This is a genomic window from Halobacillus massiliensis, assembly GCF_900166625.1.
Taxonomy (GTDB): Bacteria; Bacillota; Bacilli; order Bacillales; family Halobacillaceae; genus Halobacillus_A; species Halobacillus_A massiliensis.
The window spans coordinates 1,778,421-1,893,763 of sequence record NZ_LT800499.1; the positions used below are offsets into that span (position 1 = coordinate 1,778,421).

115 protein-coding genes, 2 tRNA genes, 1 pseudogene and 4 other annotated features (2 of these 122 cut by a window edge) are annotated in these 115,343 nt (G+C 41.0%); of the genes and pseudogenes, 106 read left to right on the forward strand and 12 right to left on the reverse strand.

What is annotated here, in order from left to right:
* The 23 genes from citZ to B7E06_RS08885 all read left to right on the forward strand — a co-directional run.
* On the forward strand, positions 1-429 hold the 3' portion of the coding sequence (gene citZ / locus B7E06_RS08775) for a citrate synthase (protein WP_082233613.1). It extends 687 nt beyond the left edge of the window; 429 of the gene's 1,116 nt are visible here — the last part of the coding sequence; its start codon lies beyond the left edge, outside the window; the stop codon is at positions 427-429.
* Between the two features lie 113 nt (positions 430-542).
* Positions 543-1,817: an NADP-dependent isocitrate dehydrogenase gene (icd, locus tag B7E06_RS08780; protein WP_082233614.1), complete on the forward strand. Its 1,275-nt coding sequence runs from the start codon at positions 543-545 to the stop codon at positions 1,815-1,817.
* A 14-nt stretch (positions 1,818-1,831) separates the two neighbouring features.
* Positions 1,832-2,770 (forward strand): malate dehydrogenase, encoded by a 939-nt coding sequence (mdh, locus tag B7E06_RS08785; RefSeq protein ID WP_082233615.1) that lies wholly within the window; start codon positions 1,832-1,834, stop codon positions 2,768-2,770.
* A 79-nt stretch (positions 2,771-2,849) separates the two neighbouring features.
* On the forward strand, positions 2,850-3,326 hold the full coding sequence (locus tag B7E06_RS08790) for a MaoC/PaaZ C-terminal domain-containing protein (protein WP_179134024.1): 477 nt from the start codon (positions 2,850-2,852) through the stop codon (positions 3,324-3,326).
* A gap of 985 nt (positions 3,327-4,311) precedes the next feature.
* Positions 4,312-5,010, forward strand: coding sequence for a response regulator transcription factor (locus tag B7E06_RS08795; protein WP_082233617.1), 699 nt, complete (start codon positions 4,312-4,314; stop codon positions 5,008-5,010).
* A 1-nt stretch (position 5,011) separates the two neighbouring features.
* Positions 5,012-6,763 (forward strand): two-component system histidine kinase PnpS, encoded by a 1,752-nt coding sequence (gene pnpS / locus B7E06_RS08800; protein WP_082233618.1) that lies wholly within the window; start codon positions 5,012-5,014, stop codon positions 6,761-6,763.
* A 182-nt stretch (positions 6,764-6,945) separates the two neighbouring features.
* The gene (polA, locus tag B7E06_RS08805; RefSeq protein ID WP_082233619.1) at positions 6,946-9,591 is read left to right on the forward strand and encodes a DNA polymerase I; all 2,646 of its coding nucleotides are present in this window, start codon (positions 6,946-6,948) and stop codon (positions 9,589-9,591) included.
* A gap of 16 nt (positions 9,592-9,607) precedes the next feature.
* Positions 9,608-10,432, forward strand: coding sequence for a DNA-formamidopyrimidine glycosylase (gene mutM, locus B7E06_RS08810; protein WP_082233620.1), 825 nt, complete (start codon positions 9,608-9,610; stop codon positions 10,430-10,432).
* A 59-nt stretch (positions 10,433-10,491) separates the two neighbouring features.
* A complete protein-coding gene (locus B7E06_RS08815; RefSeq protein ID WP_082233621.1) occupies positions 10,492-11,091 on the forward strand; it encodes a manganese efflux pump in 600 nt (199 codons plus the stop codon).
* Positions 11,092-11,103: 12 nt separating this feature from the next.
* The gene (gene coaE, locus B7E06_RS08820) at positions 11,104-11,703 is read left to right on the forward strand and encodes a dephospho-CoA kinase (protein ID WP_082233622.1); all 600 of its coding nucleotides are present in this window, start codon (positions 11,104-11,106) and stop codon (positions 11,701-11,703) included.
* Between the two features lie 309 nt (positions 11,704-12,012).
* Positions 12,013-13,047: a glyceraldehyde-3-phosphate dehydrogenase gene (locus tag B7E06_RS08825; RefSeq protein WP_082233623.1), complete on the forward strand. Its 1,035-nt coding sequence runs from the start codon at positions 12,013-12,015 to the stop codon at positions 13,045-13,047.
* A gap of 231 nt (positions 13,048-13,278) precedes the next feature.
* Positions 13,279-13,656 carry an adenosylmethionine decarboxylase gene (gene speD, locus B7E06_RS08830; RefSeq protein WP_082233624.1) on the forward strand — a complete coding sequence of 126 codons (378 nt, stop codon included), beginning with the start codon at positions 13,279-13,281 and terminating at the stop codon, positions 13,654-13,656.
* A 127-nt stretch (positions 13,657-13,783) separates the two neighbouring features.
* A complete protein-coding gene (locus tag B7E06_RS08835) occupies positions 13,784-14,167 on the forward strand; it encodes a cytosolic protein (protein ID WP_245807710.1) in 384 nt (127 codons plus the stop codon).
* 32 nt (positions 14,168-14,199) lie between these two features.
* Entirely contained in the window at positions 14,200-14,664 is a 465-nt protein-coding gene (gene nrdR / locus B7E06_RS08840) for a transcriptional regulator NrdR (RefSeq protein WP_082233626.1), read from the forward strand.
* 56 nt (positions 14,665-14,720) lie between these two features.
* On the forward strand, positions 14,721-16,061 hold the full coding sequence (locus B7E06_RS08845; protein ID WP_082233627.1) for a replication initiation and membrane attachment family protein: 1,341 nt from the start codon (positions 14,721-14,723) through the stop codon (positions 16,059-16,061).
* Between the two features lie 14 nt (positions 16,062-16,075).
* Positions 16,076-17,008 carry a primosomal protein DnaI gene (dnaI, locus tag B7E06_RS08850; RefSeq protein WP_082233628.1) on the forward strand — a complete coding sequence of 311 codons (933 nt, stop codon included), beginning with the start codon at positions 16,076-16,078 and terminating at the stop codon, positions 17,006-17,008.
* 99 nt (positions 17,009-17,107) lie between these two features.
* Entirely contained in the window at positions 17,108-17,935 is an 828-nt protein-coding gene (gene ytxC / locus B7E06_RS08855; RefSeq protein WP_082233629.1) for a sporulation protein YtxC, read from the forward strand.
* Between the two features lie 323 nt (positions 17,936-18,258).
* Positions 18,259-20,208 carry a threonine--tRNA ligase gene (gene thrS, locus B7E06_RS08860; protein ID WP_082233630.1) on the forward strand — a complete coding sequence of 650 codons (1,950 nt, stop codon included), beginning with the start codon at positions 18,259-18,261 and terminating at the stop codon, positions 20,206-20,208.
* A 181-nt stretch (positions 20,209-20,389) separates the two neighbouring features.
* Positions 20,390-20,514 (forward strand) — a sequence feature (ribosomal protein L20 leader region).
* Positions 20,515-20,594: 80 nt separating this feature from the next.
* Positions 20,595-21,098 (forward strand): translation initiation factor IF-3, encoded by a 504-nt coding sequence (gene infC, locus B7E06_RS08865; RefSeq protein WP_143414473.1) that lies wholly within the window; start codon positions 20,595-20,597, stop codon positions 21,096-21,098.
* 29 nt (positions 21,099-21,127) lie between these two features.
* Positions 21,128-21,325 (forward strand): 50S ribosomal protein L35, encoded by a 198-nt coding sequence (gene rpmI, locus B7E06_RS08870; RefSeq protein WP_082233632.1) that lies wholly within the window; start codon positions 21,128-21,130, stop codon positions 21,323-21,325.
* Between the two features lie 34 nt (positions 21,326-21,359).
* Positions 21,360-21,716, forward strand: a complete 357-nt coding sequence (rplT, locus tag B7E06_RS08875; protein WP_082233633.1) for a 50S ribosomal protein L20 — start codon at positions 21,360-21,362, stop codon at positions 21,714-21,716.
* A 64-nt stretch (positions 21,717-21,780) separates the two neighbouring features.
* Positions 21,781-22,047: a DUF1294 domain-containing protein gene (locus B7E06_RS08880; protein ID WP_082233634.1), complete on the forward strand. Its 267-nt coding sequence runs from the start codon at positions 21,781-21,783 to the stop codon at positions 22,045-22,047.
* 45 nt (positions 22,048-22,092) lie between these two features.
* A complete protein-coding gene (locus tag B7E06_RS08885; protein WP_082233635.1) occupies positions 22,093-22,665 on the forward strand; it encodes a TVP38/TMEM64 family protein in 573 nt (190 codons plus the stop codon).
* 583 nt (positions 22,666-23,248) lie between these two features.
* Here the strand turns inward: B7E06_RS08885 and B7E06_RS08890 are convergent.
* Positions 23,249-23,656: a sigma-w pathway protein ysdB gene (locus tag B7E06_RS08890; protein ID WP_082233636.1), complete on the reverse strand. Its 408-nt coding sequence runs from the start codon at positions 23,654-23,656 to the stop codon at positions 23,249-23,251.
* 109 nt (positions 23,657-23,765) lie between these two features.
* Between B7E06_RS08890 and B7E06_RS08895 the strand changes: the two genes are divergently transcribed.
* Positions 23,766-24,254 carry a dUTP diphosphatase gene (locus tag B7E06_RS08895; RefSeq protein WP_082233637.1) on the forward strand — a complete coding sequence of 163 codons (489 nt, stop codon included), beginning with the start codon at positions 23,766-23,768 and terminating at the stop codon, positions 24,252-24,254.
* A gap of 72 nt (positions 24,255-24,326) precedes the next feature.
* On the forward strand, positions 24,327-25,412 hold the full coding sequence (locus tag B7E06_RS08900; protein ID WP_082233638.1) for a M42 family metallopeptidase: 1,086 nt from the start codon (positions 24,327-24,329) through the stop codon (positions 25,410-25,412).
* Positions 25,413-25,450: 38 nt separating this feature from the next.
* Here B7E06_RS08900 and sspI read toward each other — a convergent pair whose 3' ends face one another.
* A complete protein-coding gene (gene sspI / locus B7E06_RS08905; protein WP_082233639.1) occupies positions 25,451-25,660 on the reverse strand; it encodes a small acid-soluble spore protein SspI in 210 nt (69 codons plus the stop codon).
* Positions 25,661-25,758: 98 nt separating this feature from the next.
* Between sspI and B7E06_RS08910 the strand changes: the two genes are divergently transcribed.
* The 3 genes from B7E06_RS08910 to pheT all read left to right on the forward strand — a co-directional run bounded on the left by B7E06_RS08910 (position 25,759) and on the right by pheT (position 30,280).
* Positions 25,759-26,499 carry a TrmH family RNA methyltransferase gene (locus B7E06_RS08910; protein ID WP_082233640.1) on the forward strand — a complete coding sequence of 247 codons (741 nt, stop codon included), beginning with the start codon at positions 25,759-25,761 and terminating at the stop codon, positions 26,497-26,499.
* A gap of 47 nt (positions 26,500-26,546) precedes the next feature.
* Positions 26,547-26,760: a binding site (T-box leader), on the forward strand.
* Positions 26,761-26,805: 45 nt separating this feature from the next.
* Complete coding sequence (gene pheS, locus B7E06_RS08915) at positions 26,806-27,840, forward strand: phenylalanine--tRNA ligase subunit alpha (protein WP_082233641.1); 1,035 nt, start codon at positions 26,806-26,808, stop codon at positions 27,838-27,840.
* Positions 27,841-27,853: 13 nt separating this feature from the next.
* Positions 27,854-30,280: a phenylalanine--tRNA ligase subunit beta gene (gene pheT / locus B7E06_RS08920; protein WP_082233642.1), complete on the forward strand. Its 2,427-nt coding sequence runs from the start codon at positions 27,854-27,856 to the stop codon at positions 30,278-30,280.
* A 168-nt stretch (positions 30,281-30,448) separates the two neighbouring features.
* Here the strand turns inward: pheT and rnhC are convergent, their stop codons facing one another.
* The gene (gene rnhC, locus B7E06_RS08925) at positions 30,449-31,381 is read right to left on the reverse strand and encodes a ribonuclease HIII (protein ID WP_082233643.1); all 933 of its coding nucleotides are present in this window, start codon (positions 31,379-31,381) and stop codon (positions 30,449-30,451) included.
* Between the two features lie 147 nt (positions 31,382-31,528).
* On the opposite strand from rnhC, the gene zapA reads away from it, so the two are divergent.
* The 12 genes from zapA (at position 31,529) to uvrC (ending at position 45,513) form a co-directional block, all read left to right on the forward strand.
* Positions 31,529-31,816 carry a cell division protein ZapA gene (zapA, locus tag B7E06_RS08930; RefSeq protein ID WP_082233644.1) on the forward strand — a complete coding sequence of 96 codons (288 nt, stop codon included), beginning with the start codon at positions 31,529-31,531 and terminating at the stop codon, positions 31,814-31,816.
* Positions 31,809-32,357: a CvpA family protein gene (locus B7E06_RS08935; RefSeq protein WP_082233645.1), complete on the forward strand. Its 549-nt coding sequence runs from the start codon at positions 31,809-31,811 to the stop codon at positions 32,355-32,357. The genes zapA and B7E06_RS08935 overlap by 8 nt, the downstream gene beginning before the upstream one ends.
* A 97-nt stretch (positions 32,358-32,454) precedes the next feature.
* Positions 32,455-34,179 carry a DNA polymerase/3'-5' exonuclease PolX gene (gene polX, locus B7E06_RS08940; RefSeq protein WP_179134026.1) on the forward strand — a complete coding sequence of 575 codons (1,725 nt, stop codon included), beginning with the start codon at positions 32,455-32,457 and terminating at the stop codon, positions 34,177-34,179.
* Positions 34,180-34,192: 13 nt separating this feature from the next.
* Positions 34,193-36,541: an endonuclease MutS2 gene (locus tag B7E06_RS08945; protein ID WP_082233647.1), complete on the forward strand. Its 2,349-nt coding sequence runs from the start codon at positions 34,193-34,195 to the stop codon at positions 36,539-36,541.
* A gap of 24 nt (positions 36,542-36,565) precedes the next feature.
* On the forward strand, positions 36,566-36,973 hold the full coding sequence (locus tag B7E06_RS08950; protein WP_082233648.1) for a DUF350 domain-containing protein: 408 nt from the start codon (positions 36,566-36,568) through the stop codon (positions 36,971-36,973).
* Between the two features lie 1,104 nt (positions 36,974-38,077).
* Positions 38,078-39,787: an AMP-binding protein gene (locus tag B7E06_RS08960; protein ID WP_082233650.1), complete on the forward strand. Its 1,710-nt coding sequence runs from the start codon at positions 38,078-38,080 to the stop codon at positions 39,785-39,787.
* Positions 39,788-39,874: 87 nt separating this feature from the next.
* Positions 39,875-40,465, forward strand: a complete 591-nt coding sequence (locus B7E06_RS08965; RefSeq protein ID WP_082233651.1) for a fatty acid metabolism transcriptional regulator FadR — start codon at positions 39,875-39,877, stop codon at positions 40,463-40,465.
* Between the two features lie 13 nt (positions 40,466-40,478).
* Entirely contained in the window at positions 40,479-41,252 is a 774-nt protein-coding gene (locus B7E06_RS08970; RefSeq protein WP_082233652.1) for an enoyl-CoA hydratase, read from the forward strand.
* 17 nt (positions 41,253-41,269) lie between these two features.
* A complete protein-coding gene (locus B7E06_RS08975; protein WP_082233653.1) occupies positions 41,270-42,043 on the forward strand; it encodes an electron transfer flavoprotein subunit beta/FixA family protein in 774 nt (257 codons plus the stop codon).
* Positions 42,044-42,067: 24 nt separating this feature from the next.
* Positions 42,068-43,048: an electron transfer flavoprotein subunit alpha/FixB family protein gene (locus B7E06_RS08980; protein ID WP_082233654.1), complete on the forward strand. Its 981-nt coding sequence runs from the start codon at positions 42,068-42,070 to the stop codon at positions 43,046-43,048.
* Between the two features lie 240 nt (positions 43,049-43,288).
* A complete protein-coding gene (gene trxA, locus B7E06_RS08985; protein WP_082233655.1) occupies positions 43,289-43,603 on the forward strand; it encodes a thioredoxin in 315 nt (104 codons plus the stop codon).
* A gap of 116 nt (positions 43,604-43,719) precedes the next feature.
* Positions 43,720-45,513, forward strand: coding sequence for an excinuclease ABC subunit UvrC (gene uvrC / locus B7E06_RS08990; protein WP_082233656.1), 1,794 nt, complete (start codon positions 43,720-43,722; stop codon positions 45,511-45,513).
* Between the two features lie 13 nt (positions 45,514-45,526).
* Here uvrC and B7E06_RS08995 read toward each other — a convergent pair whose 3' ends face one another.
* Positions 45,527-45,970: a DUF2507 domain-containing protein gene (locus B7E06_RS08995; protein WP_082233657.1), complete on the reverse strand. Its 444-nt coding sequence runs from the start codon at positions 45,968-45,970 to the stop codon at positions 45,527-45,529.
* Between the two features lie 280 nt (positions 45,971-46,250).
* On the opposite strand from B7E06_RS08995, the gene B7E06_RS09000 reads away from it, so the two are divergent.
* From B7E06_RS09000 to B7E06_RS09065, 14 genes are all read left to right on the forward strand, one after another.
* Positions 46,251-46,871 carry a succinate dehydrogenase cytochrome b558 subunit gene (locus B7E06_RS09000; RefSeq protein ID WP_082233658.1) on the forward strand — a complete coding sequence of 207 codons (621 nt, stop codon included), beginning with the start codon at positions 46,251-46,253 and terminating at the stop codon, positions 46,869-46,871.
* 46 nt (positions 46,872-46,917) lie between these two features.
* On the forward strand, positions 46,918-48,669 hold the full coding sequence (sdhA, locus tag B7E06_RS09005; RefSeq protein WP_082233659.1) for a succinate dehydrogenase flavoprotein subunit: 1,752 nt from the start codon (positions 46,918-46,920) through the stop codon (positions 48,667-48,669).
* Positions 48,670-48,684: 15 nt separating this feature from the next.
* On the forward strand, positions 48,685-49,449 hold the full coding sequence (sdhB, locus tag B7E06_RS09010) for a succinate dehydrogenase iron-sulfur subunit (RefSeq protein ID WP_082233660.1): 765 nt from the start codon (positions 48,685-48,687) through the stop codon (positions 49,447-49,449).
* Positions 49,450-49,570: 121 nt separating this feature from the next.
* Positions 49,571-51,892, forward strand: a complete 2,322-nt coding sequence (locus B7E06_RS09015; RefSeq protein WP_179134027.1) for a sensor histidine kinase — start codon at positions 49,571-49,573, stop codon at positions 51,890-51,892.
* The gene (locus B7E06_RS09020; RefSeq protein ID WP_082233662.1) at positions 51,889-52,536 is read left to right on the forward strand and encodes a response regulator transcription factor; all 648 of its coding nucleotides are present in this window, start codon (positions 51,889-51,891) and stop codon (positions 52,534-52,536) included. The genes B7E06_RS09015 and B7E06_RS09020 overlap by 4 nt, the downstream gene beginning before the upstream one ends.
* 94 nt (positions 52,537-52,630) lie before the next feature.
* Positions 52,631-52,855, forward strand: a complete 225-nt coding sequence (locus B7E06_RS09025) for a helix-turn-helix domain-containing protein (RefSeq protein WP_082233663.1) — start codon at positions 52,631-52,633, stop codon at positions 52,853-52,855.
* Positions 52,856-53,045: 190 nt separating this feature from the next.
* The gene (locus tag B7E06_RS09030) at positions 53,046-53,465 is read left to right on the forward strand and encodes a MarR family winged helix-turn-helix transcriptional regulator (RefSeq protein WP_082235966.1); all 420 of its coding nucleotides are present in this window, start codon (positions 53,046-53,048) and stop codon (positions 53,463-53,465) included.
* A 14-nt stretch (positions 53,466-53,479) separates the two neighbouring features.
* Positions 53,480-54,301: a glutamate racemase gene (gene racE, locus B7E06_RS09035; protein ID WP_082233664.1), complete on the forward strand. Its 822-nt coding sequence runs from the start codon at positions 53,480-53,482 to the stop codon at positions 54,299-54,301.
* A gap of 98 nt (positions 54,302-54,399) precedes the next feature.
* Positions 54,400-55,488 carry a GerMN domain-containing protein gene (locus B7E06_RS09040; RefSeq protein ID WP_082233665.1) on the forward strand — a complete coding sequence of 363 codons (1,089 nt, stop codon included), beginning with the start codon at positions 54,400-54,402 and terminating at the stop codon, positions 55,486-55,488.
* A gap of 118 nt (positions 55,489-55,606) precedes the next feature.
* Positions 55,607-56,359 carry a ribonuclease PH gene (rph, locus tag B7E06_RS09045; protein WP_082233666.1) on the forward strand — a complete coding sequence of 251 codons (753 nt, stop codon included), beginning with the start codon at positions 55,607-55,609 and terminating at the stop codon, positions 56,357-56,359.
* The gene (locus tag B7E06_RS09050; protein ID WP_342743621.1) at positions 56,359-56,955 is read left to right on the forward strand and encodes an XTP/dITP diphosphatase; all 597 of its coding nucleotides are present in this window, start codon (positions 56,359-56,361) and stop codon (positions 56,953-56,955) included. The genes rph and B7E06_RS09050 overlap by 1 nt, the downstream gene beginning before the upstream one ends.
* A gap of 15 nt (positions 56,956-56,970) precedes the next feature.
* Entirely contained in the window at positions 56,971-57,498 is a 528-nt protein-coding gene (locus tag B7E06_RS09055) for a metallophosphoesterase (RefSeq protein ID WP_082233668.1), read from the forward strand.
* Positions 57,499-57,725: 227 nt separating this feature from the next.
* A tRNA-Gly gene (locus B7E06_RS09060) sits at positions 57,726-57,799 on the forward strand.
* A gap of 239 nt (positions 57,800-58,038) precedes the next feature.
* Positions 58,039-58,112 (forward strand) — tRNA-Arg (locus tag B7E06_RS09065).
* 254 nt (positions 58,113-58,366) lie between these two features.
* Here B7E06_RS09065 and B7E06_RS21845 read toward each other — a convergent pair.
* Positions 58,367-58,528 (reverse strand): hypothetical protein, encoded by a 162-nt coding sequence (locus B7E06_RS21845; RefSeq protein WP_179134028.1) that lies wholly within the window; start codon positions 58,526-58,528, stop codon positions 58,367-58,369.
* A gap of 235 nt (positions 58,529-58,763) precedes the next feature.
* On the opposite strand from B7E06_RS21845, the pseudogene B7E06_RS09070 reads away from it, so the two are divergent.
* From B7E06_RS09070 to B7E06_RS09090, 5 genes and pseudogenes are all read left to right on the forward strand, one after another.
* A pseudogene (locus tag B7E06_RS09070) lies at positions 58,764-58,971 on the forward strand (DUF1657 domain-containing protein).
* Positions 58,972-59,013: 42 nt separating this feature from the next.
* Positions 59,014-59,220 carry a DUF1657 domain-containing protein gene (locus B7E06_RS09075; RefSeq protein ID WP_082233669.1) on the forward strand — a complete coding sequence of 69 codons (207 nt, stop codon included), beginning with the start codon at positions 59,014-59,016 and terminating at the stop codon, positions 59,218-59,220.
* Positions 59,221-59,237: 17 nt separating this feature from the next.
* Positions 59,238-60,098 (forward strand): DUF421 domain-containing protein, encoded by an 861-nt coding sequence (locus B7E06_RS09080; RefSeq protein WP_082233670.1) that lies wholly within the window; start codon positions 59,238-59,240, stop codon positions 60,096-60,098.
* A gap of 434 nt (positions 60,099-60,532) precedes the next feature.
* The gene (locus B7E06_RS09085) at positions 60,533-60,718 is read left to right on the forward strand and encodes a hypothetical protein (protein WP_143414474.1); all 186 of its coding nucleotides are present in this window, start codon (positions 60,533-60,535) and stop codon (positions 60,716-60,718) included.
* Positions 60,711-62,138 (forward strand): Asp-tRNA(Asn)/Glu-tRNA(Gln) amidotransferase GatCAB subunit A, encoded by a 1,428-nt coding sequence (locus B7E06_RS09090; RefSeq protein ID WP_082233672.1) that lies wholly within the window; start codon positions 60,711-60,713, stop codon positions 62,136-62,138. Before B7E06_RS09085 ends, B7E06_RS09090 begins: the two co-directional genes overlap by 8 nt.
* Before the next feature lie 488 nt (positions 62,139-62,626).
* Here the strand turns inward: B7E06_RS09090 and B7E06_RS21850 are convergent, their stop codons facing one another.
* Together B7E06_RS21850 and B7E06_RS09095 are read right to left on the reverse strand one after the other, a co-directional pair.
* The gene (locus tag B7E06_RS21850; RefSeq protein ID WP_179134029.1) at positions 62,627-62,797 is read right to left on the reverse strand and encodes a hypothetical protein; all 171 of its coding nucleotides are present in this window, start codon (positions 62,795-62,797) and stop codon (positions 62,627-62,629) included.
* 97 nt (positions 62,798-62,894) lie between these two features.
* Positions 62,895-63,773 (reverse strand): alpha/beta hydrolase, encoded by an 879-nt coding sequence (locus B7E06_RS09095; RefSeq protein WP_082233673.1) that lies wholly within the window; start codon positions 63,771-63,773, stop codon positions 62,895-62,897.
* Between the two features lie 109 nt (positions 63,774-63,882).
* On the opposite strand from B7E06_RS09095, the gene B7E06_RS09100 reads away from it, so the two are divergent.
* A complete protein-coding gene (locus tag B7E06_RS09100; protein ID WP_082233674.1) occupies positions 63,883-64,953 on the forward strand; it encodes a glycosyltransferase family 2 protein in 1,071 nt (356 codons plus the stop codon).
* Between the two features lie 37 nt (positions 64,954-64,990).
* Here B7E06_RS09100 and B7E06_RS09105 read toward each other — a convergent pair whose 3' ends face one another.
* Positions 64,991-66,364: a M28 family peptidase gene (locus tag B7E06_RS09105; RefSeq protein WP_082233675.1), complete on the reverse strand. Its 1,374-nt coding sequence runs from the start codon at positions 66,362-66,364 to the stop codon at positions 64,991-64,993.
* A gap of 436 nt (positions 66,365-66,800) precedes the next feature.
* Between B7E06_RS09105 and B7E06_RS09115 the strand changes: the two genes are divergently transcribed.
* Complete coding sequence (locus B7E06_RS09115) at positions 66,801-67,514, forward strand: EAL domain-containing protein (protein WP_082233677.1); 714 nt, start codon at positions 66,801-66,803, stop codon at positions 67,512-67,514.
* 23 nt (positions 67,515-67,537) lie between these two features.
* On the opposite strand, the gene B7E06_RS09120 is transcribed toward B7E06_RS09115, so the two are convergent.
* Entirely contained in the window at positions 67,538-68,365 is an 828-nt protein-coding gene (locus tag B7E06_RS09120) for an undecaprenyl-diphosphate phosphatase (protein WP_082233678.1), read from the reverse strand.
* 361 nt (positions 68,366-68,726) lie between these two features.
* Here B7E06_RS09120 and B7E06_RS09125 point away from each other — a divergent pair, with 361 nt between their 5' ends.
* The 6 genes from B7E06_RS09125 to B7E06_RS09150 all read left to right on the forward strand — a co-directional run bounded on the left by B7E06_RS09125 (position 68,727) and on the right by B7E06_RS09150 (position 76,729).
* Positions 68,727-69,707, forward strand: coding sequence for a tetratricopeptide repeat protein (locus tag B7E06_RS09125; protein WP_082233679.1), 981 nt, complete (start codon positions 68,727-68,729; stop codon positions 69,705-69,707).
* A gap of 178 nt (positions 69,708-69,885) precedes the next feature.
* Entirely contained in the window at positions 69,886-71,172 is a 1,287-nt protein-coding gene (tig, locus tag B7E06_RS09130; RefSeq protein ID WP_082233680.1) for a trigger factor, read from the forward strand.
* A gap of 324 nt (positions 71,173-71,496) precedes the next feature.
* Entirely contained in the window at positions 71,497-72,774 is a 1,278-nt protein-coding gene (gene clpX, locus B7E06_RS09135; protein ID WP_082233681.1) for an ATP-dependent protease ATP-binding subunit ClpX, read from the forward strand.
* A 321-nt stretch (positions 72,775-73,095) separates the two neighbouring features.
* Positions 73,096-75,360: an endopeptidase La gene (gene lon / locus B7E06_RS09140; RefSeq protein WP_425432224.1), complete on the forward strand. Its 2,265-nt coding sequence runs from the start codon at positions 73,096-73,098 to the stop codon at positions 75,358-75,360.
* Positions 75,350-75,937: a ribosome biogenesis GTP-binding protein YihA/YsxC gene (gene yihA / locus B7E06_RS09145; RefSeq protein WP_082233683.1), complete on the forward strand. Its 588-nt coding sequence runs from the start codon at positions 75,350-75,352 to the stop codon at positions 75,935-75,937. The genes lon and yihA overlap by 11 nt, the downstream gene beginning before the upstream one ends.
* 57 nt (positions 75,938-75,994) lie before the next feature.
* Positions 75,995-76,729, forward strand: coding sequence for an amino acid ABC transporter ATP-binding protein (locus B7E06_RS09150; protein WP_082233684.1), 735 nt, complete (start codon positions 75,995-75,997; stop codon positions 76,727-76,729).
* Positions 76,730-77,599: 870 nt separating this feature from the next.
* Here B7E06_RS09150 and B7E06_RS09160 read toward each other — a convergent pair.
* Positions 77,600-78,079 carry a LiaI-LiaF-like domain-containing protein gene (locus B7E06_RS09160; RefSeq protein ID WP_082233686.1) on the reverse strand — a complete coding sequence of 160 codons (480 nt, stop codon included), beginning with the start codon at positions 78,077-78,079 and terminating at the stop codon, positions 77,600-77,602.
* 245 nt (positions 78,080-78,324) lie between these two features.
* Between B7E06_RS09160 and hemA the strand changes: the two genes are divergently transcribed.
* The 7 genes from hemA to spoVID all read left to right on the forward strand — a co-directional run bounded on the left by hemA (position 78,325) and on the right by spoVID (position 85,647).
* Entirely contained in the window at positions 78,325-79,698 is a 1,374-nt protein-coding gene (gene hemA, locus B7E06_RS09165; protein WP_082233687.1) for a glutamyl-tRNA reductase, read from the forward strand.
* Positions 79,699-79,713: 15 nt separating this feature from the next.
* Entirely contained in the window at positions 79,714-80,532 is an 819-nt protein-coding gene (locus tag B7E06_RS09170) for a cytochrome c biogenesis protein (protein ID WP_082233688.1), read from the forward strand.
* Between the two features lie 18 nt (positions 80,533-80,550).
* A complete protein-coding gene (gene hemC, locus B7E06_RS09175; RefSeq protein ID WP_082233689.1) occupies positions 80,551-81,480 on the forward strand; it encodes a hydroxymethylbilane synthase in 930 nt (309 codons plus the stop codon).
* A complete protein-coding gene (locus B7E06_RS09180; RefSeq protein ID WP_082233690.1) occupies positions 81,480-82,253 on the forward strand; it encodes a uroporphyrinogen-III synthase in 774 nt (257 codons plus the stop codon). The genes hemC and B7E06_RS09180 overlap by 1 nt, the downstream gene beginning before the upstream one ends.
* Complete coding sequence (gene hemB, locus B7E06_RS09185) at positions 82,240-83,220, forward strand: porphobilinogen synthase (protein WP_082233691.1); 981 nt, start codon at positions 82,240-82,242, stop codon at positions 83,218-83,220. Before B7E06_RS09180 ends, hemB begins: the two co-directional genes overlap by 14 nt.
* A gap of 29 nt (positions 83,221-83,249) precedes the next feature.
* Entirely contained in the window at positions 83,250-84,533 is a 1,284-nt protein-coding gene (gene hemL / locus B7E06_RS09190) for a glutamate-1-semialdehyde 2,1-aminomutase (RefSeq protein WP_082233692.1), read from the forward strand.
* A 157-nt stretch (positions 84,534-84,690) separates the two neighbouring features.
* Positions 84,691-85,647 (forward strand): stage VI sporulation protein D, encoded by a 957-nt coding sequence (gene spoVID, locus B7E06_RS09195; protein WP_082233693.1) that lies wholly within the window; start codon positions 84,691-84,693, stop codon positions 85,645-85,647.
* Here spoVID and B7E06_RS09200 read toward each other — a convergent pair.
* Positions 85,644-85,832: a hypothetical protein gene (locus tag B7E06_RS09200; protein ID WP_082233694.1), complete on the reverse strand. Its 189-nt coding sequence runs from the start codon at positions 85,830-85,832 to the stop codon at positions 85,644-85,646. The two genes, spoVID and B7E06_RS09200, sit on opposite strands and share 4 nt — an antisense overlap.
* A gap of 87 nt (positions 85,833-85,919) precedes the next feature.
* Positions 85,920-86,144: a binding site (T-box leader), on the forward strand.
* A gap of 53 nt (positions 86,145-86,197) precedes the next feature.
* On the opposite strand from B7E06_RS09200, the gene B7E06_RS09205 reads away from it, so the two are divergent.
* From B7E06_RS09205 to yajC, 32 genes are all read left to right on the forward strand, one after another.
* Positions 86,198-88,840: a valine--tRNA ligase gene (locus tag B7E06_RS09205; RefSeq protein WP_082233695.1), complete on the forward strand. Its 2,643-nt coding sequence runs from the start codon at positions 86,198-86,200 to the stop codon at positions 88,838-88,840.
* Between the two features lie 68 nt (positions 88,841-88,908).
* Positions 88,909-90,189 carry a bifunctional folylpolyglutamate synthase/dihydrofolate synthase gene (locus B7E06_RS09210; protein WP_082233696.1) on the forward strand — a complete coding sequence of 427 codons (1,281 nt, stop codon included), beginning with the start codon at positions 88,909-88,911 and terminating at the stop codon, positions 90,187-90,189.
* Between the two features lie 73 nt (positions 90,190-90,262).
* Positions 90,263-91,984, forward strand: a complete 1,722-nt coding sequence (locus B7E06_RS09215) for a sensor domain-containing diguanylate cyclase (protein ID WP_082233697.1) — start codon at positions 90,263-90,265, stop codon at positions 91,982-91,984.
* 65 nt (positions 91,985-92,049) lie between these two features.
* Positions 92,050-92,799, forward strand: a complete 750-nt coding sequence (locus B7E06_RS09220) for a prepilin peptidase (RefSeq protein WP_082233698.1) — start codon at positions 92,050-92,052, stop codon at positions 92,797-92,799.
* A gap of 207 nt (positions 92,800-93,006) precedes the next feature.
* Positions 93,007-93,834: a hypothetical protein gene (locus B7E06_RS09225; protein ID WP_082233699.1), complete on the forward strand. Its 828-nt coding sequence runs from the start codon at positions 93,007-93,009 to the stop codon at positions 93,832-93,834.
* 196 nt (positions 93,835-94,030) lie between these two features.
* A complete protein-coding gene (radC, locus tag B7E06_RS09230) occupies positions 94,031-94,702 on the forward strand; it encodes a RadC family protein (protein WP_082235967.1) in 672 nt (223 codons plus the stop codon).
* Positions 94,703-94,853: 151 nt separating this feature from the next.
* Positions 94,854-95,906: a rod shape-determining protein gene (locus B7E06_RS09235; protein ID WP_082233700.1), complete on the forward strand. Its 1,053-nt coding sequence runs from the start codon at positions 94,854-94,856 to the stop codon at positions 95,904-95,906.
* An 11-nt stretch (positions 95,907-95,917) separates the two neighbouring features.
* Complete coding sequence (gene mreC / locus B7E06_RS09240; protein ID WP_082233701.1) at positions 95,918-96,793, forward strand: rod shape-determining protein MreC; 876 nt, start codon at positions 95,918-95,920, stop codon at positions 96,791-96,793.
* Positions 96,790-97,317 carry a rod shape-determining protein MreD gene (gene mreD, locus B7E06_RS09245; RefSeq protein WP_082233702.1) on the forward strand — a complete coding sequence of 176 codons (528 nt, stop codon included), beginning with the start codon at positions 96,790-96,792 and terminating at the stop codon, positions 97,315-97,317. Before mreC ends, mreD begins: the two co-directional genes overlap by 4 nt.
* A 34-nt stretch (positions 97,318-97,351) precedes the next feature.
* Entirely contained in the window at positions 97,352-98,044 is a 693-nt protein-coding gene (minC, locus tag B7E06_RS09250) for a septum site-determining protein MinC (RefSeq protein ID WP_082233703.1), read from the forward strand.
* Positions 98,037-98,834: a septum site-determining protein MinD gene (gene minD, locus B7E06_RS09255; protein ID WP_082233704.1), complete on the forward strand. Its 798-nt coding sequence runs from the start codon at positions 98,037-98,039 to the stop codon at positions 98,832-98,834. The genes minC and minD overlap by 8 nt, the downstream gene beginning before the upstream one ends.
* Positions 98,835-99,011: 177 nt before the next feature.
* The gene (locus tag B7E06_RS09260) at positions 99,012-99,740 is read left to right on the forward strand and encodes a M23 family metallopeptidase (protein WP_082233705.1); all 729 of its coding nucleotides are present in this window, start codon (positions 99,012-99,014) and stop codon (positions 99,738-99,740) included.
* Complete coding sequence (locus B7E06_RS09265; RefSeq protein ID WP_082233706.1) at positions 99,727-100,572, forward strand: site-2 protease family protein; 846 nt, start codon at positions 99,727-99,729, stop codon at positions 100,570-100,572. The genes B7E06_RS09260 and B7E06_RS09265 overlap by 14 nt, the downstream gene beginning before the upstream one ends.
* A gap of 714 nt (positions 100,573-101,286) precedes the next feature.
* Positions 101,287-101,359 (forward strand) — a sequence feature (ribosomal protein L21 leader region).
* A gap of 13 nt (positions 101,360-101,372) precedes the next feature.
* Positions 101,373-101,681, forward strand: coding sequence for a 50S ribosomal protein L21 (gene rplU, locus B7E06_RS09270; RefSeq protein ID WP_082233707.1), 309 nt, complete (start codon positions 101,373-101,375; stop codon positions 101,679-101,681).
* 6 nt (positions 101,682-101,687) lie between these two features.
* Positions 101,688-102,017 carry a ribosomal-processing cysteine protease Prp gene (locus B7E06_RS09275; RefSeq protein WP_082233708.1) on the forward strand — a complete coding sequence of 110 codons (330 nt, stop codon included), beginning with the start codon at positions 101,688-101,690 and terminating at the stop codon, positions 102,015-102,017.
* A 13-nt stretch (positions 102,018-102,030) separates the two neighbouring features.
* A complete protein-coding gene (gene rpmA, locus B7E06_RS09280) occupies positions 102,031-102,321 on the forward strand; it encodes a 50S ribosomal protein L27 (RefSeq protein ID WP_082233709.1) in 291 nt (96 codons plus the stop codon).
* A 168-nt stretch (positions 102,322-102,489) separates the two neighbouring features.
* Positions 102,490-103,008: a Spo0B domain-containing protein gene (locus B7E06_RS09285; RefSeq protein WP_245807711.1), complete on the forward strand. Its 519-nt coding sequence runs from the start codon at positions 102,490-102,492 to the stop codon at positions 103,006-103,008.
* Positions 103,009-103,020: 12 nt separating this feature from the next.
* Positions 103,021-104,304: a GTPase ObgE gene (gene obgE, locus B7E06_RS09290; RefSeq protein ID WP_082233711.1), complete on the forward strand. Its 1,284-nt coding sequence runs from the start codon at positions 103,021-103,023 to the stop codon at positions 104,302-104,304.
* A 15-nt stretch (positions 104,305-104,319) separates the two neighbouring features.
* On the forward strand, positions 104,320-104,769 hold the full coding sequence (locus tag B7E06_RS09295; protein ID WP_082233712.1) for an ACT domain-containing protein: 450 nt from the start codon (positions 104,320-104,322) through the stop codon (positions 104,767-104,769).
* A 19-nt stretch (positions 104,770-104,788) separates the two neighbouring features.
* Positions 104,789-105,661, forward strand: coding sequence for a prephenate dehydratase (pheA, locus tag B7E06_RS09300; protein ID WP_082233713.1), 873 nt, complete (start codon positions 104,789-104,791; stop codon positions 105,659-105,661).
* Between the two features lie 152 nt (positions 105,662-105,813).
* Complete coding sequence (safA, locus tag B7E06_RS22335; protein WP_082235968.1) at positions 105,814-107,151, forward strand: SafA/ExsA family spore coat assembly protein; 1,338 nt, start codon at positions 105,814-105,816, stop codon at positions 107,149-107,151.
* Positions 107,138-108,103, forward strand: a complete 966-nt coding sequence (locus B7E06_RS09310) for an aminoglycoside phosphotransferase family protein (RefSeq protein WP_245807712.1) — start codon at positions 107,138-107,140, stop codon at positions 108,101-108,103. Before safA ends, B7E06_RS09310 begins: the two co-directional genes overlap by 14 nt.
* Positions 108,104-108,137: 34 nt before the next feature.
* Positions 108,138-108,875, forward strand: coding sequence for an NAD(+) synthase (gene nadE / locus B7E06_RS09315; RefSeq protein ID WP_082233714.1), 738 nt, complete (start codon positions 108,138-108,140; stop codon positions 108,873-108,875).
* Between the two features lie 70 nt (positions 108,876-108,945).
* Positions 108,946-109,503, forward strand: a complete 558-nt coding sequence (locus B7E06_RS09320) for a YhcN/YlaJ family sporulation lipoprotein (RefSeq protein WP_179134030.1) — start codon at positions 108,946-108,948, stop codon at positions 109,501-109,503.
* An 80-nt stretch (positions 109,504-109,583) separates the two neighbouring features.
* Positions 109,584-110,336: a YebC/PmpR family DNA-binding transcriptional regulator gene (locus B7E06_RS09325; RefSeq protein ID WP_082233716.1), complete on the forward strand. Its 753-nt coding sequence runs from the start codon at positions 109,584-109,586 to the stop codon at positions 110,334-110,336.
* A 70-nt stretch (positions 110,337-110,406) separates the two neighbouring features.
* A complete protein-coding gene (locus B7E06_RS09330; RefSeq protein WP_082233717.1) occupies positions 110,407-110,730 on the forward strand; it encodes a BofC N-terminal domain-containing protein in 324 nt (107 codons plus the stop codon).
* A 112-nt stretch (positions 110,731-110,842) separates the two neighbouring features.
* A complete protein-coding gene (ruvA, locus tag B7E06_RS09335; RefSeq protein WP_082233718.1) occupies positions 110,843-111,454 on the forward strand; it encodes a Holliday junction branch migration protein RuvA in 612 nt (203 codons plus the stop codon).
* Positions 111,455-111,475: 21 nt separating this feature from the next.
* Positions 111,476-112,477, forward strand: a complete 1,002-nt coding sequence (gene ruvB, locus B7E06_RS09340) for a Holliday junction branch migration DNA helicase RuvB (RefSeq protein WP_082233719.1) — start codon at positions 111,476-111,478, stop codon at positions 112,475-112,477.
* Positions 112,474-112,674, forward strand: a complete 201-nt coding sequence (locus tag B7E06_RS09345; protein WP_082233720.1) for a DUF2905 domain-containing protein — start codon at positions 112,474-112,476, stop codon at positions 112,672-112,674. The genes ruvB and B7E06_RS09345 overlap by 4 nt, the downstream gene beginning before the upstream one ends.
* A gap of 23 nt (positions 112,675-112,697) precedes the next feature.
* Positions 112,698-113,723, forward strand: a complete 1,026-nt coding sequence (gene queA, locus B7E06_RS09350; protein ID WP_082233721.1) for a tRNA preQ1(34) S-adenosylmethionine ribosyltransferase-isomerase QueA — start codon at positions 112,698-112,700, stop codon at positions 113,721-113,723.
* A 24-nt stretch (positions 113,724-113,747) separates the two neighbouring features.
* Complete coding sequence (gene tgt, locus B7E06_RS09355) at positions 113,748-114,884, forward strand: tRNA guanosine(34) transglycosylase Tgt (RefSeq protein ID WP_082233722.1); 1,137 nt, start codon at positions 113,748-113,750, stop codon at positions 114,882-114,884.
* 14 nt (positions 114,885-114,898) lie between these two features.
* Positions 114,899-115,162 carry a preprotein translocase subunit YajC gene (yajC, locus tag B7E06_RS09360; RefSeq protein WP_082233723.1) on the forward strand — a complete coding sequence of 88 codons (264 nt, stop codon included), beginning with the start codon at positions 114,899-114,901 and terminating at the stop codon, positions 115,160-115,162.
* 111 nt (positions 115,163-115,273) lie between these two features.
* On the opposite strand, the gene B7E06_RS09365 is transcribed toward yajC, so the two are convergent.
* On the reverse strand, positions 115,274-115,343 hold the end of the coding sequence (locus B7E06_RS09365) for a TIGR04086 family membrane protein (protein WP_082233724.1). The gene runs 314 nt beyond the window's last position; the window shows 70 of its 384 coding nt (coding positions 315-384); the start codon falls outside the window, past its right edge; the stop codon is at positions 115,274-115,276.

Sequence of the window (115,343 nt, forward strand, 5' to 3'; positions counted from 1 at the left end):
AAGGAGATTGGCTCAGTGGAAAATGCCATCCCGGCTATCGAGAAGAAACTAGAGAATAAAGAGAAAATCATGGGTATGGGACACCGTGTTTATCGCAATGGAGATCCACGTGCAAAACACCTTAAGGAAATGTCTCGTGAATTGACTGAGCTGACAGGGCATTCCAAGTACTATGAAATGTCTATTAAAATAGAAGACTATATTAAAGAAAATAAGGGTCTTCCAGCCAACGTAGACTTCTATTCTGCTTCTGTCTATCACAGCCTTGGTATTGACCATGATTTATTTACACCTATCTTTGCAGTAAGCCGTGTATCAGGATGGCTCGCTCATATACTTGAGCAGTATTCAGATAATCGCTTAATTCGTCCACGTGCAGAATATGTGGGGCCTAAAGGACAGAAATATACACCTATAGAAGATCGATAAGCTTGTAGAAAGCATTATCTTTTCTCACTTTTTATTCTCGTTAATATAACGTATGATAGTAGGGGAGGATTTATCCCACTATCATATGTGCAATAAATTTAGGAGGGTTCATTTTGACACAATCACAGAAAATCACAGTAGATCAAAGCGGAAATTTGGAAACACCAAATCGACCTATTATTCCTTACATCGAAGGCGATGGCATCGGACCTGACATTTGGGCTGCAGCGAGTCGTGTTATTGAAGCAGCAGTAGACAAAGCTTACAATGGTGAAAAATCGATCGAATGGAAAGAAGTTTTAGCTGGCCAGAAAGCTTATGACAATAAAGGCGAGTGGCTGCCTGCTGAAACTCTAGATACTATTCGTGAATATAAAATTGCTATTAAAGGGCCTTTAACTACACCAATCGGCGGAGGAATTCGTTCTCTTAACGTTGCTCTTCGTCAGGAACTTGATCTGTTCACTTGCCTGCGTCCGGTTCGTTACTTTGAAGGAGTACCTTCTCCAGTAAAACGTCCGGAAGACACAGATATGGTTATTTTCCGTGAAAATACAGAAGATATCTATGCTGGTATCGAATGGCAGAAAGGTACACCTGAAGTTAAAAAAGTTATCGAATTCCTGCAGAATGAAATGGGTGTACATAACATTCGCTTCCCTGAAACTTCTGGAATCGGTATCAAGCCGGTATCCGCAGAAGGTACAAAGCGTTTAGTGCGTGCGGCAATTGAATTTGCTCTAAATGAAGGCCGTAAGAATGTAACACTTGTGCATAAAGGGAACATTATGAAATTTACTGAAGGTTCATTTAAAGCATGGGGTTATGAAGTGGCTGAAGAGGAATACGGAGATAAAGTATTTACTTGGGCCGAGTATGACCGCATTGTAGAAAAAGAAGGAAAAGACGCAGCGAATGCTGCTCAGGACAAAGCGGAAGCAGAAGGTAAAATTATTGTGAAAGATGCCATTGCAGACATCTTCCTTCAGCAGATCCTTACACGTCCTAAAGAGTTTGATGTTGTAGCAACTATGAACCTAAACGGTGACTACATCTCTGATGCTCTAGCAGCACAAGTAGGAGGAATTGGTATTGCTCCAGGAGCAAATATCAATTACGAAACTGGACATGCTATTTTTGAAGCTACACACGGAACGGCTCCTAAATACGCTGGTCTAGATAAAGTGAACCCATCTTCCGTAATCCTTTCTGGTGTCCTTATGCTTGAACACCTTGGCTGGAGAGAAGCCGCTGAGCTGATTTCCAAGTCTATGGATGAGACAATTGGAAGCAAAACAGTCACTTACGACTTTGCCCGTATGATGGATGGTGCAACTGAAGTTAAATGTTCTGAGTTTGGTGACGCCCTTATTAAAAATATGGGATAAGAGAGGGGACCATTATGGCTATTCGAAGAAGCAAGATTTCAGTAATCGGAAGTGGCTTTACAGGAGCTACAACAGCTCTAATGCTGGCCCAGAAAGAGCTTGGAGATGTTGTGTTAGTAGATATTCCAGATATGGAAGATCCAACAAAAGGAAAAGCTCTTGATATGCTGGAAGCAAGTCCTGTCCAAGGATTTGACGCCAAAATTACCGGGACGGCCAACTATGAAGATACTGAAGGCTCTGACCTTGTAATTATCACTGCAGGCATTGCTCGCAAGCCGGGAATGAGCCGGGACGATCTTGTAAATACAAACTCTAAAATAATGAAGAATGTAACAAAAGAGATTGTAAAATACTCACCGGATTGCTATATCATTGTTCTCACAAATCCAGTGGACGCGATGACTTATTCTGTATTCCAGGAAGCAGGCCTTCCTAAAAACCGTGTAATCGGACAGTCAGGCGTTTTAGATACAGCCCGCTTCCGGACATTTGTAGCGGAAGAGCTGAATGTGTCTGTAAAAGATGTGACAGGCTTCGTACTAGGTGGTCATGGAGATGACATGGTACCACTGGTGCGCTACTCTTTTGCAGGAGGCATTCCTCTTGAAAAGCTCATACCTAAAGATCGTCTGGATGCAATCGTTAAGCGCGCCCGTACAGGCGGTGGTGAAATCGTAGGCCTGTTAGGGAATGGTAGTGCCTATTATGCCCCGGCGGCATCTTTAACTCAGATGGCTGAAGCTATCCTTAAAGACCAGCGCCGTATCCTTCCGGCTATAGCTTATCTGGAGGGTGAATATGGATATGACGGTATTTACCTTGGGGTACCAACGATTTTAGGCGGTAATGGAATTGAAGAAGTGATTGAACTGGAACTTACCGACGAAGAGAAACAGCAGCTTGATAAATCAGCTGACTCTGTTAAAAAAGTGTTAAATGTATTAAACTAAGTATAGAAGGATTCGGGGATGATTCCTCGAATCCTTTTTTAGCCTTATATGAAAACGCTTACTTACAGGAGGGAACATAATGCTAGGTAAAAAAAGAAAACTAGGGAAAAAGATTCAGCACTTAAAAGCAGGTGATGCTTTTACATCGTCTTTTACAATTGAAGACAAGGAACTTTTGATGTATTTGGGTCTGACGGATGATGCCAACCCTCTATATATACAGCATGATTATGCTTCTGAAACCCCATATCAACGCCCGATTGTCCCCACATTCATGATCTTTGGAAAGGTTTCTTCTATAATTTCCATGCACCTTCCCGGCCCCGGGAGCCATATTATTAAACAGGAACTCAGCTTTGATAAACCCGTATATCATTACAGCGAAGTAAAAGTTACGGCTGAGATTACTCTCATTCATAAGAAAGACCATATCGTGGAGATGCAAGTTCACGGTTATGATGAAGAAGGGGACAGCATTGTTGAAGGGAGATTGTGGGTGCGGCCTCCTTATGAACCTCAATCCTTAAACGCGAGTTCGCTGGAGAACTTTTATTAATAGTGAATACTAGTAAGCCTTGCTGTTCCAAAGCGAACGGTAAGTTTCCTCGGGCTTTGCCCTTTTAGATCTCATTGGGTCTTTGATTCCCACTTAAAGGGAAAGAGAGTTCCGTTAACCATAATAGAGATCCGGGCCTGGGGAAACGACTCGCTTTTCATGGGCAAACGGTGAGCTTCCTCGGGCTTTTAGCCCTCCGGGATCTCACCTGTTCTTCTCTTCTAAGGAGTCTTCTTTGATTCTCACTTAAACGGGAAGAGAGTTCCGTTAACCATAATATAGAGAACCGGGCCTGGGGAAACAACTCGCTTTCCATGGGTGAACGGTGAGCTTCCTCAGGCTTTTAGCCCTCCGGGATCTCACCATGTTCTTCTCTCCCATAGGAGTCTCGTCGTTTCCCCTGGCCCTTTATCTTATTTGTGTAACGGAACATTGGGTAAGGAAAGCCTATTCTCATTAGAAAGGTTACTGAAACTACAGCGTTCCGTTTATACAACCAACGGTTAAGTGGATGGGAAATGGCGAGACTCCTGCAGGGAGATAGAGCCATGGTGAGATCTGCGAGTGCAAAGAGCTAGCTCACCGGCTCCCCGCGGAAAGCGAGCTATTTCCCGGCCGCTTTTATCCAAACGAAAGAAACGGAACAGCCCTCCCTCAGTGTTCAAACTAAGGAGCATCAAGAGAGATGGCGAGACGTTCCAAGCTCTTTTTTCTTACTTTAGTAAATGCAACAGTTTCTTCTGTTCAAATAAGATTTGAGCCAAAGGTGAAATAAGCGACACTTTTTCTATGCCACTGGGATTGTTGTAAGCAGCATTACTTAACGGAATACTATCTTGACTTACAGAAAAAGAGACTAATATTGTATTTAGTCTCTTTTTTGTGGAATGTTATATTTATGTAAAGATTCCTAAGATTAATGCTAAAGTGTAAAGTTCAATGTATGATGAATATGTATCATACTTTGTCCGCCGAGGTGATTAACATGAAGCAGAGAATATTAATAGTAGACGATGAAGAATCCATTGTAACACTCTTGCAGTACAATATAGAGCAGGCCGGGTATGAAACGGATGTCGCTTATAATGGAAGAGAAGCCCTGGAGAAGGCTTCATCTACAAAATTTGACTTAATTGTACTCGATGTAATGCTCCCTGAGATGGATGGAATGGACGTTTGTAAAGAACTCCGCCAAAAACAGATTCATACTCCGATCTTAATGCTCACAGCAAAGGATGACGAGTTTGATAAAGTACTGGGATTGGAACTAGGGGCTGATGATTATTTAACGAAGCCATTCAGTCCAAGGGAAGTAGTGGCAAGGATCAAAGCTATCTTGAGAAGAATGGTTCGGGAACCTTCTGAAGAAGAGGCTTCCCCGAGTATTAAAGTTGCAGAGTTAATGATTTATCCTGAGCAGTATGAAGCCACAATTGACGGCAAGCCGCTGACTTTTACTCCTAAGGAATTTGAACTTCTTTATTACTTAGGACAGAACCTTGGGAGAGTGCTGTCTAGAGATCAGCTGCTCAGCGCAGTATGGAATTATGACTTCGCTGGAGATACGCGAATCGTAGATGTGCATATCAGCCACTTGCGTGAAAAAATTGAGCCGGACACAAAAAAACCAGTATATATTAAAACGATCAGAGGCTTAGGGTATAAGATGGAGGTCCCTAAGTAGGATGAAATCAAATACACGACCTCTACTCACTTATACGGTTCTTGTCATAATTGTAATGCTAAGCCTGGGTGTATTGTTAGCCCAGTTGACTAGAAGCTATTTCATTACAATTTTTGAAGAAAGAATCTCCGTAGAAAGTGAGTATTTTATTAATACAGTAAAAGGCTACATTGAAGATGAAAACATTTCCTCAGATGCTTTAGAGGAGTTCAGTGATCAATTAAATACGAGTGTTCTCTACGTGAATAACGATAAAGAAGTGGTAGTTGATACGATAAGTGCAAACGAAGAAATTACGAACGAAGATAAAAGGATGATTTTAACTGCTGTTCAAAACAGTGCGGAGCAGAAAAAAGGACGGCTTTTAGAAGATGTGTTTTATTATTCAACACCTCTCACAGTGGATAATACAGCGGGCAGTCTTGTTTTAATCTCTCCAGTTAAATCACTTTCGACGATTACGAAAAACATTTGGCTCATAATTGGACTAACCCTGTTGCTTGGATTGGCAGCTATCTTTCTTATCGGTTTTAATATTTTTTCTAAATATGTACGGCCAATACGATCTGCTGCAAATGTAGCGAACGAGCTGGCGAAAGGCAACTATAAGGCAAGAACGTATGAAGGTCACTTTGGGGAAGCTGGGCAGCTTAGTCAATCCATTAACATCCTTGCGAGAAACCTCCAACAGATGACAAGTACTAAGGGAATGCAGGAAAATCAACTTGAAGCGGTTATAAATAACATGGGAAGCGGTCTTGTTCTTATTGATGAAAAAGGCTATATTCTCCTCGTGAACCGTGCTTTTATGGAAAATTTCGGCGGGGAAAAGAAAAGTTATGTAGGATATCTATATCATGAGGCTATCCCTTATACAGCGATTCATGAAGCCGTTCAGAATGTATATATGTTCGAAGAAACAGTACGGGAACATATTCTTCTTCCAGTAAATATTGATCAAAAGCATTTAGAAGTGACAGGGGCTCCTATTTTTAGTGAGAAAAATGCCTGGAAAGGAGTCGTCCTTGTATTTCACGATATAACGGATATGAAAAAGCTCGAACAAATGAGGAAAGACTTTGTGGCTAACGTATCTCATGAACTGCGAACACCTATCACTTCTATCAGAGGCTTTTCTGAAACGTTGCTTGATGGGGCGATGAAAGATGAAGCTATGCTCGAAAGGTTTCTGCAAATTATATTAAAAGAAAGTGGAAGGCTGCAGTCGCTCATTCAGGATTTACTTGAGCTTACAAAAGTCGAAAGAGAAGATTTCCACCTGACTTTAGAAAAAATAAAATTTCACAAATTTCTCGAAGACCTTGTTCCTTTGGTGGAGAATCAAGCCAAAAAGAAAAAGATCTCGCTTTATAGTAATATCCAGGGCGATGCTGTTGTAGAAGGGGATTCAAGCCGATTAAAACAAGTTTTCCTCAATTTGCTCTCAAATGCAGTAAATTATACTGGTGAAGGCGGGGAAGTCACTCTGTCTTTTGAAGATCAAGGTGAGGAAGTAGCAGTAAGTATATCTGATAACGGGGTAGGAATTCCTAAAGAGGAAATCTCCCGCATTTTTGAGCGTTTTTACAGAGTGGATAAAGCCAGAAGTCGTAATTCAGGAGGAACGGGTCTTGGACTTGCCATTGTTAAACACATCGTTGAAGCTCATCATGGAAAAGTTCAAGTAATCAGCGAACCCGGAAAAGGGACTACGTTCACAGTTCTTCTTCCTAAAGAATTTACAAATAATTAATAATAATTAGGCTTTAGATTAATAAACCTTTGGTATTCTTCCATTGAAACCCTTTCATCCAAGGTGTTTTCTCTTTTAGGCAGAAGTTTTCATAACTTCTGCTTTTTTTTGATTTTTTTCTTCTTGCTTAAGAACATGCTAAAATAAATAGTATGATGTTTTAGTGTGAGGAGCTGAGCGATATGGCAGAAAAAGTAGTATTAATAGATGGAAACAGTATAGCCTACCGGGCGTTCTTTGCCCTGCCTTTACTTAATAATGATAAAGGTGTTTATACAAATGCTGTATATGGTTTTACTACAATGTTGTTGAAAATTTTAGAAGAGGATAAGCCTGATCATCTGCTGGTTGCTTTTGATGCAGGGAAGACCACTTTCAGGCATAGTACGTACACAGAATATAAAGGCGGCAGACAGAAGACCCCTCCTGAATTATCCGAACAGTTTCCTGTATTAAAAGAATTGCTCGAAGCTTTTGGAATTCCCTTCTATCAACTGGATCAGTATGAAGCCGACGATATCATAGGAACATTAGCAACAAAGGCTGATGCAAAGGAATATGATGTAAAGGTCATCTCTGGAGATAAGGATTTGCTTCAACTTGTCAGTGAGCGGACAAAAGTGACTTTAACGAAAAAAGGAATCACCAATGTAGATACTTATGATCCCGCCTTTTTACAAGAAAAAATCGGCATCCGTCCGGATCAGGTCATCGATTTAAAAGCTCTGATGGGAGACAGCTCTGATAATATTCCTGGTGTTCCCGGCGTCGGAGAGAAGACAGCAGTTAAACTCTTAAAGCAGTTTGATAAGCTTGAAAATCTTTATGACAACCTGGAAGATGTCAGCGGTAAAAAACTTAAAGAAAAGCTTGAAACGAATAGAGACGAGGCTTTTATGAGCAAGCAGCTTGTTACGATTGAACGGGAGGCCCCGATTGAAATTGATTTAAGCGATATCGCATACCAAGGGTATGAATCACAAAAAGTCCAGAACGTATTCCGTGAATTAGGGTTTCAATCTCTCGTTTCCCGGGTTTCACAGGGGGAGGATGAGGATGAACCCGCTGTTAGCGAAGAATTTGAGCCTGTAAATTTTGAAGTGATTACTGAGCTGAAAGAAGAACTGATCACAGGGCATGAAGCTTTAGTGGTCGAAATGCTTCAGGAAAATTATCACCATTCTCCAATAGTGGGGATATCAATTGTTAATAAAGAGAAAAGCTATTTTATTACGATAGAAAATGCCCGGGAATCGAGCGTGTTTCATTCATGGGCTGAAAATCCTTCTAAAGAAAAGTGGGTATTTGATGCTAAACGGACACATGTCGCTTTAAGACATCACGGCATAACTCTTGAAGGAGTCACGTTTGACATGCTCTTAGCTTCTTATTTAATCAATCCTTCAGAAAACAATCACGATATACCAGCCATCGCCCATAGATTGGACGAGCGTGCTGTGAAATATGATGAAGAGGTTTACGGCAAAGGGGCAAAGATGAAGCTTCCTGATAATAATAATGTAATGTATGAACATGTTGTCAGAAAAACAGAGATACTTTATCGGTTGAAAGAAAAAATGGAAAAGCAGCTGAAGGATAATGAGCAACACCAGCTATTCACTGATCTTGAAATGCCCTTAACGCTTATTTTAGGTGAGATGGAATACTGTGGCGTCAAAGTAGATGTAGAGCGTCTTAAAGATATGAAAGCAGATTTACAACAGCGCCTTGATCAGGTGAAAAGTGAAATTTATGAATTGGCTGGCGAAGAATTCAATTTAAATTCTCCGAAACAGCTAGGGCCGATCTTATTTGAAAAGCTTGACCTTCCTGTTATTAAGAAAACAAAAACGGGTTACTCAACGTCTGCTGATGTGCTGGAACAGCTTGAAGACCAGCATGAAGTGGTTGCTAAGATTCTTTTATACCGCCAGCTTGGAAAACTTCAGTCTACCTATATTGAAGGACTCCTTAAGGTGGTGGATGAAAAGTCAAATAAAATTCATACCCGTTTTAACCAGGCGCTTACACAAACCGGAAGACTCAGTTCGATTGAGCCCAACCTTCAGAACATTCCTATTCGCCTGGAAGAAGGCAGAAAAATCAGGCAGGCGTTTGTTCCTTCTAAAGAAGACTGGGTTATTTTTGCGAGTGACTATTCACAAATTGAGCTGCGAGTACTTGCACACATCGCACAGGATAAAAAATTAATCGAAGCTTTCAAAGAAGGAAGAGATATTCATACACAGACAGCAAGCGAAGTCTTTGATGTAGAGCATGATGAAGTGACAGCAAATATGAGAAGGCAGGCAAAAGCCGTAAACTTTGGTATTGTTTACGGGATTAGTGATTACGGATTGTCGCAAAGTCTCGGTATTACTAGAAAAGAAGCAAAGCTGTTCATTGAAAAATATTTAGACAGCTATCCAGGCGTTAAACAGTATATGGATGAATCGATTCAAAATGCGAAGAGACTTGGTTATGTCTCTACATTTATGAACAGAAGAAGATACCTTCCTGATATAACGAGTCGGAATTTTAATCAAAGAAGCTTTGCAGAACGTACAGCGATGAACACACCAATCCAGGGAAGTGCAGCTGATATTATTAAAAAGGCTATGATTGATTTAGACGAGAGGCTGAGAAAAGAAAAAATGCAGGCTCAAATGCTGCTTCAAGTTCATGATGAACTGATTCTTGAAGCTCCTAAGTCAGAAGTTGAGAAATTAGCTGAAGTTGTAGCAGATGTTATGGAGCATACGATCGAACTCGATGTACCTCTCAAAGTTGATCACTCCTATGGTCCGACTTGGTATGATGCAAAGTAAATGAGGAGAATGAAGAATGCCGGAATTACCGGAAGTTGAAACCGTAAGAAAAACTTTAAAAACGTTGGTTTTAGATAAAGAAATAAAAGACGTATCCATTTTCTGGGGAAATATCATTAAGAAACCGCAGGATCCTGAGATTTTCAAAAGCTTGCTGATTGGCCAGAAATTGCAGGATATTATGCGGCAGGGAAAGTTCCTTATCTTTAAAATGACTGACATTACGATGGTTTCACACCTTCGTATGGAAGGGAAATTCGGACTTTATGAAGGCTCAGAGCCACGAGCGAAGCATACCCACGTCGTTTTTCATTTTACCGATGGAACAGAGCTGCGATACAATGATGTACGCAAATTTGGAACGATGCATTTATTTAACAAAGGAGAAGAAGGGCAGGAGAAGCCATTAAATCAATTAGGTCCTGATCCCTTTGCTCCTGCTTTTACAATTGACTATTTTTTAGAAAAACTGCAAAAAACGACCCGAAACATAAAAGCCGTCTTACTGGACCAATCCATTGTTGCAGGCCTAGGGAATATTTATGTAGACGAAGCTCTATTTCGTGCACGCATTCACCCCGAGCGGACAGCAAAAGATCTGACTCGTGAGGAAGCAGAGCAGGTTAGGGAGAAAAGTATTGAAACGATTTTAGAAGCTGTTGAGCAAGGTGGAACAACCATTCGTACTTATTTAAACGGACAAGGGGAAATGGGAATGTTTCAGCAGAAGCTGAACGTTTACGGCAAAGAAAATACGGAGTGCCCGGGATGCGGGACACCTATTGTAAAGCTGAAAGTCAGCGGCCGGGGGACTCATATTTGTCCTGACTGCCAGGTCTGACACAAAAAGAGAAAGCAGCCCATATACTATCTCACATTCAAATAGCTGAGGTGAAATAGATGGGGACTGCAATTTTTCTTTTCTTGTTTGTTATGGCTGTAAGTATGGACAGCTTTGGGATCGGGTGCATTATTGGAATGAAAGGGATCCTGCTTTCAAATAGAGCCGTACTGGCCATAGCGAGTCTGTCAGGACTATTCTTTCTATGCTCAGCAATGGCAGGATTTTTGCTTCTTCCAGTTGTAGACGCTGATTTTTTTGAGCGCCTTGGAGCGATAGCGTTTATCGTTCTTGGGGTCCTCTTTTTAATTAATAACTTTCGATCGGACCAAGGTGAAGGTGAAAAGACGATTTGGAAGCAGCCGGCACAGATACTGCAAGCACCGGAAACGGCTGATATCGACCGTTCAGGAGGAATTAAAGGAAAAGAAGTTTTTATCCTCGGAATTGCTTTATCTCTGGATACGATCGGAGCAGGTATCAGTGGTGTCTTTATTGGGGTTCCACCTCTTACGACGGCTGCATTAATTTTTTTACTGACAAGCGCTATGCTGTTTGGTGGACTTAAGTGCGGGGCGAAGCTCAGGAATAAGCTCGGGTTTCTTTCATTTCTGCCGGGGATATTATTAATATTAATAGGGATTATAAAAATCTTCTAAGGAGGCAGGTATTTGAGTATAGTCATTGGTTTAACAGGCAGTATTGCTACAGGAAAAAGTACAATTTCCCAAATGATTAAGCAATTTAATATTCCCATAGTGGATGCTGATATTATTTCAAGGAAAGTTGTCTTGCCTGGAGAACGAGCGTACAACAAAATTGTGGAACAATTTGGTGATGATATTTTGCATGAAGATCGAACCATTAACCGAAAAGAACTTGGCAACATTATTTTTAGAGATGAAGGAAAAAGAAAGATTCTTAATGGAATTGTCCATCCTGAAGTCAGAAAAGAAATGAAGAGAGAAAGAGACGACTATTTAAAGAGCGGTGTAAAAGCGGTCGTTCTTGATATTCCATTATTATTTGAAAGTAAACTAACGGATTATGTCGACAGAACTCTGGTGGTTTATGCGGACTCAAGTACACAGTTGAATCGGTTGATGGAAAGAGATGGGTCAGAAGAAGCTGAAGCCTTAGAACGCATTCAGTCACAAATTGCAGCCTCTCAAAAAGCAGAGTGGGCAGATGCTGTAATTGATAATAGCGGGACTCGTGAACAAAGTTTTGAACAGCTGAAAAATATACTTACCGAATGGGAAGTCATTTAAGAAGATGATAAAGCGTAGACTTTATCATCTTCTTTTTTTTCGATTAACACTTTTATCGCTTGAGAGTGATTAGCCTTCACAGGAAGACGGCCATCTTTTTGTTTAAATCTTAAGTTAGAAAATGCTTATCATTGGAGACGCCTATTATTACAGGATGGAGAGGATGTTTTTAAGCCTGAACTAAGGTTTATTCTGCCACATTTTGTTCACAAACCTTTTTTATAAAATAGGCTACAAAAGCGTTACCAATGTGTTATACTAATTCTGAAAAATGATTTAAGGGTATATCACATATAGGAGGCTTGTCTTATGGAGAAAACAAGAATAGCTATTAATGGTCTAGGGAGAATAGGGAGAATGGTCTTTAGGAAGGCGGTTCTCGATGAATCCATCGAGCTTGTAGCCGTTAATGCAAGTTATCCTCCTGAAACGATAGCACATTTGCTTAAATATGATAGTGTTCATGGAAGATTTGATGGGGAAATTGAACCGGTCGAAAACGGATTAATCATAAATGGTAAAACGGTACAGCTTTGTTCTACAAGGAATCCATTAGAACTTCCTTGGAAAGAGCTAAATATTGATATTGTCATTGAAGCTACAGGTAAGTTTAATACAGGGGAAGAAGCATCCCTTCATATACAATCAGGAGCTAAGAAGGTAATCATTACAGCTCCAGGTAAATCCGTAGATGCAACCATTGTAATGGGAGTTAATGAAGATGTTTATAATCCTGAAGAACATGATGTCATCTCAAATGCATCCTGCACGACTAACTGCTTAGCTCCTGTTGTTAAAGTACTTGAAGACCATTTTGGAATCGAAAATGGTCTTATGACCACAGTCCATGCCTTTACAAATGATCAGAAAAATTTAGATAACCCTCATAAGGATTTACGCAGGGCGCGTGGATGTACCCAGTCTATTATTCCTACATCTACGGGAGCTGCTAAAGCGCTCGGGGAAGTGATCCCTTCAGTAAAAGGAAAGCTTAATGGTATGGCGCTAAGAGTTCCTACTCCTAATGTTTCTCTAGTCGATTTAGTAGTGGACGTGAAAAAAGACGTAAGTGAAGAACAAGTAAATCAAGCCTTTAAACATGTAAGTAAAGGAGAAATGAAAGGTTTTATTGAGTTCAGCGATGAACCTTTAGTTTCTGTTGATTACACGACTTCTCCCGCTTCTGCTATAGTTGATGGTTTATCCACTCAGGTGATGGGCGACAGAAAAGTAAAAGTCTTAGCATGGTATGATAATGAGTGGGGATATTCCTGCAGAGTTGTCGACCTGGCAAAACATGTGGGGAAGTTTTTAAAACAGGAAAAACCGGCTAAAGTATCTTAATTACTAGAAATTATTCCCGTTGTGTCTTATAATGATCACCATCGACCCGAAAGTAAAAGTTTCTTGCAAAAACAGGATAAACCGTATATACTTTTTTTGAACTTCTGAATACTGCTTCTTCATGTCTGCTCAAAGGGTTAGGACCTCTTAGGACTAACTTTCCCCCGTGGTAGTACATGTCTGTTTATTCAGAAGGCAAAATTAGTCACTGTACAAAAAGGGGGATCCTCGATGGATACAATGGGAAGACATGTAATTGCCGAACTATGGGATTGTAATGAAGATAAATTAAATGATATGACGTATATTGAACAAGTTTTTGTGGACGCCGCTCTTAAAGCAGGCGCTGAAGTGCGTGAAGTTGCTTTTCATAAATTTGCTCCACACGGAGTAAGCGGAGTTGTTATCATTTCAGAATCTCACTTAACGATTCACAGTTTCCCTGAGCATGGATATGCAAGTATAGATGTTTATACTTGCGGCGATCGTATAGATCCAAACGTAGCTGCACAGTTTATTGTTGATGCTCTTGAAGCTGGAAGAAATGAAACGGTTGAAGTACCGAGAGGGATGGGACCGGTAGAAGTTCAGCAGTCGCGCGCTTTATAAATTCAGATTTAAATCACACAGGGAGAAACCTGTGTGATTTTTTTATCTTTGCTTTTTTCCCTTACTTTTCTTTTTAGTAAAACGTGTTAAAATAAAAACAGATCATGTCGAATTTTCGTAAGGGGTTATGTCATTGAAACAGTTTTTTTCAAAATACTTTAGTAATCATACCGAGACAAGTGAAACACATAAAGATCCGGAGCTGGTGACTCATTACTACAAAGCGAAGAGAGATGAAGTGTTTCATGCAGTCGAATCTCTATTTCCCCCGCCATCAGAAAAAGCTGCAGTTTCTAAAGAACGTGGCGAAATATCTATAAATTACAAAGGAAAGCGTAAGGCGTTTGTAGTTGCTACGGTAATTATGGTACGTCCATTTGAAACGGCCGTTGATTTTTCAGTAACGACTGATTCAGGCGGCCCGGTTGATTTTGGTTTCAGCCATAATTTAGTTGTTGAGGCATACAATAAGCTAAACCGCCAGTTCACTAAACTCGAGAAAAGAAGATAGATATAGAAAAAGATATGTGGAGATGATTAACTTTGAAGTGTCCGAATTGCCACTATAAAAGTACGCGCGTGTTAGATTCCAGACCGATAGAGGATGGACATGCCATCCGGAGACGACGGGAATGCGAAAAATGCGAATTCCGTTATACAACTTTTGAGCGTCTGGAAGAGGTTCCGTTAATTGTTGTGAAAAAGGAAGGAACACGCGAAGAGTTTAGTCGGGAAAAACTGATGCGTGGATTAATCCGAGCTTGTGAAAAACGGCCGGTAGCTGTTGAAGAACTGGAAAAGGTAACACAGGATATCGAGAAAGAGTTGCGAAACCGTGGAGTATCTGAAGTGAAAAGCAAGGATATCGGGGAAATGGTGATGGGTCACTTGTCTGGAATTGATGAGGTCGCTTATGTTCGATTTGCGTCTGTTTACCGTCAATTTAAAGATATTAATGTATTTATAGATGAACTAAAAGAATTAATTAAGCATGAAGAAAAAGAATGAGCCCCTTCTTCGGCTCATTTTCTTTTTTAAATGCTTGAGAGAAAGGGGGGCCCTAAATGGATTCATCAATAGGAAAGATACTTCCGGTCGATGGTTTCATCATTACAAAATCAGGGGTGACACCGAAGGATGATCAGGTGGCACTTACCCACTTATACCAGCCGATTTTAGGCCAATTGCCGATTTCTATCTACCAATTCTTATGCAGTGAGTATGAGACGAATAAAGAGGTTCAAAAGCAGTCCCACCATACCTTGATGACCTATTTATCTATTCCGTTGGATAAATTTTATAATGCGCGAAGAATGCTTGAAGCAATTGGTTTGCTAAAGACGTATGTCAGCCAGCAAGAGAATAGAGAATATATATATGAAATTTGTCCTCCATTTTCTCCTGAGGAGTTTTTCAAAGATACGTTTCTGTCACTATTGCTTCAGCACGAAATTGGCAAGGATAAATCCACACAACTTAAGATGAGATTTCAAAGAGCAGAAACCTCTTATGATGGGTTTAAAGAGATGACAGCCAGCTTTGAGGAAATATTTCATCAGGGGCTTCCTGCATCGAGCGAGGAGGATATCGCTTCTTCTCAGAAGGTAACACCTGCAAAGGGACCGATCGTTCTGAACAATCGCATAGATTTTACGTGGCTTGAGGATGCATTAAAACAGCGGATGTATCCTTCCAGCAAAATACTTAGTGGTATTAACAAAAAATTGATTGTTCAGCTGGCTGCCCTCTATAACTTGTCCACTACTGAAATAGAAAAGGCTCTTACATGGGCAATTAACGATGAAAATGAGCTGGATGTCGAAGAGTTCAAGTCAGCATGCCATGATTTCATGAAAAAGAATAAATCTACTGCTGATACAGAAAACAGCAGGGAAAAAGCAGCGGTCCAGTCAGCTGACAAGCCCTTAAGCAAGGAAGAGCAGTTCGTCCAAATGCTAGAGCGGATTTCTCCTAAAGAACTTCTGGAAGATGTATCTAACGGTAACCAGGCAGCAGACGGAGATCTGCGCATGATTCGTGATGTAATGACAGAGCAAGGGCTGACGCCGGGGGTAATGAATGTCCTTGTGCACTATGTTCTTTTAAAAACGGATATGAAACTCTCTAAACCTTATCTTGAAAAGATTGCAAGTCACTGGACAAGAAAAAATGTTACTACGGTTCGACAGGCGATGAATTTAGCAAAAGCTGAGCATCAGAAATATCAGCAATGGGGCAGGCAGCGCTCATCTTACCGCAAGCAGCAGAGTAAAGAGGTCATTCCAGAATGGTTTAAGAAACAGGATGAAAAAAGAGAGCAGGAGCAGGTTGTTGGTGCATCCTTTGATACAAATGATATTGCTGAGAGAATCCGTAGGCTATCTGGCAATAATAAGGAAATGTAAGGAGGTGTCAGCATATGGAGCCTATTCAGTCATCGCTTAAGAAGTGGATGAATAGCCGTACAGATTTCCAAAAGCGTTTAAAAAATATAAAACAGTCGGTTTTAAACGACCCAGAAGTTCAGCAGCTTATGAAAGACTATCCCTCGTTAACAAAAGAGGCTGTAGAAAATCAGCTGATTAAGTTTTATGAATATCAAACACAGTCAAAAGCTTGTGAAAAATGTCCATCGCGTGAAGAATGTATCAATATTTTACCGGGATATACGCCTGAAGTTACTGTGGATGGAACGGAACTTAAACTACTATACAACGTCTGTCCTAGAGAACAGCGGCTTGAACAACAAAGAAAGCAGCAATCCCTGATTAGAAGTCTTCATATTCCGCGGGAGACACTTGAAGCCACTCTCGACAGGCTGGATGTTGAGGACCCAGATAGAGGTGAGGCTGTAATGCAGACTGTTCGATATCTGGAATCAATTGGCGATGAGCTGCCGAGTAAAGGGCTGTATTATTGCGGTCCTTTCGGTGTAGGAAAAACGTATTTTCTTGGAGTAATTGCAAACGAGCTAAGCAAAAAGCAAATTGCCTCCATGGTTATTTACATGCCGGAATTTGTACGGGAAATTAAAGCCTCTATTAAAGATGATTCGATGAACGATAAAATTGAAGCTTTTAAAACAACACCTGTATTAATGCTCGATGACATTGGTGCAGAATCCCAATCCGCCTGGTTCAGGGATGAAGTGTTAGGTTCCATTCTTCAATATCGCATGATGGAAAGACTGCCGACATTTTTTACTTCCAACTATAAACTTGATGAGCTGGAAAAAATATTTATGACGAGCAGCCGAGGAGATGTGGAGCAGGTAAAGGCGAAGCGGATTACAGAAAGAATTAGACAGCTGAGTGAAGCTGTACCCGTTTACGGAAAGAATCGCCGCGGATAAGGTCATGTTTTTTTAATCTCCACATATGTATAAAGTACAAGGTTAGCTCCATTCCATACAGAATGGACAGGCTTTACACGTTGTGGTGAGGAGGAAGTGATGTTGGTCTGTGTTCAGTTCTCAAACCGTAAAGAGGCATTCTTATTTTATCAGTTTCTATTTGATACCAGTAGCCGGCAGCCATTAAACGGCGAAATTAAAAAAGATAAAGGCAGCTGGAGTGTCGAAGTATATGAATCGCAGAAAAATATTGCACCAAGAGTGAGCCGGGCAATTTCAAACATCTTATGCCGCAGAAAGCTAAACGCGTGGATGGAAGGAATACTCCGTCATCGGTTTTATTATGAAGATATAGACGAGATCGAAAGGGTTATCAGATTATCCGCTAAAATTAAAGAAGCCCCTCCAGAAGGGGTTGTGCTTCCACCAATTAACCTTCATGTCGAGCGGTTTGTCAGAAAATCTGTCCTTGAGAAGGAAGACATCAAATTTGATGAAATATCAGCAGAGTGCCTGGAGTATGTTTATCATGATCTATTGGACTTTACTGAAAAACTTCTTGATGAATATAAGCTGGAAGAAGCTCATCAGATGATGGTCGATTCGTGGCGCCGACGGGTCAATCATAATGATACGGGCGTACATTTGCTACATGTGGTTCACGATGAAAAAGTTCGTTATTTTTACTCAGAAGGTAATGAAGTGAGACGCGGGGAACTATTGAACTATTTAAAGTCGCATCCTGACCCTTTCATTCAAAACCTTCCTGCCGATTGGGGGATTCTTCCTGCGCTTATTTATTCACCAGAAGAACTCATTATCTATTCCGATCGCCAGGGTGAAGCGAAGCTTGAGCTGCTGATGAATATTTTTGAAGAAAAAGCAGTTTGGAAGCCACTTTCTCATTTTCCTTTTCTAAAAGCTTGATTTCTTTAAGAAATCCGGCTATAATACCTACATATTTAATATTAGGGCTTAGATGAGGACAAGAACATGAAGTGACGCATGAGTAGAGAGAGGGGCCATCGGCTGAAAGCTCCTTCTTGACGGCTTGGATGTTTACCACCTCGGAGCACTGTTCGTGAACGAAGATCTAGTAATGGACAGCGTATTATCCGCGTTAAGGACGAATGAAGCCGCTTAAAAAGCGGGAATTTGGGTGGAACCACGAGTGACAACGCTCGTCCCTTAGTATTGAAACTAAGGGGCGGGCGTTTTTATTTTTTATTTTAAATAAGGAGTGAGGAACTATGGCAGAAGAAGCTATTCAAATAAAGTTTCCTGATGGAAATAAGAAAGAATTTAATAAAGGAACCACAGGAGAGGAAATTGCACAGTCTATTTCTCCGGGCTTAAAAAAACAGGCCCTTGCAATAAAGCTTGATGGAGAGCCTTATGATTTACGCCGTCCCATTGAAGAGGACGGGGTTATTGAAATTTTAACGTATAAAAATCCAGAAGGGCTTGAAGTGCTTCGTCATTCTACGGCTCACTTGATGGCACAAGCAGTTAAGCGGCTTTATGGAAATGTAAAGCTTGGTGTAGGTCCTGTTATTGAAAATGGCTTCTATTACGATATTGATATGGAGGAGTCGTTGACACCAGAAGATCTTCCAAAGATCGAAAAGGAAATGCAGCGGATCGTTGATGAAAACCTGGAAGTGGAAAGAATTGAGCTTTCAAGAGAAGAAGCCATTGAAAAGTACAAAGAAATTGGTGATGAACTGAAAATTGAATTGATTGATGATATTCCTGAAGGTGAAACACTGACAATTTATAAGCAAGGAGAATTTTTCGATCTATGCCGGGGAGTTCACGTTCCTCAAACTAGTAAAATAAAAATCTTTAAACTGCTTAATATCTCCGGGGCTTACTGGAGAGGTGACAGCAACAATAAAATGCTTCAGCGTATTTACGGAACAGCTTTTGAAAAGCAGGCGCATCTTGATGAGTATATTAAAATGCGTGAGGAAGCGAAAGAGCGCGACCACCGTAAGCTTGGTAAAGAACTGGGCATCTTTACAGTCAACCAAAAGGTAGGCCAGGGGCTGCCTTTATGGCTTCCAAAAGGAGCCACAATCCGCCGCAATATCGAAAGGTATATCGTCGACACAGAAGAACGCCTGGGCTACGACCATGTATATACTCCGATATTGGGAAGTGTGGAGCTGTATAAAACAAGCGGCCACTGGGATCACTATAAAGATGATATGTTCCCGACGCTTGAAATGGACAATGAAGACCTGGTATTGCGACCGATGAACTGTCCTCACCATATGATGGTATATAAAAATCAGTATTACAGCTACCGGAACCTTCCTGTCCGTATCGCTGAATTAGGAACTATGCATCGACATGAAATGTCAGGGGCTTTAGCTGGTCTTCAAAGAGTACGGGCGATGACGTTAAACGATGCCCACATTTTCGCTCGTCCCGACCAATTAAAAGACGAATTCAAGCGTGTAGTAAAGCTCATTCAGCATGTTTACCGTGATTTCGGAATCGAGGATTACTACTTCCGTCTTTCTTACCGGGATCCTGCAGATAAAGAGAAATATGTGGATAATGATGAAATGTGGAATAAAGCCCAGGCTATGCTGAAGGAAACAATGGAAGATATGAAGCTTGAATACGTCGAGGCTGAAGGTGAAGCAGCATTTTATGGACCTAAGCTTGACGTGCAAGTGAAAACAGCCTTAGGAAAAGACGAAACGCTTTCTACTGTACAGCTGGACTTCCACCTTCCAGAACGCTTTGATCTCACTTATGTCGGTGAAGATGGTAAGGATCATCGTCCAGTAGTTATTCACCGTGGAGTCGTTTCTACAATGGAACGCTTTGTAGCCTTTCTTCTTGAAGAATATAAAGGGGCTTTCCCAACTTGGTTAGCGCCTGTTCAGGCTAGGATTATTCCTGTTTCTGCAGAAGTCCATTTAGACTATGCGAAACAGCTCAAAGATGAACTGAGAGAAGCAGGAGTACGAGTCGAAGTAGATGAGCGGGATGAGAAGATCGGATATAAGATTCGAGAAACTCAGACAGAAAAAATACCATTCGCCCTTGTGGTCGGAGACCGTGAAATTGAAGACCGTGCCGTCAATGTAAGACGATATAGTCAAAAGAACTCTGAAACAAAGGCTGTAGATGATTTTATAAAAGAAATAAAAAATGAAATTGATCAAAAGCTGTTAAACAAGTAAGGAAGGAGCTGCCGATTTTTCGGCAGCTTTCTTTATTACAGGACGTATTTTTTATTAAACCCTCTTGATTTTATGCCTGCTTTCGTTTATTATCATACAGGTAGCTTTTCCTAATTAATAAATGGTTGACACATACAGGTGATGCATGCTACTATTATTTAGGTAACTGAATGAACGGATCTGAGACAAGAAGAAGCACCCGCTTCTCACCTGATCGACGCTTACGAGCTGTTGGCAGGTTACTAATCCTTTTATGTTTTATAGGAGACGTGTGGGTGCAGTATGTACCTGCGCTTTTTTTATGGGATAAAAAGACTTGTCGATGACGGATCTTATAAAAGGTTTCTAATATAAGTTGGAGGTGGCTAGTTATTAGCAAAGATAACATGAATGTTAATGAGAAAATTCGTGCACGTGAGGTGCGGCTCATTGATGTAAACGGTGAACAGCTCGGTGTTAAATCAAAAAACGAAGCACTTGATATCGCTGCAAATGCGAATCTTGATCTTGTTATGGTAGCACCAAATGCTAAGCCTCCGGTGTGCCGTATCATGGACTATGGGAAATACCGCTATGAGCAGCAAAAGAAAGACAAAGAAGCTCGTAAGAACCAGACGACTATTAAAATTAAAGAAGTTCGTCTGAGTCCTGGAATTGAAGAACATGATTTCAATACGAAGCTTCGTAACGCACGGAAATTCCTAGATAAAGGCGATAAAGTAAAAGCATCTGTTCGTTTCCGCGGACGTGCGATTACCCACAAAGAACTTGGACAGAGAGTTCTTGACCGCCTGGCCGAAGAGTGCAAGGACATTGCTACTATTGAGACCAAGCCTAAAATGGAAGGTCGAAACATGTTTATGATGCTTTCTCCTATTGGAGAGAAGTAATCGAAATCAGCTGAAGGAGGAAATTTGTTATGCCTAAAATGAAAACCCACAAAGGTTCTCAAAAACGTTTTAAAAAGACAGGTAACGGAAAGGTGAAACGCTCCCATGCGTTCACAAGCCACTTGTTTGCTAACAAATCTACTAAGCAGAAACGTAAGCTTCGTAAAGCTACTCTAGTATCTGCTGGAGATTTCCGTCGTATCAAACACATGCTTCCAAAAAAATAAATTAGAATGAAGATTCAAATAGGAGGGAATTCCAATGCCACGAGTTAAAGGTGGAACAGTAACACGTAAACGTCGTAACCGTGTTCTTAAACTAGCAAAAGGTTATTATGGTTCAAAGCACGCTCTATTTAAAACAGCTAAACAACAAGTAATGAAATCAGGTCAGTATGCTTACCGTGACCGTCGTCAGAAAAAGCGCGACTTCCGTAAGCTTTGGATCGCTCGTATTAATGCAGCTGCCCGTCTTAATGACATTTCCTACAGCCGCCTAATGCACGGACTTAAGCTTTCTGGTATCGAAGTTAACCGTAAGATGCTAGCTGATCTTGCTGTTAATGATCAAAAAGGTTTTGCAAGCCTGGCTGAACAAGCTAAATCAGCACTTAAATAATGAAAGAAGCCATTTCCGTTCGGTAGGAAATGGCTTTTTTAGATCATCGAAGGAGACGTAGGCTGTGGAACTGATCGTTATTTTATATTTATTAATAGTAAGCCTCTTTGAATTTTTCCTAATGGGCTATGACAAAAAGAGGGCTCGGGAAGGGAAGTGGAGAGTAAGCGAAAAAACTTTCTGGCTTCTTGCTGCTGCTGGAGGGGCAGCTGGGGGGTTCTTAGGGATGTATGTGTTCCGTCATAAAACGAAGCATGTATCTTTTGTAATAGGGATGCCTCTAGTGGCAGTTGCGCAGCTTTACATGCTTTCGACGATGAATTGGTTCTAAAAAGTGAAAATCCGACATATCCTGTAGGCAGGAGGTGTGAAGGGCATGAGCGAAGCTTCTGCTACCCTGCTTACATGGATTGAACACCAAGGATATTGGGCCCCTCTGCTGTTTATTGTTATCCATTTACTCCGTCCTTTTTTATTTCTTCCTGTTATTTTGCTTTGCATAACCGGAGGAATTCTGTTTGGACCGATTGCCGGAACAGCCTATTCCGTTATAGGCACAGTGCTCTCAAGCATTCTTTTTTACCGTATGACCCATATGCTGCCATCTGGATTTAAAAAACTTCAAATATTGTATAAGAAATGGATGAAAAAAAAGTCTCGTCTCACTGTGAAGCAAGTGGCCATTCTTCGTCTTATTCCATTTATTCATTTTCATTTTTTGTCTTATTGTCTTATTCAGATTACTGCCGACTTTAAAGATTACATGAAGTCTTCAGTTGTTACTAACTTCCCTTTAGCCTTCATATATACATCCATGGGGCAGTGGATAACCCTTTTATCTCTGCCGGTTATGATCCTGTCTTCCTGTCTTCTGCTGGTCCTCTGTTTCTTCATAAGGAAAAAATCAGAAGTATTTCTTTGGAATGACTTCTTTCAGCCTGCAAGATAAAAAGGCCGCAGACATGCGGCCTTTTGCCATTTTTTAGAAAGTAAAGGACTGTTCCATTTACTGAAAAAGTTTAAAGAGGCTGGGAAATCGATCGCTTTTTAGCGGAGAGCCGGTAAACTAGCTCTTTGCACTCGTGGAGTTCACCTTAGCTCTATCTACCGGCAGGAGTCTCTTTATTGCTTCATATTCATTCTTCTCAGAGAAAGACCTGTTCCGTTTATCAAGTACGGAGAAAAGCGGCTGGGAAATAGCTCGCTGCACTCGCGGATCTCACCATGGCTCTATCTCCCTGCAGGAGTCTCACCATTTCCCAGCCTCTTTATCGACGATGGTATGAACGGAACGCTGTATTTTTAGTAACTACTCTACAGGAAATAGTTTTTTTCTTACTCAATGTTCCGTTACTCTAAAAAACATAAAGGGCGGGGGGAAACGGCGAGATTCCTATGGGAGGATAGAACAGGGTGAGGTCCCGGAGGGCTAAAAGCCGAGGAAGCTCACCGTTCGCCCATGGAAAGCGAATCGTTTCCCACTGGTCCGGTGCTCTATAATTATGCTAACGGAACCCGCTTCCTAAATAAAATTAATCCTTATCGGTAGAGACCGGCTGTACATTTAAACGGTTGATTGGATTTTTCCATTCAATTTTTGCGAAAGGATACCGCTGAAGAATTTTTTCTTCCATGAAATAGAGATCATTTCTTTCTAAACCTTTTAGTCGTTCAGGCTGACGGGCAGATACATAAATGGTTAACACTTCAAAACTTTCTTCTGTAGTACCTAAATATTTTTCTCCCTCAAACATAATTCCTTTATACGTTAGTAAGAAGTTCTGCTTAATATTTTCTGTATCATCAAGCAGGTAATATTCCCTCTGGTCGTGAGCTTTGTCCAGCTTTCGCCTTGGATTCATCATGAATTGAATTACGGTATATATAATTAACACTGTAGCTGCTATCAGTAAGATTCTAAGTAATACAATCATTAACATCGCAATTCTCTCCCTATTTTTGGAGTTCATAATTCTTATACGTTCTTTCCTCTTCATTTGTTTCAAAAAATGATACATTTATTATAGAGTTTTTTTAGGAGGGAATTAAATGAATTGGACAGAGTTTTACGAGATGCAGGGACAACTGGACAGTCATATTATGAAAGCACAGCAGCTTGAAGGAGAAAATGTAGTAGATGATAAAATATTAGCCTTACTGGTAGAGATAGGTGAGCTTGCTAATGAAACAAGATGTTTTAAGTTTTGGAGCGCTAAGGCAGCCAGTCCGAAACCTGTCATCCTAGAAGAATATGTTGATGGTCTTCACTTTATCCTGTCGCTTGGATTAGATTTAGGTTTCCGCTACAAGCCTGAGAAGGAGGAGAGTATACATCCAAAATCTCCCACTCATTCTTTTTTAGAGGTGTACACTACTATTAACGATTTTAAACAGAAAAAAAATGAGAAAACATATCACAATGTTTTCAACACCTATTTAAATCTTGGGAATTCACTCAGCTTACATGAAGAAGACTTAAAGCAAGCATACATGGAAAAGAATAAAGTAAATTATCAAAGGCAGGAAGAAGGGTATTAGAGGGGAAAATTTTGTAATTCTTCAGAATAGATATATAATAAAAGAGGAGTAACTTTAAGGAGGAAAATACATATGGCGAAACTAGAAAATACTTTGCAAATGCTAAAGGATTTAACAGATGCTAAAGGCATTCCTGGCAATGAGAAAGAGCCTAGAGAAGTGATGAGCCGCTACATTTCCCCATACGCAGATGAAGTGTATACAGATAATCTTGGCAGTCTTGTTGCTAAGAAGATCGGTAATAAAAAAGGTCCACATATTATGGTAGCGGGCCACCTGGATGAAGTAGGCTTTATGGTCACACGGATTGACGATAACGGCTACATTTATTTTCAGCCGGTAGGCGGCTGGTGGAGCCAGGTAATGCTGGCACAGCGTGTAACAATCATGACTCGTCAAGGGGATTTAACAGGAATTATTGGTTCCAAGCCTCCACATATTCTTCCGGTAGACCAGCGTAAAAAATCAGTAGACATTAAAGACATGTTTATTGATATTGGAGCTTCCAGTAAAGAGGAAGCGAAGGAATTTGGTGTTACCCCAGGAGATGCCATTGTGCCTTATTTTGAATTTACGCAGATGAAAAATGAAAAGATGCTTCTTGCTAAAGCGTGGGACAACCGAATTGGATGTGCAATTGCTATTGAGGTACTGAAGCAGTTAAAAGGTGAAAAACATCCTAATGTCGTATATGGTGTAGGTACTGTGCAGGAGGAAGTAGGTCTTCGCGGAGCAAGGACTTCAGCCAATTTAATCAATCCGGATATTGCATTTGGAGTTGATGTTGGAATTGCCGGGGATACACCAGGTATTTCAGACAGAGATGCTTCCAGTAAAATGGGAGAAGGTCCGCAGATTATTCTTTACGATGCTTCCATGGTCTCTCACAAAGGGCTTCGTGACTTTGTGGTTGATACCGCAGAAGAACAGGAAATCCCATATCAATTCGATTCACTGGCTGGCGGGGGAACAGATTCAGGTGCCATCCATTTAACTCATAATGGAGTTCCTGCCTTATCTATTACGATTGCTACCCGCTATATTCACTCACATGCTGCGATGCTGCACCGTGATGATTTTGAAAATGCTGTGAGACTGATCGTAGAAGTGATTAAGCGGCTGGACGATAAAACGGTAAAAGAAATTACATTTAATTAATAGAGAAAAGCATCCTTTTAAAAGGATGCTTTTTTCGATTACTGGGCCAAACTTTTTTCTAAAGTTTCAAGAATTTCTTCGCGGTCTTGGTCTCCAGATTCTTTCCATAGCAGTTCAAAGAATACTCCTAAACCAGGAAGCATCTTCTCTTCTCCTCTTGCCATTGCATCATCAATGGTAGCCTGGAGCTCTTCTACGCTATGACCGGAAACATTAGAAAGAATCGCTTGTCTTAAATTTAAGTCCATGGTTGTATACCTCCATATTGAATTAGGTTTAGTTTGACCAAATATGATAAGGCTATGTATGATGAATAGGAAATTAGATGAATAGAGGCTGTTTATATATGATTACATCAACTCAAAATGCTAAAGTGAAAGAATGGAAAAAATTAAAAACCCGTAAATACCGCAATAAGCTTCGCCGTTTTATCATTGAAGGGGAGCATTTGGTCGAGGAGGCTGCTCAAAGTGATTGGACTATGGTAGAAGTCATTGTGAGTGAGGGCTATGAAGGTCAACTGCATAATAAAGTTAATGGTTCCATAATCCTTGTCAGTGAGCAGGTATTTAAAGAGGCATCAGATACAGAAACTCCTCAAGGGATTGCTGCTGTTATTGAAAAAAAGGAACTTACCTTTAAAAACGAACCTTATACCCTCCTGCTTGATTCCATACAGGACCCGGGGAATTTAGGAACGTTAATTCGTACCGCTGATGCCGCCGGATTTAAACAGGTGATCCTCGGCAAAGGAACAGTAGATGTCTATAATGAAAAAACAGTCCGCGCTACGCAGGGCTCACTGTTTCACCTTTCTGTTCTTCAGGGAGAATTAGAAGATGTTATCCCGAAGCTGATAGATGACGGTATCCCTGTTTATGCAGCAGCACTGGAAGGAGCGAAGGCGTTTAAGGAAATCGAGCCTTCTTCATCGGCTGCACTGCTGCTTGGAAATGAAGGTCAGGGGATTGCTGATGCCTACTTACAGCTTTCAACAGAGCAGGTGTTTATTCCTATTTATGGACAGGCAGAATCTTTAAATGTAGCGATTGCCGGCGGTATTCTAATGTATCATTTTAAAGGATAGGGTTGCATTGTCTCCGTACATTCTCTATAATAATGGAAGTTATATTGTAAACAGCGAAGAAAGAGCCAGTAAAGTATAGCATGATCGATTTAGGGAGGAAATGCCGTTTGACTGAGAGCATTTCTATCGTGGCCATACTTGAACTTTCACTCTGGAGCTGGCGCTTAAAGCGCCCGGATATTTGTCCGTTATTTAAACCAAAGTGGGCACTTTTTGTGTCAACAAGGGTGGTACCGCGAAACGTAAAGTCTCGTCCCTTTTTAGGGATGAGGCTTTTTTATTTTTATATTAAAGGAGGAAATATAAATGAAGGAACGTTTGCAGGAATTAAAAGAAGAAGCAATACAGAAAGTGAATCAAGCGAATGAAGTTCAGTCTTTAAAGGATATACGGGTTCAATACTTAGGAAAAAAAGGTCCAATTACCGAAGTGCTTCGGGGCATGGGGAAGCTTTCTAAAGAAGAACGCCCGGTCATTGGTCAGCTGGCCAATGAAGTAAGGGAAGAAATTGCGCAGGCGATCGAAGCAAAACAGAATCGCCTGGAAGAAGAAGCTCTGGAAAAGCAGTTGGAAAGTGAAAGTATTGATGTAACACTGCCAGGTCGTCCTGTTCAAACAGGAGGTCCTCACCTGCTGACCAGCATTGTAGAAGAAATTGAAGATTTATTTATCGGGATGGGTTTTGAAATTAAAGAAGGACCTGAAGTGGAAACGGACTATTATAATTTTGAAGCATTAAACCTTCCTAAAGGCCACCCGGCACGTGATATGCAGGATTCTTTTTACATTACAGAGGAACTTTTGCTCAGAACTCATACCTCACCGGTGCAAGCCAGAACGATGGGGCTTAAAAATGGGAACGAGCCCGTGAAAATGATCTGTCCTGGTAAAGTTTACAGACGTGATACGGACGATGCGACCCATTCTCATCAATTTACGCAAATTGAGGGTCTGCTGGTAGATAAGCATGTGCGAATGAGTGATTTAAAAGGCGTACTCAACGCTTTCGCCAAGCAGATGTTTGGAGCTGAGAGAGAAATTCGCCTTCGTCCCAGCTTCTTTCCTTTCACAGAGCCATCTGTAGAAATGGATATTTCCTGTAAAGTTTGTGGAGGAAAAGGCTGTTCAGTATGTAAAGGCACAGGTTGGATCGAAATCCTTGGTGCTGGTATGGTACATCCCAATGTGTTGGAAATGGCAGGCTACGATCCGAAGGAATATTCAGGTTTCGCATTTGGAATGGGTCCTGAGCGTATCGCCATGTTGAAATATGGAGTCGACGATATCCGTAACTTCTATACAAATGACAAGAGATTCTTAAAGCAATATCATAAGGCGTAGAGGAGGAAAATCGATGTTAGTATCATTAAATTGGTTAAATGAATTAATTGATGTAAGTGATTATAAACCGGAAGATTTAGCTGAAATTATAACGAAAACCGGGATTGAAGTTGAAAGTGTAGAAGCGGTCGCAGAATCTGTAAAAGGGGTAGTTGTAGGCTATGTAGAGTCCTGTGAACAGCATCCAAATGCAGATAAGCTGTCACTGTGCCAAATCGATGTCGGCGAGGAAAAGCTTCAAATTGTGTGCGGGGCTCCGAATATTGCCAGGGGGCAGAAAGTTCCGGTAGCGGTGCCAGGTGCTGTGCTGCCTGGGAATTTTAAGATTAAGAAAACGAAACTGCGTGGAGAAGTCTCAAATGGTATGGTATGCTCCCTGCAAGAGCTGGGCGTAGATGAAAAAGATGTACCAAAAGAGTTTCAAGATGGAATTTATGTTTTCCCGGATGATGTTCAGATTGGAGAAAATGCAGTTTCTCTTCTTAACTTGGATGACATTATTATTGAACTTGGCTTAACTCCTAACCGTGCGGACTGCTTAAGCATGGCGGGCGTGGCTTATGAAACAGCAGCTGCTCTTAATCGTTCCTATAAGCTCGAAACTAAAGAAGCGGAGTCTTCTTCAGAAAAGGCAGCATCTCTTATAGAGGTGGATGTAGAAGACCCGGAGGCTAACCCCTATTATGGAGCTTTTATTGTTAAAGATGTAAAAGTAGGAAAGTCTCCTTTATGGATGCAAAACCGTTTAACAGCAGCCGGCATCCGTCCAATTAATAACGTAGTCGACATCACAAACTACGTGCTTCTTGAATATGGTCAGCCTTTGCACGCTTTTGATTATGACCGTTTTGGTTCTGCTAAGGTCGTAACGCGCCGTGCTCGTGACGGTGAAATAATCGTTACACTGGATGACCAGGAACGTGTACTGACGAACGAACATCTCGTGATTACAAACGGGGAAAAAGCTCATGCTATCGCCGGTGTAATGGGAGGAGCTCAATCTGAAGTCCAGGAAGATACGACAACCATATTATTAGAGGCTGCTTACTTTAACCCGGCAAATGTCAGGCAGTCTGCTAAAGATCACGGACTTAGAAGTGAAGCCAGCACACGCTTTGAGAAAGGGGTAGACCCTAACCGTGTGGAAAAGGCGGGAGTTAGAGCCTGCGAACTTCTTCAAAAGTATGCAGGGGCTACTGTACTTGATGGTGTAGTAAGTTTTGATACTCTTGATCGTGCTGAAAAAACAGTGGAAATTAACACAAACACAATTAACGATCGCCTGGGAACTGAAATTTCGCCTAATGAAATTGCCAATATCCTGGATCGGCTGCAATTTGGATATAAGCAGAAGGAAGATGATTTCACAATCACAGTACCAACACGCCGCGGCGATGTAGTTATTTTTGAAGATATGCTGGAAGAGATAGCTCGTATTTATGGGTATGACAATCTTCCATTTACACTTCCAAGCGGAGCTTCACAGGCAGGAGGGCTATCCCAGCAACAGCTGCTTAAGCGACGGATGAAAGCATACTTTGAAGGTGCAGGGTTGAATGAAGTGATCACTTATTCTCTGACGAGTGAAAATGAGGCTTCCATGCTGGTAAGTAAAGATGTAAAAGATCGAGCAAAATCTGCTGTGAACCTGGCTATGCCGATGAGTGAAGATCACAGTCACCTGCGCTTAAGTCTGCTCCCTGAAATGCTGAACTCTGCGGCCTATAACGTGGCCCGTAAACAAACTGATATTGCTTACTATGAGATAGGAACAGTTTTTATCAGTAAAGAAGAGAAGGTAACGAAACAGCCTCAAGAAGTTCTTCGAGCCGCTGGTGTGTTAACAGGTGAATGGGTATCTCATCCCTGGCAGCAGGAAAAGAAACCCGTTGACTTCTTTGTGGTAAAAGGGATTGTAGAAGGCCTGGCTGAAAAGCTGGGATTAGAAATCGATTTTGAAAAAGCCAAGCTCCAGGATATGCACCCTGGCCGTACGGCATTTATAAAAGCTGCTGGTGAAGTGATCGGTTTCTTAGGACAGATTCACCCTCGACTTCAAAAAGAAAAAGGGTTAAAAGAAACCTATGTATTTGAGTTGAATGCTGAGAAACTTCTTGAACTTTACAGTAAAGAAGAAAGCTTTGACAATATTCCTAGATTCCCAAGTGTCAGCAGGGATGTTGCCCTTGTTGTTGATGAAGAAATTGAAGCAGGAACTATTGAAAAAACTATACGTGAGACAGGAGAGCCTCTTGTGAAAGACGTGCTTGTCTTTGATGTATATCAGGGAGAACATTTAGAAGCAGGCAAGAAATCATTAGCCTTTAATCTAATCTATCTTGATCCAGCAAGAACACTGAAGGATGAAGAAGTAGAAGGAAAACATAATGAGATTTTGCAGGCGGTTAAAGTTAAGCATAATGCTGAGTTAAGAGGTTAATAAAAAAGCGAGCCAATAGGTATTGTTTTTCCGAAAAAAGTTTAGATTGAATAACTTACTTCCGGGGTCACTGCCTTTGTGCTCGCTTCTTTTTGTTATATAGAAAAAAAGAGACTCTCTTTCCAGCCAAGCCGGGAAGGGAGCCTCTTTTATAAATAGAGCCTCTAATCAGCGTTTATTCACTAGTTTTATTGCTTTATCTTTATTGGCAAAATGAACTTTTGCAATTTCATGTAATTTTCCCTCTCCGTAAGCCTCTATAATTCTTGCTGCAGCCTGATCAACTTTAGAGGAGGCTCCTTTTGGAATCGGAAGGCCTATATCCATCTCTATCTGGTTCATTGCCTTTACAAAGCTGGACCGAGCAATGATTGAACCGACAGCAACAGCAATTGAGTAGCTTTCGGCTTTAGTCATAAAATAGATATTCTCCTGAAGCTTCCGTCCCTGTGAAGCCAGGTGCTTTTTGTATACATCTGGCTGTGAAAACTGGTCCACTAAGATTCCGGATGGTTTTTCCGGAGCTATTTTAGCCAGGAGGGTCTCGAGCGCTTTATCATGAAGGAGGGTCTTCATTTTCCCCTGAGTCCATCCTTTTTTCTGCCATTCATTATATTTCGTATTGTTCAGCCGCATCAGGCTGTAGGGGATTTTCATTTCGAGTATTTGTTTTGCCAGCTCGTTAATTTGAGGGTCGGAAAGGTGTTTAGAGTCTTTAACACCGATCGCTTTAAGCTGGCCGATTTGGTGTTCTTTTACGTACGCGGCGGCGACGGTAATCGGACCGAAGAAGTCTCCAGTCCCTGCTTCATCGGAACCAATATGGGACTGGCTGAATAACTTTTCCGGTGGATGGTACTTATGAACAGTCTTGCTTTTAGCTTCAGGCTTATCTTTAGAGGGGGAGCCCCACTTTCCTGCCTCTGTTTCAGGATCCTTTCCCTGAAATAAAACTTTTCCTGAAGGATAGGCAGTAATGGTGCAGCCCGGTGTTTTGGCTGCAAATACGGCATGAGCCGGAGTGTTTGTTAAAGATGATTCGTAATGTTTCTTTATATCGTCTATCTTCTGTCTGGAAAGTTTAAGTACAACTTGTGGCATATGTATTTCCTTCCTTTTTATAATCATTAGCCTTAGTATAGCAAATAAAATAGGGGTCAAATAGAAAGAATACGTAATAGTTTCCTATTCGTTTGGCTTCATGTTACTATTAAGCGTAGGATAATAGAAAGTAGAGGGGGTATGGGTGTGTCCCAGTCTGATAAAAAACGCCAGCGAATAACCGTTGAAATTCATAATCGGCCTTATACTATAGTAGGACAGGAAGAACCACACCATATCCGGATGGTATCTAACCTAGTCGATCAGAAAATGAAGGAAATTCAGGAAGCCAATCGATCACTCGATGTAAGCAGATTGGCGGTCTTAACTGCGGTAAATACTATGAGTGAGTACATAAAGCTGAAAGAAGAATGTACAGAGCTTATGAATTATATCGAAACAATAGAGAAAGAGGAAAACAATAACAATGATTGATATTATAATAATTTTGCTTTTACTTTTAGGTATTTTTACAGGATTCAAGAGAGGATTCGTTCTTCAAGTATTTCATTTGATTGGATTTATAGTTGCTTTTGTGATCGGTGTGCTTTTTTATGATGATCTAGCACCGCGTTTAGTATTATGGATACCTTATCCAAATCTTCCCCAGGATGCTTCATGGGCTGTATTTCTGGAAAGCCTTCCACTTGAAGCCGCTTTTTATAATGTAATTGCTTTTGCGATCATTTTTTTTGGTGTGAAAATAATTCTCCAAATCATCGCTTCCATGTTGGATTTTGTTACAGAGCTGCCTGTCTTAAGCTCGATTAACGGCCTTCTTGGCGGTATTCTGGGTTTTATACAGCGTTATATCGTACTCTTTTTACTGCTTTATATCGCGGCTCTCTTACCAGTAGCTTCTGTACAGAACGCTATTGACGGCTCTTTCCTCGCGCAGTTCATGATAGACCATACACCTGTATTATCTGCGCAATTAAAGAAAATATGGATTGAACAAGTGGCAGGTATGATATGAATCAGAACGGAGCCGCTATGATTAGATCATGGCGGCTCTTTTTCATGACCCCGGCTGGTTTTAAATATAAGCCTTAGGATAATGAAAGGTGGAAATCATGATGACTGTAAATAAAAAAGAAGTTGTAAAACTGCTGGAAAAGATTGCAATTTACTTAGAACTTAAAGGGGAAAACCCTTTTAAAATAACTGCCTACCGAAAGGCGGCGGGAGCTCTGGAAGAAGATGACCGCTCCCTCACGGAAATTGATGATTTTACAAAGATGAAAGGCATTGGAAAAGGGACAGCTTCGGTAATTGAAGAGTTTGTAGAACATGGTGTTTCAGAAACTCTGCGTCAGCTTGAAGCTGAAGTGCCGGCAGGACTTGTCCCGCTTCTTAATCTGCCGGGACTTGGCGGCAAAAAACTGGCAAAGCTTTACCAGCAGTTAGGGGTAACAGATGCGGAAACCTTAAAAGAAGCTTTGGAAACAGGTAAAGTGGAAGAACTTGAAGGGTTTGGAAAAAAGTCAGCTGAAAAAATGCTGAAAAGTCTTGAAGAAGCAGGAACAAGACCGGAAAGGCTTCCAATTGCGATCATGCTGCCGCTTGCTCAGAAAATAGAAGAATATTTAAGTGGTCTTTCTTCTATTAAGAGATATTCCCAGGCTGGAAGTGTTCGTCGAATGAAGGAGACGATTAAAGACCTCGATTTTATTATTGCTTCCAACGATCCTCCTGCGGTTCGAGATCAGCTGCTCCAATATTCCGATATAAAAGAAGTTGTAGCTTCAGGGGAAACTAAAGTTTCCCTGATTGTCAATGAAGGATATGATATTGGCATCGACTTTCGGATTGTTGCACCGGAAGAATTTATAACGACTCTCCATCACTTCACTGGGTCAAAGGATCATAATGTAACAATGAGGCAGCTGGCGAAGGAAAGAAATGAGAAGATCAGTGAATACGGAATTGAAAACACAGAAACAGGGGAAATAAAGACCTTTAAAACTGAAAAGGATTTCTTCCAGCACTTCGGTTTAAATTATATTCCGCCAGAAGTAAGAGAAAATACAGGTGAAGTGGAAGCTTTTAAGGAAGAAGTGAATTTGCTTGAGCTCAAGGATATACGAGGAGATCTCCACATGCACTCTACGTGGAGTGATGGGGCTCAGTCGATTAGAGAAATGGCTTTTAGAAGTCAGGATAAAGGCTATGGTTATATTGCAATAACTGATCACTCGAAGTTTTTACGGGTGGCTAACGGATTAGACGAAAAGAGATTGAGAAAGCAGCGTGAAGAAATCGATAAATTAAATGATGAGTTTAAGGACTTTCACATTTTTGCCGGAATCGAAATGGACATTCTTCCTGATGGTTCACTTGATTTCAGTGATGATTTTCTACAAGAAATGGATTGGGTTATCGGCTCGATTCATTCAAGCTTTACTCAATCGAAAGAAAAAATTATGAAACGCTTATTCAATGCTCTTGAAAACCCTTATGTTCATATGATTGCCCATCCGACGGGCCGTTTAATAGGTCGAAGAGACGGCTACGCCTTAGATATAGAGAAACTTATTCAAGGCGCGAAAGAAACGGGAACTGTTTTAGAATTAAATGCCAATCCAAACCGTCTGGATTTAAGTTCTGAATGGGTTAGAAAAGCCCAGGAAGCAGGTGTGGAAATCGCAATTAATACAGATGCCCACAGCTATCCTATGCTCGAACATATGGAAATCGGTGTAGGGTCTGCTCGAAAAGGCTGGCTGAAGAAGGAATCTGTGATTAATACATTAACCGCAGAACAGCTGAAGAAGCGGCTTGGGATTAAGCGCACGTAAAGGAGATCTTTAAATGAATCAACGAATCCTGAAGGTTTTAGAATATAAAAAAATAATAGACCAGCTGACTGAACAGGCAGCATCTTCACTTGGCAAGCAGGAAGCCGAATTTCTAAAACCATCAACAGATCTTGAAGAAGTGGTCCGCATGCAGAGGGAAACGGATGAAGCCGCTCAGGTACTGTGTTTAAAAGGCCATATTCCATTGGGTGGAATCTTTGACATTAAACCGAGCTTAAAACGCACATCTATTGGTGGTGTCTTAAGTGCTCTGGAATGCCTTGATATTGCCAGTACGATATACGGTGGACGACAGCTGCGAAGGTTTATTGAAGATATGGAAGAACCGGAACTCCCAATTTTAAGAGGATTAATCGGCGAATTATGGCCGCTGAGTGAATTAGAGAGACAAATAAAAAACTGTATTGATGAAAATGGAACAGTTATGGACGGAGCCTCTGATAAACTGCGGACGATTCGTTCAAGAATCCGTACGTATGAAAGCAGAGTAAGGGACAAACTGGATAGTTTGATGAAATCTAAAGCGAGTATGCTTTCTGACGCCATTGTGACCATTCGTAATGACCGTTATGTCCTGCCGGTTAAGCAGGAAAGCAGAGGATCGATTGGCGGGATTGTTCATGATCAATCTTCCTCAGGTGCTACATTGTTTATGGAACCCCAGGCCGTAGTTGAAGTGAATAATCAGCTGCAACAGGCACGAGTTGATGAAAAACGGGAGATCGAACGAATTCTTACGGAGCTTTCTCAGAACATTGCTGAAGAAGAAAGTGAGCTCCGTCATAACGTGGATATTTTAGCTGCCGTAGATTTTATGTTTGCGAGAGCTAAACTCGGCCAAAAAATGAAAGCTTCCATGCCGAAGATGAACAATGAAGGCAGGATAAAAATGCAGCAGGCCCGGCATCCGCTTATCGACCCGGAAGAAGTGGTACCAAACGATATTGAAATCGGCACCGAATTTACTTCAATTGTGATTACCGGACCCAATACCGGGGGTAAGACAGTTACTTTAAAACTTGTCGGCTTATTTACGCTAATGGCTCAGTCTGGTTTGCAGGTTCCTGCACTGGACGGTTGTGAATTAGCCGTATTCGAACAGGTTTATGCAGATATTGGCGATGAACAGTCAATTGAGCAAAGTTTATCTACCTTTTCATCACATATGACGAATATTGTGGAAATTCTTAAACACGTCAATGATAAGACGCTTGTACTCTTTGATGAGCTCGGAGCAGGTACTGACCCACAGGAAGGTGCAGCCTTAGCGATGTCGATTCTGGATGAAGTTGTAGCCCGTAAAGCCCGGGTGATCGCCACGACACACTATCCTGAATTGAAGGCGTACGGCTATAATCGTGAAGGGGTTATTAACGCTTCCGTTGAATTTGATATTCAGACATTAAGGCCGACGTATCGGTTATTAATCGGGGTCCCTGGTCGAAGTAATGCTTTTGAAATATCAAGAAGGCTTGGACTTTCTGAAGACATTATTCATACAGCTAAGCAGCAGGTAGGTGTTGATTCGCAAAGTGTCGAGAATATGATCGCTTCTCTTGAAGAGTCTACAAGAGAAGCTGAGCGTGATTACAAAGAGGCACAAAAGACATTGGAAGATGCGGAAAAATTGCATTTGGATATTCAGACACAGTGGCAGCAGTTGGAAGAGAAGAAGGAAAAGCTTTATCAAAAGGCTGAAGCTAAAGCAGAGAAAGCAATTGAGAATGCCAGGCATGAGGCTGAGCGAATTGTCAGTGAGATTCGCAAAATGAAGAACGAAGCAGGAATGAAAGAGCACGAATGGATTGAAGCTCGTAAATCATTGGAAGAAGCTCAGCCGCAGCTTACGAAGAAAGAGGGTAAGTCAAAAGCACAAAGTCCTTCTAGTAAGGATAAGGATCTTAAACCGGGTGATGAAGTCAAGCATATGACTCTGAACCAGCAAGGTGTCATTTTAGATAAGACAAGCAGTAATGAATATCAAGTTCAGTTTGGAGTTTTGAAAGTCAAAGCAAAACGAGATGATCTTGAATTTGTCAAAGCTAAACAGCCTTATAAAGAAAAACCTATGGCTACCGTTAAAGGGAAAGCCCATCACGTGAAAACAGAGCTGGACCTGCGGGGAGAACGTTACGAAGACGCGTTGAACATGCTGGAGAAATATGTAGATGACGCCTTATTAGCCAACTATCCAAAAGTTTCCATAATCCACGGAAAAGGTACAGGGGCTTTGCGTAATGCTGTACAAAGCTATGCGAAAAACCACCGTTCAATTTCCTCTTACAGAGCCGGCGGCATGAATGAAGGTGGAAGCGGAGTAACAGTGTTAGAGTTTAAATAATCTACACACAGGGAGTGCACGAGTATGACAGGGTTCTGGGAAAACGTTTATGTTGAAACAGCTGCCAGTTATAGTGTAGCTGTTTTATGCTTAATCCTCTTCATGACGATTTTTGAAATAGTTACGAAATATAACAACTGGAACGAAGTGAAAAACGGAAACTTAGCGGTTGCTATGGCTACTGGCGGTAAAATTTTTGGTATCGCTAATATTTTTCGCTATTCCATCGAGCATAATGATTCACTTCTTGAATCAATGGGATGGGGATTCTTTGGTTTTATCCTCCTTCTGCTCGGTTATTTCATTTTCGAGTTTTTGACTCCATCTTTTAAAATTGATGATGAAATCTCGAATGATAACCGTGCGGTAGGGTTTATATCTTTAGTTATATCCGTAGGTCTCTCCTATGTTATAGGGGCCAACATTAAGTAAGGGGGCTTATGGTGGAAACACTGGCAAAAATATTAATGGTTGTCTCAGCTGTATTTGTCATTGTAGGCGTCATTTATATGGTCATTCTTTAATTTAAATTATTAAAAGACATTACCTTAAGTTAGAAGATTTAATGATCCTGCTTTTAGACAAAGAAATCAAATAACGCGTGAAATCCTGGTCTTTGCATCAGATTTCACGCGTTTTCTGTTTTTCGCAGGACATTTTCGCCCATCAGGAGCAAGTTAGACAGGCAGTTCTGTTTGCCTTCCTTAAGAGATACGGACCCGGGGAACCGACTCATTTCCCCCTGGCCCTTTATGTTTTTTGGACTAACGGAACACTGAGTAAGAAGAGACTTTTTCCTGTAGAGTAGTTACTAAAAATACAGCGTTCCGTTCATACCATCGTCGATAAAGAGGCTGGGAAATGGTGAGACTCCTGCAGGGAGATAGAGCCATGGTGAGATCCGCGAGTGCAGCGAGCTAGCTCACCGGCTCCCCGCGGAAAGCGAGCTATTTCCCAGCCGCTTTTTTCATACTCGATAAACGGGACAGCCCATTCTCTATTCAAACTCATAAGGTATAAGAAAATAACGGTTAGACTCCTGCAGAGAGAAGAGCCAAGGGAGACCACGAGTGCAACGAGCTAGCTAACCAGCTCCCCGCGGAAAGCGAGCTATTTCCCAGCCGCTTTTTTCATACTCGATAAACGGGACAGCCCATTCTCTATTCAAACTCATAAGGTATAAGAAAATAACGGTTAGACTCCTGCAGAGAAAAGAGCCAAGGGAGACCACGAGTACAACGAGCTAGCTCACCAGTTCCCTGCGGAAAGCGAGTGATTTCCCAGCCACTTTTCTCCAAACGAGATAAAGGAAAAGGCTTTTACTAATTCAAAATAGAGAAAAATCAATGGAAACTTTGTGCCTTTGGCTGGGAGTTGGCGAGCCACTTTACTGCTACGAACTAGACACCAGCCTTCTAAGAAGCTATTTAAAATAGGACTAACCTCTTGGTAAATTACGCACATTTAATTAATATTTCAAATTTTTTGCAAATACAGTTATAATGTAAGTATAAAAAGGTGGGAGGGGAATCGAGTATGGTCAATGAATCACGTCCTTGGCAAAAACATTATCCGCCAGAAATACCTGTCAATTTAACCTATGATGAAAAACCTCTGCACGATTATTTAAAAGAAAGCGCGTTAGATTACCCAAAAAAGAAAGCGCTTTATTTTATGGGGAAGGAATTGACCTATGAAGAGGTATACACGGATGCAAGAAAACTTGCTGGCTACCTGCAAAAGCTTGGTTTAGTAAAAGGTGACCGTGTATCCATTATGCTGCCTAACTGTCCTCAATCGGTTATTGCCTATTACGGAGTACTGATGGCGGGAGGAGTGGTCGTCCAGACGAACCCATTATATATGGAAAGAGAACTCGAATACCAATTAAAGGATTCGGAAGCAAAAATGATTCTTTGTCTCGATATTCTTTATCCTAAAGTAGCTCATATTAAGTCAGCTACTCAGCTCGAACACGTAATTGTGACAGGAATCAAAGATTATCTTCCATTTCCAAAAAATAAAATCTATCCGTTCATTCAAAGAAAACAGTATCAAATGCTTATTAAACCCGAACGTACGACGGATACTCATTTATGGTATCATCTTATGAAAGAAAGCAGTGGAGAAGTAAAGCCGGTAGAAGTGAATCCTAAAGAGGATTTAGCGCTTCTTCAGTACACAGGCGGAACCACGGGATTTCCTAAAGGTGTGATGCTAACACATTTTAACCTTGTAGCAAACACACAGATGTCCGTAAAATGGCTTTATAAATGTGAAAGAGGAAAAGAAACAGTACTTGCCATCCTGCCATTCTTTCATGTATATGGAATGACGGCCGTGATGAACTTATCAGTCATGATGACAAACCGAATGGTTCTTATGCCGAAATTTGAACCTCTTGATGTATTAAAGATCATTGAAAAGCAGAAACCTACCCTTTTCCCGGGAGCCCCTACTATTTATATAGCCCTGCTGAATCATCCGGACCTCAAGAAATATGATCTCTCATCAATCGAAGCATGTCTGAGCGGATCTGCTCCTCTGCCTGTAGAAGTACAGGAACAATTCGAGAGAGTAACAGGAGGAAAACTCGTAGAAGGATATGGACTTACAGAAACTTCTCCGGTTACACACTCCAACTTTATCTGGACGAATCGCATTAGCGGCAGTATTGGAGTACCATGGCCTGACACTGATGCAAAAGTTATAAAAATGGGAACGGATGATGCTGCGGATGTTGGTGAAATTGGCGAAATTGCAGTTAAAGGACCGCAAGTGATGAAGGGTTACTGGAAGAGAAAAGAAGATACAGAAGAGGTCTTAAGTGAAGACGGCTGGTTCCGTACGGGCGATATGGGTTATATGGACGAAGAAGGTTACTTTTACGTTGTGGATCGCAAGAAAGATATGATCATAGCAGGCGGTTATAATATTTACCCACGCGAAGTCGAAGAGGTGCTTTATGAACACGAGGCTGTTCAAGAGGCTGTTATTATCGGCGTCCCTGATCCGTACCGTGGAGAGACAGTCAAAGCTTTTATCGTTAAAAAACCGAACAGTGAAATTACTGAAGAGGAACTCAATGAATTTTGCAGAAAAAATATGGCAGCCTACAAGGTCCCTAGAATTTATGAATTCAGAGCTGAGTTACCAAAAACGGCGGTCGGAAAAATTTTACGTCGTACACTGGTGGAAGAAGAAAGAAAAAAGATCGAAGAATCTAAACCTTTACAGAATTCCTAGGAAAAGTTATTGACAGTGTAATTTTTGGACTGTAATATAATAGATGAATGACCATTCATTCATTTTTGGCAAAGGCAGGGATTACACGTGAATAAAAACAAACCAAAATACAAACAAATCATCGAAGCAGCAGTTGTCGTTATGGCTGAAAATGGATATCACTCTTCGCAAGTTTCAAAGATTGCTAAAAAAGCGGGAGTGGCGGATGGTACCATTTATCTTTACTTTAAGAACAAAGAAGATATTTTAGTATCACTATTTCAAGACAAAATGGGTCAGTTCATTGAAAGAATTGAATACGAGACCACTTCAAGGCAGTCAGCTGAAGAAAAACTGCTTACACTGATTGAAACGCATTTTAAGCAGCTGGCTGCCGATCATCACTTAGCTATTGTTACACAGCTGGAACTGCGTCAGTCGAACAAGGAACTGCGCACCAAAATAAATAATGTGTTAAAGCGTTATTTGGCTGTGATCGACAATATCGTGGAAGAAGGTATTCGTGAAGAGCTGTTTCGGGATAACCTGAACCGCCGGCTTGTTCGTCAGCTGATTTTTGGGATGATGGATGAAACGGTAACAAATTGGGTTATGAAGGATCAGCGCTATAACTTAGAAGAACAGGCAGAAGACGTCCATAGTTTTATCGTCAATGGACTGGCCCGGTCTCGATCATAAGGAGTGAGTGTCAGTGTCTACGATGAAAGTTCAGCTGAACGGGGCATTAGCAGAAATTACGATAGACAGCCCGCCGGCAAATGCATTATCGAGCCATATTTTAAAAGATTTATCACACGAGCTTGATCAAATTGAACAGAATAAGGAAATCAAAGGGGTTTTGCTTAAAGGAGAAGGGAGATTCTTTTCAGCAGGAGCTGATATTAAAGAATTTACTTCGTTTCAGGATTCTTCAGGATCAGGAGGACTTGCAAAGAAAGGCCAGGAGCTTTTTAATCGAATTGAAAGCTTCCATATCCCGGTGATTGCGGTTATTCATGGAGCGGCATTAGGCGGCGGCCTGGAACTGGCGATGGCCTGCCATATCCGTTATGTTGCTGACAATGCGAAGCTGGGGCTTCCTGAATTAACCTTAGGTATTATCCCGGGTTTTGCAGGTACACAGCGTCTGCCGCGTTATGTAGGAACAGATAAAGCTTATGAAATGATTCTAACCGGCACTCCAATTTCCGGACAAGAGGCTGCTGCCTGCGGGTTAGCTACAGCAAGCTTCCCTGAAGAGAAAATTTTTGAAGAAGCAAACAAACAAATCAGTAAAATGATATCTAAAAGCGGCCCGACTATCCATGAGATTATGAAGCTGATTCCCTATGCCCACACTCCTCAGCTTTTTGAAGGAATGGAGCAGGAAGCAAAGGCGTTTGGTGAGGTTTTTGCCAATGAAGATGCTAAAGAAGGGGTACAGGCTTTTATAGAAAAAAGGAAACCAGTGTTTAGAGACCAATAGAACAGGAGGAATCTTATATGAACATTTATGTTTTAATGAAACGTACGTTTGACACAGAAGAAAAGATCTCTATCGGCGGAGGCCGTATTGACGAGGAAGGCGCAGAGTTTATTATTAACCCTTATGATGAGTACGCAGTCGAGGAAGCAATTAAATTGCGTGATGAACATGGCGGGGAAGTTACTGTTGTTACTGTTGGCGAGGAAGATGCCGAGAAGCAGCTAAGAACTGCTCTTGCGATGGGGGCGGATAAAGCCGTACTCATTAATACAGAAGACGATCTTGAAGAAGGAGATCAATACACTACTGTTAAAATTTTAGAAGCTTACTTTGAAGATAAAGAAGTAGACATTATTCTTGGCGGAAATGTAGCGATTGATGAAGCGAGCGGACAGGTTGGGCCAAGATTGGCAGAGCGCCTTGATATCCCATGTGTAACTACGATAACTAAAATTGAAGTGGAGGGTTCAGAAGTCCATATTGAACGTGATGTGGAAGGAGATGTAGAGAAAGTTGACACTACTCTTCCCCTATTAGTCACTTGTCAGCAAGGGCTTAATGAGCCGAGATATCCATCACTGCCGGGGATTATGAAAGCGAAGAAAAAGCCGCTGGAAGAGCTGGAAATTGATGATCTTGATTTAGAAGAAGATGAGGTAGAGCCTAAAACAAAAACGATTGATATTTTTCTTCCACCTGAAAAACAGGCAGGAAAAGTTCTTGAAGGTGATACAGATGAACAGGTGAAGGAATTGGTATCCTTGCTTAAAACAGAAGCGAAAGTTCTTTAATAAAGAGAAGGGAGAGTTAGGATAATGAGTAAAAAAATATTAGTAATTGGGGAAGCCCGTGAAGGATCTCTTAGAAACGTAACTTTTGAAGCGATTGCTGCTGGAAAGAAAATCAGTGATGGCGGCGAAGTGGTCGGTGTTCTTTGCGGTTTGGATAACCTTAAAGAAATGGGTCAGGAAATGATCTATTATGGTGCGGATCGTGTGATTGCTTTAGCAAATGAAGAATTGAAAACGTATACATCAGATGGTTATGGGCAGGCCATTCAATCCTTGCTGGATGAGGAAAACCCTGAAGGAATTATTTTGGGTCATACATCAATGGGGAAAGATTTAGCGCCTAAGCTGGCCAGCCGTTTAGAATCCGGATTAATTTCAGATGCAACTGAAGTATCGGTTGAAGGTGGTCAAGTGGTGTTTACCCGGCCGATTTATTCAGGTAAAGCGTTCGAGAAGAAAGAAATTACGGACGGCATTGTCTTTGCAACCATTCGTCCAAATAATATTCCGGCCGATACTCGAGATGACACTCGTTCTGGAAATGTCGATCATAGGGATGTATCTATACAGAATATCCGTACGGTGATTAAGGATATTCTTCGTAAATCCTCTGAAGGTGTTGATTTATCCGAAGCTAAAGTAATCATAGCTGGTGGACGTGGAGTGAAAAGTGCCGAAGGATTTGGACCACTGGAAGAACTGGCTGATGTTCTCGGAGGAACCGTCGGTGCTTCCCGTGGAGCGTGTGATGCAGGATACTGTGATTATTCACTGCAAATTGGTCAGACGGGTAAAGTTGTGACACCTGACTTATATATTGCATGCGGGATTTCAGGTGCTATTCAGCATTTGGCAGGGATGTCAAACTCCAAGGTAATCGTTGCGATTAATAAGGATCCTGAAGCAAACATCTTTAATGTAGCAGATTACGGGATCGTAGGCGACCTGTTCGATGTTGTACCTAAGCTGACGGACGAGATTAAGCAGCTTAAAGTAAATGCATAAAAAAATGGCCAGAGCTGAAAATGCTTTGGCCTTTTAGATTCTCTCTGCTGGTTTAAGTCCCCGTACTGGTGATAAACTTTGATGGTTAAAGCATATGGTTCCAATTGGAAGTGTCAAGAATACCATTTAATTATGAACAAAACTGTATTTTTAATCGCATAAACAAATCGTTAGTCAGTCAAAATATAAAGTGATATACTCATTACAGATCAAAAGAATATGATCGAGGAGGAATTTTTAATGGCACTTGTTAAAGCTACTGATCAGAATTTTACAGAAGAAACAGGCGAGGGTTTAGTTCTTGCTGATTTCTGGGCACCTTGGTGCGGACCTTGTAAAATGATTGCTCCAGTACTAGAAGAACTGGACGAAGAAATGAGCGATCAAGTAAAAATCGTAAAACTTGATGTAGATGAGAACCAGGAAACTGCCAGTAAGTTTGGTGTTATGAGTATTCCAACACTGCTGCTATTTAAAGATGGAAAAGTAGTTGACCAGGTTATTGGTTTCCAGCCTAAGGAAGCTTTAGCTGAATTAATTACAAAACATTCTTAATTTTAATCTACAGACAGATAAAAGCCACGCCCTATACGGCGTGGCTTTTTGCTGTATATCATTTCCTAAATGTGGTACATTTTTAGAAGAACCACAGTAGGGTGGGGTGAGCAACCATGAATAACAAATTAAAAGAAAAACTGGCCGTGCTGCCTGGGCAGCCGGGGTGTTATTTAATGAAAGATAAACAGGGAACCATTATTTATGTGGGAAAGGCAAAGGTTCTAAAAAATCGTGTCCGTTCTTATTTTACTGGAGCCCATGATGGAAAAACACAAAGACTTGTAAGAGAAATTGTAGACTTTGAATATATAGTGACCACTTCAGAAATAGAAGCGCTTATTCTGGAAATGAACCTGATTAAAAAGCATGATCCTAAATACAATGTCATGCTTAAGGATGATAAAACATATCCCTATTTAAAAGTAACTGCTGAAAGGCACCCAAAGCTAATCGTCACCCGCAAGGTAAAGAAAGATAAGGGGAAATACTTTGGACCATATCCTAACGTGATCGCAGCAAGAGAAACGAAGAAGCTCTTAGACCGTCTTTATCCTTTAAGAAAATGTAATACGATGCCGGACCGGGTCTGTCTTTATTACCATATGCATCAATGTTTAGGGCCCTGTGAATTTCCTGTTTCTAAAGAAACCAACCAGGAAATTGTTCAGAGCATAACGTCTTTTTTAGCAGGGGGACATAAAGAAATTAAAGATGATTTAAAGAATAAAATGCACGAAGCGTCTGAAAAGCTTGATTTTGAGCGCGCCAAGGAATTTCGTGATCAGATTGAGCATATCGAATCTGTTATGGAGCAGCAGAAGATGACGATGAATGATCGAGTCGATCGTGATATATTCGGGTACTCGTATAATAAGGGATGGATGTGTGTCCAGGTCTTTTTCATACGACAGGGCAAACTGATTGAAAGGGATGTAGCTTTATTTCCATTTTTTGATGATCCCGAAGATTCATTTTTAAGCTATATCGGTCGTTTTTATCTGCACCAGAATCACCTATTTCCTAAAGAGGTTTTAGTCCCGATCGGAACAAAAACAGAGCTGCTTGAAGGAATTATTGAAACGAAAGTAATGACTCCCATGCGCGGCCGGAAGAAAGAGCTCGTGGAATTAGCCATGAAAAATGCGGAAATAGCGCTTGAGGAGAAGTTTGCTTTAATTGAGAGAGATGAAGAACGTACGATTAAAGCGGTAGAGACGCTTGGAAATGTATTGAACATTCAAACACCATATCGTATTGAAGCTTTTGATAACTCAAATATACAGGGAACGGATCCAGTTTCCGCTATGGTTGCCTTTATTGACGGCAAACCAAATAAAAAAGAGTACCGTAAATATAAAGTGAAAAATGTAGAGGGTCCGGATGATTATGATACAATGCGTGAAGTTATTCGGAGAAGGTATACGAGAGTGCTTAAAGAAAATCTTCCGCTTCCAGATTTAATCGTTGTTGATGGAGGAAAAGGACAGATGTCTGCAGCGATTGATGTCCTGGAAAATGAGCTTGGGCTTGATGTGCCATTGTGCGGGTTAGCGAAAGATGATAAGCATAAAACGAGTGAGCTCTTATATGGGGATCCTCCTGAGCTTGTGCCGCTTGACCGTAACTCACAGGAATTCTATCTTGTCCAGAGAATTCAGGATGAAGTTCACCGCTTTGCCATTTCCTTTCACAGACAGCTGAGAGGAAAGGGGGCGCTCCAGTCTGAGCTGGATAGTATTCCGGGTGTAGGACAGAAGCGCAGGCGGATGCTGCTTAAACATTTTAAATCGGTTAAAGATATAAAGGAAGCCGTACCTGGAGATTTGGCTAAGCTGGGGCTGCCTTATCCAGTAGCCGAAACGATTATCGAGACTTTAAACAAAGAAGAAGAGCCGGCTGAAGAGTAATCAGCCGGCTTTTTTATGCTTTTGTTGCTGTTATTTCTATTATACGATCTTTTTGCAGTATTTCTTCCATGCATTCATATGTATCATTTGTCAGCCGGGAGAGAATTTCTGATAAGAACCCGCACTCCAGCCTGAAATCAACAGGGAATATATTCTGTGTTAACCGTTTCTCCACTATATGACCGTACAGGTGAAAAGTGGTGGCTCGTTTTTTCTCTTTTACAAGCTTTAACTCTCCCCAGCCCATATACTGATAAAAATCATATAGTTCATCAAAGGTTTCCAGCTTTGTCTCGCGGGCAATATTCTTTCCCATAAAATAAAGCAGATAAGGTGCTTCTTTTCCGAGAAAGTCTGGGAGTGTGTAGTATCTCAGCAGATCGTAGCCAGCTCCTGTTGCAACCAGCGATGAAATATTTTCTGTCTTTAACTTAGCTGTTTCTTTCAAAACACTCATTCCTTTCTGCTTCTCTATTATCGCTCGAATAAGGAAATCTAGCAACAAGTTTCAAAGTAAATAATTGATATGGACCAAATGTAGTCTTTTCCATAATTTATACTCTCGTTTTCTTGACGCTCCTCTCCGATAGAAGTACAATAAACGTGTTACAAATTGCACATTCCTCAGTTTTTATATGGAAATTTGGGGATTTTCATATCTTTTTCACGTAATAGTAAAGCGCTTTATTGTCTGAAATGTGCAAAAAAATTTTGTTATCATCTTGAGGGGGGTAAACATGGCAGGAACACGAGGATACGTTAACCGAAGATTACATTCATTATTAGGGGTTGTTCCGATCGGAATATTCCTTATTCAGCACTTAACCGTGAACTTCTTTGCTACACGCGGACCTGAGGCGTTTAATAATGCGGCACATTTTATGGAAAGCTTACCATACCGCTACGTCCTGGAAACCTTTATCATATTTTTACCGCTGCTTTTTCACGGTATTTATGGAGTGTATATCGCGTTTACGGCAAAAAGTAACCTTAAGAATTTTGGTTACTTTCGAAATTGGATGTTCATCCTGCAGCGGGTCACGGGTGTAATTACGCTGATCTTTATTGCATGGCATGTGTGGGAAACTCGTATTGCTATTGGATTTGGCTGGGCTGAGCTGAACTATTCGCTTATGGAAGGCATTCTTACAGATCCTTTCTTTTTCTGGTTCTACATAGTAGGAGTAATTTCCACAACATTCCACTTTTCTAATGGCTTATGGTCATTCTTTGTCAGCTGGGGAATTACAGTTTCACCACGCTCTCAAAAGATTATGACTTATGTAAGCATGATTGTTTTCGTTGCCATTACCTATGTTGGTGTGCGCACACTAATTCAATTCGCTTATGGAATCTAAAAACCATTCATGATCGTTATAGAAAGCAAGGGAGTGAGGTTCAATCATGAGTAATCGAAATATAGTTATTGTCGGTGGAGGTCTTGCAGGACTGATGGCGACAATTAAAGCTGCAGAACAAGGAGTTCATGTAGACCTTCTGTCTGTAGTACCAGTTAAACGTTCTCACTCTGTATGTGCTCAGGGTGGTATTAATGGAGCCGTAAACACAAAAGGTGAGGGAGACTCGCCGTGGGAACACTTTGACGATACAGTTTATGGAGGAGATTTCCTGGCAAACCAGCCTCCGGTTAAAGCCATGTGTGAAGCTGCACCAGGAATTATTCATTTGCTCGACCGTATGGGAGTTATGTTCAACCGTACGCCGGAAGGTCTTCTTGATTTTCGACGCTTTGGCGGGACACAGCACCATAGAACAGCATTTGCCGGTGCCACGACGGGCCAGCAGTTATTATATGCTCTTGATGAGCAAGTCCGCCGCCATGAGGTGAATGGACTAGTAACTAAATACGAGAATTGGGAATTTATTTCTGCTATAATAGATGAGAAGGGTGTAGGCAGAGGGGTTATCGGTCAAAACCTTCGAAATCAGGAAATTAAAGCATTTCCTGCCGATGCCGTAATTATGGCAACTGGCGGACCTGGTATCATTTTTGGTAAATCTACCAACTCTGTTATAAATACTGGCTCTGCTGCCGGGGCACTATACCAGCAGGGTGTCAAATATGCAAACGGAGAATTTATACAGATTCACCCGACAGCTATCCCAGGAGATGATAAGCTTCGATTAATGAGTGAATCAGCTCGTGGGGAAGGCGGACGTGTTTGGACTTACAAAGACGGTGAGCCCTGGTATTTCCTTGAAGAGAAATACCCTGCTTACGGAAACCTGGTGCCACGTGATATTGCTACACGTGAAATTTTCGATGTCTGCGTTAATCAGAAACTTGGGATTAATGGGGAAAACATGGTTTACCTGGACCTGTCTCATAAAGATCCTAAAGATTTGGATGTTAAACTCGGCGGAATTATCGAAATCTATGAAAAATTCGTAGGGGAAGACCCACGTAAAGTACCGATGAAGATCTTCCCGGCAGTACACTATTCTATGGGTGGTCTATGGGTGGATTTTGACCAGATGACCAACATCCCGGGAATTTTTGCAGCAGGTGAATGTGATTACAGTCAGCACGGAGGTAACCGTTTAGGGGCTAACTCCTTACTATCCTCTATTTATGGAGGTATGGTTGCTGGACCGAAAGCCGTTCAGTATACAGAAGGTCTGGAAACTATTTCAGAAGAAATGACGTCTGCGCTGTTCGATCAAAAGGTGAAAGAAGAGCAAGAAAAATTTGAACAAATTATGAGCATGGACGGAGACGAAAATGCTTATCAGATTCATAAAGAATTAGGCGAATGGATGACGGATAATGTAACAGTCGTCCGTGAAAATGAGAAGCTTCTGAAAACAGATGAAAAAATCGTAGAGTTAATGGAAAGATTCAAGCGTATTAACATTAATGATACATCCAGGTGGAGTAACCAGGGAGCTATGTTTACGCGTCAGCTGTGGAATATGCTGCAGTTAGCACGTGTTATTACACAAGGTGCTTACAATCGTAATGAAAGCCGCGGAGCCCACTTTAAACCTGAATTTCCGGATCGGAATGATGAAGACTGGCTGAAGACAACGATTGCCTCTTTTGATAAAGAGAACAATCAGCCTGTATTCACTTACGAACCTGTAGATACATCGTTGATTAAGCCAAGGAAACGAGACTACTCGAAATCGAAATAAAGGAGGTTCATCAATATGAGCGAAAATAAAACGATTACGTTTATTATTACTCGTCAAGATGATCCAGAATCTGCTCCATATGAAGAAACCTTCGAAATTCCATATCGCAAAAATATGAACGTTATTTCTGCTTTAATGGAAATACGACGCAATCCTGTGAATGCTGAGGGTAAAGCAACTACTCCAGTAGATTGGGAGATGGGCTGCCTGGAGGAAGTATGTGGAGCTTGTTCAATGGTAATTAACGGCAAGCCAAGACAGTCATGTACAGCTTTAGTCGATAAGCTCGAGCAGCCAATCCGGTTAGCTCCGATGTCTACATTCCCGGTTATGCGTGACCTGGCTGTAGACCGTAATCGAATGTTTGATTCCTTGAAGAAAGTTAAAGCCTGGATTCCAATTGATGGTACGTATGATCTTGGACCAGGACCAAGAATGCCTGAAAGCAAGCGCCAATGGGCTTACGAATTATCTAAGTGTATGACTTGCGGTGTTTGCCTGGAAGCTTGCCCAAACGTGAATAGTAAATCAGACTTTATTGGTCCGGCGGCACTTTCCCAGGTTCGTCTCTTTAACTCTCATCCAACAGGAGCGATGAATAAGAGTGAACGTCTTCAGACAATAATGGATGAAGAAGGAATTATGGGCTGCGGAAACGCACAAAACTGTGTACAGGCCTGTCCGAAAGGAATTCCTTTAACGACTTCTCTGGCTGCACTTTATCGTGATACGGCCGTAGAATCGTTTAAGAGCTTCTTCGGAAGTGACCAGCGCGTATAACATCTTCAAACTATTAAAAACCACTGTCAGAATCGGCAGTGGTTTTTTTATTGGTGGTTGTTCTATTGAAGTGAAGTAGTATAATAAGTAGTACTGATTTTAAATGAAGGTGGAAGGCAGTATGAAGATGTTTACCTGGAAAGAGTTGGGGTTGTTGCTTTTTGTTATCGCCTCAGCCAGCTATATTACAATTATTAGTATCAATCAACCCTTTCTTGGGATTAAAGCTGAATATTTAGATGAAACCTTGAAAATTACGCATATTAGCCATGGTTCGTGGGCAGACAGGAATGATGTGCCTTTAGGGGCTGAAGTCACCTCTATAAATAAACGTCCTCCAGAAGAGCATTATACGATCCCTATGTTTAGTAGGATTGAAAATACGGACTCTTTTAGTATTATATCCGACGGGGAGCCAGTGGTATATACAGGAATTGAACAGTCTTCCATACTTCACTGGGCCTTATTTATCGTCCTTCCGTTTTTATATATAATAACCGTGCTATGGATAGCCTACATCGTTAAGAAAAAGGTGGAAAAACGATTTTCCGCCCACCTTCTCGTGCTTTTCTTTTTTTTAATTGGGTTAGGTTATCTCAGTGCAAGCGGAGCTGTCAGGAATGATTTATTTAGTGTGTTTTTAAATACCTCTCTTTTTTTATTAGCTCCGGTAGTCCTTATTCATTTCTTATATAATTATTTCGCTGAGTTTGAAGTTTTTTGGTTTTCAAAAAAGTGGATTCATTTTCTGTATATAAATGTATTGATTATCGGTATTATGGATAGTGTTTTTTTAGCCTTAGTCTATTATCCCCCGTACTTTTTTGAGATCCCGCGTGTTTTATTGCTGCTGGAATATATACTCTTATTCTTTATTGTTTACAGGGGGCTTTATTTGTATAAAGACCGGTCACATGGAGTTATTTTCAAATACATCTCTTTTGCAATGACAGCAGCTTTCACGCCTTATATAATCTTATATTTAATGCCTGGACTGACAATTGGAAGTAAATTTATACCACTTGAAGTTGCGGCCATTTTTCTTCTTGTACTTCCAGCTACTTTTATGTATCTGGTTACTCGTGAGCAATTAATTGATATTGACTTTTATATCGGACGTTTAAGATATTATGCGATCATCTCTTTGGTCCCCAGCTTTGCCATACTTATGATTTTGGCCATTACAATTGGAGACCGTTTGAGCGCTTCTAATATTATTGAAATTTTTCTCAGCATATTTTTTATATTGATCTTGTTTTTAACATTAAAAGAAATTCTGGATTTTCGTCTCCAGAAATATTTGTTTGCTGCCAGATACAGCTACCAGGAAAGTATGCACCGTATGGCAAAAGATATGAAGGATCAAACAAATGCTGTTGATCTTATGAAAGTCATGCGCTCAGAAATCAACAGTGTTTTGAACGTTCGTCACATTTATATCTTTTCCAGGCACTTAGATAAGCCGATGTATTGTGTGTACGATCCACTGCCAGAACAAATAATGGATCATTTTAACAAAAATTTCGATTTAAGCAGCCATGATATTGGATCGGTGATTGAGACAAATAAAGGTTTCGGGGTGATAGTAGGTTTCTCCCTTGAAAAAGCTACGATGATCTGGTGTGAAGGAAAAAAAGATTTCACAGCATTAAACCGGGATGAAAAAACATACCTGCAGACCATTTCCCATAATGCGAACATCGCCATTGAAAATATGAATTTAATAGAAGATTTATTAAAAGAACTGCGAACGCTCAGGAGCGATCAAACCCAGCAGTATCCAGCCTGGCTGTCCAGACTGTTATTTTCGATTGCCGAGAATCAAAGAAAACAGCTGTCGATCGATTTACACGATACTGTTCTTCAGGAACAGCTGTACTTATATAGAAAAATGGATGATTTAATTTGTAAGCGGGATGATCTTCCTAAAACGTTGAAAGCGGAGCTTAGCATATTTAAAGAATCCATCTTAGACAGTATCCATTTAATTAGAGAAACGTGTAATGAGTTACGGCCTGCCTTTATTGAAGAGTTAGGCCTCGTACATGCCCTTGAAAACCTGATTGAGCAGTATCAGCTTCGATCTAATTTCACGGTATACTTTACTCACCACCATTTCGATCAGGAGCTCGATCAGGAGAGGGTGCTGGCTATCTTTCGAATTGTTCAGGAGCTATTGTCCAATGCAATGAAACATTCGGAAGCTAAAATAGTAAAACTGAGTCTGTCTAATACAAATAGTGAAGTCACTCTTTTGTATACAGATAACGGCCAGGGAATGGATCATTCCTTCCAGAGGGATCTGTTTTCACACATTGGGTTATCCGGAATGGAACAGCGTGTGCATGGTTTAGATGGACAGCTGAATATAGAAACAGCTCCTAATGCAGGCTTTAAGGCTGTTATAACATTTCCAATTGCAGCCAGGGAGGTTAAAATATGACGCAAGTTTTAATTGTAGACGATCACCCGGCAGTAGGGGCCGGAACGAAAGCGATGCTTGAGCAGGAAGAAGATATGCAGGTGGATGTCATAGACAAAGCAAAAGATACAGAAGCTATGATGGCACAGCATTCCTATGATGTTTTGCTGCTTGATCTATATATGCCTGGAATGAGCGGAGTGGATTTAGCAAAAGAATTAAGAAAAAACCATCCGGATGTAGTGATTTTAATTTATACCGGGTTTGACTTGAGTACCCATTTTAATATGCTTGTTGAAGCTAATATAAATGGGTTTGTAAGCAAGACAGCCACTAGTGAACAGCTGCTCAACGTAATCCGTTGTGCTCTAAGGGATGAGGTTGTTCTTCCGCTTCACCTGTTTAAGCAGCTGCGCAGAACAGAAGCAAGCATTAGTGAAACTTCCAAAGTGGAAGGAAGCGGCATTTCTTTAAATGAAAAAGAGCAATCGATTTTAAAAGAAGTCGCTTCTGGACTGACCAACAGGGAAATCGCTCAAGCTCTTCATATGTCGCAGCGGAGTGTTGAATATACACTAACGGGAATATTTAATAAACTTACGGTTAAATCTCGTACAGAGGCCTTATTCAAAGCCCAGGAATTTGGACTAATATCTAAAACGTAAACAGTCGCGCACAGGGCCATACCTCCTTTCATACGATATCAAGACTAAATAATTCCTTCCGATAGAGCTCTAGATAACAAGGAGGGGTACGCTTGTGAAGGAGGAGGGCTATAGGCCGACACAAATTCTTACAAAACGCGAGCGGGAAGTTTTTGAACTGTTAGTTCAGGATAAGACGACCAGGGAAATTGCTAAAGAATTATTCATTTCCGAGAAGACCGTAAGAAACCATATTTCTAACGCAATGCAGAAACTTGGTGTAAAGGGACGGTCACAGGCTGTAGTAGAACTGTTGCGTATGGGTGAATTAAAGCTTTAGCACATCGATTGTAAGTAGCAGGCGTGACTGAAAGACCTTTCAGGATTTGATATTTAATGGAACCTCAAGTCCTGAGAGGATTTTCACTTTCAAAGGTTTTACTTGTAATTTCGGAATAAAAGCGTAAAAATAAATGAATAAACTATTGATTAGGAGTGCTCGAACAGTGACTCACTCACACCAGGCATCGATGGTTGCCGACGTAGAAAAAGAATTAAGATACATATCTGGAATTATTAAGCAAAAGGGAAGAGAAATTCTGGATAACTATCCGATAACAGCCCCTCAGTTTGTCGCTTTGCAATGGCTGGTGGATAAAGGTGATTTAACTATTGGGGAGTTATCCAACCATATTCACTTAGCGTGCAGTACAACAACAGATTTAGTTGACCGCATGGAAAAAAATGTACTCGTTGAAAGAGTCAGGGATCCAAAAGATCGTCGTGTCGTACGGATCCATGTCCAGGAAAAAGGAAAAAATATTATTCAGGAAGTTATTGAGAAAAGACAAGAGTATTTAAAAAACGTCTTAACCGAGTTCTCGGAAAATGAAGTAGAAACTTTAAATAAATTGTTAGCATTGCTACATCAGGAAATGCTTGATAGATAGAAAGAGGGATTGACTTGCAACAGCCTATAGGTGTCATTGATTCAGGAGTAGGGGGACTGACGGTAGCACGTGAGCTCATGCGCCAGCTGCCGAAAGAAAAATATATATATTTAGGGGACACGAGAAGGTGTCCATATGGTCCAAGACCTAAAGAAGAAGTGAAGCGCTATACGTGGGAAATGGTTCATTACCTGCTGGAAAAAAATATTAAGATGCTGATCGTTGCTTGTAACACAGCGACAGCCTATACACTGACTGAACTTCAAAATGAACTAGATATACCTGTTATCGGGGTTATTGAGCCGGGCGCACGAGCTGCTATCAGCAGCAGTCAGCGTAAAAACATTGGGGTGATTGGTACAGAGGGGACGATTCAGAGTAAAGCTTATTCTAAAGCTTTAAAAGAAATCGACAGTTCAATCCTGGTAGAAGGTTTGGCATGTCCGCCACTTGTTCCAATGATTGAGAATGGCATCCTTCATGGGGAAGAGGCTAAAGCGATTGTGAAGCGTACACTCGCTCCTTTAAAAGGGAAACAAGGACTCGATACACTTATTTTGGGATGTACACATTATCCGATTATTAAAGATCTTGTCCAGGCAGAGATGGGTACACATATTCAAGTGATCAGCTCGGGTGAAGAAACAGCCCGTGAGGCAAGCTTAATCCTTGCCTACAATAAATCTCTGGCGAAATGGGAGGAGTCTCCTGTTCATGAATTTTACTCAACAGGCGATATAGAAAAGTTTAGAAGTGTGGCAGATCAGTGGCTTGATCATCCCGTACAATTATTAGAATTAGTAAATCTTCATCCTATGCCAAGCTCCGTAAAATAATTCGGGGCTTTTTTTTATGGCTTTGCAATAATTTCTAGTCTATTCCCTCTAAAAGCTCGTATATATGGTAGTACAAACTATCATTGGGAGGGAAAGGAATGAAAACAAGCGGCATTAAGCCCTTATCAATTGTTGCTCTTCTAACATTAGGATTGCTTTCCGGCTGTTTCTTTGAAGGTGAGCAGTCAATGGAGGATATGGACGGTCCTCCTGAGGAAGAAGTGAATACTGAAACCACTGCAGAAGTTGCTGAAGATAATGAAGCAGGTACAGAAAAAGGCACAGAGGAAGATGGAAAGGAAGAAGAAGCAGCAGGAACTGTAGAAAGAGAATTATACTTACTTGATTCTAACGGTATGGTCGTTCCTCAAACACTTGAAATACCGGCTTCAAAAGAGGTAGCAGCACAGGCGCTGGAATACCTGGTGAAAGATGGACCAGTCTCAGAACTACTCCCTTCTGGGTTCTCTGCCGTCCTGCCTGCCGGTACTCAGATTAAAGGCGTTAACTTGAAAGAAGACGGTACGATGGTTGTGGATGTATCTAAAGAATTTGAAAGCTATAAACCGGAAGAAGAAGAAAAGATCCTTCAGTCTATGACTTACACACTCACCCAGTTTGACGGGGTGGAAAAAATTAAGCTCTGGGTCAATGGCCATGAGCTGCAAACAATGCCTGTCAACGGAACCCCTATTTCTGATGGGGTTTCCCGATCTGATGGGATAAATATTCAAGAAAGTGCAGTCAGTGATCCTGTAAACAGTGAACCAGTAACCGTATACTATCCTTCCCAGCAGGATGGGCAAGAGGTTTATCAAGTGCCTGTAACTACTCGTGTAGCAAATGAGGAAAATCTCTATACATCAGTCGCTCAAACCCTTTTAGAAGGACCAGCTTTAGGCACTTCCCTTCTTCAGCCATTTAATGAAGGGGCCGAAGTGAAAAATGCGGAGTTAAACGAAGGAGTGCTTACAGTTACCTTTAATGAAGCACTTCTGACGGGCGAGGAAGCAAAGGCCTTATCCAATGATGCTTTATCCAGTCTTGTTATGAGTTTAACGAGTCTTCCAGAGGTTGATTCTGTCCAGGTTAAAGTGGAGGGCATGGAGGAAGTTATGAACGAAGCAGGAGAAGCAATCACAGAGCCGGTTACCCAAACCGATGTGCAGAAACCAAAAAGCTTATAATAGTAAAGAATAAGAGCCACTATAAAGATAGTGGCTCTTATTTGTTTCTGTAAACATCATAAGGATTATGTTACGATAAGCAAGGAAAAAGGTTGTTGCAAAGGGAGGAAGTAAGGCAATGAGATCAGATCATCGAGAAGCAAATGAACTACGAAATATAAAAATTGAAACAGATTATATTAAACACCCCGAAGGATCCGTATTAATCAGCTTTGGTGATACGAAAGTAATTTGTAACGCCAGTGTGGAAGACCGGGTTCCTCCTTTTCTAAGAGGGCAGGGAAAAGGCTGGATTACAGCAGAATACGCAATGCTCCCAAGAGCTACAGAACAAAGAAATATTCGTGAATCCTCCAAAGGAAAAGTTTCAGGCCGAACAATGGAAATACAGCGGCTTATTGGCAGAGCACTACGTGCGGTTGTTGACCTTGAAAAATTGGGTGAACGAACGTTATGGGTCGATTGTGATGTGATACAGGCTGACGGTGGTACGAGAACCGCTTCGATCACAGGAGCATTTACTGCAGTTGTGCTGGCTTTCGGCAAATTGATAGATAAAGGCACAATTAAAGAATTACCGGTTAACGACTTTTTAGCAGCAATCTCTGTTGGAGTTTTAAATGAAGGTCAGGAAATCCTTGATCTTTGCTACACAGAAGACAGTCAGGCACAAGTGGATATGAACGTTGTCATGACTGGGCAGGGTGAATTTGTGGAGTTACAAGGGACGGGAGAAGAATCTACATTTTCAGTTAATCAGCTGCAAACGATGCTCGGATTAGCTCAGGAAGGAATTGAAAATCTGATTACGATTCAGAAAGAAGCTATCGGCCCCTGGGCAGAAGTCATAGAAAAAAAGCGGAGCGTGTAATGATGAAGAAAGTGATCATTGCTACAAAAAATAATGGCAAAGCTAAAGAATTTAAAGAAATGTTAGGGAAATATGATCTTGAAGGGTACTCCCTGTTAGATTTAAAAGAGCCTGTCGAAGATATAAAGGAGACGGGCACAACATTTGAGGAAAATGCTTTAATTAAAGCAGAAGCTATTGCAAGTCAGTTTAACCTTACAGTCATCGCTGACGATTCAGGTCTGGAAGTGGATGCCTTAAATGGGGAGCCGGGGATTTACTCGGCCCGTTATGCGGGTATAGAGAAAGATGACCAGAAAAATATGGAGAAACTATTGCTGGCATTAAGCGGAGTAAATCCAGAAGACCGCACCGCCCGGTTTGTCTGCGCCATTGCGATTGCCCGACCAGGATCAGATTCCATTGTAGAACGAGGCACTTGTGAAGGTTCTATTGCGAAAGAACAAAAAGGAACTCAGGGCTTCGGCTATGATCCCTTATTTATTCCTTCTGGAGAAAGCCGGACGATGGCTGAACATACACCAGATGAAAAAAATTCAATCAGTCATCGTAAAAACGCCCTCGTTAAAATTGAGAAGCATTTGAAAGATCTTTAAAAATGAGGTGATTAATTGACTAAGGTACTCATAATCAGCGATACCCATGGTCTAACTGACAAAGTAATTGACATTAAAGAACGCCACAAGGAAGAAACAGCAGCCATGATTCACTGCGGTGATTCAGAGTTGGATATTGACTCCAAAGAACTGGAAGGCTTTTATTACGCCAAAGGAAACTGTGATTTTCAGCCGGAAATGGAAGAGGAGCAGGTATTTACTGTCGATGGAGTAACCTTTCTCGTTGTTCATGGCCACCTCCATCAAATTAAATCAACGCTGATGCCATTGTCTTACAGGGCAGATGAAGCAGGAGCGCAGGTTGCCTGTTTTGGCCATTCCCACATGGCAGGGGCAGAGAATATAAACGGTAAACTTTTTATTAATCCGGGAAGTGCCCGTCAGCCCAGAGATCGAAAAGAACCTACGTATGCTATATTAGAGTGGGAAACACCTGAAGAAGTAAAATTACAGTTCTATCACGTAGATGGCGAGCCGATGCCGGAACTGCAAATACAAACAACACTTGCGGCAAAGAATTAAATTTCTTTGCTGCACTCTGTTGACAAATGAGCGATATATTTATATACTTATTCTTGTCCGAAAAAAAAGTCACTACATAAATGCGGGTCTAGTTTAATGGTAAAACCTCAGCCACGAGCATAATCTTCTGCCGAATCAACTGCGAGTTGCTTCGACGCATTCACTTTCTTGAATAAGCTTGGAGAGGAAGAAGCATGTAAGAACATGGCTAATGAAACTTAATATACGCGGGTGTAGTTTAATGGTAAAACCTCAGCCTTCCAAGCTGATGACGAGGGTTCGATTCCCTTCACCCGCTCCAAATTTACATAATCCTAACGTCAAAATTTTCTTGAAATACAGCACTTAATCATGTTATGGTAGTAATGCTGACTTTTCAAAAATGTCCCAGTAGCTCAGCTGGATAGAGCATGAACGAATAAGCTTCTATGAAAAAACATCAACGTACTGATTTTTTTACATCAATGAAATGCTTCTTCGACAATCGGGACGACAGGTGCTCAGACTATAATTGGTCTACAAAACTTAATCTTTTTACATGTCCCAGTAGCTCAGCTGGATAGAGCAACAGCCTTCTAAGCTGTGGGTCGGGAGTTCGAATCTCTCCTGGGACGCTAACTAAAAAACGCTGAATCTCTTGTGCATCAAGGGATTCAGCGTTTTTATTATTATGAAGGGTTTGGGGTTGCATAAGCAATTAATTCTTCTCTCTGTTGATTGGCCAAGAAAAAAAGAGTGACTTCCTTTTATAAAACAAAGAAAGTCACTCTTTTTCATTTAGTTTGTGTGGAAATCTAATGTTGATTAAAAAAGATAGACGGCCCTATTCGGCAAGCATCACCTTTCAAAGGCCTCCAGTAATCGCGATTTAATCTCTCATTGATCCAGCTTCACGAGCCGTCATAGATCCAACCCCATTACTTACATCCTTTTGAATTTCTTGTTTTACTTTTTCAGGGTTTGTTCCTGAAGGGTTGGAATTAGGGTTCTCTTTGCTTATTTGCTGACTGTCATTCTGGTTCTCAGCCATTAATAAACACCTCCATAACAGGTAGTTTAATCAATAGCCCTTAGAATAAACAGATAACTAAAAAGTATCACTAATTTTTTGAAAAAAGGATCAAACCATTTGAACGGCCTGTTATCTATATGATCTGAAACTTTCCAGCACATGGCTAGATTGTTTTTATTGAAAAAATAGGAAGTCATAACTTGGATGATTTGAGAAAAAATAATCTCACATGAAAATAAAAAGGATGAGCAAAATCACTGTAATTAGTGATATGAAACAAACCGTGGCTAGTTTAAAAAGTGCTCAAGCAAATTTTGAAACATTTGCCCTCAGTACAGAAAATCAAGAAAGCTAAGAAGCTTTATGAACAAGCGGCAGTGCAGACGCAAAGTATTATTGAAAGTATAACACCGCGTATTCAGATAATAGAGCAGGAAGAACCGCAATATCGCTCCGAATAAGCTGCGGGCGTTTTTTTCTTCATTTGAAAAGGAGTGAGCAGTATGACCGTCGGAGCTAATGTAAAACAGTGTTTAGCTACTTTAAAAAACATAGAAGCCATTCTTTCAAAGCTTTCCATTGAATCAAGTGATGAAGCAGCAAGGCAGCTTTTCCATCAACAAACACTAGTTATGGAAGATATCAAAAAAGATGTGAAAAAGCGGGTAATGGAATTAGAACGGGAAGAGGAACAGTATAAAGGGTTTTAATTAAGGAGGAAAGAATAGTGACAGACGGGTTTGAGGTGCTTTATAGAGGAACTCTTTTTTTAATTGTTTTGTTCTTTTTAACGAAATTATTAGGAAAGAAACAAATATCACAGCTTACTTTTTTCGAATATGTAACAGGGATTACAATAGGTAGTATTGCTGCTGAAGTAATAATGGGGTTAGAAAATAATATATGGCACGGTATTCTTGGGACTGCTATTTTTGCTGTTTTTCCATTTTTAATTGGCCTTCTGGCCCTTCATAGTAAAAAAGTACGGGATTTTGTCGACGGAACCTCTACTGTTTTGATAAAAGATGGGAAAGTGTTGGAACAAAGTTTAAAGAAAGAAAAATATACCCTTGATGAACTTCTGCAGCTGTTACGAGGAAAGGATATTTTTGAAATTGCGGAAGTAGAGTATGCGGTGCTGGAAGCGGACGGAAAGCTCAGTGTACTCCCTAAAAAAGATTATCGTCCTGTTACCCGCAAGGATCTGGGTTTAGAAAGTATGAATGAAAAAGAACCCCATATTGTTATTATGGATGGAAAAATTATGGATAAACCTTTACATGAAGTTGGAAAAGATCAGGAATGGTTAATTATGGAGCTCGAGAAGCAGGAAACAACTATTGATAAAGTCTTCATCGCGCAGGTAGATTCTTATGGTTCTTTAACCATTGATTTATACGATGATGAAATTCAAGTTACTACTCCCCAGGATCGCCCTTTATTATTAGCAAACATAAAAAAATGTCAGGCCGATCTAGAACTTTTTGCTTTAGCAACGGATTCACCTTCAGCAAAAGCATTATATGAAAAAAATGCAAAAAAACTGGCCCTTTCTATGGAAAAATTAACCCCTTACCTTAAAAGTTGATCACTATTGGGTACAGGGAATTTTTTAGTTTTAACACATTTAAGCGGAAATATGGTTTCAAGGTAGAGTGACTTCCTAACACCAGCCTTCTAAGCTGAGGGTCGGGAGTCGAATCTCTTCTGGGACGCTAACTAAAAAAACGATGAATCTCTTGTGTTATCAAGAGATTCATCGTTTTTTCTGTATGGAGTGAATGAAGATTTGAGACATGAACGCCCCCTTTGGGATGGGGTCAGGATTCTAATTGCAGAAGTTGGCTTCGTATAGACCAACTTCTGCAATTTCTTTTACTTTCTTCTGCCATTTCAACGTTCTTCAACAAAACCTCTCATAATTCACCACAGGAATTAAAGGTTATTATGCAGAATATTACGGATAACTGTGTTTATAGACAAAACAGGATATTTAAAAATTTTATAAAAAGGGTGATAGTCGTGCAGGAATTGTTGAAAACCTATTTTTCAGCTAGAAATTTGAATGTTTCAGAAGAAGACTGCAGTAAGATTACTCAACAGATGGAAGGACTCGATGTTCTTAGAAAAGGGCTGGACGTTCGTTATTTAAATGATTGTGAAATTGGCTTGTACCACAGACCTATAAGGAGGCGTGAACATGAGTAAGGAGCGGTTATATTCGAAAACAATTGATGAGTTGAGTGGACTGATTCGAAAAAAAGAAGTCTCCCCGGTTGAGGTGACAAAAGCTACACTGGAGCGGGCGAAGAATTTGAACGACCAGGTGAATGCCTTCATTTCTATCACTGAAGACCATGCAATTGATATGGCACTTTTACATGAAAAGGAAATATTGAACGGAAATTACCGTGGAAAACTCCATGGGATACCGATGGCTTTAAAAGATATTTTTTTCTTTGAAGGAGAAGTCGCTACGATAGGTTCAAAAATCCATCAGGACTTTATTCCGAGTTATGAGTCGACCGTCGTATCCAAGTTGAAGGAAGCAGGGGTAGTGTTTACTGGTAAGCTGAACATGCATGAATATGCCTGGGGAGCGACAACGGCTAATCCTCACTATGGTCCGTGCCGTAACCCTTGGAATTTAGAAAAAATACCAGGCGGGTCAAGCGGCGGTTCGGGAGCTGCGGTTATAGCTGATATGACGATCGCCTCGTTGGGGACGGACACGGGAGGGTCTATCCGTATTCCGGCTTCAAGTTGTGGAATTGTTGGGTTGAAGCCGACTCATGGACGGGTGAGTAAGTATGGTTGTTTCCCGCTTGCCTGGTCACTCGATCATATTGGTCCGATGGCTAAAACGGTGACTGATGCTGCAATCTTATTAGAAGCAATCGCCGGTTTCGATTCTAACGATCCGACAACGGTCGATGTACCGACCGCTGCCTACACGGAAAACTTGAAAAAAGATATTAGCGGAATGGTCATTGGTGTTAATGAAGAATATTTCTTCCGTAACGTCGATTCTGAGGTGGAAGCGCTGGTAAGAGCCGGTATTCGAAAGTTAGAAAATATGGGAGCCAATGTCGTCCATGTAGATATTCCCTCCTTGAAAAATGCTGAGTTTGCTGAGCTGATCACTATCATGACGGAAGCAAGCACAGTCCACCACTCCAACTTAATAGAACGGTCGCAGGATTTCGGGGAAGATGTAAGACTATTGTTAGAAGCAGGTGAAGTGCCTTCAGCAGTTGACTATTTGCAGGCTCAGCAGATTCGAAGACAGCTCGATGTGGAATTTGCTGAAGCAATGAAGCAAGTGGATGTTATAATTAGTCCGACGCTTCCTTTTACACCAATTGATATTGGGGCGGACACATTATCGCTAAATAGCGAAATTGTGAGCTTTCTCGATCACATCATCCGATTTACGCTGCCTGGTAACCTCACCGGCCTGCCATCCATATCTATCCCTTGCGGATTGAGCAACGGATTGCCGGTAGGAATGCAGATCATGGGTAAAGCGTTTAAAGAAGAAGATGTGCTGCAAGTCGCATACGCTTTTGAAAGGACGAACCCTATGAACGGATTGAAACCAAATCTATCCGAAAGCAATTTGGTTTAATTATAGGAGTGGAATAAAGCAAATTTAAATGGACTCTAGTTTTAGTCAATTGATGAATTATATTCTTTACTTAATCTTCTATCCAATATTGAAGTGCTGCAGATGTGCATCCACCTATTGAATGGAGAGATGAGTGCAGATGTAGTTGGCTGAAAGTCAAAATTGCTAAAGTGTCTAAAGTAGTATCCATAAGGATGATGGAACTAAGTGTGTATCGAGAGTTCGAATATCCACTGGGAAACCTATTTAAATAAACGCTGAATCTCTTATCTTACAATAGGTTCAGCGTTTTCTAGCTATAATAGATAAATATTGGTTTAAGTGGTAAATGAATTAATTTGTATTCCTCAAATAAATACCTCTCGTCAGAAAGCTGTTCAATCATCAAGAGACTGTTAAACATTATCGATGTATGAAAATGAAAGAAGCTGAATCAAGAGATTCAGCTTCTTTCTTAGTTATATGAAAGGGAAGACAAATAGGTAAAATTAGCGATGAGTTCTCTTTGCTACCCACTGATACGGAAGCTTTGATTTTGTGTTTATTATTCTCACTAGAAGTTCCGCGGATCTTTGATGATGGACGATTTTATCTTCGTTCGTTACGGTATCCCTTAAATGATAATTCTTTCCATTAATTGTACGTCCAATTTTATACACCTTGAAACCCCTCTCAGTAACGTTATATAAATATAATTATTTTGTCTGAACAGGCAATGGATTGAAAGCAGATTATTTAACTTTAGAATAAGGACTTTTAATTATGGTAGATTTCTTGAATTTCCTTAATAATTATCCCCCAGGCTATCCCGGCTTGTTCTTTTGGGCCGAGGTGAGTAAAAGCGTGTGTACATTTACGGAAATTTACTCCATGAACATCCACTTGGGCTTGCTTTAACTTCTCAATATATTTTTCAGCCTCAGCAGAAAAAGCATCGCAATTTGCGTAGAGGATGACGGTTCTTGGAAGCCCTTCTACATTCCCGGTAAACACAGGAGAAACAAGGAGATTTTTGGCCTGACCGGCTTCAGGAATGTAGCACCTATTAATAAAGTGTGCCGCCTGAGGAAATTTTTTTCGCAAGGGGTCGTCCTCGGGTTTTTCTGCATGCGGTGTTACAAAGTCAAGCATCGGGCACGTTAATATTTGGAGCAGGGGGAGGGGCTTTTTATGCTTTTTTAGAGTTAGTGTCAAAGCGTTAGCAATACTGGCGCCTGAACTATGTCCGCCTACAATAATTTTATGGGGATCTATTTTTAATTTATCTGCTTGGTTTAAGATCCATTGATATATTTCATACGATTGTTTGATCGGTTTGGGAAACGGATATTCCGGAGCCTTAGCATAATCAATGTTTATTACTGCACAGCCTGTCTGATTAGCAATGTAGCGGCAATAAGGATCATCCATATTTTTATTGTGCATAATGAAGGCGCCGCCATGAAAATTAATATAAACTGGCAATTTATCATTCGATGCATTAAAAGGATAATAACAAGTGATATATGTATCTTTTACGCTTGTTTCTATGAGAATGTCTCTAACTTCTTCGACTTCCTTATGGTCTACCATCGGTTGTAATACTGCTTTGTTTGGGAGCAGTCGTAAAATTTTTGCAGCTATAGAAGTAAGCATCGTGTATTCCCCTTTTTTTATAATATGGTACCCTGTATAAAAGGAAGATAACCCAAAGCACTGAATAATCAGTCTCAAAAGGGTCTGAATCTGCAATGAGGTGAGAGCAATGTGGCTTATGGTTATAGCTGGGATAATGACTGTTTTTCTATTTTGGCATAAAGTTTCTTTTCCTGACGTAAAAGCCAGGAGCAATGTTTCTTACTCGATCATTATTCCAGCTAGAAATGAAGAGAAAAATTTAGAAAGACTTCTCTCTACATTAATGAAGGATTACGACGATAAAAGAGAAGTTATTGTTGTGGATGATCAATCTGACGATCGTACATATGAGATAGCAGTAAAGTTTGGAGCAACAGCGATCCAGGCGCCGCCTTTGCCGAAAGAATGGATGGGGAAATCCTGGGCTTGCTATAATGGTGCTAAAGAAGCGTCTGGAGAAGTGCTGCTATTTCTTGATGCAGATACTTGGTTTTCGAAGGATGGACCAGAGAAGCTCGTTCAATACATAGTAACAACAGGAACAAAAGCTCTCGTCACTGTACATCCTTATCACTATATGTGTTCATTTTGGGAAAAATTGTCAGCGGTCTTTCACCTTGTCGTATTCTCTTCATCCGGAATAACGCCGATACTTAAAAAATATTTGGGGGTGCAAGGCGGATTTGGTCCTTGTTTGCTTATTTATCAAAATACTTACTGGGAGCTGGAGGGCCACCATTCGATTCGTAAGGAAATCGTCGAGCATCTTTCTATGGCACGGAGAGCACAATCGAAGGGAATAAAAACTTTTGCATACAGCGGGAAAGGTATCGTAAATATGAGAATGTATCCTGCCAGCCTGAGAAAGGTAATTAATGGCTGGAGTAAGAGCTTTGCTTCAGGAGCGAAATCAGCATCTCCCGTGATGACGGCCGCAAATATTTTATGGATCTCAGCGCTAGCCTCATTTCTTACGAATTTGGAAAAAGCGGGCTGGTGGAGCCTCGCAGGCTATTTCTTTATTAGCATATGGCTTTATCGGACTTTGAAGGAAATCGGCAGCTTCAAATGGTATGACGCACTGCTTATTCCTGTTTATTTTTTGTTTTTTGTTTTATTGTTTATCTATTCCCTTCTTAAGACGTTCTTTTCTAAAGAAATGGATTGGAAAGGGCGCAATATTTCTAATAAAAAGTAAAAATTCCAGCTTCCCAAGTCGGGAAGCTGGAATTTTTTTATAACGGACGATCATCAAATTCATAGTGAACAGGGCCTGGTGCAACTCTGGCTCTTTCTAATGCAGGAGTGTCAGGGCGAGCGATTTGGTAGACGGCTGCTCCAACTATTTTAGTTACTTCCGTAAGTTTTTCTTTACTTATTTTATCTATCGTATCGTCAGGCGAGTGATACCATGGTTCAAGTGGAGCGTGGATAAATAGAGCTGCTGGGATGCCACGTTCAAAGAAAGGTACATGGTCACTTCGCCCAAGCTTTCCATACTCTACTACTTCTGCTACCCGGGCACCTGCAGAAGCTCCGAGATCAGTGACAAGGTTTTTATTTCCATCCGGAGTGAACATAATTAAATCGCCGGCATCACGGCTCCCGATCATATCCATCTGGAAGTGAGCTGCTGTACGGTCAACCTCATTTTGAGATAGTGTGGAAGCATAGTGATAGGAACCTACCAGTCCTTTTTCCTCCGCACCAAACGTAATAAATCTTAACTCCGTATCTGTAGGTGTGTTGGCCATAATTTTCGCCAGTTCTAAAACTCCAGATACACCAGAAGCATCATCATTAGCTCCAGGCCCGTTTGCAACCGAATCATGGTGAGCTCCGATGTTGATAATCTGTCCGGTATCTTTATTCTTATGAGGTTTCTTTGTAGCAATTACATTGTAGGACGTCTTGTCAATCGTTCCAGCGCCTTCAACTGTAAGATTAGCAATTACTTCTTCGGACTGAAGCTGTTCGACTAGTGATAAGCCTGCTTCACGTGTAATGGCTACAGCTGGGATGTCCTGGCCTTCATAGGTATAGCCGAAATGACTGCCGGCCTGTCCTGGACCGTTAAACATAATGACACCTGCTGCTCCTTTATCTAAGACGTTTTGTACTTTATCATAAAAAGGGATAGATCCTCTTTCTACTAAAGCAATTTTTCCTTTAATAGAATCAGGGATTTCTTCTGTAGTGGCTAATCCGACATATTCAATCGCCGCCTCTACAGACCCGTTCACAGAGCCGTTAAACGAGTGAACATCATCTGTAAAGGTTGAACCGTTTACCATAAGAGAAGATGATCCTCCATCCCATTCCTGGAAAGTAAAGGGCTGAAGCTCGGTGTCAAGCCCATAGCTTTCGAATTCGCCTTTTATGTATTGAACCGCATCATACTCACCTTGTGTGCCTGCTTCACGCGGTGCTTTTGAAAGAAGATCAACACGGTCATATAGACGGTCCGGGCTGATTTTCTTTATGATTTTGTTATCAAATGCTTGATCTGCATTTTCGTTTACTGCAGGCGGGTCAGCTAAAACAGAATGGGGAGCAGCACTTAAAACTAATCCAGCTGTCATCATTAATGTAATCGCTTTCTTCGACAAATGAATTCCTCCTTTAAACATACGATACTTCTGTCACATTATACTATATTATGGAAAAACAGGTTTTCTAAACTCTTTCTTACATCTGGGTCTATAGGCTTGGAAGCGGGATGATGAATAGTAGAAGGAATTGTCGAATGGCAGGGAGTGGGACCTGCTTAATTAAAAGGTATGATGGTAAAAGAGATGAAAAAATGAAGATTCGGGCCAATAGTTTGATTTTAAAAGAAAAGTTTGATTGTCTGTTTACTCCTAGGTTCTTTAGGCAGCACATTGAGAAAGAAAAGATTCTAAAACTGAAAGAAGAAGAAGGATTTTGACTTCAATAAATAGGAAGAAAAATACTTATTTATATGGAATTTTTCCAATGCTTCGTGTATTTTGAATATAATGGTTATACTTTTTTACATAAAAAATAATATTAGAGGGTGTATTGATGACTTCGATTGACAAACTATTATCCGACAAGTCGTTTTCCCACCATTTCCAGCCTATTTTCAATTTGTTCACGTGGAAGAAAGCCGGATATGAAGTGTTGTTGAGAACCGAATGGGATTCTAATCCGGCAGAAGTCTTCGAAAAGGCAAGACTAGAAGGGAAATTATATGAATTAGATACGTTATCGATTAAGAAAGCTTTAAAGTATTACATTTATGAAGGTTATACCTCTACTGATGGCTTGCTGTTCTTTAATATCTATCCTTCCACCATAATGAATGCTTCCTTTTATCCCTTTATAAGCGGTTTAAACGAAGAGTATTCATCTTATCAATTTATTCTTGAAATTAGTGAGTCTGAGATCATACAAGATTATAAAAAATTTAATGAGGCGTTTGAGTGGATCAGATCGCTTGGAATTAGAACAGCCATTGATGGATTTGGTAAAGGATATTCCGCGATGGAGAGGCTGGTTGAATTAAAACCGGACTATATTAAGCTTGACCGGTTTTTAACTACAGAATTGGACACTTCAAAAGAAAAGCAGTTTATTGTTGAGGGGATTAATAGATATTGCCACGAATTTAATGCCCAATTAATTATCAAAGCTGTTGAAAAGCCTAATGAGCTGGCCATAGCGAAATATTTAGGTGTGCCTTTAGCTCAAGGAAACGTCTTAGCTCCGCCGGAACTATTAAAAAAAGAATTGTAAAAAACACGCAGTCTGCGTGTTTTTTATTGTATAAAAATGATATATACAGCTGCTGCAAGAACCAGTCGGTAAATGGCGAAAGGGATTAGCTTAATTCTTTCTATAATTCTCAAAAAGAAGCGGATGGAAAGCAGGGCGAAAATGAATGCTGTGATAAATCCGGCTGCAAGGTAAGGAAAAGATTCGAAGCTGAAGTAGTTCCAATTTTTAATTAGAGATAAAAGGCTTGCTCCAAACATAATGGGCACGGCCATTATAAATGTGAAGTCTGCCGCAGCCCGGTAGTTCATCCCAAGCAGCACACCACCTGAAATTGTGGCTCCTGAGCGGGAAAACCCCGGCCAAAGGGCGAAACATTGAAAAAGCCCCACCATGATCGCCTGTTTATAAGTGATGTGATCGACTGTAGCAGAAGTCGGTGTTTTTATCCTTAATTTATCCGCAGCCATCATTAGAAATGCCCCGAGTACGAGACCAACCACCACTGTTTCTGCTGAGAATAGATATTCATCAATATAATCTTCAAAACTGAAGCCAAGAACAACAGCCGGAACAAGTCCTGCGGCTATATGACTGATTCTTAATTGTTTCACAGGGCGAGGCTCGAACCTCGTAAAGGATCTTAGTAAGGTCTGAAAGCGATTTTTAAAAACACATACAACAGCACAAATCGAACCAAGTTGAATAACTACTTTAAAAGTATTTGCCGCATGTCCGGTTAGGAATTCATTTGAATGGAGCCAAAGATCATCTACTATAATCATATGTCCAGTAGAAGAAATTGGAGCAAACTCTGTCAATCCTTCGACAATACCAAGAATAATCACTTTAATTAACTCGATAATTTCCATCTTTGCTGCTCCTTTTGTTACTTAATCATTTTCTATGATATATTCATGAAAACAAGTTTATATTCTTCCCCCTGTATTTGCTGTCCTATATAGATGTCCCGGCTAAGGTATGATAAGCCCGATATGGTATAATGAAGTTTCGTAATAATTAAGACTGCTTGAACTTATACACCTGATAGAGGCATGATTTCAAAGGCGTTTCTTACATATTACCTGTTATAAGATAAATGAAGATACTATTTCTTTGTTTTTTTAAAACAAGAATGGCTTCAATAGCTTTTTCCATAACGTACCGGTTTTAAAAATATAGATTTTGGTTAAAATGATTGAATGGGATTTTACATATTAGGAAGGGTGTCTTATGGATAAACAAAATGGAGAGGTTGTATTGTTCCCAAAGTGGAAATCGACCCTTGAAAACGTGGGATTTAACGCTGTTAAAGAAAAACGTTATACAGAAGCTGTTGAAAGTTTTATGACTTTATTAAATCATGAGGTGGCTTCACATGAAGTGATTACAGCCTTATTAATGAGCTTAATTGAGCTTGGTCAGTACGAAAAAGCGGAAGATTTATGTCAGGAACAAATGAAAATAGAAGAAGATCACTATTATCAGTATTTACATATTTATATTACGATTCTCTTCCAGGATAATCGCTATCAGGAATTAATTGATCTGCTAGATGAAGTTTTTGAGACAGAAGATATTCCTCACCAAAACCGTACACAGCTCTGGCAAATGTATGAGGTGACTAAGAAATTATTAGCTGATGCCCATAAGGAAGAAAGCGACCAACTGGAAATGGATTTTGAGAAAGCGATTCGCGAAAATGAATTACATAAGCAGTGGGCCGCTATTTCCCAATTAAAAAAGCAGCCTTTGCCTGCCGATCTTACATTATATAAAGAACTGCTTAAGAAGAATGAGGTTCACCCGATCATTAAAACTGAAATGATATTATGGTTTCGGGATATGGAAATGGCCGAGACTGTAACTATAAAAAAATTCGGGAGTGAAATTGAAATTGTTCCTGAGAAGCTTAATTCCTTTCAGTCCGATTATATTATACAGCAGATTCAATTGAGGCTTGGAGCGATTGAACAGGAAAACCCTACTATGTATGAAATGGTGCAGCGTCTTCTTAGAAATTATTGCTATGTGCGCTATCCATTATATCCAACAGAGCATGAGGTTGATATAATAGTAGAAGCCCTGAAACAGCTGGGGTATGAATACTTACAGCTACCTTACGAGAAAGTTTCTGACGATCGGCGTATTCACAAGTATAAAGAAGAAATTGAATTGTGTGATCAGCATTATATGATTCTAGCAGGAGAATAAGCTTATTACAGCTGCAGGCCGCTAAAAAGTATGGACTCTATCACAATTGTTGAAAGCACAAAACTTTATGTTATAATGTAGTGGTTGCAAAAAAGATTCGTGTATCAATAGTATCATAGAATCAGATGATGATCGTCATCATTACGAACAGGAAAATAGATGTTGGAGGGAATTTTTTATGTCAGCAAAATGGGAAAAACAAGAAGGAAACCAGGGCACACTAACCGTTGAAGTCCCTGCGGAAGATTTTAATAAAGCATTAGATGAGGCTTTCAAAAAAGTCTCTAAGCAGGTGCAAGTACCTGGATTCCGTAAAGGTAAAGTACCACGCAAACTATTCGAACAGCGTTTTGGAGTAGAGTCACTTTATCAGGATGCGATCGATATCGTTCTTCCTAAAGCATACTCTGATGCTGTGGAAGAAACAGGTATTGAACCGGTTGATCGTCCGGAAATTGACGTTCAGCAAATTGAAAAAGGCCAGCCTCTAGTATTTACGGCAGATGTTATTGTTAAGCCGGAAGTTAAGCTTGGCGAATACAAAGGTCTTACTTATGAAGAAGTAGACACCGAAGTAACAGATGAAGATGTTGAAAATGAACTTAAACAGCAGCAGGAACGTCAAGCTGAACTAGTTGTTAAAGAAGAAGGCGCTGTTGAAGAAGGCGACACTGTTGTTATGGACTTCGAAGGTTTCGTTGACGGCGAAGCATTTGAAGGCGGACAAGCAGAAAACTACTCTCTTGAAATTGGTTCAGGTTCCTTCATTCCAGGATTTGAAGAACAGCTAGTCGGCAAACAGTCCGGAGAAGAAGCTGATGTTGAGGTTACTTTCCCTGAAGAGTACCATGCAGAAGATCTTGCTGGTAAAAAAGCTGTATTTAAAGTGAAAATTCATGAAATCAAAGGTAAGGAACTTCCTGAGCTTGATGATGAATTCGCTAAAGATGTAGATGAAGAAGTTGAATCTCTTGAAGAGCTTAAGAAGAAAACTCGTGAGCGTCTTGAAGAGCAGAAGAAAACTGATGCTGAAAATCAAAAGCGTGACACTCTAGTTCAAAAAGCTAGTGAAAATGCAGAAGTGGAAATTCCACAGGCTATGGTTGACACAGAGCTTGACCGGATGGTGAGCGAATTCGAACAGCGCCTGCAAATGCAAGGTATGACTAAGGATATGTACTTCCAATTCACTGGTCAGGACGAAGACGCCCTGCGTGAACAAATGGGTGAAGACGCCGGCAAGCGCGTGAAGACGAACCTTACACTTGAAGCAATTGCTCAGGCGGAAAATGTGGAAGCTGCTGAGGAAGACGTAAATGCTGAATTAGAAAATATGGCATCTATGTATCAGACAGACGTAGCGCAGTTGACACAAATGCTTGGCGGTAATACGGATATGGTGAAAGAAGACCTGAAAGTTCGTAAAGCTATTGACGTTTTAGTAGATAATAGTAAAGCAGAATAATATAATTAGAAGACAAGGTGATATAGTCTGCCTTGTCTTCTCCTATATTTTTTAGAAATACCAGGAAAATAATGAAGATCTTATGAATGAAAAGCTCGTATTTTTACATATACTATAGATGTACCTATTGTTTGACTTATAAGCGATATGTCTACATAATGAGGATGATGTAATAGTAAAAGAGCACACCTCTCAAAAGATATTGCTTTTTTGTTTGTAGTTAATTTGTTATGATGAGCAAAAGAAGTGGGTGCACAATTTCAGGTGCCACGGGTAGTTATGCAGCTGCAAACTATTGCGTCATTTTAAGAAGGGGTGAAAAGAATGTTTAAATTTAATGAAGAAAAAGGGCAGTTAAAATGTTCTTTTTGTGGCAAAAGTCAGGAACAAGTTCGTAAATTAGTAGCTGGTCCTGGTGTTTATATATGTGATGAGTGTATTGAACTTTGCACAGAAATTGTGGAAGAAGAGCTGGGTAACGACGAAGAAGTAGAATTCAAAGAAGTTCCTAAGCCTCAAGAAATCCGCAGCATTTTAAATGATTATGTAATCGGGCAGGATCAGGCGAAGAAAAACTTGTCTGTTGCTGTTTATAACCATTATAAGCGTATTAATGCTGGCGTTAAAAATGACGATGTAGAATTGTCAAAAAGTAATATTCTTATGCTTGGGCCGACAGGAAGCGGGAAAACGCTTCTTGCTCAAACGCTGGCTCGCATTTTGAATGTTCCTTTCGCTATTGCTGACGCTACGTCTCTTACAGAGGCTGGTTATGTAGGGGAAGATGTGGAAAACATCCTTCTTAAGCTTATCCAGGCTGCTGACTATGATGTAGAAAAAGCTGAAAAAGGAATTATCTATATTGATGAAATAGATAAAGTAGCCCGTAAGTCTGAAAATCCATCCATTACACGTGATGTGTCTGGTGAAGGAGTTCAGCAGGCATTGCTGAAAATTCTTGAAGGAACACAGGCAAGCGTTCCTCCACAAGGCGGCAGGAAGCATCCTCATCAAGAATTTATTCAAATCGATACAACCAATGTGTTGTTTATTGTAGGCGGTGCCTTTGATGGAATTGAACAGATTATAAAACGCCGTCTTGGTAAAAAAGTAATTGGCTTTGGCGCTGGTACAAGTGAGACAGATGCAGAGAAAAGTGAACTGCTCACTAGAGTACTTCCAGAAGACTTGCTCAGCTACGGGCTGATCCCGGAATTCATCGGTCGTCTTCCGGTAATTGGAAGCCTTGAACAGCTTGATGAAGAGGCACTTGTAGAAATTCTTACGGCTCCAAAAAATGCTCTTGTTAAGCAGTATCAGAAACTTCTTCAAATCGACCATGTAGAGCTTGAATTTGAAGAGGGAGCCCTGCGTGAAATCGCCAAGTTAGCGATTGAAAGAAAAACAGGAGCACGTGGTCTGCGTTCCATTATTGAAGGCATTATGCTCGATGTAATGTATGAACTTCCATCCCGTGACGATATTGAGAAATGTATTATCACGAAGGAGACTGTTCTTCAGGATAATAGTTATCCTAAACTGATCCTTACAGACGGAACGGTAGAAGATGAGAACAAAGAAACGCCGAAAGAAAGTGCTTAAAATTATGAAATGGCGCATGTCACTGTAAGTCCTCGTTATTTAGTGACTGCATGTAAACGAAGAAGCCGCGCTACATTTTGTGTAGCGCGGCTTCTCTATTGCATAATATGTGTGAAGGGCTAGCATGATTCCTCTACTGCTGTTCATAATAAAAGTACTTGCAGATAGCATTTTTGACCTATTGCTTACGTTTTACTTTATGTAGAGATTTTTATATGATTAACTTACGATTAGGATAATTCGGAGGTGCAAACATTGACTGAAAACAATAAAACACAACTCCCCCTCCTTCCTCTCAGAGGTCTATTGGTGTATCCTTCGATGGTACTCCACCTTGATGTGGGCAGAGATAAATCAGTAAACGCATTAGAGCAGGCAATGATGGATGATAATCAAATTTTACTCGTTTCACAGAAGGAAGTTAATATTGACGATCCATCCATTGAAGATATGTATGAGATCGGCACTGTAGCTAAAGTGAAACAAATGGTGAAATTGCCAAATGGAACAAACAGAGTATTAGTGGAAGGTCTCTTCCGGGCAACGGTAGAGAACATTCAAGAAGGTGAAGACTATTATGAAGCGGAAATCACCAGGCTTGAAGATATACATGATAATAAAAAAGAAGAAGAAGCCTTAATGCGGACGCTTCTAGAACAGTTTGACCAGTATGTAAAGGTCTCTAAAAAGGTAAGTAAAGAAACCTACAACACAGTGGCTGACATTGAAGAACCGGGGAATCTTGCAGACATTATAACTTCTCATCTTCCTATTAAGATTAAAGACAAACAAAAGGTGCTTGAAACCAATAGTGTAAAAGAACGTTTAAAGCATCTGATCGAACTTATTTCAAATGAACGTGAAGTTCTGCAAATTGAGAAAAAGATCGGCCAGCGTGTAAAAAAATCCATGGAGAAAACTCAAAAGGAATATTATTTGCGAGAACAGATGAAAGCCATCCAGAGCGAGCTGGGTGATAAAGATGGTAAAAACGGTGAGGTTTCTCAACTTAAGGAAAAAATAGAAGAAGCCAATATGCCGGAGCGTGTGGAATTGGTAGCTTTAAAAGAGCTGGGCCGTTATGAAAAAGTTCCGCAAAGTTCTGCGGAAAGTTCTGTAATCCGTAACTACCTTGAATGGCTTGTTTCGTTGCCGTGGTCTGAGGAAACAGAAGATAATCTCGATGTTAATCATGCTGAAAAAATTCTTGACGAAGATCACTATGGGCTTGAGAAAGTAAAAGAGCGTGTACTTGAATATTTAGCTGTTCAACAGCTGACTCAATCAATTAAAGGCCCCATCCTTTGTTTAGTAGGACCACCTGGAGTCGGAAAAACTTCACTGGCAAAGTCTATTGCTCGATCGATCAACCGTAAATTTGTACGTGTTTCCCTTGGCGGTGTGAGGGATGAAGCAGAAATTCGCGGTCACAGGCGTACTTATATTGGCGCGATGCCCGGGCGTATTATTCAAGGGATGAAGCGGGCAGAAACCATAAACCCTGTCTTTCTGCTCGATGAAATTGATAAAATGGCAAGCGATTTTAGAGGAGACCCTTCTTCCGCTATGCTTGAAGTACTCGATCCAGAGCAAAACAGCACATTCAGCGACCATTTCATTGAAGAACATTATGACTTGTCGAATGTAATGTTTGTTGCTACAGCAAATACGATGGCTTCCATACCAGGTCCGCTCCTTGACCGGATGGAGGTTATAACAATCGCCGGATATACAGAGGTCGAGAAGCTTCATATTGCTAAAGATCACTTATTGCCAAAGCAGATTAAAGAAAATGGATTAACTAAAAGTAAAATTCAAGTAAAAGATGAGGCGCTGCTTAAACTCATCCGCATGTATACGCGTGAAGCAGGAGTTCGTAATCTGGAGCGTCAGTTGGCAGGTGTTTGTAGAAAAGCGGCCAAAGTCATCGTATCAGGTGAAAAGAAACGAGTAATAGTTAGTGAAAAACAGCTTGAAATTATGTTGGGACGTCCGAAATTCAGGTATGGTCAAGCTGAACTTGAAGATCAGGTCGGAGCAGCGACAGGTCTGGCTTATACAACAGCAGGCGGGGATACTTTATCTATTGAAGTGTCTATTTATCCAGGCAAAGGAAATCTAACATTAACAGGTAAACTTGGGGATGTTATGAAAGAATCCGCTCAGGCAGCCTTCAGTTATATCCGTTCAAAAGCTGAAGAGCTGAAAGTGGATCCGGAATTTGCTGAGAAGAATGACATTCATATTCATGTCCCTGAGGGAGCTACTCCTAAAGACGGACCTTCTGCAGGTATTACAATGGCAACAGCTCTAGTTTCTGCGTTAACAGGACGTCCGGTAAGAAAAGAAGTCGGAATGACAGGAGAAATTACTCTTAGAGGACGAGTGCTTCCGATTGGCGGACTTAAGGAAAAATCTTTAAGTGCCCATAGAGCAGGCCTTACAACTATTATTATTCCTGCAGATAACGAGAAAGATCTTGAGGATATTCCTGAAAGTGTAAGAGAGGGTTTAACTTTCATTCCAGTTAAGCATTTGGATGAAGTATTAGAGAAAGCATTGGTGAAAGAAAAAAATGAAAGTTAACCACGCAGAAATAGTAATTAGTGCAGCAAGCAAGAAACAATATCCAGCTGATCCCATACCGGAAATCGCGCTGGCGGGACGTTCCAATGTAGGGAAATCTTCTTTTATTAACAAGTTGATTTCCCGGAAAAATTTAGCGCGTACCTCTTCGAAACCAGGAAAAACCCAGACATTAAACTTTTATAAAATCAATGAAGCTTTCCATTTTGTAGACGTCCCCGGCTATGGCTATGCTAAAGTTTCGAAAAAGGAACGGGCCAAGTGGGGGAAAATGATGAAGGAATACTTTGCTGAACGTGAACAGCTAAGGGCTACAGCTCTTATTGTAGATATTCGTCATGAACCTTCTGATGAAGACTGTATGATGTATGATTATCTAAAGTATTTTGATTTACCAGTAATAGTCATTGCAACGAAACTGGATAAAATTAAAAAAGGTAACATCCAAAAGCAGTTAAAGCTCGTAAGTTCAACACTGGAAATGGCAGAAGATGATCTGTTAATCCCTTTTTCTGCAGAAACAGGAGAAGGAAAAGATCAGTCATGGAAGGTTATACGTGAATATTTAGAAATATAAAAGAAACACCATTCCTTTTAGGAGTGGTGTTTTTCGCAAAAAGGATGATCGTTCTATATGTCGGAAGAAATTCTTCAAGTCAATCGGTTAAATAAATCATTTGAACGCACTCAGGTGCTTAACAATGTCAATTTAAGTGTTAATAAAAATGAAGTGGTATGTCTTATTGGCTCCAGTGGTTCAGGAAAAAGCACCTTTCTAAGGTGTCTTAACTTCTTAGAGTTTCCAGACAGCGGAGAAATTACTATTCTTGGCCGGACCATTCAGCCGAAGCAAGACAGTTTAAACGAAATTCGTCAGAAGCTCGGCATGGTGTTTCAGCAGTTTAATCTGTTCCCCCATAAAACCGTCCTGGAAAATGTGACAGAGGCCCCGATGCTTGTAAGGAAATTAAGTAAGCAGCAGGCAGTGAAAGAAGCGAAGGACATGCTCGGAAAAGTAGGTTTAAGTGACAAAGAAAATGACTTTCCTTCAAGGCTATCAGGAGGTCAGCAGCAAAGGGTGGCGATAGCCAGAGCTTTGGCCATGAAGCCGGAGATTATGCTGTTTGATGAACCTACTTCAGCGCTTGACCCAGAGCTTGTTGGAGAAGTATTGCAAGTAATCAAGCAGCTTGCAAAAGAAGGGATGACAATGATCGTAGTGACCCACGAGATGGGATTCGCCCGGGAAGTAGCTGACCGAGTCGTATATATGCATGAAGGTAAAATCGTGGAAGAAGGCAGCCCTTCTGATATATTTGATCATCCGAAAGAAGAAAGAACCCGTGCGTTCTTAAGCTCAATTCTTTAAAAGCTACGGTATTTTTTAATTATTAAGATCGATAAAACCTATTCCGTTTGCCAAAAAAGAAATAATCAGGTGGAAAAACTCTTGTTTTCTTCGGGAAACTGATGAGCCAACTCATTACACTCCCGGATCTCACCATGGCTCTATCCCCTGCAGGAGGTTTAGCATATCTCTTACTAAGCCTTTAAGAGAAGGAAAAGTTAGTTCCGTTTTACTGGAGCAAGAGAAAAGCGTCTGGGAAATGACTCGCTTTCCGCGAGGAGCCGGTGAGCTAGCTCGCTGCACTCGCGGATCTCACCTTGTCTCTTCTCCCTGCAGGAGTCACGTTATTGCTTCATTTTCTTCTTAATGGTGAAAGAGAAAGACCTGTTCCGTTTATCAAGTACGGAGAAACGCGGCTGGGAAATGACTCGCTTTCCGCGGGGAGCCGGTGAGCTAGCTCGTTTCACTCGCGGATCTCACCATGGCTCTATCTCCCTGCAGGAGTCTCGCCATTTCCCAGCCTCTTTACATTTAATGGGGAAACGGAACGCTGTAATCTCATTAAGCTCTCTAATGAGATCAATCCTCTCTTCTTATATGTTCCGTTACTCAAAAATACGTAAAGGGACAGGGGGAAACGGCGAGACTCCTATGGGAGAAAAGAACAGGGTGAGATCCCGGAAGGCTTTAGCCTGAGGAAGCTCAGCGTTCACCCATGGAAAGCGAGTTGTTTCCCCCGGCCCGGTTATCTATATCGTGGTGAACGGAACACTTTTTCCCTTTAAGTGAGACTCAAAGAACCCTTCTTCCAAGGCTTTTTTCCTGAGGAAGGTTCCCGGCAGATAATGGGTAATGGAAAAACAAAAAAGCCGTGGATTTCACGGCTTTTTTTTACTTCTTTTTTAAGATATATACACCAGCTATAACAAGCACAACGGGCCAAAAACGCTCCACAAAAGTAATAACTACAGATATGTATTCAAACCATTCAGGATTGGAAGTTGAAAACAGAGCGAATATGGACAGTCCGAGCAGGACAAGAGCTGGAATAATCCCTGACTTTGTTTTTAAATACTTAATGAAGAAGCCTGTGCCAATAATCAGGGTATAGACGGCCCAATGGTCAATCCAGTTCGGGTAACGCTCAAGACCGTGAAAATGAATGCCAAAGCCGGTCAGAATAATGCCTGGAAGCAGAGTAGAGCTATCTTTCGAAAAATAATTATGTAATAATAGGGCCGCTCCAATAATAATTAAAATAGTAGGCCATGAGTAGAAGGGATTCAAAAAGGGAATATTGAATTGACGAAGCAGAAAATATCCGCCTAATCCCAGGAGCAAAAAGCCGGTAAACGAATTTTGTTTCTTCAATGTCATTCCTCCGTAAATACATAAAAGGTCTGTCTTGCGAACACTGTCGGGATTTGGTATATTAATGACGGGTTACAAATTAGAATTGTTCTAAATTGTTTTTTCGACGTATTCGTTTTGTATGTATATCTTATCATAATGATTTCAAAATCTGTTCATATTATAAAGAAAACTATGGCTTTTTATATGTTATAATGAGGCATATGTGATTGTACAGGACGCTTTTTAACTTGGGGGTATATAAAATGCACGTATTATCAATCGGGTTAAACTATAAGACAGCCCCTGTGGAAATTCGGGAAAAGCTGACATTCTCTGATGATCGACTGGTAGAGGCGATGCAGAACCTTAATCAACAAAAAAGTGTTCTGGAAAATGTAATTATCTCTACTTGCAATCGTACGGAAATATATGCAGTGGTCGATCAGCTTCACACAGGTCGTTACTACATTAAGCAATTTCTAGCCGAATGGTTTGAGATCAGCAAAGAAGACTTTTCTCCCTTCCTTTCCATTTCAGAGGCTGACGGTGCGATGGAACATCTATTCCGGGTAGCTTCTGGACTTGATTCCATGGTTCTCGGGGAGACCCAAATTCTTGGCCAAATCAAACAAGCCTTTCAAACAGCTCAGCAGGCTGGTACTACGGGGACTATATTTAATCAGCTGTTTAAGCAGGCGGTGACTTTAGCCAAGAAGGCGCATAAAGATACGGGTATCGGGGAAAATGCTGTATCAGTGAGCTATGCTGCTGTGGAACTCGCCCGTAAAATATTCGGCGACTTAGTTCATAAGCACGTTGTTATAATCGGTGCCGGAAAAATGGGAGAACTTGCAGCGAAGAATTTACACGGTTCGGGTGTTAAACAAGTTACCGTAATTAATCGAACACATGATAAAGCAAAAGTCGTGGCAGATCAATTTAATGGACAAGCCCGCACGATGGAAGATTTACAGGATGTTTTAACAGAAGCTGACATTGTGATCAGTTCAACTGGTTCTTCAGAATATGTAATTTCAAGAAACCAAATGGATCCTGTTCATAAAAAAAGAAAAGGAAAGCCTCTTTTTCTTGTAGATATTGCAGTGCCTCGAGATCTTGACCCTGGAATGGAAGATCTGGAGAGCGTTTTTCTCTATGATATTGATGACCTTCAAGGCATTGTTGATGCTAATCTAGCCGTTCGTAAACAAGCTGCAGAAGAGATTGAAATTATGATAGAGGCAGAAATTATTGATTTTAAAGAATGGCTGCAGACGATTGGTGTGGTGCCGGTCATTTCTGCTCTTAGAACGAAGGCTTTAGGCATTCAGGCCGAGACAATGCAAAGTATTGAACGAAAAATGCCAAATCTAACAGAGCGTGAAAAAAAGGTTTTGCGGAAACACACTAAGAGTATTATTAACCAAATGCTGAAGGATCCTATTCTTCAAGCTAAAGAATTAAGTGCCAAGCCTGATGCGGAAGAATCTTTGCGCCTCTTCACACAAATCTTCGGCATTGAAGAGGAAGTGGAAAAGGAACTCGAAGAGCAGGAGAAAAAGAATATAAAAGAACAAGCTCCTGATTCAAGTGAAAACTTTTCTTTCGCAGCGCTTCACAAGATTGTGAATTCATAAGGGTGGAAGCAGCGGATGTTTGAGCTTAAATGGATTTATGAATTAATCCTTTTACTTTATGGTGCAAGTTTAATAGGATATTTCATTGATTTTATTCAGAATAACCGGAAGGCTAATCGGATGGCCTTCTGGTTACTTAGTATGGTTTGGGGTTTGCAAACCTTTTTTTTATTAGCTCAGGTTTTTATTGAAGAAAACTTTCCTATTGTGAATGTTTATGATAGCTTGTATTTTTATTCCTGGATACTAGTCACGTTCTCCTTAATAATCAACCGGCTTTTTCGGGTCGATTTCTTTGTTTTTTTTGCGAATTTGTTAGGCTTTCTTGTGATGCTTCTTTACATTGCAACACGGGCACCTAATACATTAAAAGACCAGGGACTTTCTCTTGTTCATGAAATGCTGGTCGTGCATATTACATTGGCTCTTATCTCCTATGGTTTTTTTACACTATCATTTATTTTTTCAATTATGTATTTGCTTCAGTATCGATTGCTCAAGCAGAAAAAGTGGGACGCCAAGCTGTTTAGACTTGGCGATTTAACAAAACTTGATCATTTTTCTTATATAGCTGTCATTCTAGGGGTGCCTCTGCTGCTCATTGCCTTAATTCTTGGGGTGACATGGGGGTATACTTCCGGCGACACCTTCTACTGGTATGATTCAAAAACACTTGGCTCCATATTAGTACTTCTGGTGTATGGGGTTTATTTATTTTTAAGAGTTGTGAAAGGGTATCAAGGTAGGTCTATTTCTATTTTTAATAGTGCCGCTTTCTTGTTTTTGCTCATTAACTTTCTGCTCTTCGGTTCATTATCAAATTTTCATTTCTAGTCTTAAGGAGGATATCGTATGCGAAAAATTATTATAGGATCCCGAAAAAGTAATCTCGCTATCACACAAACAGAATGGGTGATAAAGCGTTTAAAGGAAATAGATCCTTCTTATGAGTTTGAAATCAAAAGAATCTCGACTAAGGGTGACAAGATATTAGACGTCACTCTTTCAAAAGTTGGTGGAAAAGGCTTATTTATAAAGGAAATTGAACAGTCAATGTACGATAAGGAAATTGATATGGCTGTTCACAGTATGAAGGATGTACCTGCTGCTGTGGCTGAGGGATTAACAATTGCTTCTATCCCTGAGCGGGAGGATCACCGTGATGCTTTCGTTTCAAATGGCAATGTATTGTTAAAGGACTTAAAAGAAGGGGCAATTGTGGGAACGAGCAGTCTTCGCCGCGGCTCCCAGCTAAAAGCCTACCGACCGGATTTAGAAATACGCTGGATTCGCGGAAATATTGATACACGTCTCCAAAAGCTTAAAGAAGAAGATTTTGATGCGATTATATTAGCGGCAGCCGGTTTAAAGAGAATGGGCTGGGATGACGATGTAGTAACAGAGTATCTTGAACCTGACGTATGTGTACCGGCTGTTGGCCAAGGTGCGCTTGCTTTGGAGTGTCGTGAAGATGACCATGAGCTAATCAAACTGTTAAAGGAAATCAATGATGAATATACAGAAAGAACGGTAACTGCTGAGCGTAAGTTCCTTCATGATTTAAATGGCGGCTGCCAGGTCCCTATCGGTGCCTATGCTTTCATAAAAGATGGGCAAATTACACTGACAGCACTAGTAGGAAAGCCAGACGGTGAAACTATTCTTCATGAAACGGTTACGGGAGAAGATCCGGTGGCTGTCGGAAAGGAAGCCGCTGATCGGCTGAAAGCACAGGGAGCGGTAGACATCGTTGAGAAAGCAAGAGAGGAGTATGGAGATTGATGAGCAGGCCGCTTGCGGGGAAAAAAATACTCGTGACGCGTGCACATCCTCAAGGCGAGGGTTTTGTTCTTAAGCTGAAAGGTTTAGGGGCAGAGCCTCTTCATATACCTCTTATTAAGTTTCAGCGGTGCTGGACTGATAAAACTGAAGATATACTAACAAACCTTCACGACTATAGCTGGGTTTTTATAACGAGCTTCAATGGCGTGAAGTTTTTTTTCGAGTGGCTTGAAGAGTTTAAAGTCCAGCTCCCATCCTGTTTGAAGTGGGCGGCGGTTGGTTCAAAAACTGAAAAGGCTCTTCATGAATACGATGTCCAGGCCTCTTTCGTGCCTGAAAGCTACCACGCTCAAGCGATGCAGGCAGAATTTTTATCAAAAAATAGAAACCCAGGGAAAGTTCTGTTCGTTCGTGGCAACCTATCGAAAAACGTTCTTCCTGAAGCTTTTAGCCACCAGGGTATTCCTTTTGATTCTCTAACCGTGTATGATACCCTACTAGTAAAAGAAGTTAAGAATTTAGGGGAAATGCTGCCCGAAATGGACGCGCTGACTTTTACTAGCCCATCGACTGTAAAAGCTTTTATTGAGGCAGTCGACGTTAAATCGGCTCGGTATGTTCCCTGCTTCTGTATTGGATCATCAACTGCTAAAGCTGCAGAAGCGGCAGGTTTTCAATCAATTTACGTTCCTCATGAATTTACTGTTGATGGAATGATTGAAATAATAATCGACTACTTCCAGAAAGAAGGAAAATTACATGAAAGACCTTGAATTTAAAAGACACCGCAGACTGAGAAGAACAGAATCCATGCGTGCCCTTGTCAGTGAAACTCATTTGAGAAAAGAAGACTTGATTTACCCGATCTTTGTGTTAGAAGGGGAAAATATTAAAAACCCGGTAGCTTCTATGCCTGGTGTCCATCAAGTATCTCTTGACAATCTTTCAGAAGAGATGAACGAGCTTGAAGAGCTGGGGGTTCGTTCTGTGATTGTATTTGGTGTGCCAAATGAAAAAGATGAAATCGGATCACAAGCCTACCAGGAAGAAGGCATTGTTCAGAGAGCTATCCGCCATATTAAAGAGGCCCATTCAAGCTTAACAGTAGTTGCAGATACTTGTCTGTGTCAATATACAGACCATGGGCACTGTGGTGTTGTACGGAATGGAGAGATTGTGAACGATGAATCTCTTGAACTTATTACAAAGACAGCCGTCAGTCAGGCGGAGGCCGGGGCAGACATTATTGCACCTTCAAATATGATGGATGGATTTGTTGCAGCCATCCGACATGGTTTAGATGAAGCAGGCTATAGTGATATTCCGATTATGTCCTATGCTGTTAAGTACGCTTCTGCCTTCTATGGTCCATTTCGTGACGCGGCTCACAGCTCTCCACAGTTTGGTGACAGAAGGGCCTATCAAATGGACCCGGCCAATCGCTTAGAAGCAATACGTGAAGCACAGTCTGACGTGGAAGAGGGAGCAGATTTTCTAATTGTAAAGCCTGCTTTATCTTATCTTGATGTTATGCGTGAAGTAAAAGACCGTTTTCCTCTGCCCTTAGTGGCTTATAATGTAAGCGGCGAATACTCCATGATTAAAGCGGCAGCAGCCAATGGATGGGTGAACGAAGAAGAAATCGTAATGGAAAAGCTGACATCTATGAAACGTGCAGGAGCAGACTTAATAATTACTTACTTTGCAAAAGATGCTGCAAGATATATTGACAAGCAATAAAGCTGGACAGGAAAGGGTGTAGCGATTTTATGAAAAAGTTCGATCGTTCAATTGATGCTTATAAGAAAGCCGTAAATTACATGCCGGGAGGGGTTAATTCTCCGGTAAGAGCCTTTAAATCAGTAAAAATGGATCCTATTTTTATGGAAAGAGGAAAAGGTTCTAAAATATATGATATTGATGGAAATGAGTACATTGATTATGTGCTGAGCTGGGGACCATTAATTCTGGGCCATGCAGATGATCGTGTCGTGGAGGCTTTGAAGAAAACGACGGAATCCGGAACAAGCTTTGGCGCCCCAACTGAAATTGAAAATGAATTAGCTGAACTCGTCATTGATCGTGTCCCTTCAATTGAAATGCTTCGCATGGTTAACTCCGGTACTGAAGCGACCATGAGTGCACTTAGGGTGGCCAGAGGGTATACAGGTCGTGACAAGATTCTTAAATTTGAAGGCAACTATCATGGACACGGCGACTCCCTGCTTATTAAAGCAGGGTCCGGCGTGGCAACGCTTGGACTTCCTGATTCGCCAGGAGTTCCTGAATCGATTGCGAAAAACACGATTACTGTCCCTTATAACGATATTGAAAGTGTACGTTATGTATTTGAAAACTATGGTGATGACCTTGCTGCGGTAATTATTGAGCCTGTATCAGGCAATATGGGAGTGGTACCGCCTGAGGAACAATTTCTTCAGGACCTTCGCCAAATTACGAAGGATAATGGAACAGTGTTGATCTTTGATGAGGTTATGACAGGTTTCCGTGTAGGTTACAACAGTGCGCAAGGCCATTTTGGCGTTACGCCTGATATGACGTGCCTCGGCAAAGTGATCGGCGGCGGGCTTCCCGTAGGAGCTTATGGAGGAAAAAAAGAAATTATGGAACGCGTCGCACCTGTGGGTGACATTTATCAGGCGGGTACTTTATCCGGAAATCCTTTGGCTATGACTGCGGGATATGAAACCCTGAAAGCGATGGATGAAGAAGCTTATGAACAAATAAATAAAAAAGTTGATCGTTTGATTCAAGGTTATAAGAGAGCGGCTGAGAAATATAATATTCCGTTAATGGTGAACCGAGCGGGTTCGATGGTGGGGGTATTCTTTACTGACCAGCCTGTGAGCAACTTTGAAACAGCGAATGCGTCTGACTTAGAAAGATTTGCGGCCTATTACCAAGGGATGATCCAAGAAGGTATTTTCCTGCCGCCGTCCCAATTCGAAGGGATTTTCTTATCTGCCTCCCATACGGATGAAGATATTGAAGCAACCATCGAAGCTGTGGAAAAAGTATTTCAAAATCTTTAACAGTTAAAAGCTGCCGGATAACCGGCAGCTTTCTTTATGTTCACTTATTTAGAGCAGAAATCTACTTTTCTTTCTCTATTCAATGTATAACAAAACATCTATTGCATAGAGTGTAATAGATGTCTTTTTAGTGTATGAATAGGGAGGAGACATAAACATGGAAAGAAATCAGGATTTTTCATTTTTTTTAGATGAATCTTTATGGTTTAAGGAAGGACAGGGAGTTAATGAGCTGCTTGGGATTTCTTTGGAGCCGCAAGTATCGATATCAGATTTAGGAGAAGATGTTCGTTTGCATGGTTTTGTAGAGCTTTCTGGAGAATACCTTGCAAAAGAGCAGGAAGAAGGGATTTACAGAGAAGACGATGTCCGCCAATCTGGGAGAGTCATTCAAAGGGTGGATAAGTCCGCAGAAGGTGTTTCGGAATTCTTTCATCAGTTCCCGGTTGAAATTACGGTTTCTAAAGATCGTGTAGCTGACTTGGAAGACGTTATTATTAATATTGAAAGTTTTGATTATGAAATTCCTGAGTCAAATCAGCTTCGTCTTCACGCTGAACTTGTAATGAATGGTATATTTCAAGAGCAGCCTTCCAATCAACGAGAAGGAATAGAGCATGATGAAGTCGTAACTTTAGGACCTGTCCTTTATAAAGAGGAGGAAGTTCGTTCACAGGAAAAGGCAGAAGATGAAGAAAGCGGCCGAAAAGAAACATATCAAACTTTTTCGGAATTCTTTCAGATGAGCGAACCGGCAGAAACAGAAGTGGAAGAAAAACCAGAAGTGCAAGAGGAAGAGGTAGAAGAAGAATCTGAATCTGAATCACCAAAGGAAAACAAAGCGAAAATGGCTGGAATAGGTGATGAAGAAGAAAACGAAGAAGTGGAAGAGGAAGAATCACCACCGTCCGTTAATGGATTTAAACAGATTTTTCAACACCTATTCCCTAACAGGGATGAGACTTATGCTCAAATGAAAATGTATATCGTTCAGGAAGATGAAACAATCGAAATGATCGCCAAGCGATATGAAGTGCCTGTTAAACAGCTGGAAAAGGTAAATAAAATGGAAGAAGAAGTAACCGCGGGGCAAGTTGTCTATATCCCTTGTTAGATCCATTTATACTTGAAGGCAAGCCATATACCGATCCATATTCCTAGAAGAAAAACATCCAGTGACGTCGGAAAAAATAAGGTACGAAACAGCTGATAAATTAATATAGGCAAACAGGCAATTTCAAACACATAGATAACCTGCCGGCACCATGACGGAAGACGGTAACGGTAGAAACGGCTCATTTACAACACCTGACCTTCCTCATTTTTTAAAAAGAGTTGACTAAAACGGCGAATTCTATATACAATATGTATATTAACAACTATATGTGAAATGCCGTGAATGGGAAGAGTACATTCTCCGTTCCTTCAGAGAGGAAAACAAATGCTGAGAGTTTTCCAGGAATACAGGTGGATGGAAGGTCGCCCGGGATGCAGTTTCTTTGAAAAATGAGTAAAAGAAGCCGGTTAAAAGCCGTTATTCATGATGAGTGTACAGATTTATTCTGTAAACAAAGGTGGTACCACGGAAAAGCAAACCTTTTCGTCCTTTATAGGATGAAAGGGTTTTTTTATTTTCACAGAGAATGTGAAGGAGGAAAACGTTAATGGAAGATAATAATTTATCAATGCCGACTAAATATGATCCAACGGCAATTGAAAAAGACCGTTATCAATATTGGGTGGAGGGCAAATTTTTTGAAGCTGCTGGCGATCAAAATAAAGAGCCTTATACAGTAGTAATCCCGCCGCCGAACGTAACAGGGAAGCTTCACTTAGGGCATGCTTGGGATACTACCCTTCAGGACATCTTGACTCGTGTGAAGCGTATGCAGGGGTATGATGTTCTGTGGCTTCCTGGAATGGACCATGCGGGTATCGCTACACAGGCAAAAGTAGAAGCTAAACTGAAAGAGCAGGGACAGTCACGCTATGATCTTGGCCGTGAAGCCTTCCTGGAAAAGTCATGGGAATGGAAGAAGGAATATGCTCAGTTTATCCGTACCCAGTGGGAAAAACTCGGCCTTGGCCTGGATTATTCACGTGAACGCTTTACTCTTGATAAAGGGCTGTCAGAAGCGGTTAAGGAAGTTTTTGTTAAGCTTTATGAAAAAGGATGGATCTATCGCGGAGAATACATTATTAACTGGGACCCTTCCACAAAAACGGCTTTATCTGATATCGAAGTGGAGTATAAAGATGTACAGGGCGCATTTTACCATATGCGTTATCCGTTGAAAGACGAAGATGGCTATATTGAAATCGCAACAACTCGTCCCGAAACCATGCTTGGAGATACAGCTGTAGCTGTCCACCCAAAGGACGAACGTTATAAAGATTTAATTGGAAAAAAAGTTATTCTGCCAATTGTCGGACGTGAAATTGAAATCGTTGCTGACGATTACGTGGATATGGAATTCGGGTCCGGAGCTGTTAAGATTACGCCAGCTCACGATCCAAATGATTTTGAAATTGGAAACCGTCACAAATTAGAGCGTGTTCTCGTTATGAATGAAGACGGGTCAATGAATGAAAATGCCGGAAAATACAAAGGTATGGACCGATTTGAATGCCGAAAGCAGCTTGTAAAGGATCTTCAAGAGAGCGGAGTGCTGTTTGAAATCGAAGAACATCTGCACTCTGTTGGTCATTCAGAACGAAGTGGAGCTGTTGTGGAGCCATATTTATCTACACAATGGTTCGTAAATATGGAGCCTCTTGCTAAAGAAGCGATTAATTTACAATCGACTGATGACAAAGTAAGCTTTGTGCCTGATCGTTTTGAGAAAACATATTTAAATTGGATGGGAAATATCCGTGACTGGTGTATCTCTCGTCAGCTTTGGTGGGGACATCGTATCCCGGCCTGGTACCATAAAGAAACGGGAGAAATATATGTAGGAAAAGAAGACCCTGCAGATGCTGAAAATTGGGAGCAGGATGAAGATGTGTTAGATACCTGGTTCTCTTCTGCTTTGTGGCCGTTCTCTACTATGGGATGGCCTGATGAAAACAATGAGGATTTCAAACGCTATTTTCCTACCAATGTGTTAGTAACTGGATATGATATTATTTTCTTCTGGGTCAGCCGGATGATTTTTCAGTCCATTGAGTTTACAGAACGCCGTCCATTTGAAGATGTATTAATCCACGGACTAGTACGCGATGCTGAAGGAAGAAAAATGAGTAAATCTCTCGGCAACGGTGTTGATCCTATGGATGTGATCGAGAAGTATGGTGCTGATTCATTACGCTACTTCCTTTCTACCGGTTCTTCTCCAGGCCAGGACCTGCGTTTCCAATGGGAAAAAGTTGAATCTACATGGAATTTTGCCAATAAGATTTGGAATGCTTCCCGTTTCGCTTTAATGAACATGGGTGACTTAAAGTATGAAGATATTGATTTATCTGGTGAAAAATCTGTTGCGGACGAATGGATTTTGACACGTCTGAACGAAACTATTGAACAGGTTACAAAAAATATCGACCGTTATGAATTCGGAGAAGCGGGTCGTCATCTCTATAACTTTATTTGGGATGAGTTCTGTGATTGGTATATTGAAATGGCTAAACTTCCGCTGTATGGTGAAGATGAAGAACGTATTCTAACGACACGCTCTATTTTGGCCTATACACTTGATCAGATTATGAGAATGCTTCATCCGTTTATGCCGTTTATTACAGAAGAAATCTGGCAGCACCTGCCGCATGAAGGCGAGTCCATCACACAGGCTTCCTGGCCGCAGGTAAGAGCAGACCTTCATAATGAGCAGGCAGTAACGGAAATGCAGCGTCTTGTTTCCATTATTCGCTCCGTTAGAAATATTCGAGCTGAGGTGGATACACCGATGTCTAAGGAGATCCAGCTGCTTATTCAAGCGAAGGATGATCAGGTTGTAGCAGAGCTAGAGAATAACCGGAGTTATCTGGAACGTTTTTGTAACCCTAGTGAATTAGAGATTTCCACACAGGTGAAAGCACCTGAAAAAGCAATGTCTGCTGTAGTAACGGGAGCAGAGCTGTTCCTGCCTCTAGCCGGATTGATTAATATTGATGATGAAATCCAGCGTCTGGAGAAAGAATGGAAGAGATGGGACAGTGAAGTTATCCGGGTACAGAAGAAGCTTTCAAATGAAGGTTTTGTTAAGAAGGCACCCGAACAGGTAGTGGACGAAGAGCGTAAAAAAGAAAAAGATTATGTAGATAAACGTGAGAAAGTAGAAGCCCGAATTAAAGAACTAAAGGCATAAAAGGAAAACAGAAGGGAGGGTATTCATTTGAATACTCTCCTCTTTTATGAAGTGGGGGGAAGAACAAAATGAATTATGAAGAGGCAATCAACTGGATCCATACGAGAGAAAAATTCAAAATTAAACCAGGGCTGGAACGTATGCAGTGGATGCTTGAGAAACTGGATCATCCTGAAAAAAAACTGCGTGCTGTTCACGTAGCAGGTACCAATGGAAAAGGGTCGACCGTATCTTTTCTCAGAAGCCTGCTTCAGAAACAGGGCTACACAATTGGAACTTTTACTTCACCATATATTATAAAGTTTAATGAGCGGATGAGCATTAATGGGGATCCAATAGCGGATGAAGATCTGGCTGATCTGGCTAAAAGAATAAAGCCGCTGGTCGACGAGCTTAAAGGTTCTGCCATAGGAGAACCCACAGAATTCGAGACCATTACAGTGATGGCTTTTGTTTATTTTTCTGAAAAAGATGTCGATTTTACGATAGTGGAGACAGGGCTTGGTGGAAGGTATGATTCTACTAATGTCATAACTCCGCTTATTTCTGTTATTACGAATATCGGAAAAGATCATATGGCTATTCTCGGAAACACTTATGAGAAGATTGCTAAAGAAAAGGCTGGTATCATAAAGACTGGAGTTCCTGTTGTAACGGCAGTCTCCCAGCTGGAAGCTTTATCCGTTATTAAAGAAGAAGCTTGTATTAAAAACTCGCCTTTATTTGAGTACCAAAGAGATTTTACAGCACAGCATATATCAGCTGAAGAGCGGGGGGAAGCATTCAAATTTGAAATGGCAGATTATACTTCTCCACTATTGGTTTCCTCTCTTATGGGAAGCCACCAGGTAAGCAATGCTTCATTAGCTTTGGCTGCTGTAGAACTATTAAGGAAGATGGGATTCTTAATTCAGCAAAGCTTTTACCCGGAAGCGATCATGTCAACGTATTGGCCAGCCAGATTTGAGATGGTAAACGAATCGCCTCTTGTTATTATTGATGGTGCTCATAATGAAGAAGGGATGGCATCACTGGCCGATACCCTGAGGCAGCGCTATAGTGAAAAGACGATTTATTTAATCTATGCCGCTATAAACGATAAGCCAGTCTATAAAATGCTCAATCAGCTCAAACCTCTCGTAAATGAAGTCTGGGTTACTGAATTTGACTTCCCTAAAGCGTTCCAGGCTAAGGAGCTTGCTGAAAAGTCACCTATTGTTCCCACATATGTAGAAAATGATTACAAAAAAGCTGTTGAAATGCTTCTGGGTAAGTTGACAGAAAAAGATGTATTAGTTATTTCTGGTTCGCTCTACTTTATTTCGGAAGTAAGGAAAATTTTTGAATAACAATATGGGCTATGGTAATATATAAATAGTTTGAATTTTCTATTAAATGGATGGGGGAAGGAGGAGAGCTTGATTGGTCTCCCGGTGGAAGAAGCTGGCCGTTTATGGAATATGGGCTGCCGTCTGGCCTGTATCCGTCTATTTAATTTATTTACACTCTCCTTTCTCTATTTTTGACTATAAAACTGATATTCTTTTGTTCATTATCTTAGCTTCGATCGTGGCTTTATTTCCTCTCTTGATGGGTGAACACCCGGTATTTTTAACAAATGGGATCAGTTTTACTGTCTTTTTGTACTTTGGATTATTAGTTGAAATCCTTGTCATTCAGATAGCCCTCCTCTTCTTATTAGCGAAGATCGGGATAGGGAAGAAAGAGTTTTTTCGTGTCCCTTTAAACATGTTAATGTTTCTAGGGATTTCTGTAATTGCTGCCGCCATTTATTATCTTTTAGGAGGGGACCATGGTGGCCGTGCTTTAAATGAGGCCAGTGATGTATTTCCTGTATCTGCCTATCTGCTGACCCAGATTATTGCAAACCATATTTTGCTTCTTTTTATTAGAAGATACCTTTATGGAAAAAAGCAGCGGCTTTCTGATCAGGGAATAAAGTGGGAATTTGTAACGACTCTGCTGATTGCTCCTGTAGGGATAATTCTATATTTCTTTTATAAAGAAACAGGTCCCCAGGCGGTTTACTTAGTAGGACTGCCATTTTTGATGATATCGTTTATGCTGCGGCAGTTCCATAAAACTAGTGAATTAAATAATTACTTGAGGAAGACCGGTGATATTGGACATGAACTCACTGGAAGCCTCAGTGTAACTGAAGTACTCGATGTATTTGTGAAAAGAGTGACCAGGCTTTTGCCGATGGATTACATGTATGTGTATGACGTAAACGAAAAACAAATGGTGAAGCTGATTCGGTCTTATGGTCATAATAATTTAATCCAGCCGAAATTTTATAAGACAATGGAAAAGTTAAGTGAAGATACTTTGCGAAAAGGAATGGGGAAGCATTACCACCATCATAAAGAGTGGAAGCATCTTGCCGATGATTTAACGCCTCACGATGCAGAAAGTGTTATTTCTCTCCCCGTGTTAAGAAGAGATTCCATCGTAGGGATTATTACGGTATATGCTACTAAGCCTAAAATTTTTTTTAAATACCAGTATATGATTTTAAATATACTGGGCAGCTACCTGGCTGTAGCGGTTGATAATGCTCGCCATTACGAAAAAACAAAGGATGAAAGCGAACGCTGTCCTTTAACATCGCTATATAATTATCGATACTTTGATAAATATTTAAGAGACTTAGCCCAGAAAGATGAAACCCAGTCGGTATCCCAAATTTTACTGGATATAGATTATTTTAAGTCTGTAAATGACTATTACGGCCATAAAACTGGCAATGAGGTTCTCTGTGAGCTTGCCGCACGTATTGAGACTATATTGAATGACCGTGGGATTGCTGCTCGGCTTGGAGGAGAAGAGTTTACCATCCTTCTGCCTGGAATGGGAAGTAAGGAAGCACTGATTGTCGCCGAAGAGATTAAATCAGCGATTAGTCTGTTACCTTTTACTACCTGGCAGCATATACAAAATGATACTCAGCCTAAACACATAAATATCACGGTAAGCATTGGTGTTGCTTCCTACCCTGAGCATTGTAATAACCTGCTTGAACTTACCCGTCATGCTGACAGGGCGATGTATGTTGGAGCTAAACAGCAGGGCCGTGACAAAATCGCCAGCTATGATACATTGGCACGCACTCCTCAGCGATAAGCAGTGTGTGCTTTCCTCCTCTTTTCTTATTACCCCCTAAAAAAACCCTCAGGAGTGATATACAAGTGTTATCTATCTATTTCTTTTTGCTCGGGATGACCCTCGGCTCTTTTTATAACGTTATCGGCCTTCGGCTTCCTAAGCGGATATCCTTTACTCGAAACAGATCGTTTTGTCCCCATTGCAGGAATCAGCTTGAATGGCATGAATTAATACCTGTCTTTTCTTTTCTTCTGCAAAAAGGATCGTGCCGACACTGCAACAAGCGTATCTCCATTCTTTATCCCCTCATGGAAATCCTCAGCGGTTCCGCTTTCCTTCTCTTTTATATAGCTATCGACTCCCATATAAAACTTCTTCCAGCGCTCCTGCTCTATACCCTATTCCATATCCTCATTGTCAGCGATTTGATGTACCAGGTCATTCCAAATACCGTACTGTTATTTTTTTTCAGCATTTTCTTTTTGTTTCGGCTCATATATCCACTAGATCCATGGTGGCATAGTGCGGCAGGTGCTCTAATCGGACTGGTGGGAACTGCAGCTATCATAATCTGCAGCCGTGGAGGTATGGGGGGAGGAGATATGAAGCTCCTGGGGCTTATTGGTTTTATTCTCGGACCTTCACTTCTTCTCGTAGCTTTTTTGACAGCTGTACTGACAGCTTTCATATTAAGTGTCTTCCTGCTGGCCTTTGCAAAGAAAAACCTTAAGAGTAAAATACCATTTGCTCCTTTTTTGTCGATTGGAGGGATGACGGCATTTATGTACGGAGAGGCCCTTATTCAGTGGTACCTTCTATACTTTCTCTCATAAAAAAATCATATATTTGATGGCACAAGAGTATAAATATAAAGAATCACCAGATTAGTGAGGGTTTCATAACCTCACTAATTTTATTACTGAAAGAAAGAGACACACTTCCCAAGCAGTTTGAAGATTGTCGAAGCCTCATGACAAAAACTAACGTGTTTTTTAAGAGGGCTGTGATAGATTTGGAAAAAAGAAGAGGAGTGAAACCTTGTGGGTGAAAGAAACAAAATTATTATTTCCTATAAAAACAAAGAGACCAATTCGGAAATCATCCAAGCAAAGGAAGAACATGCCGCTGCCCAAGTGAAAAGTATTGAGGACTATCACAAAACGAAAATTCAAAAAAAACCGGCGGCAGCCACTATTCGCAGAAACATTGCTCCTTCTTCCCTAAAGCATGTGACACTATCCATTTTTACCGCTTTGGCAGTAAGTCTTGTGCTGGGATTTATTTTGTTAAAAGTTTTTGTAGCAGCTACTGATGGGGGAGCGATCGCCCAGTCTCAAATGACACAGGGTGCGCCCTCAGCTTCTGAGCAAGGCCAACCAGCGTCGCTGGAAATTCCGGATCTCTCCGTGAACGTCATCCAAAGCGGAGTTTTCTCAACAGAAGAAAAGGCGCAGGAATGGAAGGAAAACTTAGCAGAACAGTCTATTCCTTCTCTTATCTGGGAAAAAGACGGGCAGTTTTTTCTCTTGTCTGGAAGCGAAGATCTCTCTTCAGGAATCAATGAAGTGTCAGAAGGATATTCGGCTAAGGACATTCCTGTTTATAAGAAAGAATGGACAATATCAGGTGGAAAGGCTGGTGTATCAAAAGACCAGTCGCAAGTTGTACAGACAATTATAGGCCATTTAGAAGCGAGAACCCTTCACTCAGTCCCGCAAGGGGAGCGGGCAAAACTGCTGCAAGCCTATGAACAAAGTAAAGATCCTGCACCCGGATTTTTAGAAGCTTTAAAAGAATGGAACAGCGGGGAGAATAATGGTATAAGCTGGCTGTCATTCGCAAAGGCCATAAATTCGATGAAGAATTAATGTTTAAAATTTTTGCTGTGTTTTTAGTGGGGAAAGTAAGTTTTGGCTTATATAAATCTTAAACTTGTTCCTTTATTCATTAATTTCTTTTCATAATTACTGACTAAACTAAATCCTTCTCTTTTTATAAAATAAAGGCACCCCTTATTGAGGGAACGGAAAAGAGAGGATGAATGTTTAATTGACAAACTCTTTAATGATTCGGGATATACCTAAAGAAGATCGTCCCAGGGAGAGATGTCTCAAATATGGACCAGCCAACCTGTCCCACCAGGAACTGCTGGCCATTCTGCTTGGCAGCGGATCAAGACAGGAATCCGTCACAGAACTTGCCAAAAGGATACTCGTACATTTTGAAGGAATTGATTTGCTTAAAGGGGCAACGATAGAAGAGCTTACAGCAATCAAAGGCATTGGAACTGCTAAAGCGGTACAATTGCTGGCCTCCATAGAATTTGGTCAAAGAATTCATCGTACCAAATTGGCTGAGCGCTATGTCATACGAAGTCCTGAAGACGGAGCAGATTACATCATGGAAGAAATGAGAGAACTGAAACAAGAGCATTTTGTCTGTCTGTTTTTAAATACGAAAAATCAGGTCATTCATCGCCAGACTATTTTTATAGGCAGCTTAAATGCATCGATCGTTCATCCGAGAGAGGTTTTCAAGGAAGCAGTCAAACGTTCTGCAGCTTCAATCATTTGCGCACATAACCATCCTTCCGGAGATCCTACCCCTTCTCAAGAGGATATTCAAGTCACAAGAAGATTGAATGAATGTGGAAAAATGATTGGAATCGAGCTGCTGGATCATATAGTTATTGGTGATCGCAAATTTATTTCCTTAAAAGAAAAAGGCTATCTATAACACTATCTATTTTTATTTATTTTTCGTATAATTGAATAGATGTAATAAAGTAGGCGCCATTTATAAGGTTCATTCTTATAAAATGGCGCTCTTCTCGTGGTAGATTAAATAATAAATAGTTATGAAGTGTGTGCCAGAAAGGAAGATATTATTGGGGTTATTTGGTTTTCAACAGGATTTAGGAATCGATTTGGGAACAGCCAATACGTTAGTATTTTTAAAAAATAAAGGAGTTATATTAAGAGAGCCGTCCGTGGTAGCTAAAAACAATCAGACAGGAGAAATTGAAGCGGTAGGGAACGATGCCAGAAACATGCTCGGAAGAACACCGAACTACATATCTGTAATCCGGCCTATGAAAGATGGAGTAATTGCTGACTATGATACGACAGCCCAAATGATGAAGTATTATATTAAGCAGGCTTTAAAAAACCGCTCTTCTTTTGCAAGTAAACCAAACGTAATGGTGTGCGTACCTTCAGGAATCACAATGGTTGAGGAACGCGCTGTTATTGATGCGACAAAGCAGGCGGGCGCAAAGGAAGCTTTTCCGATCGCAGAACCTTTTGCAGCAGCAATTGGAGCAGGTATGCCGGTATGGGACCCTACGGGAAGTATGGTGGTCGACATTGGAGGCGGAACGACTGAGGTTGCGATTATTTCCCTGGGCGGTATCGTTACCAGCCAATCGATTAGAGTAGCTGGTGATGAAATGGACGATGCGATCACTCAGCATGTGCGTAAGAAGTATAACCTGATGATCGGTGAACGTACGGCTGAAGATATTAAAATCGAAATCGGCGGAGCCGGCAATGTTGAAACTGAAAATGAAACTGAAAAGGGAATGGAAATTCGCGGACGTGATCTGCTGACGGGACTTCCTAAGACGATTACCGTACAATCTCAGGAAATTGTTACAGCATTAAAGGATACAGTAGAGGCGATCGTTGAAACCGTAAAAAACACTCTTGAGAAAACACCCCCTGAGTTAGCAGCTGATATTATAGAACGTGGAATCGTATTAACAGGCGGTGGAGCTTTGTTAAAAAACATTGACCGTGTATTAAGTGAAGAAACCAATATGCCAGTATTCATAGCTGATGAACCGTTGGATTGTGTCGCGATTGGAACGGGTAAATCCTTGGAATACATTCACCAGTTCCGCTCACAGCCTAATGTGGCTGCCCGTACTAAAACGGAGTAAGGAGTCTATCTATGCCATCATTGTTTCGCAGAAGAGGACTCATGATTTTATTAATTAGTTTTATAATTTTAGCGGCACTTATAGGCTTTTCTACGAGAGACCGGGATTCTTTGACGGTTCCGGAAAAATTTTTGCAGGATTCCATCGGATGGGTGCAAACGATTTTCCATGCACCATTTCAAGTTGCTGATAATACGTATCAAAACATCCAAAATATGTTGAATGTTTATGAGCAGAATGAAGCTTTAAAAAATCGACTTGATGAATATAAAGGGCTTATCCAGGACAATCAACAGCTCGAAAAGGACAATGCAGAGCTGAGAGCTGCACTGGATAAAGAGGAATCTATGAAGGATTATACTCCTATCCATGCTACGGTCATTGCCAGGAGCTCAGATCGCTGGTTTGAGCAGATGACGATTAACCGGGGAGAAGAACATGGCATCAAAAAAGATATGGCCGTCATTACCAGTGATGGGATGGTTGGGAAAGTACAGTCGGCCGGTGCCTTTCATTCCAATGTTCAGCTGCTGAGTGGTTTTGATGAGTCTAATAAAATTTCATCCTACGTTGTAAGAGAAGGGGAAGATAACGTATTCGGCCTCATCGAAGGATATGACAGTGAAAGCGGTCGTCTGCTGCTTGAGGGAATAAAACTCGGCGAGGAATTGGAAAAAGGAGACGTCGTTATTTCCTCTGGTTTGGGGGGAGTGTTCCCAAGCGATCTAAGAATCGGGACAGTTGACGAAGTTCAAAATGACAGCACAGGCCTAACGAAAACGGCTTACATAAAGCCATTTGCCGACCTGTTTAACATCAACCACGTAATGGTAGTGGATAGAGATATGGATACGGTGAATACGAGCGAGGAAGGCGAAGAACAATGATTCGATTTCTAATTGCTGCAATTTTGCTTGTTCTGCTGGCACTTCAAGGTATGGCAATGAGCCTGCTGCCTTCTTCTATTGTTTATTCAGAGTTACTCGTTACCCCGCATTGGGTACTATGTATGGTTATGCTTGTTGCAATTTTTTTTGATAAGGACAATACGTATTTTTGCGTCTGGTATGGAATTATATTCGGCCTCCTGATTGATGTAGTATACACTGGGGTGCTAGGGGTCTATATGGTGACTTACGCCTTTACAGCCTACGTCGTTCATGGTTTGAAGAAATTTTTTCATGCTAACTTTATTGCTTCCACGTTGCTGGCTATTGCCGGGGTAGCATTTGCGGATACGCTCCTTTATATAATCTATTCTTTTGTAGAAATATCAGCTATGAATTGGGGCCATTATTTAATTTTAAGAATGCTTCCCACTCTACTTGCAAATGTCATCTTTTTTGTTATCTTATACCCATTGGTGAAAAACCGTGTAGAGCGTTGGGGCATCGATTTTGAAAATGCTTAAGCTAATTCATGGGCTAGGTTAGAGGTGAAAGCTTGTGTCAGTTAAAACTCAGCAGATCGTTACAATCAAAGGAACAAGAGACGGCTTAACTCTAAGGTTGAATGACCAATGTTCTTTTCACGATATTCTGAAGGAGCTGGAGGAGAAGTTATCTGTAGGAAGCGGAGACGAAACAGAAGAACCAATGATCCGGGTGAACATTCAGCTTGGAAACCGCTTCTTAACAAGTGACCAACAGGATCAGTTGAAAGAAATCGTGCGGGAACGACAAAAATTAGTAGTGGAACGTATCGATTCCAATGTAATAACTAAAGCTCACGCTTTGGAATGGAAAGAACAAACGGATGTCAAACCGATCGTAAAAACCGTAAGATCAGGCCAGGTGGTTGAAGTGAAAGGGGATTTACTCCTGCTTGGTGATGTAAATCCAGGTGGCCGGGTGACGGCTACAGGAAATATATTTATAATGGGAAAGTTGCAGGGTATTGCTCATGCAGGGAGAAACGGCGATACGGAAACGGTCATCGCTGCTTCTTATATGAAACCAAACCAGCTTCGAATAGCCGACCAGCTGTCTCGTGCACCTGAAGATAGTGAAGAAGGGGTATATAACGAATGCGGCTTTATAGATCAGTCGGAAAGCAAGATCCGTGTAGCTCCATTACAGGAAGTCATGAAGAAAAAACCGGATTTAGTCAGCTATGAAAGGAGAATGCTTAATGGGTGAGGCAATTGTCATTACCTCGGGTAAGGGAGGAGTCGGAAAGACAACTACGTCTGCTAATCTGGGAACTGCTCTAGCCCTGCAAAATAAAAAGGTTTGCCTCGTCGATACGGACATTGGTTTAAGAAACCTTGACGTCATCATGGGACTGGAAAACCGAATCATATATGACATTGTCGATGTCGTTGAGGAGCGCTGTAAAACAAAACAAGCATTAATTACAGATAAAAGATTTGATTGTCTTCATCTGCTCCCGGCTGCACAGACCTCCGATAAAAGTTCTGTTACTCCTGAAGCTGTTAAAGATATTATTGAAGAGCTGAAGCAGGATTATGATTACGTTGTGATTGACTGTCCGGCTGGTATAGAACAGGGATACAAAAATGCTGTGGCAGGGGCTGATAAAGCAATCGTAGTAACCACTCCTGAGAAATCGAGTGTGCGTGACGCAGACAGGATAATCGGCCTTCTTGAACAAGAAGAATTAGAACCTCCTAAGCTTATTATCAATCGTATCAGGCCACATATGTTAAAAGATGGGGCCATGCTGGATGTAGATGAAATCGTCAATATATTATCCATTGATCTCCTCGGAATAGTAACGGATGATGATGCGGTCATTGAAGGCTCAAATAAAGGGGAGCCTGTAGCGCTGACTCCGGATACAAAAGCTTCATTAGCCTACCGAAACATTGCACGGCGAATACTTGGAGAATCAGTTCCTCTGCTTAGTTTAGAGGAAGAACCGGGACTATTAACAAAAGTGAAGCGATTCTTTGGAATGCGCGCTTAAAAAACTATACTCACAGGTAAGCTTTTCAAGCTGGCCTGTGAGTTTTTTAGTGCTCATAGATTTTTCAAACACTGGATGTGGGGCTTGCCCCTTATAAAATACTCCTGTCTCTCTTTATCATATTTAAGGAGAAGTTCCCATAGATTATTAAAAAAGGCATAAGAGAGAAGGGGTATTTTGAAAAGAAATATAGAGCACGTCAGAAGAAATATTGCCGCCCGAAAAAGGAGTAGACTCCCATCTCCTCCTAAAACAAAAGCCCCCCCGTCCTTTGAAACAAGAGAAGTTCATGATACTTTTCACCCGTTTAAAGAGTACAAGCCTGAGAGTAAAAAAAAGCCGGTCTGGCCTATTCAGGCAGTGGCTGCGGCTCTTCTGCTCACCGGAGTATTTTTTAGTGAAAAGTCGGATGCTTCATTTGCTGAACAGCCGCGCACGTGGGTATCAGATCAGTTGCAGGAAGAATTCCCTTTTGCAAAGGTTACAGCCTGGTATACCGATAAATTTGGGGACCCGCTTCAATTAGTAGATTCAAAAGACCCAGCGGGTACGCCTTTAGCGCTTCCTGTTAGCGGAACGGTAACTGAGCCGTTTGAAAACCATGGACAGGGGATTGTAGTAAGTGCAGAACAAGGGAACCAGGTAAAATCTGTAAAGCAGGGCACCGTAATCTTTGCTGGAAATAATAAGGATACAGAAAAGACTGTGATCATTCAGCATGTAGACGGAACTAATACTATTTATGGTTATTTATCCTCAATAGATGTTCATTTGTATGAGCATGTTGGCGCAAATCAGACGATAGGTACCCTTAATAATGAAAGTAAAGAAGTGTTTTTTGCCATTGAAAAAGACAAGCAGTTTATAGATCCCGTAGAAGTGATTAAAGTTGATGAAGGTTCTTAAAGTTCTTCCTTCTGTTCATATTCACCCGTTGTTTTTTCTTCTCGCTATATCAGCTTTTTTAACGGGGACGATCTACGAATTTATTATATTGTTCTCTATAGTCGCTTTGCATGAGTTTGGCCATTATTTTGCAGCCCGGCGCTTGAAGTGGAGAGTTTCCCATATTGAGTTCTGGTTATTAGGGGGCGCAGTTGTCAGTGAGGAGCATACAACTAAACCAATGAGAGAGCAGGTACAAGTGGTATTGGCTGGTCCATTTCAACACATATGGATATTTTTACTGCTTGAATTGTTAATAATACTTTTTGGTCCTCACCCTTTGATTACTACGGCCCACCATTATAACGGTCTTCTGCTGTTATTGAACATGCTTCCGGTTTGGCCGCTTGATGGAAGCAAACTATTATTTTATGCTTTAACCTCTTTTATGAGCTTTAAAAAAAGTCTGAAACTAGCCTTATGTCTTTCAATGGTAAGTTTGGCTGTTTGTACACTAACACTTTTGCTTAACGGTCGAATGACTTTGGCAGGGACTATGCTAGCGGGATTTCTAGTTCTTGAAAACGTGCTGGAATGGCGGCGTCAGATGTATGTTTTTATGAGATACCTCCTTCACTGTCTTGAGAGGGACGTTAGTGATATGAAAGTAAAATACTACTCTGTTTCTCCTCAAATGCCGATCATGGATGCCATTAAAATGACACGTGCTAATCGTCATAATATTTACGTGCTAAAAGGAACGAATGAACTGAAAATGCTCGATGAACAGGAATGCTTTCATATTTTTTTAAGAGAAAAACAGCCATACGCAAGGCTATATGAAGTTGTATGAAATTCTTCTACACTAGGGAAACAACTCGTTTTCCACGGGTGAATGGTGAGCTTCTTCAGGCTAAAGCCTTCCTGGATCTCACCCCGTTATTCCATAGGAGTCTCGTCGTTTCCCCTGCCCCTTTATGTTTTTTTGAGTAACGGAACATTGAGTAAGAGAAGACTATTTCCTTTAGAGCGGTTACTGAGCTATAGCGTTCCGTTTATACCATTAACGATAAAGTTGCTGGGAATTGGCGAGATTCCTGCAGGGAGAAGAGCCATGGTGAGATCCGCGAGTGCAACGAGCTAGCTCACCGGCTCCCCCGCGGAAAGCGAGTCATTTCCCAGCCGCTTTTCTCTTTCTACAGGAAACGGAACCATCTTTTTTCCTTTCTCTGAAAAAGGAAAGAAAGGGAAATGGCGAGACTCCTGCAGGGAGATAGAGCCAGTATGAGATCCGTAAGTGTAACGAGCTAGCTCACTGGCTCCCTGGAAAGCGAATCATTTCTCCAGCCGTGTTCCTCTTCTATAGTAAAGAGAACAGCCTACCTATAAAGACAGGGACCTTTTAAAGGTTCTTTTTTATTTTTTATTGCACCGTGGGTTATTTTCTAGTAAAATTTCTAACGGACTGATTAAACCCGTCCAAGCTTGAAGGGTATTTGACCAAATATGACTTGTGTTGACAATAGTTATGGGTCTGTGGTAACATTGTTTTGTTATTCAGTAGCACTTCATGCTACAACCGCGCAGAACAGGTTATAAAACCGTTAACCGGTACCTGAATGGCGAGTCTGAGTTTATTGAGGAGGTGCAGGTATGTACGCAATTATTGAAACTGGTGGTAAGCAATTTAAAGTTCAAGAAGGCCAAGAGATTTACGTAGAAAAAGTAAATGTTGAAGCTGGCGAAGTAGTTACTTTTGATAAAGTTCTTTTCGTAGGCGGAGATGACACTAAAGTTGGCGCTCCATTTGTTGACGGAGCTTCTGTAACGGCTAAAGTTGAAAAACAAGGTCGTCAAAAGAAGCTGACTGTTTTCAAATATAAGCCTAAAAAGAACTACAAGCGTAAGCAAGGTCACCGTCAGCCGTACACGAAACTTGTCATTGAGAGCATCAAGGCATAGTGACGGATGATTAAAGTATCCTTGTTTCGATCCAAAGGTGAACTTACAGGCTTTGAAATATCTGGACATGCTGAAAGCGGCCCCTACGGGCATGATTTAGTTTGTGCTGCCGTATCCGCTGTATCGTTCGGTACAGTTAATGCCATTATCAGCCTCTGTGATATTGAGCCGGAAATCACCCAAGGCGGGGAAGGCGGATATTTAAAGGTAATCCTCCCGGGTAAACTGAGTAAAGATATTCAATCTAAAGCCCAGCTTTTGCTCGAAGGAATGGAAGTTTCACTGCAGACGATTGAAAATGATTACGAAGACTATATAAGAATTAACAACTTGTAAGGAGGTGGAACACATGCTACGTCTAGATTTGCAATTTTTTGCCTCTAAAAAAGGTGTAAGTAGTACAAAAAACGGCCGTGACTCTGAGTCCAAACGTCTTGGAGCTAAGCGTGCCGATGGTCAAGCTGTAACTGGTGGATCTATCCTTTACCGTCAACGCGGTACTAAGGTTTACCCTGGTGAAAACGTTGGCCGTGGCGGAGATGACACACTATTCGCGAAAGTTGATGGTGTTGTTAAATTCGAACGTTACGGACGTAACCGTAAAAAAGTGAGCGTGTACCCTGTAGCTCAAGAAGCGTAAACGAATGATGGAATACGGAAAGCCGCGCTGTGCCCTGGCATAAGCGCGGCTTTCTTTTTTAATGCGATTAAGCTTATCGTTTAATAAATTGCAAAGAAAAAGATAACCCTAATTTTTAGTTTGGCATAAATTTTGCTATACTTTTCTTATTATGGTTTCGTAAAGGGTGTGGGGGATTTGGAAAACCAAGAGGTTATTCATTTATTAAGGCATAAGCGTCATGACTGGATGAATCAAATACAGCTGATCCAAGGCTACATTACTATGGGTAAAATGGATCGGTTAGAGCATCAGGTAAACCAGATTGTACAAGAGGCAGAAGAAGAAAGAAAATTGCTGAACAGTTCAGCATACGAATTTAGTTTATGGTTACTTTCCTTTAATTGGGAAAATGAGCAATACCGTCTCAAATATCTAGTGAATGCAGATGTTGATTTATCCCGTCATGACCATAAATTACTGGCTTATGCGAAACGAATGATGAACATCCTGGATGAACATAGCCACTCTGAAGAACTTTACGAAGGCACCCTCGAAATTCACCAGCCTGATGATTCAAAGTTTAAGTTAAGCTGGAATTGGAACGGTCTCTTCTTAGTGGAAGTAGAAGAAGCACTATCGGGCGAAGGGTTTCTTACCGCCCACGATCCAGGGTATGAACTCTCAATAGAGATGATGATTGAATAAGAGGTGAATGGAATGTTTGTAGATCAGGTCAAAGTATTTGTAAAAGGTGGAGACGGTGGGAATGGCCTTGTGGCCTACCGCCGTGAAAAGTATGTTCCGATGGGTGGACCTGCTGGCGGTGATGGTGGAAACGGTGGCGATATCGTCTTTGAAGTAGATGAAGGTCTTAATACATTGATGGACTTTCGCTATCAGCACCATTTTAAAGCAAAACGCGGGGAAAATGGGATGAATCAAAAGCAGCACGGCAAAAATGCTGAGCCTTTAGTTATAAGCGTTCCTCCTGGGACAACAGTGAAAGACGCTGAAACCGGCAGGGTCATTGCCGATTTAACGGAACATAAACAGCGAGCTGTTATTGCAAAAGGCGGACGGGGCGGACGCGGGAATGCACGTTTTGCTACCGCAAGAAACCGTGCACCTGAAATAGCGGAGAATGGAGAGCCTGGCGATGCTTTTGACGTTCAAGTTGAATTAAAGCTGCTCGCTGATGTAGGTCTTGTCGGTTTCCCGAGTGTAGGGAAATCCACATTTTTATCAACCGTAACTGCTGCCACTCCGAAGATTGCAGATTATCATTTTACGACATTGACGCCTAACCTTGGCGTTGTTGAAAGTCAGGACCATCGAAGTTTTGTAATGGCAGACCTTCCCGGATTGATTGAAGGAGCACATGAAGGTGTAGGATTAGGGCATCAGTTTCTTCGTCACGTCGAGCGTACCCGCCTGATCCTTCACGTTATTGATATGGCTGGTTTAGAAGGAAGAGATCCATATGATGATTACGTTACGATTAACAACGAGTTATCTTCTTATGATGTACGATTGAGTCAGCGGCCGCAAATTATTGTCGCTAACAAAATGGATATTCCGGAAGCCGAAGAGAAACTAAAAGCTTTTAAAGAAAAAATAGGCGGGGACGCGGAAATCTATCCGGTTTCAACAGTAACAAGAAGAGGTCTTGATGAACTTCTGTATGCCGTGGCAGATAAATTGGATGAAATACCGAAGAACCAGAACGAAGAGATTGAAGAAGTCGATGAGCGCGTAGTTTACAAGCATGAAAAAGAAGAAGCTCCATTCAAAGTTACAAGAGCCGATGATGGAGCCTATGTCTTGTACGGAGAAAAAATTGAATCCTTATTTAGAAAAACTGATTTCACACGTGACCAGTCCATCAATCGCTTTGCCCGCCAGATGAGAAGCATGGGTGTGGATGAAGAGCTTCGCAAAAGAGGAGCAAAAGACGGAGATACTGTTAGACTTCTCGATTATGAATTTGAATTTGTGGATTAATGAGGTGGCATAGAAATGGCGGATTATAATGAAAAGTTTTATTTGGTCCGTAGTGACATCCTGCCAGAAGCAATGAAAAAAACGATAGATGCAAAGGAAATGATTGAAAGAGGAAAGGCTGAATCTATTTTTGAAGCTGTCCAGGAAGTCGGACTCTCACGCAGTGCCTTCTATAAATATCGGGATGCAGTCTTTCCTTTTCAGGCTATGGTGAAAGAGCAAATGATCACATTGTTTTTTCATTTAGAGGATCGAACCGGTACGCTTTCTAATCTGCTCATAGCGGTGGCAAATTCCGGATGTAATATTTTAACGATACACCAGACCATTCCTCTACAGGGGAAAGCAAATGTTACTCTGTCCTTAAATACGACAGGTATGGTATATTCAATAGAACAGTTACTTCAGAAGCTTCATAAACTGGACTTTGTGGATCGAGTAGAGATTTTAAGTTCAGGGGCTTAAAAGACAAGGAGTTTTGATTATGCAGCGTATAGGATATTTAGGACCTAAAGGAACATTCACCAAAATGGCAGTCGATGCCTTCTTTAGCGAAGGATCATTCATCAGTTATGAAAGTATACCGGCCTGCCTTGATGCGGTAGAGCGTGGTGAGATTGATACAGGTGTAGTGCCGCTCGAGAATGCAATTGAAGGGTCCGTTCATTTAACGATAGATTATTTGACGCATCAAGTCGATCAGTCGATTATCGCCGAATTGACGGTACCTATCCGGCAGCACTTGCTCGTTCACCCGGATTATAACGGAGAAGAGTTCACCCATATTTATTCACATAGTCACGCGATAGCTCAGTGTCATCAATTTTTATACAAGAACTATCCTAAAGCAGAGCTGGCGTACACAGCTTCTACAGGAAGAGCAGCTGAAATTGTCATTGAAAAAGGTGTCCAAGTGGCTGCGATCGGGAACCACCTGGCTGCAGAACAAAACGGTCTGAAAATTAAAACAGCCAACATTCATGATTATGACAATAACCATACCCGTTTTGCTGTGGTACAGAAAACTCCTAAGAAACTGAGCATTAGAGACCTGCCGGATCCTTCTCAAAAAACGACGGTAATGGTTACACTGCCCAAAGATTATGTCGGAGCGCTTCATCAAGTATTGGCTGCATTTGCCTGGAGAAAGATGAACTTATCCAAGATTGAGTCAAGACCTCTAAAAACAGGGCTTGGAAACTACTTCTTCTTAATTGATGTAGAGCAGGAATACGATGATGTTTTGTTTCCTGGAGTAAAAGCAGAATTAGAAGCTTTAGGATGTACAATGAAACTTCTGGGCACTTATCCTAGTTATCAAATGAATATATCATCTCCTATTTTTCACCAAAGCTGAGTCTAGTTAGACTCAGTTTTTTTTATATTCTTTGACTCCTTTCTATAAAACATTGGACATTTTCATCATTCTTTGTCTTACAGGAGCATAGAGTGTTAGGAAACGACTGTGCTCTCATAATTTTTATTTATCACAGGAAAGGAGTTGCAACTGTGAGAATTCACATTGTACAAAAAGGTGATACGCTTTGGAAAATTTCGAAAAAATATGGGGTGGATTTCGAAGAATTAAAAGCAGTGAACTCTCAGTTATCGAATCCTGATATGATTATGCCTGGAATGAAAATTAAAGTACCTCAAGGCAAAAAACAAGTGAAAAAAGAAGCCCCTAAAGAGATGCCGAAGGAAATGCCTAAGAAAGAAATGCCAAAAAAAGAAATGCAGGTAAAAGAAAAACCAGCAAAAGAAATGCCAAAACAAGAAGCTCCAGCACCTAAGAAAACGCCTCAGAAAAAGCCGGCGCCTGCACCTAAGAAAACGGCTCCGAAAAAGGCAGCTCCGGCTCCGAAAAAAGTGGTTCCGAAAAAGCCGGCACCAGCACCTAAACAGCAAGAGCCTAAGGCAATGCCTAAACCGCTTCCTAAGATAAAAGAAGATGAAAAGAAGCCTCAGGCTAAACCAATTATGGAAAAGCCAATGATGCCTATGAAAATGAATATGCCTATCCAAATGCCGATTGAAGATCATAATAATAATTTTTATACAACTTTTCATCTTCCGCAAATGCCTGCGCCCAACCAGACAATGCCTGCTCAGGAACAACAAAAGCCGGAACCTAAATATAAAATCCCTGATTATAAAATGAAGGCGAAGCAGAACGAAGAAAGCCCTGCATCTAATCAGGGAATGAACCAGCCAATGATGCATCAACCAATGAACCAGCCAATGATGCATCAACCAATGAACCAGCCAATGATGCATCAACCAATGAACCAGCCGATGAACCAGCCAATGATGCATCAGCCAATGAATCAGCCAATGAACCAACCAATGAACCAACCAATGAATGAGTCAATGAACCAACCGATGATGAACTTGCCAATGAATCAGCCGAATGCAAACCATCCTATGTATATGCCGATGCATCATCAGCCATATTGTCCGCCGCTCCTGCCGCAAGCCTATCATTATTGGGATGCGTCATGGTGTCCACCACATCATATGCCAATGGGGATGCACCCGCACATGAATTATCCAATGGCAAACCAGCCGGCTCCAATGGGCTTTGAAGGAGACGATTCAGTCTCTGGAAATTATATGGGAGTTAACCCACATGACTGCGGATGTGGCGGCTCAGGAAATCCAATGCAGGGAATGGAATATGGGCACCATTACCCCCACCATATGATGGCTCCTCAAATGTCCGGATGGTATCCTCAACCCATGATGGGGGGAGATGGTCAGATGAGAGGCTACTTTGGTGAGCCACCTCAATATTTTGAACAGCCAGATTATAATGACTGGCAGGATGACGAAGATGATGAAGTATAAAACGAAAGAAGGCGATTCTTACACGGATCGCCTTTTTAATTGGCTGGATACCAATAAAGATTTGAGCATTACTAAGTATATTGAAATAAAACCTAAGATTTATAAAATTTTAGCAGGCGGAGAGTCCTATTTGTTAAAGGGGTACCGACGACCTGCTATTTTAAAACAGCAGCTGAAATTTTTCAGGCATTGGAGAGAGGGATTCCGTTTAGCAGCTAATCCGGTTTATTTTCCGAGCGGGGAAAAATCAGTCAGCAGCTTAGGGTGCGAGTGGGGCCTTTTTAAATGGATCCACGGAAGACATGCAGATTTTAGCAACCAAAATGACAGAATGAAGGCCTATCACTGTCTGAGGCAATTTCATCGTTCCTCATCGGGAGTGGAAGTAGAATCGATACCTAGAGATCCTCTTTATATAAAATGGCAGAGAAGGCTTGATCAATTTAGTGCTACAAAGCCCATTTTTCAAGATACAAAAAAGTTGAAGCTGTTTGAGGAAATGACAGGAATGACAAACTATTTTCTAGAGAGCTTCTCTAACTATCATTGGGGGCATATTGAGGAAGAGGCCTGGACGTCCAGACAGTGGCTTCACGGGGATGTAGCTCATCATAATTTCATGATCGACAGAAACAATAGGGCGGTGCTTATTGATTTTGATCTTCTGCACCGGGGCCCGGTATTGTACGATGAGATTCAGCTTGCCCACCGATTTCTTCCCCACCTGGAGAATAACCGTACTCGCTTTTTTGTAACTTTTCGTCACATAGGAAAGCAAAAAATATGGCTTCATGGTGTGTTAATCCCTGCAGATCTGCTTAGGGAATGGCTATATGTATATAATAAGGAGCGTTATAATTTAAATGAACTGTCGGTACATTTGGAAAAGCTTGAAACAGCCTGGGAGAGACGTAAGAAATTTGTCCGTTATACAGAATTCATGCTAAGATAATGAATATCTTAAGTGTGAAAGGATGAACAATCGAGTGGAACAAAAAGTTGAAGCAATTACAAAATGGCTCCGAGAACAGGTAGAGCAGGCTAATGTCAAAGGTCTGCTGGTTGGAATAAGCGGAGGTATTGATTCAGCCGTCGTGGCGCACCTCATAAGAAGAGCCTGCCCAGAACAGTCACTAGGAGTCATCATGCCATGTAAAAGTAACCCTGCCGACCAGGTGCATGCAGAGAAAGTCATTCAGTCCTGTGGCATTTCCTCCTTAACCATCGATTTGACGGACACACATAACCTCATGTTTGAGAACATCGTGGAACAATTAAAGCAATCAGGTTCATTAAATCCCCAACAAAAGCAGATTGCGGACGCTAATTTAAGAGCGCGTTTAAGAATGAGTACTCTTTATACCGTGGCAACTAATCATCAATATCTTGTGACAGGGACGGACAATGCAGCTGAATGGTTTACGGGATATTTTACAAAATTCGGTGATGGCGGAGTGGATATTGTTCCATTAGTCAATCTTACAAAAGGTGAAGTCAGGGAGATGGCTGAGTATCTCGGTGTGCCTGATGAGATTATTAATAAACAGCCTAGTGCAGGGTTATGGGAAGGGCAAACGGATGAAAATGAAATGGGAACAAGCTACGCTATGATTGACAGCTACTTAAAAGGCGAAAGCATCCCGGAAAAAGATAAAGAAATTATTGAGCGTATGCACAAGCGAACGGAACATAAGCGCAATATAGCACCAGGGCCGCCGAAATAAGAACTGGCTTATATTAACAGAGTAAAACATTCTTCTTTGCCTCATAGTAATGGAAAAGGAGAATGTTTTTATGTGGAAAATTTATGGAATTTTTGCTGTAGCTGTTCTTTCGATGACAGCGTGTGCTGGAAATGATCATGTTAAAGAAAATAACGTTCAGGAAGAGCTTTATCAGCCAATGGAGTATACAGAGGATAAAGGTGAGAAGAAAGGAACGCAAATACCCACTGGCGAAGACCAGTACTTCAAGCGTTCTTATCAGGAAGAGATGAAGGAAAACAAATATTCAGAAACGACAAGGTCCCATGATAATCCTTTTAATAACGAGGATGCAATGATAATTACTGAGAAAGTAAATGAGTTAAAGGAAGTAACATTAACCCAAACTTTTACGAATGGTGAAAAAGCGTATATTGCTGTTAAAGTAAATCCTGCCGACCGCAGGGATAAGGACATTGAAGAGAAAATTATCAAAAAAGCAGAAACGGTGACAGATCTGCCTATTGTCGTGTACACAAACTTAAATGCGTGGAATCAGAAGAAAGAAGAGGCCAACAGACAGAAAGCAGCCGAGGCTCCTGAAAAGATAAAACAAAAAGTTTCTGACTTTTTTAGTGGAAATAAGTAAACGCAGTCCCGTTATCAATGAATGGCTTTTGTGATATATTGGTATAGGAAAATGATTCGCTCCAAGGGAGGAGAAAACCTATGGCAGGCCATTCAAAATGGAATAACATAAAGCGTAGAAAAGGTGCTCAAGATGCTATAAAGGGCAAGATCTTCATGAAACATGCGAGAGCCATATTTATGGCAGCTCGTGAGGGTGGTGGAGATCCTGAAATGAACTCCAATCTTCGACTTGCAGTAGATAAAGCAAAAGCAGATAATATGCCGAATGACAATATAGATCGAGCGATAAAAAAAGCGACCGGAGATTTAGACGGCGTAAACTATGAAGAGATCACTTATGAAGGCTATGGTCCTGGCGGTGTGGCAGTTATGGTGAAAGTGCTGACCGATAATAAAAATCGGACAGCGGCAGAAGTTCGACACGCTTTTAATAAGAATGATGGAAATTTAGGGGAAAACGGCTGTGTTTCTTTTATGTTTAACCGTAAAGGCTACCTTGTCATCGATCGTCAAAATAGTGATATTGATGAAGAAGAGCTGCTGTTAGAAGTAATTGAAGCGGGCGGTGAGGAACTCGAAACGAGCGAGAATCAGTTTGAGATCTTTACTGCTCCAGAAGACTTTGTAAATGTAAAAACAGATATGAACAAGAGCGGCTATGTATTCCAAGTGGAAGAGGTCACTATGATTCCTGAAACTTATACACCATTGGCTGAAGAGGGTGTAGAAAAAATAATTAGGCTCATAGATACTCTTGAAGATAATGATGATGTCCAAGAGGTTTACCATAACCTTGATGCAGATGAGGAAGTTCTGGAAAAGCTCTCCTAATATTTTCTTATAAAAGCTGTTGCTTCTGAACATACTAGAAGTGACAGCTTTTTAATTAGGAGGATGTAAAATGCAAAGTTGGTTAGTAATCTCGCTCTTATTTATCAGTTCTTTCACATTCACTACTAACGATCCTGTCAGAGAAGTGAGCGATCACAGCATGGCAGCTTTAGCAACTAAAGAAGAAAAAGCGGTCCCTGCTTTTGTATTGAGAGAACCGCTGGAGCTTAAAGTGATACTAAATACTTATGAAAATGATGATTTAGTAAACACAAAAGAAAAAACTGAAACAATATGGGCCATGGAAGATTTTTGGGCGAGGTATGATGGCTGGGTTGTTGAAGACCAGCGAATAGGACAAATAACTTTTAAAAAAGAGTTGAAAATTACTTGAGCGAAAAACACCTTAATTCATTTTAAGGTGTTTTTTCACTTATGCGAACATGTGCTTGTGTGTTACAATAAAGATTACTATATTAACGAAGAATTTGAGGGATAGGCGAAAAATGATTGCTTACATTAAAGGAAAAGTATCAGCTGTCGAGGAGGCAGGCATTGAACTTGAGACACAGGGGATCGGCTATGAAGTTCTATGTCCCAACCCTTATCAGTTTCAACTACATAAAGAAGTTAAAGTTCACACTTATCACTATATAAGAGAAGACCAGCAGTCTTTGTATGGTTTTAAAAAAAAGGAAGATAAACTGCTTTTTGCCAAGCTGTTGAACGTTTCAGGAATAGGGCCTAAAGGCGCACTGGCCATTTTGGGTAGTGTCAGTGTCCCTGAATTCGTATCTGCGATCGAACAGGAAGATGATAAATATTTGACTCGTTTTCCAGGGGTCGGCAAGAAAACAGCCCGTCAAATGATTCTCGACCTTAAAGGAAAACTTGTGATTTGGCTTCCGGATGAAGAAAATGAAGAAACCCTTTTCTATCAGGATGATCTGACTTCAGGAGAGAAACGTCAGCGTATAGAGGAAGCTCTGGAAGCTTTAAAAGCGTTAGGTTATTCAGACAAAGAATTAAACAAAGTACAGCCTGAACTGTTGAAAGCAAAAGAAGCCAACGTAGATGATTATGTACGTCAGGGTTTGCAGCTGCTTCTTAAATCCTAAAAAGAAAGGAGAAGATCTGTCTTGGAAGAACGTATGATATCTGGCGAACAGCAGGGTGCTGAAGAGGAAATTGAACTGAGTCTCCGTCCGGAAACATTAAGTCAGTATATTGGACAGGATAAAGCAAAAGAGAATTTAAGCATTTTTATACAGGCTGCCAAGATGAGAGAAGAACCGCTTGATCATTCACTTCTTTATGGACCGCCGGGACTCGGGAAGACGACGCTTGCTTCCATTATTGCTAACGAAATGGGCGTCCAATTCAGGACGACCTCTGGTCCGGCGATCGAACGGGCTGGTGATTTAGCAGCTATTTTGTCTTCTCTTGAGCCTGGAGATGTCCTGTTTATAGATGAAATTCACCGCCTTCCTCGTTCTGTTGAGGAAATATTGTATCCTGCGATGGAAGACTTCTGTCTCGATATTGTAGTTGGTTCAGGACCGAGCGCGCGTTCAGTAAGGCTGGACCTCCCGCCTTTTACTTTAGTCGGTGCTACTACAAGAGCTGGGCTGCTGTCTGCACCTTTAAGAGACCGGTTTGGTGTCCATTGCCGTCTCGATTATTACGATACAGCAGCCTTGCGATCGATTGTAGAACGAACAGCGGATATTTTCCATATTGGTATAGACTATGAAGCAGCAATAGAAGTCGCACGGCGGTCACGAGGCACTCCGAGAATTGCCAATCGTCTTTTAAAGAGGGTGAGGGATATCGTGCAGGTGCGCGGTGAAGATACGATTACAATTCCTACTACTCAAACGGCTTTACGAATGCTGCAGGTCGATGATGAAGGACTCGATCATATTGATCATAAACTTCTTGTCGCCATTATTGATCAGTTCCGCGGCGGACCTGTAGGGCTTGATACGCTTGCGGCTACAGTTGGAGAAGAATCACAGACAATAGAAGATGTCTATGAACCTTTTTTGCTGCAGCGGGGCTTTATCCAGCGGACCCCAAGAGGCAGAGTGGCGACACCTAAAGCTTATGAACACTTCAATAGGGAGGTGCCTGGCTCTTGACGGGCATGGGTAAAATCTTTATTGTAATAGGGGTTGTATTTATAGTTATCGGTCTTATTTGGAACCTATTCGGCCGTCTGCCTGGAGACTTCACATTTAAAAAGGGCTCGGTAACTGTTTATTTCCCAATTATGACCTCCATTATTGCAAGTATTGTTTTAACATTGATCTTTTACCTCATTGGAAGAATGAGGTAATTAGAATGGGAGTTTAGCATCTTATGGATATAAAGCAGTATGATTTTGAATTACCTGAAGAATTAATTGCTCAGGTCCCGCTGCAGGACCGGTCGTCTTCAAAATTAATGGTTCTTGATCGTAAGGAGCAGACGATTGATCATAGAGAATTTAAGGAAATAACTCAATACTTAAAAAAAGGGGATTGTCTCGTTTTAAATGATACGAGAGTATTGCCGGCCAGGCTTTACGGCGCTAAAGCAGAAACCGGAGGGAAAGTGGAAGTGCTCTTACTGCATCAAGGTTCTAATGATGAATGGGAAGTCCTAATTAAGCCTGCCAAAAAAGTAAAAGCAGGGACAATCATTTCCTTTGGTGATGGCCAGCTGACCGCTGAATGTACAGAGGTCCTTGAACACGGCGGCCGAAAAGTACGGTTTTCCTATGATGGGATTTTTCTTGAAGTTCTAGAAAAACTAGGTGAAATGCCTCTGCCGCCATATATTAAAGAACAGCTTTCCGATAAGGAACGTTATCAGACGGTTTATGCGAAAGAGGAAGGTTCTGCAGCTGCCCCGACAGCGGGCCTTCACTTTACCAAACAGTTACTGAAAGAGATTGAAAGCGCCGGAGTAGAAATTGCTTATTTAACCTTGCATGTTGGTCTTGGAACTTTCCGTCCGGTGAGTGTTGATAACATCGAAGAACATGAAATGCATGCGGAATTTTATCAGCTCAGTGAAGAAACAGCTTCGCAGCTGACCCGTGTTCGTGAAAATGGCGGACGTATCATTTCTGTGGGGACGACTACAACACGTACCCTTGAAACAGTGATGAGAGACTACGGAAAGTTTCAGGCAGCGAGCGGCTGGACGGATATATTTATTTATCCACCTCATAAGTTAAAAGCGATTGATGGGCTGATTACGAATTTTCATCTGCCGCAGTCAACGCTTATTATGCTGGTGAGTGCTTTTGCTACAAGGGATTTTATATTAGATGCTTATCGAGTTGCTGTAGAGAAGCAATATCGGTTTTTCAGCTTTGGCGATGCGATGTTTATTCGCTAGGCTTATGAAGAAAGGAAAGTAGACATGGCCATAACTTATGAATTAATCAAAACATGTAAGCAGACAGGTGCTCGTCTTGGCCGGGTGCATACGCCGCACGGTTCTTTTGAGACACCTATGTTTATGCCGGTAGGGACTTTGGCGACAGTTAAAACAATGAGTCCCGAAGAACTTGAAGAAATGGGTGCTAAAATTATCCTTTCGAATACGTACCATCTATGGCTGCGTCCTGGAGAGGATGTCGTGGAAGAAGCAGGAGGCCTGCATAATTTCATGAATTGGAATGGTTCTATTCTCACAGATTCCGGCGGGTTTCAAGTGTTTAGTTTAAGTGATCTGCGTCAAATTGAAGAAGAAGGCGTACACTTTAGAAACCATATAAGTGGAGAAAAATTATTTCTTTCTCCTGAAAAAGCGATGCATATTCAAAACTCTTTGGGCGCGGACATTATGATGGCCTTCGATGAATGCCCGCCTTACCCTGCAGAGCATGATTATATGAAGAAGTCGGTAGAAAGAACAAGCCGCTGGGCAGAAAGATGTCTTGAAGCTCACAATCATCCACACGATCAAGGTTTATTTGGCATTATTCAAGGTGGTGAATATGAAGAACTTCGCCGCCAGAGTGCAGCAGACTTAACGTCGATGGATTTTCCGGGTTATGCTATAGGAGGTCTTTCGGTTGGAGAACCAAAAGATGTTATGAACCGGGTGCTTGATTTTACCACACCTCTGCTTCCGGAACAGAAACCGCGTTATCTAATGGGTGTAGGGTCACCGGATTCTCTAATTGATGGTTCCATTCGTGGAGTTGATATGTTTGACTGTGTCCTGCCTACAAGAATTGCAAGAAATGGGACGTGTATGACTTCTCAAGGACGACTTGTAGTCCGAAATGCAAAATTCAGGAAGGATTTCCGCCCGCTTGATGAGGAATGTAACTGCCATACTTGCCGTAATTACAGCAGGGCATATATCCGTCATCTGGTAAAGTCAAATGAAACGTTTGGGTTAAGACTTACTACTTATCATAACCTTTATTTTCTGTTAAAATTAATGAGGCAAGTGCGTGAAGCCATTAGAGAAGATCGACTCGGTGACTTTAGAGAAGAATTCTTTGAGAAATATGGTTTCAATAAACCAAATGCAAAGAACTTTTAGAAAGGGGGATATGAATGGAAACATTAGTAGGTTTACTGCCGATAATCCTTATGTTTGTTATTTTCTATTTCCTGCTTATTCGTCCACAGCAGAAAAAACAGAAAGCTGTACAGCAAATGCAGACGGAATTGCAAAAAGGGGATAGAATCGTTACGATTGGAGGCCTTCACGGAACAATCCACGCGATTGATGAAGGTACATTAGTTGTCACAGTTTCAGATGGAACTCATCTGAAATTTGATCGCTCTTCTGTACGCGAGAAACTAAATCAAGACTAAATAGAAAGTACTGTTACATACAGCTCTTTCTTAAAGCATGGCCTGCAGAATGATATTCTGCAGGTTTTTCTTTATGAAAAGGAAAAAATCCCGAATACATTTCGGGATTTTTTAATGCTTTACCTTCCTTTTAGGGAGATTTATGCCGATCATTCCTCCAAGAGCCGCAGCTAAAAGCAAT

Excerpts from the sequence above, each read along its gene's own strand:
- pnpS (WP_082233618.1), top strand. The coding sequence starts at position 5,012 with ATGAAATCAAATACACGACCTCTACTCACTTATACGGTTCTTGTCATA.
- clpX (WP_082233681.1), top strand. The coding sequence starts at position 71,497 with ATGTTTAAATTTAATGAAGAAAAAGGGCAGTTAAAATGTTCTTTTTGT.
- B7E06_RS08900 (WP_082233638.1), top strand. The coding sequence starts at position 24,327 with ATGGCGAAACTAGAAAATACTTTGCAAATGCTAAAGGATTTAACAGAT.
- pheT (WP_082233642.1), top strand. The coding sequence starts at position 27,854 with ATGTTAGTATCATTAAATTGGTTAAATGAATTAATTGATGTAAGTGAT.
- B7E06_RS09320 (WP_179134030.1), top strand. The coding sequence starts at position 108,946 with ATGTGGAAAATTTATGGAATTTTTGCTGTAGCTGTTCTTTCGATGACA.
- hemL (WP_082233692.1), top strand. The coding sequence starts at position 83,250 with ATGAAAAAGTTCGATCGTTCAATTGATGCTTATAAGAAAGCCGTAAAT.
- mdh (WP_082233615.1), top strand. The coding sequence starts at position 1,832 with ATGGCTATTCGAAGAAGCAAGATTTCAGTAATCGGAAGTGGCTTTACA.
- yajC (WP_082233723.1), top strand. The coding sequence starts at position 114,899 with ATGGAAACATTAGTAGGTTTACTGCCGATAATCCTTATGTTTGTTATT.
- minD (WP_082233704.1), top strand. The coding sequence starts at position 98,037 with ATGGGTGAGGCAATTGTCATTACCTCGGGTAAGGGAGGAGTCGGAAAG.
- B7E06_RS09030 (WP_082235966.1), top strand. The coding sequence starts at position 53,046 with ATGGTTGCCGACGTAGAAAAAGAATTAAGATACATATCTGGAATTATT.
- queA (WP_082233721.1), top strand. The coding sequence starts at position 112,698 with ATGGATATAAAGCAGTATGATTTTGAATTACCTGAAGAATTAATTGCT.
- rpmI (WP_082233632.1), top strand. The coding sequence starts at position 21,128 with ATGCCTAAAATGAAAACCCACAAAGGTTCTCAAAAACGTTTTAAAAAG.
- B7E06_RS09325 (WP_082233716.1), top strand. The coding sequence starts at position 109,584 with ATGGCAGGCCATTCAAAATGGAATAACATAAAGCGTAGAAAAGGTGCT.
- ruvA (WP_082233718.1), top strand. The coding sequence starts at position 110,843 with ATGATTGCTTACATTAAAGGAAAAGTATCAGCTGTCGAGGAGGCAGGC.
- B7E06_RS08835 (WP_245807710.1), top strand. The coding sequence starts at position 13,784 with ATGTCATTGAAACAGTTTTTTTCAAAATACTTTAGTAATCATACCGAG.
- B7E06_RS09170 (WP_082233688.1), top strand. The coding sequence starts at position 79,714 with ATGTTTGAGCTTAAATGGATTTATGAATTAATCCTTTTACTTTATGGT.
- B7E06_RS09050 (WP_342743621.1), top strand. The coding sequence starts at position 56,359 with ATGATGAAGAAAGTGATCATTGCTACAAAAAATAATGGCAAAGCTAAA.
- mreC (WP_082233701.1), top strand. The coding sequence starts at position 95,918 with ATGCCATCATTGTTTCGCAGAAGAGGACTCATGATTTTATTAATTAGT.
- lon (WP_425432224.1), top strand. The coding sequence starts at position 73,096 with ATGGTACTCCACCTTGATGTGGGCAGAGATAAATCAGTAAACGCATTA.
- spoVID (WP_082233693.1), top strand. The coding sequence starts at position 84,691 with ATGGAAAGAAATCAGGATTTTTCATTTTTTTTAGATGAATCTTTATGG.
- B7E06_RS08935 (WP_082233645.1), top strand. The coding sequence starts at position 31,809 with ATGATTGATATTATAATAATTTTGCTTTTACTTTTAGGTATTTTTACA.
- yihA (WP_082233683.1), top strand. The coding sequence starts at position 75,350 with ATGAAAGTTAACCACGCAGAAATAGTAATTAGTGCAGCAAGCAAGAAA.
- B7E06_RS09205 (WP_082233695.1), top strand. The coding sequence starts at position 86,198 with ATGGAAGATAATAATTTATCAATGCCGACTAAATATGATCCAACGGCA.
- B7E06_RS08980 (WP_082233654.1), top strand. The coding sequence starts at position 42,068 with ATGAGTAAAAAAATATTAGTAATTGGGGAAGCCCGTGAAGGATCTCTT.
- sspI (WP_082233639.1), bottom strand. The coding sequence starts at position 25,660 with ATGGACTTAAATTTAAGACAAGCGATTCTTTCTAATGTTTCCGGTCAT.
- B7E06_RS09330 (WP_082233717.1), top strand. The coding sequence starts at position 110,407 with ATGCAAAGTTGGTTAGTAATCTCGCTCTTATTTATCAGTTCTTTCACA.
- B7E06_RS08845 (WP_082233627.1), top strand. The coding sequence starts at position 14,721 with ATGGATTCATCAATAGGAAAGATACTTCCGGTCGATGGTTTCATCATT.
- B7E06_RS09115 (WP_082233677.1), top strand. The coding sequence starts at position 66,801 with ATGACTTCGATTGACAAACTATTATCCGACAAGTCGTTTTCCCACCAT.
- B7E06_RS09090 (WP_082233672.1), top strand. The coding sequence starts at position 60,711 with ATGAGTAAGGAGCGGTTATATTCGAAAACAATTGATGAGTTGAGTGGA.
- pheA (WP_082233713.1), top strand. The coding sequence starts at position 104,789 with ATGCAGCGTATAGGATATTTAGGACCTAAAGGAACATTCACCAAAATG.
- radC (WP_082235967.1), top strand. The coding sequence starts at position 94,031 with ATGATTCGGGATATACCTAAAGAAGATCGTCCCAGGGAGAGATGTCTC.
- B7E06_RS09100 (WP_082233674.1), top strand. The coding sequence starts at position 63,883 with ATGTGGCTTATGGTTATAGCTGGGATAATGACTGTTTTTCTATTTTGG.
- B7E06_RS08945 (WP_082233647.1), top strand. The coding sequence starts at position 34,193 with ATGAATCAACGAATCCTGAAGGTTTTAGAATATAAAAAAATAATAGAC.
- speD (WP_082233624.1), top strand. The coding sequence starts at position 13,279 with ATGGATACAATGGGAAGACATGTAATTGCCGAACTATGGGATTGTAAT.
- rpmA (WP_082233709.1), top strand. The coding sequence starts at position 102,031 with ATGCTACGTCTAGATTTGCAATTTTTTGCCTCTAAAAAAGGTGTAAGT.
- thrS (WP_082233630.1), top strand. The coding sequence starts at position 18,259 with ATGGCAGAAGAAGCTATTCAAATAAAGTTTCCTGATGGAAATAAGAAA.
- B7E06_RS08790 (WP_179134024.1), top strand. The coding sequence starts at position 2,850 with ATGCTAGGTAAAAAAAGAAAACTAGGGAAAAAGATTCAGCACTTAAAA.
- uvrC (WP_082233656.1), top strand. The coding sequence starts at position 43,720 with ATGAATAACAAATTAAAAGAAAAACTGGCCGTGCTGCCTGGGCAGCCG.
- trxA (WP_082233655.1), top strand. The coding sequence starts at position 43,289 with ATGGCACTTGTTAAAGCTACTGATCAGAATTTTACAGAAGAAACAGGC.
- B7E06_RS09210 (WP_082233696.1), top strand. The coding sequence starts at position 88,909 with ATGAATTATGAAGAGGCAATCAACTGGATCCATACGAGAGAAAAATTC.
- B7E06_RS09180 (WP_082233690.1), top strand. The coding sequence starts at position 81,480 with ATGAGCAGGCCGCTTGCGGGGAAAAAAATACTCGTGACGCGTGCACAT.
- B7E06_RS08995 (WP_082233657.1), bottom strand. The coding sequence starts at position 45,970 with ATGAGTGTTTTGAAAGAAACAGCTAAGTTAAAGACAGAAAATATTTCA.
- hemB (WP_082233691.1), top strand. The coding sequence starts at position 82,240 with ATGAAAGACCTTGAATTTAAAAGACACCGCAGACTGAGAAGAACAGAA.
- B7E06_RS08795 (WP_082233617.1), top strand. The coding sequence starts at position 4,312 with ATGAAGCAGAGAATATTAATAGTAGACGATGAAGAATCCATTGTAACA.
- hemA (WP_082233687.1), top strand. The coding sequence starts at position 78,325 with ATGCACGTATTATCAATCGGGTTAAACTATAAGACAGCCCCTGTGGAA.
- ytxC (WP_082233629.1), top strand. The coding sequence starts at position 17,108 with ATGTTGGTCTGTGTTCAGTTCTCAAACCGTAAAGAGGCATTCTTATTT.
- polX (WP_179134026.1), top strand. The coding sequence starts at position 32,455 with ATGATGACTGTAAATAAAAAAGAAGTTGTAAAACTGCTGGAAAAGATT.
- infC (WP_143414473.1), top strand. The coding sequence starts at position 20,595 with ATGAATGTTAATGAGAAAATTCGTGCACGTGAGGTGCGGCTCATTGAT.
- B7E06_RS09040 (WP_082233665.1), top strand. The coding sequence starts at position 54,400 with ATGAAAACAAGCGGCATTAAGCCCTTATCAATTGTTGCTCTTCTAACA.
- B7E06_RS08950 (WP_082233648.1), top strand. The coding sequence starts at position 36,566 with ATGACAGGGTTCTGGGAAAACGTTTATGTTGAAACAGCTGCCAGTTAT.
- rph (WP_082233666.1), top strand. The coding sequence starts at position 55,607 with ATGAGATCAGATCATCGAGAAGCAAATGAACTACGAAATATAAAAATT.
- B7E06_RS08815 (WP_082233621.1), top strand. The coding sequence starts at position 10,492 with ATGGGGACTGCAATTTTTCTTTTCTTGTTTGTTATGGCTGTAAGTATG.
- B7E06_RS08825 (WP_082233623.1), top strand. The coding sequence starts at position 12,013 with ATGGAGAAAACAAGAATAGCTATTAATGGTCTAGGGAGAATAGGGAGA.
- B7E06_RS09095 (WP_082233673.1), bottom strand. The coding sequence starts at position 63,773 with ATGCTTACTTCTATAGCTGCAAAAATTTTACGACTGCTCCCAAACAAA.
- B7E06_RS09015 (WP_179134027.1), top strand. The coding sequence starts at position 49,571 with ATGAAGATGTTTACCTGGAAAGAGTTGGGGTTGTTGCTTTTTGTTATC.
- B7E06_RS09310 (WP_245807712.1), top strand. The coding sequence starts at position 107,138 with ATGATGAAGTATAAAACGAAAGAAGGCGATTCTTACACGGATCGCCTT.
- B7E06_RS08960 (WP_082233650.1), top strand. The coding sequence starts at position 38,078 with ATGGTCAATGAATCACGTCCTTGGCAAAAACATTATCCGCCAGAAATA.
- B7E06_RS08895 (WP_082233637.1), top strand. The coding sequence starts at position 23,766 with ATGAATTGGACAGAGTTTTACGAGATGCAGGGACAACTGGACAGTCAT.
- B7E06_RS09150 (WP_082233684.1), top strand. The coding sequence starts at position 75,995 with ATGTCGGAAGAAATTCTTCAAGTCAATCGGTTAAATAAATCATTTGAA.
- polA (WP_082233619.1), top strand. The coding sequence starts at position 6,946 with ATGGCAGAAAAAGTAGTATTAATAGATGGAAACAGTATAGCCTACCGG.
- B7E06_RS21845 (WP_179134028.1), bottom strand. The coding sequence starts at position 58,528 with ATGGCTGAGAACCAGAATGACAGTCAGCAAATAAGCAAAGAGAACCCT.
- B7E06_RS09295 (WP_082233712.1), top strand. The coding sequence starts at position 104,320 with ATGGCGGATTATAATGAAAAGTTTTATTTGGTCCGTAGTGACATCCTG.
- mreD (WP_082233702.1), top strand. The coding sequence starts at position 96,790 with ATGATTCGATTTCTAATTGCTGCAATTTTGCTTGTTCTGCTGGCACTT.
- B7E06_RS08890 (WP_082233636.1), bottom strand. The coding sequence starts at position 23,656 with ATGTTAATGATTGTATTACTTAGAATCTTACTGATAGCAGCTACAGTG.
- B7E06_RS09075 (WP_082233669.1), top strand. The coding sequence starts at position 59,014 with ATGACCGTCGGAGCTAATGTAAAACAGTGTTTAGCTACTTTAAAAAAC.
- dnaI (WP_082233628.1), top strand. The coding sequence starts at position 16,076 with ATGGAGCCTATTCAGTCATCGCTTAAGAAGTGGATGAATAGCCGTACA.
- rnhC (WP_082233643.1), bottom strand. The coding sequence starts at position 31,381 with ATGCCACAAGTTGTACTTAAACTTTCCAGACAGAAGATAGACGATATA.
- sdhA (WP_082233659.1), top strand. The coding sequence starts at position 46,918 with ATGAGTAATCGAAATATAGTTATTGTCGGTGGAGGTCTTGCAGGACTG.
- obgE (WP_082233711.1), top strand. The coding sequence starts at position 103,021 with ATGTTTGTAGATCAGGTCAAAGTATTTGTAAAAGGTGGAGACGGTGGG.
- B7E06_RS09125 (WP_082233679.1), top strand. The coding sequence starts at position 68,727 with ATGGATAAACAAAATGGAGAGGTTGTATTGTTCCCAAAGTGGAAATCG.
- sdhB (WP_082233660.1), top strand. The coding sequence starts at position 48,685 with ATGAGCGAAAATAAAACGATTACGTTTATTATTACTCGTCAAGATGAT.
- B7E06_RS09120 (WP_082233678.1), bottom strand. The coding sequence starts at position 68,365 with ATGGAAATTATCGAGTTAATTAAAGTGATTATTCTTGGTATTGTCGAA.
- rplU (WP_082233707.1), top strand. The coding sequence starts at position 101,373 with ATGTACGCAATTATTGAAACTGGTGGTAAGCAATTTAAAGTTCAAGAA.
- tig (WP_082233680.1), top strand. The coding sequence starts at position 69,886 with ATGTCAGCAAAATGGGAAAAACAAGAAGGAAACCAGGGCACACTAACC.
- B7E06_RS08975 (WP_082233653.1), top strand. The coding sequence starts at position 41,270 with ATGAACATTTATGTTTTAATGAAACGTACGTTTGACACAGAAGAAAAG.
- tgt (WP_082233722.1), top strand. The coding sequence starts at position 113,748 with ATGGCCATAACTTATGAATTAATCAAAACATGTAAGCAGACAGGTGCT.
- B7E06_RS09200 (WP_082233694.1), bottom strand. The coding sequence starts at position 85,832 with ATGAGCCGTTTCTACCGTTACCGTCTTCCGTCATGGTGCCGGCAGGTT.
- B7E06_RS09000 (WP_082233658.1), top strand. The coding sequence starts at position 46,251 with ATGGCAGGAACACGAGGATACGTTAACCGAAGATTACATTCATTATTA.
- hemC (WP_082233689.1), top strand. The coding sequence starts at position 80,551 with ATGCGAAAAATTATTATAGGATCCCGAAAAAGTAATCTCGCTATCACA.
- B7E06_RS08885 (WP_082233635.1), top strand. The coding sequence starts at position 22,093 with ATGAGCGAAGCTTCTGCTACCCTGCTTACATGGATTGAACACCAAGGA.
- B7E06_RS09275 (WP_082233708.1), top strand. The coding sequence starts at position 101,688 with ATGATTAAAGTATCCTTGTTTCGATCCAAAGGTGAACTTACAGGCTTT.
- B7E06_RS09020 (WP_082233662.1), top strand. The coding sequence starts at position 51,889 with ATGACGCAAGTTTTAATTGTAGACGATCACCCGGCAGTAGGGGCCGGA.
- B7E06_RS08910 (WP_082233640.1), top strand. The coding sequence starts at position 25,759 with ATGATTACATCAACTCAAAATGCTAAAGTGAAAGAATGGAAAAAATTA.
- mutM (WP_082233620.1), top strand. The coding sequence starts at position 9,608 with ATGCCGGAATTACCGGAAGTTGAAACCGTAAGAAAAACTTTAAAAACG.
- rplT (WP_082233633.1), top strand. The coding sequence starts at position 21,360 with ATGCCACGAGTTAAAGGTGGAACAGTAACACGTAAACGTCGTAACCGT.
- pheS (WP_082233641.1), top strand. The coding sequence starts at position 26,806 with ATGAAGGAACGTTTGCAGGAATTAAAAGAAGAAGCAATACAGAAAGTG.
- B7E06_RS09265 (WP_082233706.1), top strand. The coding sequence starts at position 99,727 with ATGAAGGTTCTTAAAGTTCTTCCTTCTGTTCATATTCACCCGTTGTTT.